The 115,343-nt window shown below is 44.1% G+C and carries 103 protein-coding genes, 1 other RNA gene and 1 riboswitch (1 of these 105 running past the window's edge); of the genes, 53 read left to right on the top strand and 51 right to left on the bottom strand.

From position 1 onward, the window contains the following. Nucleotides 1-1,029 carry the 5' portion of a 2-octaprenyl-3-methyl-6-methoxy-1,4-benzoquinol hydroxylase gene (locus tag AB6E08_RS03055; RefSeq protein ID WP_017101920.1) on the bottom strand. It extends 147 nt beyond the left edge of the window, so the window shows 1,029 of its 1,176 coding nt (coding positions 1-1,029); it begins with the start codon at nt 1,027-1,029; its stop codon lies off the left edge, out of view. Between the two features lie 308 nt (nt 1,030-1,337). On the opposite strand from AB6E08_RS03055, the gene miaB reads away from it, so the two are divergent. The 5 genes from miaB to lnt all read left to right on the top strand — a co-directional run bounded on the left by miaB (nt 1,338) and on the right by lnt (nt 7,070). Then, nucleotides 1,338-2,762 (top strand): tRNA (N6-isopentenyl adenosine(37)-C2)-methylthiotransferase MiaB, encoded by a 1,425-nt coding sequence (gene miaB / locus AB6E08_RS03050; RefSeq protein WP_017101919.1) that lies wholly within the window; start codon nt 1,338-1,340, stop codon nt 2,760-2,762. Between the two features lie 163 nt (nt 2,763-2,925). Further along, complete coding sequence (locus AB6E08_RS03045; RefSeq protein WP_017101918.1) at nt 2,926-4,047, top strand: PhoH family protein; 1,122 nt, start codon at nt 2,926-2,928, stop codon at nt 4,045-4,047. Further along, nucleotides 4,048-4,509 carry an rRNA maturation RNase YbeY gene (gene ybeY / locus AB6E08_RS03040; protein ID WP_017101917.1) on the top strand — a complete coding sequence of 154 codons (462 nt, stop codon included), beginning with the start codon at nt 4,048-4,050 and terminating at the stop codon, nt 4,507-4,509. A 120-nt stretch (nt 4,510-4,629) separates the two neighbouring features. Continuing rightward, nucleotides 4,630-5,520: a CNNM family magnesium/cobalt transport protein CorC gene (gene corC, locus AB6E08_RS03035; protein ID WP_012603382.1), complete on the top strand. Its 891-nt coding sequence runs from the start codon at nt 4,630-4,632 to the stop codon at nt 5,518-5,520. 32 nt (nt 5,521-5,552) lie between these two features. After that, complete coding sequence (gene lnt / locus AB6E08_RS03030) at nt 5,553-7,070, top strand: apolipoprotein N-acyltransferase (RefSeq protein ID WP_017101916.1); 1,518 nt, start codon at nt 5,553-5,555, stop codon at nt 7,068-7,070. Between the two features lie 91 nt (nt 7,071-7,161). Here the strand turns inward: lnt and AB6E08_RS03025 are convergent, their stop codons facing one another. After that, nucleotides 7,162-7,632: a zinc ribbon-containing protein gene (locus AB6E08_RS03025; protein WP_017101915.1), complete on the bottom strand. Its 471-nt coding sequence runs from the start codon at nt 7,630-7,632 to the stop codon at nt 7,162-7,164. A gap of 263 nt (nt 7,633-7,895) precedes the next feature. Here AB6E08_RS03025 and leuS point away from each other — a divergent pair, with 263 nt between their 5' ends. From leuS to lipA, 12 genes are all read left to right on the top strand, one after another. After that, entirely contained in the window at nt 7,896-10,472 is a 2,577-nt protein-coding gene (gene leuS / locus AB6E08_RS03020; RefSeq protein WP_372064246.1) for a leucine--tRNA ligase, read from the top strand. 180 nt (nt 10,473-10,652) lie between these two features. Continuing rightward, entirely contained in the window at nt 10,653-11,294 is a 642-nt protein-coding gene (lptE, locus tag AB6E08_RS03015) for an LPS assembly lipoprotein LptE (RefSeq protein WP_372064248.1), read from the top strand. Nucleotides 11,295-11,303: 9 nt separating this feature from the next. Next, a complete protein-coding gene (holA, locus tag AB6E08_RS03010; protein WP_372064250.1) occupies nt 11,304-12,329 on the top strand; it encodes a DNA polymerase III subunit delta in 1,026 nt (341 codons plus the stop codon). Nucleotides 12,330-12,393: 64 nt separating this feature from the next. Continuing rightward, a complete protein-coding gene (rsfS, locus tag AB6E08_RS03005; protein ID WP_372064252.1) occupies nt 12,394-12,711 on the top strand; it encodes a ribosome silencing factor in 318 nt (105 codons plus the stop codon). A gap of 3 nt (nt 12,712-12,714) precedes the next feature. Further along, nucleotides 12,715-13,185: a 23S rRNA (pseudouridine(1915)-N(3))-methyltransferase RlmH gene (gene rlmH, locus AB6E08_RS03000; RefSeq protein WP_004735246.1), complete on the top strand. Its 471-nt coding sequence runs from the start codon at nt 12,715-12,717 to the stop codon at nt 13,183-13,185. Between the two features lie 6 nt (nt 13,186-13,191). Continuing rightward, nucleotides 13,192-15,084, top strand: a complete 1,893-nt coding sequence (gene mrdA, locus AB6E08_RS02995) for a penicillin-binding protein 2 (protein WP_372064254.1) — start codon at nt 13,192-13,194, stop codon at nt 15,082-15,084. Further along, nucleotides 15,084-16,205: a rod shape-determining protein RodA gene (gene rodA / locus AB6E08_RS02990; RefSeq protein ID WP_004735244.1), complete on the top strand. Its 1,122-nt coding sequence runs from the start codon at nt 15,084-15,086 to the stop codon at nt 16,203-16,205. The genes mrdA and rodA overlap by 1 nt, the downstream gene beginning before the upstream one ends. A gap of 3 nt (nt 16,206-16,208) precedes the next feature. Beyond that, a complete protein-coding gene (locus AB6E08_RS02985) occupies nt 16,209-17,048 on the top strand; it encodes a septal ring lytic transglycosylase RlpA family protein (RefSeq protein WP_102538522.1) in 840 nt (279 codons plus the stop codon). 93 nt (nt 17,049-17,141) lie between these two features. Then, nucleotides 17,142-18,323, top strand: coding sequence for a serine hydrolase (locus tag AB6E08_RS02980; RefSeq protein WP_017079939.1), 1,182 nt, complete (start codon nt 17,142-17,144; stop codon nt 18,321-18,323). Nucleotides 18,324-18,558: 235 nt separating this feature from the next. Further along, the gene (gene ybeD, locus AB6E08_RS02975) at nt 18,559-18,834 is read left to right on the top strand and encodes a DUF493 family protein YbeD (RefSeq protein ID WP_372064257.1); all 276 of its coding nucleotides are present in this window, start codon (nt 18,559-18,561) and stop codon (nt 18,832-18,834) included. Between the two features lie 195 nt (nt 18,835-19,029). Then, entirely contained in the window at nt 19,030-19,689 is a 660-nt protein-coding gene (gene lipB, locus AB6E08_RS02970) for a lipoyl(octanoyl) transferase LipB (protein ID WP_372064259.1), read from the top strand. Between the two features lie 4 nt (nt 19,690-19,693). Then, nucleotides 19,694-20,659, top strand: a complete 966-nt coding sequence (lipA, locus tag AB6E08_RS02965) for a lipoyl synthase (protein ID WP_004735240.1) — start codon at nt 19,694-19,696, stop codon at nt 20,657-20,659. A 207-nt stretch (nt 20,660-20,866) separates the two neighbouring features. Here the strand turns inward: lipA and AB6E08_RS02960 are convergent, their stop codons facing one another. From AB6E08_RS02960 to AB6E08_RS02950, 3 genes are all read right to left on the bottom strand, one after another. Next, nucleotides 20,867-22,228, bottom strand: coding sequence for a sodium-dependent transporter (locus AB6E08_RS02960; RefSeq protein WP_372064262.1), 1,362 nt, complete (start codon nt 22,226-22,228; stop codon nt 20,867-20,869). Between the two features lie 274 nt (nt 22,229-22,502). Beyond that, complete coding sequence (locus AB6E08_RS02955) at nt 22,503-23,297, bottom strand: YggN family protein (protein ID WP_372159647.1); 795 nt, start codon at nt 23,295-23,297, stop codon at nt 22,503-22,505. Between the two features lie 124 nt (nt 23,298-23,421). After that, nucleotides 23,422-23,895 carry a GreA/GreB family elongation factor gene (locus tag AB6E08_RS02950; RefSeq protein ID WP_017080322.1) on the bottom strand — a complete coding sequence of 158 codons (474 nt, stop codon included), beginning with the start codon at nt 23,893-23,895 and terminating at the stop codon, nt 23,422-23,424. A 145-nt stretch (nt 23,896-24,040) separates the two neighbouring features. Here AB6E08_RS02950 and AB6E08_RS02945 point away from each other — a divergent pair, with 145 nt between their 5' ends. Continuing rightward, nucleotides 24,041-25,975 carry an ATP-dependent DNA helicase RecQ gene (locus AB6E08_RS02945; protein WP_256799472.1) on the top strand — a complete coding sequence of 645 codons (1,935 nt, stop codon included), beginning with the start codon at nt 24,041-24,043 and terminating at the stop codon, nt 25,973-25,975. 165 nt (nt 25,976-26,140) lie between these two features. Here the strand turns inward: AB6E08_RS02945 and dinB are convergent, their stop codons facing one another. Continuing rightward, a complete protein-coding gene (gene dinB / locus AB6E08_RS02940; protein WP_019350587.1) occupies nt 26,141-27,217 on the bottom strand; it encodes a DNA polymerase IV in 1,077 nt (358 codons plus the stop codon). A 163-nt stretch (nt 27,218-27,380) separates the two neighbouring features. Here dinB and AB6E08_RS02935 point away from each other — a divergent pair, with 163 nt between their 5' ends. Further along, the gene (locus AB6E08_RS02935) at nt 27,381-28,622 is read left to right on the top strand and encodes a diguanylate cyclase (RefSeq protein ID WP_372066105.1); all 1,242 of its coding nucleotides are present in this window, start codon (nt 27,381-27,383) and stop codon (nt 28,620-28,622) included. Between the two features lie 158 nt (nt 28,623-28,780). Here the strand turns inward: AB6E08_RS02935 and nqrM are convergent, their stop codons facing one another. The 9 genes from nqrM to bolA all read right to left on the bottom strand — a co-directional run bounded on the left by nqrM (nt 28,781) and on the right by bolA (nt 36,898). After that, nucleotides 28,781-29,035, bottom strand: coding sequence for a (Na+)-NQR maturation NqrM (gene nqrM / locus AB6E08_RS02930; RefSeq protein WP_004735214.1), 255 nt, complete (start codon nt 29,033-29,035; stop codon nt 28,781-28,783). Between the two features lie 16 nt (nt 29,036-29,051). Beyond that, nucleotides 29,052-30,056 carry an FAD:protein FMN transferase gene (locus AB6E08_RS02925; RefSeq protein WP_372066109.1) on the bottom strand — a complete coding sequence of 335 codons (1,005 nt, stop codon included), beginning with the start codon at nt 30,054-30,056 and terminating at the stop codon, nt 29,052-29,054. Nucleotides 30,057-30,230: 174 nt separating this feature from the next. Beyond that, nucleotides 30,231-31,457, bottom strand: a complete 1,227-nt coding sequence (nqrF, locus tag AB6E08_RS02920) for an NADH:ubiquinone reductase (Na(+)-transporting) subunit F (RefSeq protein ID WP_017631923.1) — start codon at nt 31,455-31,457, stop codon at nt 30,231-30,233. Nucleotides 31,458-31,486: 29 nt separating this feature from the next. After that, nucleotides 31,487-32,083, bottom strand: coding sequence for an NADH:ubiquinone reductase (Na(+)-transporting) subunit E (gene nqrE, locus AB6E08_RS02915; RefSeq protein WP_009848375.1), 597 nt, complete (start codon nt 32,081-32,083; stop codon nt 31,487-31,489). 7 nt (nt 32,084-32,090) lie between these two features. Then, nucleotides 32,091-32,723 (bottom strand): NADH:ubiquinone reductase (Na(+)-transporting) subunit D, encoded by a 633-nt coding sequence (locus AB6E08_RS02910; protein WP_004735210.1) that lies wholly within the window; start codon nt 32,721-32,723, stop codon nt 32,091-32,093. Beyond that, complete coding sequence (locus AB6E08_RS02905) at nt 32,723-33,490, bottom strand: Na(+)-translocating NADH-quinone reductase subunit C (RefSeq protein ID WP_017098020.1); 768 nt, start codon at nt 33,488-33,490, stop codon at nt 32,723-32,725. The genes AB6E08_RS02910 and AB6E08_RS02905 overlap by 1 nt, the downstream gene beginning before the upstream one ends. After that, nucleotides 33,480-34,724, bottom strand: a complete 1,245-nt coding sequence (locus AB6E08_RS02900) for an NADH:ubiquinone reductase (Na(+)-transporting) subunit B (protein WP_009848372.1) — start codon at nt 34,722-34,724, stop codon at nt 33,480-33,482. Before AB6E08_RS02900 ends, AB6E08_RS02905 begins: the two co-directional genes overlap by 11 nt. A gap of 5 nt (nt 34,725-34,729) precedes the next feature. Beyond that, complete coding sequence (locus AB6E08_RS02895; RefSeq protein WP_372066197.1) at nt 34,730-36,070, bottom strand: Na(+)-translocating NADH-quinone reductase subunit A; 1,341 nt, start codon at nt 36,068-36,070, stop codon at nt 34,730-34,732. Between the two features lie 519 nt (nt 36,071-36,589). After that, a complete protein-coding gene (gene bolA / locus AB6E08_RS02890; RefSeq protein WP_009848370.1) occupies nt 36,590-36,898 on the bottom strand; it encodes a transcriptional regulator BolA in 309 nt (102 codons plus the stop codon). A 174-nt stretch (nt 36,899-37,072) separates the two neighbouring features. On the opposite strand from bolA, the gene AB6E08_RS02885 reads away from it, so the two are divergent. From AB6E08_RS02885 to AB6E08_RS02870, 4 genes are all read left to right on the top strand, one after another. Then, a complete protein-coding gene (locus AB6E08_RS02885) occupies nt 37,073-38,224 on the top strand; it encodes a class I SAM-dependent methyltransferase (protein WP_012603366.1) in 1,152 nt (383 codons plus the stop codon). A gap of 66 nt (nt 38,225-38,290) precedes the next feature. Continuing rightward, a complete protein-coding gene (locus tag AB6E08_RS02880; protein WP_009848368.1) occupies nt 38,291-38,860 on the top strand; it encodes a YajG family lipoprotein in 570 nt (189 codons plus the stop codon). Further along, nucleotides 38,860-39,408, top strand: a complete 549-nt coding sequence (locus AB6E08_RS02875; protein WP_009848367.1) for a peptidylprolyl isomerase — start codon at nt 38,860-38,862, stop codon at nt 39,406-39,408. Before AB6E08_RS02880 ends, AB6E08_RS02875 begins: the two co-directional genes overlap by 1 nt. A 51-nt stretch (nt 39,409-39,459) precedes the next feature. Beyond that, nucleotides 39,460-40,818, top strand: coding sequence for an AmpG family muropeptide MFS transporter (locus tag AB6E08_RS02870; protein WP_012603364.1), 1,359 nt, complete (start codon nt 39,460-39,462; stop codon nt 40,816-40,818). A 77-nt stretch (nt 40,819-40,895) separates the two neighbouring features. On the opposite strand, the gene AB6E08_RS02865 is transcribed toward AB6E08_RS02870, so the two are convergent. After that, complete coding sequence (locus AB6E08_RS02865) at nt 40,896-42,242, bottom strand: DUF4397 domain-containing protein (RefSeq protein ID WP_371995840.1); 1,347 nt, start codon at nt 42,240-42,242, stop codon at nt 40,896-40,898. Nucleotides 42,243-42,825: 583 nt separating this feature from the next. Between AB6E08_RS02865 and AB6E08_RS02860 the strand changes: the two genes are divergently transcribed. The 3 genes from AB6E08_RS02860 to csdA all read left to right on the top strand — a co-directional run bounded on the left by AB6E08_RS02860 (nt 42,826) and on the right by csdA (nt 45,986). Further along, a complete protein-coding gene (locus AB6E08_RS02860; protein WP_371702538.1) occupies nt 42,826-43,683 on the top strand; it encodes an outer membrane protein OmpK in 858 nt (285 codons plus the stop codon). 110 nt (nt 43,684-43,793) lie between these two features. Beyond that, nucleotides 43,794-44,687, top strand: coding sequence for a 2-dehydropantoate 2-reductase (gene panE / locus AB6E08_RS02855; RefSeq protein ID WP_371707393.1), 894 nt, complete (start codon nt 43,794-43,796; stop codon nt 44,685-44,687). A gap of 87 nt (nt 44,688-44,774) precedes the next feature. Continuing rightward, entirely contained in the window at nt 44,775-45,986 is a 1,212-nt protein-coding gene (gene csdA / locus AB6E08_RS02850; protein WP_102582355.1) for a cysteine desulfurase CsdA, read from the top strand. 111 nt (nt 45,987-46,097) lie between these two features. Here csdA and csdE read toward each other — a convergent pair whose 3' ends face one another. From csdE to AB6E08_RS02830, 4 genes are all read right to left on the bottom strand, one after another. Then, nucleotides 46,098-46,526 (bottom strand): cysteine desulfurase sulfur acceptor subunit CsdE, encoded by a 429-nt coding sequence (csdE, locus tag AB6E08_RS02845; RefSeq protein ID WP_009848361.1) that lies wholly within the window; start codon nt 46,524-46,526, stop codon nt 46,098-46,100. A gap of 37 nt (nt 46,527-46,563) precedes the next feature. After that, nucleotides 46,564-47,373, bottom strand: a complete 810-nt coding sequence (gene tcdA / locus AB6E08_RS02840) for a tRNA cyclic N6-threonylcarbamoyladenosine(37) synthase TcdA (protein ID WP_102250040.1) — start codon at nt 47,371-47,373, stop codon at nt 46,564-46,566. A gap of 113 nt (nt 47,374-47,486) precedes the next feature. Next, complete coding sequence (mltA, locus tag AB6E08_RS02835; RefSeq protein WP_009848359.1) at nt 47,487-48,599, bottom strand: murein transglycosylase A; 1,113 nt, start codon at nt 48,597-48,599, stop codon at nt 47,487-47,489. 81 nt (nt 48,600-48,680) lie between these two features. After that, nucleotides 48,681-49,154 carry a DUF2850 domain-containing protein gene (locus AB6E08_RS02830; protein ID WP_372031162.1) on the bottom strand — a complete coding sequence of 158 codons (474 nt, stop codon included), beginning with the start codon at nt 49,152-49,154 and terminating at the stop codon, nt 48,681-48,683. A 161-nt stretch (nt 49,155-49,315) separates the two neighbouring features. On the opposite strand from AB6E08_RS02830, the gene argA reads away from it, so the two are divergent. Next, complete coding sequence (gene argA, locus AB6E08_RS02825; RefSeq protein ID WP_372031159.1) at nt 49,316-50,653, top strand: amino-acid N-acetyltransferase; 1,338 nt, start codon at nt 49,316-49,318, stop codon at nt 50,651-50,653. Nucleotides 50,654-50,934: 281 nt separating this feature from the next. Beyond that, nucleotides 50,935-51,126, top strand: coding sequence for a hypothetical protein (locus AB6E08_RS02820; RefSeq protein WP_009848356.1), 192 nt, complete (start codon nt 50,935-50,937; stop codon nt 51,124-51,126). 101 nt (nt 51,127-51,227) lie between these two features. Here the strand turns inward: AB6E08_RS02820 and recD are convergent, their stop codons facing one another. The 5 genes from recD to AB6E08_RS02795 form a co-directional block, all read right to left on the bottom strand. Next, nucleotides 51,228-53,459 (bottom strand): exodeoxyribonuclease V subunit alpha, encoded by a 2,232-nt coding sequence (recD, locus tag AB6E08_RS02815; RefSeq protein ID WP_372066200.1) that lies wholly within the window; start codon nt 53,457-53,459, stop codon nt 51,228-51,230. Further along, nucleotides 53,456-57,130, bottom strand: a complete 3,675-nt coding sequence (recB, locus tag AB6E08_RS02810; protein WP_372066123.1) for an exodeoxyribonuclease V subunit beta — start codon at nt 57,128-57,130, stop codon at nt 53,456-53,458. Before recB ends, recD begins: the two co-directional genes overlap by 4 nt. Before the next feature lie 240 nt (nt 57,131-57,370). Further along, complete coding sequence (locus AB6E08_RS02805; protein WP_372066203.1) at nt 57,371-57,517, bottom strand: hypothetical protein; 147 nt, start codon at nt 57,515-57,517, stop codon at nt 57,371-57,373. A gap of 6 nt (nt 57,518-57,523) precedes the next feature. Continuing rightward, nucleotides 57,524-61,000, bottom strand: a complete 3,477-nt coding sequence (gene recC / locus AB6E08_RS02800; RefSeq protein WP_372066126.1) for an exodeoxyribonuclease V subunit gamma — start codon at nt 60,998-61,000, stop codon at nt 57,524-57,526. A 127-nt stretch (nt 61,001-61,127) separates the two neighbouring features. After that, nucleotides 61,128-62,123, bottom strand: a complete 996-nt coding sequence (locus AB6E08_RS02795; RefSeq protein WP_198592265.1) for a TDT family transporter — start codon at nt 62,121-62,123, stop codon at nt 61,128-61,130. Nucleotides 62,124-62,284: 161 nt separating this feature from the next. Between AB6E08_RS02795 and AB6E08_RS02790 the strand changes: the two genes are divergently transcribed. The 6 genes from AB6E08_RS02790 to dapD all read left to right on the top strand — a co-directional run bounded on the left by AB6E08_RS02790 (nt 62,285) and on the right by dapD (nt 67,869). Continuing rightward, on the top strand, nt 62,285-63,181 hold the full coding sequence (locus AB6E08_RS02790) for a LysR family transcriptional regulator (protein ID WP_004735186.1): 897 nt from the start codon (nt 62,285-62,287) through the stop codon (nt 63,179-63,181). Nucleotides 63,182-63,270: 89 nt separating this feature from the next. Then, the gene (locus AB6E08_RS02785; RefSeq protein WP_004735185.1) at nt 63,271-63,564 is read left to right on the top strand and encodes a YebG family protein; all 294 of its coding nucleotides are present in this window, start codon (nt 63,271-63,273) and stop codon (nt 63,562-63,564) included. A 154-nt stretch (nt 63,565-63,718) separates the two neighbouring features. Continuing rightward, a riboswitch (Fluoride riboswitch) is annotated at nt 63,719-63,802 on the top strand. A 194-nt stretch (nt 63,803-63,996) separates the two neighbouring features. Continuing rightward, complete coding sequence (locus tag AB6E08_RS02780) at nt 63,997-64,689, top strand: iron-sulfur cluster assembly scaffold protein (protein ID WP_017103937.1); 693 nt, start codon at nt 63,997-63,999, stop codon at nt 64,687-64,689. Between the two features lie 23 nt (nt 64,690-64,712). Next, complete coding sequence (locus tag AB6E08_RS02775; RefSeq protein ID WP_372031145.1) at nt 64,713-65,702, top strand: GGGtGRT protein; 990 nt, start codon at nt 64,713-64,715, stop codon at nt 65,700-65,702. A gap of 229 nt (nt 65,703-65,931) precedes the next feature. Continuing rightward, a complete protein-coding gene (locus AB6E08_RS02770) occupies nt 65,932-66,573 on the top strand; it encodes a MarC family protein (RefSeq protein WP_009848347.1) in 642 nt (213 codons plus the stop codon). Between the two features lie 264 nt (nt 66,574-66,837). Continuing rightward, a complete protein-coding gene (dapD, locus tag AB6E08_RS02765; RefSeq protein WP_009848346.1) occupies nt 66,838-67,869 on the top strand; it encodes a 2,3,4,5-tetrahydropyridine-2,6-dicarboxylate N-succinyltransferase in 1,032 nt (343 codons plus the stop codon). 98 nt (nt 67,870-67,967) lie between these two features. Here dapD and AB6E08_RS02760 read toward each other — a convergent pair whose 3' ends face one another. After that, on the bottom strand, nt 67,968-68,501 hold the full coding sequence (locus AB6E08_RS02760) for a DUF3332 domain-containing protein (RefSeq protein WP_017098033.1): 534 nt from the start codon (nt 68,499-68,501) through the stop codon (nt 67,968-67,970). A 246-nt stretch (nt 68,502-68,747) separates the two neighbouring features. Further along, complete coding sequence (purL, locus tag AB6E08_RS02755; RefSeq protein WP_372066133.1) at nt 68,748-72,662, bottom strand: phosphoribosylformylglycinamidine synthase; 3,915 nt, start codon at nt 72,660-72,662, stop codon at nt 68,748-68,750. Nucleotides 72,663-72,991: 329 nt separating this feature from the next. Between purL and mltF the strand changes: the two genes are divergently transcribed. Together mltF and AB6E08_RS02745 are read left to right on the top strand one after the other, a co-directional pair. Then, complete coding sequence (gene mltF / locus AB6E08_RS02750; RefSeq protein WP_032499857.1) at nt 72,992-74,560, top strand: membrane-bound lytic murein transglycosylase MltF; 1,569 nt, start codon at nt 72,992-72,994, stop codon at nt 74,558-74,560. A 292-nt stretch (nt 74,561-74,852) separates the two neighbouring features. Next, nucleotides 74,853-74,987: a hypothetical protein gene (locus AB6E08_RS02745; RefSeq protein ID WP_010438952.1), complete on the top strand. Its 135-nt coding sequence runs from the start codon at nt 74,853-74,855 to the stop codon at nt 74,985-74,987. A gap of 61 nt (nt 74,988-75,048) precedes the next feature. Here the strand turns inward: AB6E08_RS02745 and tadA are convergent, their stop codons facing one another. From tadA to AB6E08_RS02710, 7 genes are all read right to left on the bottom strand, one after another. Further along, nucleotides 75,049-75,687 (bottom strand): tRNA adenosine(34) deaminase TadA, encoded by a 639-nt coding sequence (gene tadA, locus AB6E08_RS02740; protein ID WP_065678527.1) that lies wholly within the window; start codon nt 75,685-75,687, stop codon nt 75,049-75,051. A gap of 76 nt (nt 75,688-75,763) precedes the next feature. Then, complete coding sequence (locus tag AB6E08_RS02735; RefSeq protein WP_012603343.1) at nt 75,764-77,053, bottom strand: hemolysin family protein; 1,290 nt, start codon at nt 77,051-77,053, stop codon at nt 75,764-75,766. 216 nt (nt 77,054-77,269) lie between these two features. Then, nucleotides 77,270-78,832, bottom strand: a complete 1,563-nt coding sequence (locus AB6E08_RS02730) for an AbgT family transporter (RefSeq protein ID WP_372066138.1) — start codon at nt 78,830-78,832, stop codon at nt 77,270-77,272. A gap of 297 nt (nt 78,833-79,129) precedes the next feature. Continuing rightward, the gene (locus AB6E08_RS02725) at nt 79,130-79,579 is read right to left on the bottom strand and encodes a prepilin-type N-terminal cleavage/methylation domain-containing protein (RefSeq protein ID WP_371703286.1); all 450 of its coding nucleotides are present in this window, start codon (nt 79,577-79,579) and stop codon (nt 79,130-79,132) included. Next, entirely contained in the window at nt 79,569-80,879 is a 1,311-nt protein-coding gene (locus AB6E08_RS02720) for a hypothetical protein (RefSeq protein WP_017098040.1), read from the bottom strand. The genes AB6E08_RS02725 and AB6E08_RS02720 overlap by 11 nt, the downstream gene beginning before the upstream one ends. Continuing rightward, nucleotides 80,876-81,508 (bottom strand): PilW family protein, encoded by a 633-nt coding sequence (locus AB6E08_RS02715; RefSeq protein WP_372066142.1) that lies wholly within the window; start codon nt 81,506-81,508, stop codon nt 80,876-80,878. Before AB6E08_RS02715 ends, AB6E08_RS02720 begins: the two co-directional genes overlap by 4 nt. Next, a complete protein-coding gene (locus tag AB6E08_RS02710; protein ID WP_372066145.1) occupies nt 81,489-81,995 on the bottom strand; it encodes a GspH/FimT family pseudopilin in 507 nt (168 codons plus the stop codon). The genes AB6E08_RS02715 and AB6E08_RS02710 overlap by 20 nt, the downstream gene beginning before the upstream one ends. A 51-nt stretch (nt 81,996-82,046) precedes the next feature. On the opposite strand from AB6E08_RS02710, the gene AB6E08_RS02705 reads away from it, so the two are divergent. Then, nucleotides 82,047-82,529, top strand: coding sequence for a type IV pilin protein (locus AB6E08_RS02705; RefSeq protein WP_017103931.1), 483 nt, complete (start codon nt 82,047-82,049; stop codon nt 82,527-82,529). A 216-nt stretch (nt 82,530-82,745) separates the two neighbouring features. Here the strand turns inward: AB6E08_RS02705 and dnaJ are convergent, their stop codons facing one another. The 4 genes from dnaJ to grpE all read right to left on the bottom strand — a co-directional run bounded on the left by dnaJ (nt 82,746) and on the right by grpE (nt 88,666). Next, nucleotides 82,746-83,891: a molecular chaperone DnaJ gene (dnaJ, locus tag AB6E08_RS02700; RefSeq protein WP_017103930.1), complete on the bottom strand. Its 1,146-nt coding sequence runs from the start codon at nt 83,889-83,891 to the stop codon at nt 82,746-82,748. Nucleotides 83,892-84,178: 287 nt separating this feature from the next. Continuing rightward, a complete protein-coding gene (gene dnaK, locus AB6E08_RS02695; RefSeq protein ID WP_372066149.1) occupies nt 84,179-86,080 on the bottom strand; it encodes a molecular chaperone DnaK in 1,902 nt (633 codons plus the stop codon). A gap of 342 nt (nt 86,081-86,422) precedes the next feature. Beyond that, nucleotides 86,423-87,697 (bottom strand): dicarboxylate/amino acid:cation symporter, encoded by a 1,275-nt coding sequence (locus tag AB6E08_RS02690; protein WP_009848330.1) that lies wholly within the window; start codon nt 87,695-87,697, stop codon nt 86,423-86,425. Nucleotides 87,698-88,084: 387 nt separating this feature from the next. Further along, nucleotides 88,085-88,666, bottom strand: coding sequence for a nucleotide exchange factor GrpE (gene grpE / locus AB6E08_RS02685; protein ID WP_009848329.1), 582 nt, complete (start codon nt 88,664-88,666; stop codon nt 88,085-88,087). Between the two features lie 143 nt (nt 88,667-88,809). On the opposite strand from grpE, the gene nadK reads away from it, so the two are divergent. The 3 genes from nadK (at nt 88,810) to bamE (ending at nt 92,179) form a co-directional block, all read left to right on the top strand. Further along, nucleotides 88,810-89,694: an NAD(+) kinase gene (nadK, locus tag AB6E08_RS02680; protein ID WP_009848328.1), complete on the top strand. Its 885-nt coding sequence runs from the start codon at nt 88,810-88,812 to the stop codon at nt 89,692-89,694. A 293-nt stretch (nt 89,695-89,987) separates the two neighbouring features. Continuing rightward, nucleotides 89,988-91,652, top strand: coding sequence for a DNA repair protein RecN (gene recN, locus AB6E08_RS02675; protein WP_017098044.1), 1,665 nt, complete (start codon nt 89,988-89,990; stop codon nt 91,650-91,652). Nucleotides 91,653-91,819: 167 nt separating this feature from the next. Next, nucleotides 91,820-92,179 carry an outer membrane protein assembly factor BamE gene (bamE, locus tag AB6E08_RS02670; protein ID WP_009848326.1) on the top strand — a complete coding sequence of 120 codons (360 nt, stop codon included), beginning with the start codon at nt 91,820-91,822 and terminating at the stop codon, nt 92,177-92,179. A 199-nt stretch (nt 92,180-92,378) separates the two neighbouring features. Here bamE and AB6E08_RS02665 read toward each other — a convergent pair whose 3' ends face one another. Beyond that, a complete protein-coding gene (locus AB6E08_RS02665) occupies nt 92,379-92,690 on the bottom strand; it encodes an RnfH family protein (protein ID WP_017098046.1) in 312 nt (103 codons plus the stop codon). A 3-nt stretch (nt 92,691-92,693) separates the two neighbouring features. After that, nucleotides 92,694-93,122, bottom strand: a complete 429-nt coding sequence (locus AB6E08_RS02660) for an SRPBCC family protein (RefSeq protein WP_004735157.1) — start codon at nt 93,120-93,122, stop codon at nt 92,694-92,696. 119 nt (nt 93,123-93,241) lie between these two features. On the opposite strand from AB6E08_RS02660, the gene smpB reads away from it, so the two are divergent. The 3 genes from smpB (at nt 93,242) to AB6E08_RS02645 (ending at nt 95,578) form a co-directional block, all read left to right on the top strand. Beyond that, nucleotides 93,242-93,727 (top strand): SsrA-binding protein SmpB, encoded by a 486-nt coding sequence (smpB, locus tag AB6E08_RS02655; RefSeq protein WP_004735156.1) that lies wholly within the window; start codon nt 93,242-93,244, stop codon nt 93,725-93,727. 66 nt (nt 93,728-93,793) lie between these two features. Beyond that, nucleotides 93,794-94,160, top strand: a transfer-messenger RNA (tmRNA) gene (gene ssrA, locus AB6E08_RS02650). Nucleotides 94,161-94,336: 176 nt separating this feature from the next. After that, complete coding sequence (locus AB6E08_RS02645; protein ID WP_372066155.1) at nt 94,337-95,578, top strand: integrase domain-containing protein; 1,242 nt, start codon at nt 94,337-94,339, stop codon at nt 95,576-95,578. Between the two features lie 48 nt (nt 95,579-95,626). On the opposite strand, the gene AB6E08_RS02640 is transcribed toward AB6E08_RS02645, so the two are convergent. Next, nucleotides 95,627-95,866 (bottom strand): hypothetical protein, encoded by a 240-nt coding sequence (locus AB6E08_RS02640; protein ID WP_372066158.1) that lies wholly within the window; start codon nt 95,864-95,866, stop codon nt 95,627-95,629. Between the two features lie 212 nt (nt 95,867-96,078). On the opposite strand from AB6E08_RS02640, the gene AB6E08_RS02635 reads away from it, so the two are divergent. After that, nucleotides 96,079-97,320 (top strand): integrase domain-containing protein, encoded by a 1,242-nt coding sequence (locus tag AB6E08_RS02635; protein WP_372066160.1) that lies wholly within the window; start codon nt 96,079-96,081, stop codon nt 97,318-97,320. 43 nt (nt 97,321-97,363) lie between these two features. Here the strand turns inward: AB6E08_RS02635 and AB6E08_RS02630 are convergent, their stop codons facing one another. From AB6E08_RS02630 to AB6E08_RS02605, 6 genes are all read right to left on the bottom strand, one after another. After that, nucleotides 97,364-97,567 (bottom strand): AlpA family transcriptional regulator, encoded by a 204-nt coding sequence (locus tag AB6E08_RS02630; RefSeq protein WP_065206904.1) that lies wholly within the window; start codon nt 97,565-97,567, stop codon nt 97,364-97,366. 109 nt (nt 97,568-97,676) lie between these two features. After that, a complete protein-coding gene (locus AB6E08_RS02625; RefSeq protein WP_371963506.1) occupies nt 97,677-99,002 on the bottom strand; it encodes an McrC family protein in 1,326 nt (441 codons plus the stop codon). Continuing rightward, nucleotides 98,992-100,863: an AAA family ATPase gene (locus tag AB6E08_RS02620; RefSeq protein ID WP_372066164.1), complete on the bottom strand. Its 1,872-nt coding sequence runs from the start codon at nt 100,861-100,863 to the stop codon at nt 98,992-98,994. The genes AB6E08_RS02625 and AB6E08_RS02620 overlap by 11 nt, the downstream gene beginning before the upstream one ends. Further along, nucleotides 100,845-103,604: a type I restriction-modification system endonuclease gene (gene hsdR / locus AB6E08_RS02615; protein WP_372066168.1), complete on the bottom strand. Its 2,760-nt coding sequence runs from the start codon at nt 103,602-103,604 to the stop codon at nt 100,845-100,847. Before hsdR ends, AB6E08_RS02620 begins: the two co-directional genes overlap by 19 nt. A gap of 269 nt (nt 103,605-103,873) precedes the next feature. Continuing rightward, nucleotides 103,874-106,153: an ankyrin repeat domain-containing protein gene (locus AB6E08_RS02610; RefSeq protein ID WP_076644770.1), complete on the bottom strand. Its 2,280-nt coding sequence runs from the start codon at nt 106,151-106,153 to the stop codon at nt 103,874-103,876. 228 nt (nt 106,154-106,381) lie between these two features. Continuing rightward, complete coding sequence (locus AB6E08_RS02605) at nt 106,382-106,528, bottom strand: hypothetical protein (RefSeq protein WP_019823990.1); 147 nt, start codon at nt 106,526-106,528, stop codon at nt 106,382-106,384. 175 nt (nt 106,529-106,703) lie between these two features. Here AB6E08_RS02605 and radC point away from each other — a divergent pair, with 175 nt between their 5' ends. Genes radC through AB6E08_RS02590 form a run of 3 tightly spaced genes read left to right on the top strand, consistent with a single transcriptional unit; the run spans nt 106,704 to nt 108,090 of the window. Beyond that, on the top strand, nt 106,704-107,171 hold the full coding sequence (radC, locus tag AB6E08_RS02600; RefSeq protein WP_017084882.1) for a DNA repair protein RadC: 468 nt from the start codon (nt 106,704-106,706) through the stop codon (nt 107,169-107,171). Beyond that, entirely contained in the window at nt 107,168-107,614 is a 447-nt protein-coding gene (locus AB6E08_RS02595; protein WP_372066172.1) for a DUF2787 family protein, read from the top strand. The genes radC and AB6E08_RS02595 overlap by 4 nt, the downstream gene beginning before the upstream one ends. A gap of 38 nt (nt 107,615-107,652) precedes the next feature. Then, complete coding sequence (locus AB6E08_RS02590) at nt 107,653-108,090, top strand: DUF2787 domain-containing protein (protein ID WP_372066174.1); 438 nt, start codon at nt 107,653-107,655, stop codon at nt 108,088-108,090. 3 nt (nt 108,091-108,093) lie between these two features. Here AB6E08_RS02590 and AB6E08_RS02585 read toward each other — a convergent pair whose 3' ends face one another. Continuing rightward, the gene (locus AB6E08_RS02585) at nt 108,094-108,435 is read right to left on the bottom strand and encodes a YkvA family protein (protein WP_372066177.1); all 342 of its coding nucleotides are present in this window, start codon (nt 108,433-108,435) and stop codon (nt 108,094-108,096) included. A gap of 139 nt (nt 108,436-108,574) precedes the next feature. On the opposite strand from AB6E08_RS02585, the gene AB6E08_RS02580 reads away from it, so the two are divergent. Then, a complete protein-coding gene (locus AB6E08_RS02580) occupies nt 108,575-108,826 on the top strand; it encodes a hypothetical protein (protein WP_019823999.1) in 252 nt (83 codons plus the stop codon). A gap of 181 nt (nt 108,827-109,007) precedes the next feature. Next, entirely contained in the window at nt 109,008-109,976 is a 969-nt protein-coding gene (locus tag AB6E08_RS02575; protein ID WP_064624600.1) for a YafY family protein, read from the top strand. Here AB6E08_RS02575 and AB6E08_RS02570 read toward each other — a convergent pair. Then, on the bottom strand, nt 109,973-110,200 hold the full coding sequence (locus AB6E08_RS02570) for an AlpA family transcriptional regulator (protein WP_064624598.1): 228 nt from the start codon (nt 110,198-110,200) through the stop codon (nt 109,973-109,975). The two genes, AB6E08_RS02575 and AB6E08_RS02570, sit on opposite strands and share 4 nt — an antisense overlap. A 77-nt stretch (nt 110,201-110,277) precedes the next feature. Here AB6E08_RS02570 and AB6E08_RS02565 point away from each other — a divergent pair, with 77 nt between their 5' ends. Together AB6E08_RS02565 and AB6E08_RS02560 are read left to right on the top strand one after the other, a co-directional pair. Continuing rightward, nucleotides 110,278-111,267, top strand: coding sequence for a GTPase family protein (locus tag AB6E08_RS02565; RefSeq protein WP_372066182.1), 990 nt, complete (start codon nt 110,278-110,280; stop codon nt 111,265-111,267). Between the two features lie 107 nt (nt 111,268-111,374). After that, nucleotides 111,375-111,821, top strand: coding sequence for a hypothetical protein (locus AB6E08_RS02560; protein WP_372066185.1), 447 nt, complete (start codon nt 111,375-111,377; stop codon nt 111,819-111,821). A gap of 40 nt (nt 111,822-111,861) precedes the next feature. Here the strand turns inward: AB6E08_RS02560 and AB6E08_RS02555 are convergent, their stop codons facing one another. Further along, nucleotides 111,862-112,506 carry an inovirus Gp2 family protein gene (locus AB6E08_RS02555; RefSeq protein WP_372066188.1) on the bottom strand — a complete coding sequence of 215 codons (645 nt, stop codon included), beginning with the start codon at nt 112,504-112,506 and terminating at the stop codon, nt 111,862-111,864. 166 nt (nt 112,507-112,672) lie between these two features. Continuing rightward, entirely contained in the window at nt 112,673-113,716 is a 1,044-nt protein-coding gene (locus tag AB6E08_RS02550; RefSeq protein WP_372066191.1) for a hypothetical protein, read from the bottom strand. A 145-nt stretch (nt 113,717-113,861) separates the two neighbouring features. Here AB6E08_RS02550 and AB6E08_RS02545 point away from each other — a divergent pair, with 145 nt between their 5' ends. Beyond that, nucleotides 113,862-114,608: a hypothetical protein gene (locus AB6E08_RS02545; RefSeq protein ID WP_372066193.1), complete on the top strand. Its 747-nt coding sequence runs from the start codon at nt 113,862-113,864 to the stop codon at nt 114,606-114,608. 207 nt (nt 114,609-114,815) lie between these two features. Next, the gene (locus tag AB6E08_RS02540) at nt 114,816-115,319 is read left to right on the top strand and encodes a DUF6538 domain-containing protein (RefSeq protein ID WP_372159627.1); all 504 of its coding nucleotides are present in this window, start codon (nt 114,816-114,818) and stop codon (nt 115,317-115,319) included. Nucleotides 115,320-115,343: the final 24 nt, after the last annotated feature.

Here is a 115,343-nt window from a genome sequence, read left to right as displayed (position 1 = left end):
TAGATTGTCACCTCTTCTGATCACTTCATAGCGTCTCGCCACTGATTGATTCAATTCACCTTTCTCTTGGGTGATATCCAATAGTGCTGCCACATCTTTAAAACCCAAGTTAACACCCTGCCCTGCTAGAGGGTTAATCGTATGTGCAGAGTCTCCGACTAAAATACAGTTATTCTTTGAGTATGATTGAGCATGACGTCGTGTCAGAGGAAAAGAACCCGAGTTCAAAACTTTGATATCACCTAACTCTTTAGGAAAGTGAGTAAGTACTTCATTACGTAGTTTTTCAGGGGGCATTGCTGACAGTTGCTTAATACGCCGTGGAGAATCATACCAAACTAACGAGCCCTGCCCGACTTCTTGATCGTCAGAGACTAGAGAACACAAAGGCAAAAATGAACGAGGACCACTTGGTAAAAATTGCTGCCAAGTAATATCTTGCTGAGGCTGTTCTGTTTCTACGTTGATAAGCATGCAGTGCTGTCGGTAACCCCAAGCCGTAATACCAATCCCTGCTTGCTGACGGACGGCTGAATTTGCGCCATCAGCGCCAACCACCCACTTCGCTGACAACTGAGTACCCGACTGAAGCTTGACTATATTGGTTTCACCAAACTCAATCTCATCGAGCTTTTCTGGACATAACAGTTCGAGATTGTTGTAGGCATCAAACTGAGCCCATAAACCCAATTGGATTAATCGATTCTCAACGATGTAACCTAAACGAGGTAAATCAAGAGATGCAGCATCAAACCGAGTACGACACTCTGGGTGTTCCCAAGTTTCCAATCGCTTGTAAGAACAGACGCGCATCGCTGCAATACTTTGCCATGCACCAAGATCTTCAAGCAAATCGACCGATGCTTGAGAAATCGCTGACACACGAATGTCCATCGCTTGCGACTCATCAAAAGCTTGTGGGGCAAAACCTTCGATCACCGCAACACTCAGACCTTGCTTTGCAAAACCGATTGCTGTTGCTGCACCAACCATGCCGCCACCGACGACTACAATATCGTAACTGTTCATATTTTGTACTTATCAGTTTGATTCTTTGACTGTTTTTGATTGTACTTTTTCATAACGAACTTGTAACCAAAAACCTTATTCGAAAGAAGGGTTATCCCTTATGGCATATGGCGTTAACGATAATAAAAACCACTACATAAGAGATTTGTTCAGACTACTAGTCAGTCGGTTTTGAAACCAGTACAATACGCCGCTTGCCGCTAGAGCCTGTCATAAAATTGAATACCGAATTATGACGAACGGAGCTAGCGGATGAATAATGGGCGATTTGCTCCCTTAAATTAAACTAACGATCGAGCGAACATATAATGAGTAAGAAACTGCTAATTAAAACTTGGGGCTGTCAGATGAATGAATATGATTCATCAAAAATGGCCGACCTGCTTAACGCTGCAAATGGCTATGAGCTAACTGAAGTACCTGAGGAAGCAGACGTACTACTATTGAATACTTGTTCTATCCGCGAAAAAGCGCAAGAAAAAGTATTCCACCAGCTTGGTCGTTGGAAAACGCTTAAAGATAAAAAAGAAGGTGTGGTGATCTGTGTGGGTGGCTGTGTAGCGACTCAAGAAGGTGATCACATTCGTCAACGTGCACCTTACGTAGACGTTATCTTTGGCCCACAAACATTACACCGTTTACCAGAGATGATTAAGTCATCACTGTCTAACGAAAAGCCAGTAATGGACATCTCTTTCCCAGAGATCGAAAAGTTCGATAACCTGCCAGAGCCAAAAGCAGACGGCGCAACAGCCTACGTTTCTATCATGGAAGGTTGTTCTAAGTACTGTACTTACTGCGTTGTTCCATATACTCGTGGCGAAGAAGTTAGTCGTCCAATGGATGATGTGCTATTCGAAGTTGCACAACTTGCAGAGCAAGGCGTACGTGAAGTAAACCTGCTAGGCCAAAACGTAAACGCATTCCGAGGCCCTACTCACGAAGGTGACATCTGCACATTTGCAGAGCTCCTTCGCCTAGTTGCGTCTATCGACGGTATCGACCGTATTCGTTTCACAACAAGCCACCCGCTTGAGTTTGGTGACGACATCATTGAAGTTTACAAAGATACCCCTGAACTAGTGAGCTTCCTTCACCTACCAGTACAAAGTGGTAGTGACCGTATTCTTACGATGATGAAGCGTCCACATACGGCTATCGAGTACAAATCTATTATCCGTAAACTGCGTAAAGCTCGTCCTGACATTCAAATCAGCTCTGACTTTATTGTTGGTTTCCCTGGTGAGTCTAAGCAAGACTTCCAAGATACAATGAAGCTAATTAAAGAAGTTGATTTCGATATGAGCTTCAGCTTTGTTTTCTCTCCACGTCCAGGTACGCCAGCGGCAGATTACCCATGTGATGTACCAGCACAAGAGAAAAAAGATCGTCTGTACGAACTGCAACAAACAGTAAACACACAAGCTATGCGTTTCTCTCGTCTAATGCTAGGCACAGAGCAGCGTATTCTTGTTGAAGGTCCATCAAGAAAGAATCTCATGGAACTGCGTGGCCGTACTGAAAACAGCCGTGTTGTGAACTTCGAAGGTTCTGCAGACCTAATCGGTCAGTTTGTAGATGTGAAGATCACTGAGGTTTACACTAACTCACTACGTGGTGAGCTAGTTCGCACAGAAAAAGACATGGGTCTACGCGTTGTAATGACTCCAGCAGAAATGATGGAAAAAACAAAACGTGAAGACGAGCTAGGTGTAGCGACATTTACGCCATAGGCAATACAACTGTTTGAGCACAAAGCGCAAACACAAAGCTTGAAATTACCTAACTAAGTGACCATCTTAGAAATAGGGATATCACCATCAAAAGCCCGGTCTAAATCGGGCTTTTTGCTCTTTTTTATATTTAAGAGTAAGTGGCACAAAATGAGAGGCTAATTTGAGCAATAAAATCGTTACCTTAGAGATAAATCTAGAGCCAGCAGACAACAAGCGCTTGGCAAGTTTATGCGGTCCATTTGACGACAACATCAAGCATCTTGAGCGTCGTCTGGGCGTTGAGATTAATTACCGTAGCAACTTTTTCACGATTGTCGGTAAGCCTCACACTACAGCCGCCGCTTTAGACATCATCAAACACCTCTATGTTGAAACGGCTCCAGTTAAAGGCAACATAATCAATATCGAACCAGAGCAAGTGCATCTGGCCGTCACTGAGTCTGGTATTTTGGAGCAACACGTCGAGTCTGAAATCGACTACGGCAAAGAAGTGACCATTAAGACTAAAAAAGGCGTCATCAAGCCTCGCACGCCAAACCAAGCACAATACCTAATGAACATGGTCACTCATGACATCACTTTTGGTATTGGACCTGCTGGTACTGGTAAAACATACTTAGCTGTTGCGGCTGCGGTTGATGCACTTGAACGTCAAGAAGTTCGTCGAATCCTACTGACTCGTCCTGCTGTTGAAGCTGGTGAGAAGCTTGGTTTCCTACCGGGTGATTTAAGCCAAAAAGTAGACCCATATTTGCGTCCGCTTTACGATGCACTGTTTGAAATGCTTGGCTTTGAGCGAGTTGAGAAGCTGATTGAACGTAACGTGATTGAAGTTGCTCCACTGGCTTACATGCGTGGTCGTACATTGAATGATGCGTTTATCATTCTTGATGAGAGCCAAAACACCACGGTAGAGCAGATGAAAATGTTCTTAACCCGTATCGGTTTTAACTCTCGCGCTGTGATCACAGGTGATATTACGCAAATCGATTTACCTCGTGGTGCAAAATCAGGCCTACGTCATGCAACTGAAGTGCTCAGTGAAGTGGATGATATTAGCTTTAACTTCTTCATGTCTGAAGACGTCGTTCGTCACCCTGTCGTTGCTCGTATCGTCAACGCGTACGAGAAGTGGGAAGCAAAAGACCAGAAAGAGCGCAAAGAGTTTGAACAACGTAAGCGTGAAGAGCGCGAGGCCAAGCTTCTTGAGGCTCAACAAGCAGTTACGATACAATTAGCAACACAAAATAGCTCTGTCATTGCAGAACAAGGTGATAAATAGATGTCTATTGAACTAGACCTGCAAATAGCGGTCGAAAATGAGCAAGGTCTTCCAACCGAGCAAGATATTCAGCTTTGGTTGGATAAGACAATCCCTCAGTTTCAAGAGAGTGCCGAGTTGACGGTTCGTATTGTTGATACACAAGAAAGCCACCAGCTCAATCATGACTATCGTGGAAAAGATAAGCCAACTAACGTGCTGTCTTTCCCATTTGAAGCACCACCAGGAGTGGAATTAGATCTACTGGGTGACCTCATTATTTGCCGCCAAGTTGTCGAAAAAGAAGCAGAAGAGCAAAGTAAGCCTCTGCTAGCACACTGGGCTCATATGGTTGTACATGGCAGTCTGCATCTGCTAGGTTATGATCATATCGAAGATGATGAAGCTGAAGAGATGGAGTCACTCGAAACAGAAATCATGCAAACTATGGGGTTTGAAGACCCGTATATTCTAGAAAAGTAAATCGATTCTAGTAAAGTAGGTTGCAGAGAAACAATAACTCATCGAACCTGTGATTTTCGCAGGAATCTGAGTTGTAACGTGTGCTATCACACTTCTGATAGCGTTATTTTTTGAGAAATCATGAACGAAGGTAACCCCCCCACTTCTGAGGGAAGTAAAAAATCTGAAGGTCCGAGTAGAAAGTCCTTCTTTGAACGCCTAGGCCAACTATTTCAAGGTGAAGTAAAAGATCGCCAAGAGCTCGTAGATGTAATCCGCGACTCAGAAATTAATGACCTCATTGACCACGACACGCGCGACATGCTCGAGGGTGTCATGGAAATTTCAGAGATGCGAGTACGCGATATCATGCTGCCTCGCTCTCAAATGGTTACAGTTGAACGCACCGATGATTTAGATACATTGATTGCGCTTATTACTGATGCTCAACACTCTCGCTACCCAGTGATCAGTGAAGATAAAGACCATGTTGAAGGCATTCTATTAGCGAAGGACCTACTTAAGTATTTGGGTTCAGAAAGTGCCCCATTTGATATCGAGCAAGTGATTCGCCCTGTCGTGGTTGTTCCTGAAAGTAAGCGAGTTGATCGCCTGCTTAAGGAATTCCAAGAAGAGCGTTACCACATGTCTATCGTTGTCGATGAGTTTGGCGGAGTTTCTGGCCTGGTAACCATTGAAGATATCCTCGAAGAAATCGTTGGTGAAATTGAAGACGAGTTCGACGATGAAGAAGAGCTAGATATTCGCAAGCTGAGTAAGCATACCTTCTCTGTAAAAGCTTTAACCACTATTGAAGAGTTCAACGATACGTTTAACACTGCCTTTAGTGACGATGAAGTGGATACCGTAGGCGGTATGGTGATGACAGCACTCGGTCACCTGCCAGTTCGTGGCGAAATTGTAGAAATCGAAAACTACCATTTCAAAATTACGTCTGCAGATAACCGTCGTGTGATTCAGTTACAGGTAACCATTCCTGACGAACAGCCTCTTCCTACTATCGAAGAATAACAACTTCTCTCTAAAGAGATGACAGAAATTAGATGACTAAGACCTTTATTCATCGCCTATTACGGCCGCTTGCGGCCGTTTTTGTTGGCGCTATAACCACCCTTTCATTCGCTCCATACTCTATATGGCCTCTTGCTATTCTCAGCCCAGCTTTGTTGCTGTTACTGATCCACAACCGCTCTCCTAAGAGTGCGCTTTGGATTGGCTACGCATGGGGTTTAGGTCAATTCACGACAGGTATCAGCTGGGTATACGTCAGCATTGATGGTTTTGGCGGCATGCCACTGGCTGCCAACCTATTTTTGATGGCATTGCTTGTTGGCTACCTAGCCGTTTATTCGGGTCTATTTACCTGGAGTTTGAACAAGTTCTTCCCTGCTAATAACCTAAGCCGCTTTTTCCTTGCAGCTCCTGCATTGTGGTTAATCAGTGATTGGCTACGTGGCTGGGTAATGACGGGCTTCCCTTGGCTTTGGTTAGGCTACAGCCAAATCGATTCGCCACTAGGTTCATTTGCACCGATTGGCGGCGTCGAGTTAGTAACTCTAGCGATCATTGTTTCAGCCTCTGCATTCGCTTATGCGATTGTTAACCGGGCCTGGAGTATCGCTATCATTCCTGCCGTCGTATTTAGCACCGGTTTTGGTATTCGCAACATCGATTGGGTCACGCCGAACCCGGAAAAAACTACGTCAGTCGTCTTAATACAAGGCAACGTCGATCAAGACAGCAAATGGCTGCCGAGTCATCGCTGGCCAACCATGATGAAGTACACCGACCTAAGCAGAGAAAACTGGGATGCCGATATCATCATCTGGCCTGAAGCGGCTATTCCAGCATTCGAAGTTGAGATTCCATCTTTCCTACGCAACATAGACAGTGCAGCCAAGATGAACAACAGCTCGATCATCACTGGCGTGCTGAATCAATCTGAAGATAAGAAGTACTACAACAGTGTTCTTTCACTTGGTGTGAATCCATATGGTGAGTACAGCTACGATCCAGACGAGCGCTATCATAAACACCATTTGTTACCGTTTGGTGAGTTTGTTCCGTTTGAAGATATCTTGCGCCCATTAGCACCGTTCTTTAACTTGCCAATGTCATCATTTAGCCGTGGCGACTTTGTTCAACCAAACATCGTAGCAAATGGTCGTCATCTAGCGCCTGCGTTGTGTTATGAGATCATATTTAATGATCAAGTTAGACAAAACGTAACAGATGAAACTGACTTTATTCTAACGCTCTCTAACGATGCGTGGTTTGGTCGTTCGATTGGGCCATTGCAACATATGGAAATTGCACAGATGCGTGCTCTAGAGCTTGGTAAGCCGCTTATTCGCTCTACCAACAATGGTGTGACGGCTGTTACCGATTATAAAGGCAACATCATCAAACAAGTGCCTCAGTTTGAAACGGCCGTATTAAAAGCTGAACTCATTTCAACGGATGGTCAAACGCCTTATCACACAGTTGGTACTTGGCCACTGTACATCTGGACGTTGCTCAGTTTGGTGATGGGTTGGGTAATTAGAAAGCCAAAGAGCTAGATTCGAAGAAAAGTGATTAGAGGGTTGACTGATTGAGTCAACCCTTTTTTATTGCTGTGGTTTAACATTGATAGCGCTATAGTTCGGAAGCTTACGGTTTAAGGGCTTTACGACTAAACCCTTTAGAACCACATTTAATGCATGGAATGATATTGGTTGGATGGTTATATTCGGTTTGATGACCACACTCGTCACATACCAAAGTACCTAACCCAATGACTTCTCCCGCTTGATATAAGCCCTGATGCTCTAAATCTTGGAACAGTTCAACCCATTCCACCTTAGTACGATCAGTAATATCCAACAGCCCTTGCCAAATAGAGTCTGCAATCATCAAATAGAACGGACCACCTTTACTCTCTTCATAGCTTTCGGAAAACTCTTTTAAATCTGACTTCACGTAAGCGGAAATCAACGACAGCTCGTCTTTGGTCATGTCATTGGCTGCTTTCGCATACTTACCTGACGTTTCTATTTTGTTGTTAAGCTCTTCAGGACTATGCTTCAGCGTTTCGATGACCTCTTCAACCACTTCTTCATAGAGTGCTTTTTTCTTCGGCATAACAACCTCCTTAAGATAACCAACTTTTACGCGGGCAAACGGATGTGCCGCAATGCACTCCCGCTCACAAACAAATGCAATTCATACTCTTAAGTATAGTTGCCCTGCGAAATTCAGTGAAAATTACGCCATCTACTAGGCAGCAACTGCAAGTATGAAGGGTATAACTATTGTTGTACTAGGCTCCTTTAGGTATTCTATGACGATCTGTAAGATTCTGTTCTAACCGAACTCACAAATTCCAAGATAACCGGATACCATCGATGCAAGAACAATATAACCCGCAAGAGATTGAACAAAAGGTTCAACAACACTGGGATAACAGCGAGACTTTCGTTGTAAGTGAAGACCCAAACAAAGAAAAATTCTACTGTCTTTCTATGTTCCCGTACCCAAGTGGCCGACTGCACATGGGTCACGTGCGTAACTACACCATCGGTGATGTGGTATCTCGTTTCCAACGTCTACAAGGCAAAAACGTAATGCAGCCAATCGGTTGGGATGCATTCGGCCTACCAGCAGAAAACGCAGCTGTAAAAAACAACACAGCGCCTGCTCCGTGGACTTACGAAAACATCGAATACATGAAAAACCAGCTTAAGCTTTTAGGCTTTGGTTACGACTGGAAACGTGAATTCGCAACGTGTACGCCTGAGTACTACCGTTGGGAACAAGAGTTCTTCACGAAGCTTTACGAACAAGGCCTAGTTTACAAGAAGACATCTTCTGTTAACTGGTGTCCAAACGACCAAACGGTTCTTGCAAACGAGCAAGTAGAAGACGGTTGCTGCTGGCGTTGTGATACTCCGGTAGAACAAAAGAAAATCCCACAGTGGTTCATTAAAATCACTGAGTACGCTCAAGAGCTACTAGACGATCTAGACAACCTTGAAGGTTGGCCTGAAATGGTTAAGACCATGCAGCGCAACTGGATCGGCCGCTCTGAAGGTGTTGAGCTATCTTTCGCTGTTAACGGTGAAGAAGCGCCATTAGAAGTGTACACAACACGTCCTGATACACTAATGGGTGTTTCTTATGTTGGTATCGCTGCAGGTCACCCTCTTGCAGAGAAAGCATCACAGAACAACCCTGATCTTGCAGCATTCGTTGAAGAATGTCGTAACACCAAGGTGGCTGAAGCTGAACTCGCAACGATGGAAAAGAAAGGTATGGATACTGGCCTAACAGCTATCCACCCTCTTAACGGTCGTGTTGTTCCTGTTTACGTAGCTAACTTCGTTCTTATGGATTACGGCACAGGAGCTGTAATGGCGGTTCCTGCTCACGATCAACGTGACTACGAATTCGCAACTAAGTACGGCATCGATATCATCCCAGTAATCAAACCTGAAGACGGTTCTGAGCTAGATGTGTCTGAAGCGGCTTACACTGAGAAAGGTGTACTGTTCGATTCTGGCGAATTCGATGGCCTTGCGTTCCAAGAAGCATTCGATGCAATCGCTGCGAAACTTGAAGCTGAAGGCAAAGGTAAGAAGACTGTAAACTTCCGTCTACGTGACTGGGGCGTTTCTCGTCAACGTTACTGGGGTGCTCCAATCCCAATGGTAACCACTGAAGACGGTGAAGTTCACCCAGTACCAGCAGACCAACTGCCAGTCATTCTTCCAGAAAACGTGGTAATGGATGGCGTAACTAGCCCAATCAAGGCAGATAAGTCTTGGGCTGAAACAACATTCAACGGCGAACCAGCTCTACGTGAGACTGACACGTTCGATACGTTCATGGAGTCTTCATGGTACTACGCACGTTACTGTTCACCACAAGCTGATGACATTCTAGATCCAGAGAAAGCAAACTACTGGTTGCCAGTTGACCAATACGTTGGTGGTATCGAGCACGCTTGTATGCACCTGCTTTACTCTCGTTTCTTCCACAAGCTTCTTCGCGATGCGGGTTACGTGACATCTGATGAACCGTTCAAGCAGCTTCTATGTCAAGGCATGGTTCTGGCTGACGCGTTCTATCACACGAACGAGAAAGGCACGAAAGAGTGGATTGCTCCAACTGACGTGACTATCGACCGTGACGCAAAAGGTCGCATTGAAAAAGCTGTCGACAACCAAGGTCGCGACGTTGAGCACTCAGGCATGATCAAAATGTCTAAGTCGAAGAACAACGGTATCGACCCACAAGAGATGGTAGACAAGTACGGCGCTGATACAGTACGTCTATTCATGATGTTTGCATCGCCTGCAGACATGACGCTTGAGTGGCAAGAGTCTGGCGTTGAAGGCGCAAACCGCTTCCTTAAGCGTGTTTGGAAACTGGTTCACGCTCACTCTGCTAAGGGTGCGGCTGAAGCTGTTGACGCTTCTGCGCTATCTGGTGACCAGAAAGCACTTCGTCGTGATATCCACAAGACTATCGCGAAAGTAACGGACGATATCGGCCGTCGCCAAACGTTCAACACAGCCATCGCTGCAATCATGGAACTGATGAACAAGCTAGCGAAAGCACCTCAAGAATCTGTACAAGATCGTGCAATCCTTGATGAAGCGCTAAAAGCAGTAGTTCGCATGCTTTACCCAATGACTCCACACATCTCTTACGAAATGTGGATTGCTCTTGGTGAATCAAACGTAGATTCAGCAACATGGCCAACGTTTGACGAGAAAGCGCTAGTTGAAGACGAGAAGACTATCGTTGTCATGATCAACGGTAAGCTACGAGCGAAACTAACAGTTGCAGCTGATGCAACAGAAGAGCAAGTTCGTGAACTTGGTCTAAACGATGAGAACGCTAAGAAATTCCTAGATGGCTTAACTATCCGTAAAGTTATCTTCGTACCAGGCAAGCTTCTAAACATCGTTGCTAACTAATTTCGTTAGCACAGTACAATTGCTAAAGAATTAACGAACTTAATTCATCAAAAGCAGTCTTTAGACAGGGTGCGACATTGCCCTGTCTACTTATTTAAGTGCTTTAGACCCAGAGTCCTACGATTCGAAAGCTCTAAAGCCTTTAAATAAGTATTCTACCTTCATGAGAGCCATCAAATAATGCGCCTGATTTCACTATCTTCATTGAAAGTTACTGTTGTTGTTTTAACCGTTAGTCTACTGAGTGCCTGTGGTTTCCACTTACGTGGTGACTATTCTGTACCAGAAGAACTCAACAAGATCTCTGTGACCAGTTACGACCAATACAGTACGTTTACACGTATGATGAAAGGTCAGCTACGTATGAATGATGTAGAAATTGTGCCACCCACTGAGAACACACCTAATTTACATATTATTAGCGAAAGCGTTAGTGAGCGAACTCTGTCCCTTTACCAGAATACTCGTGCAGCAGAAAAAGAACTGACGCTCAACGCATCATACCGCGTCACGATTCCTGAGTTAGGCTCAAAGACATTCTCAACGAGCGTAACCCGTAGTTACCTAGACAACCCGTTAACTGCATTAGCAAAATCTGTTGAGCGCGACATGATCGAAGATGAGATGCGCAAGTTAGCAACAAGCCAAATCCTTCGTCAGATGGCTCGACTAAAAGCGAACATTGCAGCTGATAGTATGAACCTAGACCAGCTTGAACACGTTCAAGTGAAAGAGCTTGAGAAACAATACAACATCAAGAACGTCGAAATAGATCCAAGTTCTACGGAAACGACAGAGCCCGTCGAATCAGCTGAACAATAGGTTTATTTGATGCGTATTTTTGCTGACCGCTTATCAGAGCAACTTGTTAAACAGCTAAGTAATGTTTACCTCATTTTCGGTAACGAGCCTCTGCTGTTACAAGAGAGTCGAGAAGCGATTCAAAAGGTTGCAAAACAGCAAGGCTTTGATGAACGTCACCGCTTTGCTATTGATAACAGTCTGGACTGGAATCAAGTCTATGACTGTACTCAAGCATTAAGCCTGTTCTCTAGCCGTCAAATCATCGAGCTTGAGCTGCCGGAATCAGGAGTCAATGCTGCAATAGCCAAAGAGCTACTGGCAATCTCAGAGCATATCCACAGCGATATTCTGTTAGTCTTGATTGGCACGAAGCTAACCAAGGCTCAAGAAAGTGCTAAATGGTTTAAAGCACTGTCTAATCAGGGTCACTGGGTCAGTTGCCTAACGCCAGATGTCAGTCGCTTACCTCAGCTTGTCCAAGCGCGCTGCCGTCGAATTGGCTTATATCCAGACCCTGAAGCGATTCAAATGCTGGCACAGTGGCACGAGGGTAACCTATTTGCTCTCACTCAAAGCCTAGAAAAGCTAGCGCTCCAATACCCGGACGGAAAACTTACCCTAGTACGCTTGGAAGAATCACTGAGCCGCCACAACCACTTTACTCCCTTCCATTGGAGTGACGCGTTACTGGCTGGAAAAGGTAATCGTGCACAACGAATTCTAAGACAACTGGAAGCTGAAGGTGTAGAGCCAGTCATTTTGCTGCGTAGCATACAACGTGAACTTGCCTTGCTATTACAAATGCAGCAACAAATGAAACAGATGCCGATCGGCCAAGTATTCGAAAAACACCGTATCTGGCAATCTAAAAAGCCTCTTTATAACGCTGCGCTAACAAGAGTTTCGATTTCTCAATTACATTCGTTGTTTGCGTTGCTGACTCAAGCTGAGTTGATGACAAAAACTCAATATGAACAGTCGCCTTGGCCACTAATTCATCAGTTAAGCGTAGAGTTTTGTATCCCTTCAGCTTCAATCCCATTTCACGCATAAAAGCGTGGTATATTCTAGGGTCAACAGATCCTAAAAAGCTAAATTCAGATTAAAGGAACACCCAGTGTTACGTGAAGAACTAAAAGATTTTCTTGCAGACAAAGCTGACGACATGAAAGCAGAATCGATTGTTACTATCGATGTAGAAGGCAAATCAAGTGTTACTGATTACATGATTGTTTGTACTGGCACCTCTAAGCGCCATGTTGCTTCTATCGCACAACACGTTGCCGATGAAGTGCGTAAAGCTGGTATGCAACCACTAGGCATGGACGGGCAGCAAGAAGGTGAATGGGTTGTTCTAGATATGGGAACAAGCATGCTTCATGTTATGCAAAAAGAACATCGTGAGCTGTACCAACTAGAAAAACTTTGGGGCTAAGCGTTGAAGATCCAGTTAATCGCAGTTGGTACAAAAATGCCAAAGTGGGTTGAAGAAGGCTTTAAAGAATATAAACGCCGCTTCCCTCATGATATGCCATTAGAACTCATTGAGATCACTGCGGGAAAACGTGGTAAAAATGCTGATATTGCACGTATTCTTCAAAAAGAAGGCGAAGCAATGTTGGCAGCAGTGCCAAAAGGCAACCGCATTGTCACGCTTGATATCCCAGGTAAAAAGTGGGATACCCCACAACTGGCAGAGCAATTGGAAAGTTGGAAGTTGGATGGACGCGACGTTTCTATCCTTATTGGCGGGCCTGAAGGATTAGCACCTGCGTGTAAAGCGGCTGCAGACCAAAGCTGGTCTCTATCGGCGCTTACTCTCCCTCACCCATTAGTACGCGTTATCATGGCTGAAAGCTTGTATAGAGCTTGGAGCATCACTGCTAACCACCCTTATCATCGAGAATAAGCGTTAATGTTACGTAAACGTAGCCAAATCCGTGATTACAAAGCAGAAGCACGACTATTTACTAGTCGTGCTTTTGTTGCGTTTGCGGGGATCATAGTCATGATGTCGATGTTGGTTGTTAACCTGTACAACATTCAGGTCAACCAATATCAGGACTATAAAACCCGCTCTAACGACAACCGTATCAAGGTCGTTCCCATCGCGCCTAACCGTGGTTTGATTTACGATCGCAACGGTGTACTTCTTGCCGAAAACCGCCCAGTTTTCAACCTAGAAATTACGCCCGAAAAAATCAAAGATATGGATGACACGCTCGTCCGTCTACAAACGTTCATCGAGATTCCACCTGAACGTATCGAGCGTTTTAATCGTGATCGCCGCCATTCACGACGCTTCAAGTCAGTACCTATTCTAAATCAGCTCAGCAAAGAGCAAGTTGCGGTATTCTCTGTAAACCAGCATAAGTTTCCGGGGGTTGAGGTAACAGGCACATTAAAACGTTTTTATCCGTATGGTGATGTACTGACTCACGTTATTGGCTATGTATCGCGCATTAATGACCGTGATATGCAGCGCTTAGTACGAGAAGAGAAAGACGCCAATTATCAAGCCACTCGCGACATCGGTAAACTTGGTATTGAGCGCTACTACGAAGACATGCTTCACGGTACCGCTGGCTATCAAGAAGTCGAAGTGAACAGCCGAGGACGAGTAATCCGCACTCTAAAATTTGTCCCTTCGGTTCCGGGCAAAGATATCGTACTTAACTTAGATATCAATCTTCAACTATATGTGCACAAACTGCTCGATGGACGCCGTGGCTCTGCCGTCGTTCTCGATCCGAAAGACAATGGCGTGTTAGCGATGGTGTCTAGCCCAAGCTACGACCCGAATGCATTTGTACATGGTATCTCCTCTAAAGGTTATAACGCCCTACTACAAAATAAAGATCGACCTTTGGTTAACCGTGCCACATTGGGCATTTATCCACCAGCTTCAACGATCAAACCGTTTATTGCCGTTGCTGCTCTACAAGAAGGTGTGATTACACCGAATACAACGCGTAATGATCCAGGCTATTGGAAAATACCTAACTCTAAAACCAAGCCGTTTCGCGACTGGTTACGTTGGGGACACGGTGTTGTTGATATAGAGAAAGCGATTGAAGAATCAGTTGATACCTTCTTCTACCAAATCTCCTTTGATCTAGGTATCGACCGTTTATCTCAATGGATGATGCTATTCGGCTTTGGTGACTATACAGGCATTGATATTTACGAAGAAAGTAAAGCCAACATGCCAACTCGCGAATGGAAAATGGCAAGACACCGTGTGCCTTGGTACCAAGGTGACACCATCCCTGTTGGTATCGGACAAGGCTATTGGACGGCAACACCGATGCAAATCGCAAAAGCCACGTCTGTATTGGTCAACGAAGGTGAAGTAACAGCGCCTCACCTATTACGTGCGACGATCGATAATGGTCAGCCATTCGATGACCAAACGGTATCAGAGATCGAAACTTATCCTCCAATCACTGGTGTTAAGCAGAAATACTGGGATATCGCGCAAGAAGGCATGAGACTGGTAAACCACGGAAAGAAAGGTACAGCAAGACGTTCATTCCAAAAGATGTCTTACCAAACCGCTGGTAAATCAGGAACTGCGCAAGTATTCGGTCTCAAAGAAGACGAAGAATACAACGCGGACGAAATCGCAGAGCATTTACGCGATCATGCACTCTTTACTGGTTATGCTCCTTTTGAAGATCCAGAAGCGGTTGTGACTATCGTATTAGAAAACGCAGGGGGTGGCTCATCAAATGGCGGCCCTGTCGTTAGAAAAATATTAGACCATATTATTCTCGCTGAAGAAGATGAAAGTAAGGCAACAAAATAATGAAACTTGATCCTTCTACTGGACGAAATAGAGCCTTGTTTGAAAGGCTCCATATCGATCTTCCATTACTGCTCGGTATTCTGGTGTTGATGGGCTTTGCCTTATTGATCATGTACAGCGCCAGCGGACAAAGCCTTGCGATGATGGATCGCCAAGCAATGCGTATGGTGCTGTCTTTAGGTGTCATGATCTTCTTAGCGCAACTTTCGCCTCGTACCTATGAAACCTTGGCCCCGCTGCTGTTTGCAGGTGGTGTCATCTTACTCTTGGGCGTGTTGTTCTTTGGTGAGGCATCTAAGGGTGCCCAACGTTGGTTAAATTTCGGTTTTGTTCGATTCCAACCCTCTGAACTATTAAAGCTTGCGGTACCTTTGATGCTGGCTCGATTTATCGGTAAACGATCACTGCCGCCAACCTTTCAAACATTAGCGATCTCGCTAGTGATGGTGTTTGTACCTACCATTTTAATCGCTAAGCAACCCGACTTGGGGACATCCATTCTTATCGCCGCATCCGGTATCTTCGTAATATTCCTGGCTGGTATAAGTTGGAAAATCATTGCTAGTGCCGCCATAGCGTTAGGGGCATTTATCCCAATATTATGGTTCTTCTTGATGCGTGAATATCAAAAAGTACGAGTAAGAACCCTTTTTGATCCTGAATCAGATCCATTAGGTGCGGGCTACCACATCATTCAAAGTAAGATTGCGATAGGTTCTGGTGGTGTATCAGGAAAAGGTTGGCTACAAGGTACTCAATCTCAATTAGAATTCATTCCAGAGCGCCACACTGACTTCATTTTTGCGGTAATTGCCGAAGAATGGGGCATGATTGGTATTTTGTTCTTGCTTGCTATCTACCTATTCATTATTGGACGGGGTTTAGTGCTCGCGAGCCAAGCTCAAACGGCATTTGGTCGAATGATGGGTGGCAGTATTGTACTGAGCTTCTTCGTTTATATCTTTGTAAACATTGGCATGGTAAGCGGTATTCTACCCGTGGTTGGTGTTCCTCTACCTCTCGTTAGCTATGGCGGTACTTCAATGGTTACCCTTATGGCTGGTTTTGGCATTTTAATGTCGATCCATACACACAGAAAAGCATTCTCAAAGGCGACCTAATCGATGTCTATTGCAATATTTCAAAGAAAAGCATCTTTGGTTGATGAGCTGCCAATCAAAAAAATAGCCTCTATCCTAGGCTTAGCGATTTTAATCAACGGCTGTTCTTCACAAAAGCCAGCCGGCCGCTACGATATTGATTCAGATATTGCACCGGATGCACCTATATCGGTGGAGCACTTAGAAGACGCTCACCCGCAGTATGAACCTTACAGCTTAGGTGGTAACACTAATTACACTCTGCGTGGTGAAGACTACAAGATCGTAAAAAAAACCGAAGGGTTTACCGAGAAAGGAAAAGCATCTTGGTACGGTAAGAAATTTCACGGCCATTTAACCTCAAATGGCGAGATCTACGACATGTATTCCATGTCTGCAGCACACAAAACATTGCCGATTCCGAGCTATGTAAAAGTGACGAATACCGATAACAATAAAACGACGATTGTTCGTATCAATGACCGAGGCCCATTCCACGAAGGCCGAATCATTGACCTTAGTTATGCAGCAGCTTACAAGCTCGATGTCTTGAGAACAGGCACCGCAAATGTTGAGATAGAAGTCATCACCGTGGCGATGCCAACCGACGCGAATAAAAAAGCCGCTTTGCCTCAATTTATTATTCAGGTCGCCACCTCTCCACATGAAGATAGGACCGAGAAGTTAGCTAAAGATCTAGGCGAAAAACTAGCTGTAGCAACGTTCTTGCAGCCAAATGACGATAACTACCGTCTGATGCTTGGGCCATTTCATGACTATGCTCTGACTCAAGAGAAATTAGAACAAGTTAAGCTAATGGGTTACCCGTCAGCTTATATAAAAAAACACACACTAACCCGCTAATTAATCTAACAGTTACTTCTGGTAATCAGCGCTCTGGTGTGACAGAGTGATTCTGTTAATATATGAATAGTTCACCAAATAATTGCATTCAAAATGATTAAATCTAATAAACTTGTTAAATCGATTTTTGCTACTTCTGTTGCCCTTTCTGCAACGATAGCTACATCGTCATTCGCCGCTCCAATTGTAGTCCCTGATGCACCGCAAATCGCCGCTAAAGGTTTTGTTCTGATGGATTACCATTCAGGCAAAGTACTAGCAGAGAAAGAGATGAACACTCAACTTTCTCCAGCAAGTTTAACCAAGATGATGACAAGCTACGTGATCGGCCAAGAGCTAGAACGTGGCAACATCAATCTAAACGACGATGTTGTAATCAGTGAAAATGCTTGGGCTAAAAACTTCCCAGATTCATCGAAAATGTTCATTGAAGTGGGCACAACGGTTAAAGTGGAAGAACTGAACCGTGGCATCATCATTCAATCAGGCAACGATGCTACTGTTGCAATGGCTGAGCATATTGCTGGTTCTGAAGATGCATTCGTTGACCTAATGAACGCATGGGCAAGCTCTATCGGCATGAAAGACACGCACTTTGCTAACGTGCACGGTCTAGACAACCCGAATCTATACTCAACACCTTATGATATGGCGCTACTTGGTCAGGCGCTGATTCGCGATGTTCCTGATGAGTACCGTATCTACTCAGAGAAAAAATTCACTTACAACGGCATCACCCAGTACAACCGTAACGGTCTGTTATGGGATAAGAGCATGAACGTTGATGGCATCAAAACGGGCCATACAAGCAAGGCAGGTTATAGCCTAGTAAGCTCAGCAACCGAAGGCAAAATGCGCCTAGTTGCTGTTGTGATGGGAACTAAAAATGCTAACGCTCGTAAAACAGAAAGCAAAAAGCTACTGAGCTACGGCTTCCGTTTCTTCGAAACAGTGGCGCCACACACAGCCGGTGAAACCTTCGTAGAAGAGAAGATCTGGATGGGTAGCAAGGATACAGTTGCACTAGGTGTCGACGAAGATACTTTCGTTACCCTACCTCGTGGCCAAGCGAAGAACCTAAAGGCTAGCTTCGTTCTTGAAAAGGAACTGGAAGCACCAATTAGCAAAGGCGATGTTGTCGGTAAACTGTTCTACCAAGTTGATGGTGAAGACGTTGCTGAATACCCACTACTTGCACTTGAAGATGTAGACCAAGGCAGCTTATTTAGCCGTCTATGGGACTACCTAGTATTGCTGTTTAAGGGTTTATTCTAAACCAGTCAAAGGTTTGCACTGAGCAATACACAAGCTCAGTGCAAAGCTAACTCAATGAGTAAGTTCATTATTTACTCATTGACGACACAAAAGCCGCCATGTGCGGCTTTTGTTGATCTTGAGTTCAGTGATATTTACACGTAATATTCCGCCCTATTACTCGTGTCTGTTGACCGAACACGCTTTTTATCGACATTTCGCCAATTTGCGAGAGTCTAGCCTTTTGGAGCTATTCATGAACATCAATTCTGATGCAAAACTAAAAGATCTCTTAGAGTTCCCTTGTTCATTCACTTACAAAGTAATGGGCTATGCAAAGCCAGAACTTACTGAGCTAGTGCTAGAAGTGATCCAGCGTCATGCTCCTGGTGACTACAGCCCAACGCTAAAACCGAGTGCGAAAGGTAACTACCACTCTGTTTCTATCAATATTACAGCGACTTCAATTGAGCAAGTAGAAATGCTATATAAAGAACTGGGCGAGATCGAAATCGTTCGTATGGTTCTGTAATCTCCGATTACACATGAAAAACAGCGGCTTATTGCCGCTGTTTTTGTTTGAAGCACCCTATCTAGGTCAAATTCATTCAACTTAATTTTCAATAAATACAAAGAAAGTTGAAAAACCTTGCAGTCCGTCTGTAGTTAGAAACCTGTTTCGCGTTTATAATGCGTTCACTTTATTAATCCTTGAGGGAGTGCAGCTTTGCAAAATAAGCTAATCGTAAAAAAATTAGGCCGTCAGGATTACGAACCTGTATGGAAAGCCATGCATAAGTTCACAGACGAACGCACAGAAGAAGACGTAGACCAAGTTTGGTTGGTTGAACACAACCCTGTCTTCACTCAAGGACAAGCAGGCAAAGCCGAGCATGTATTAAATGCTGGTGACATTCCTGTAATTCAAAGCGATCGCGGTGGCCAAGTGACTTACCATGGCCCAGGTCAGTTAGTCGCTTACTTTTTGATTAACATCCGCCGCAAAAAATTCGGAGTACGTGATTTAGTGACTCATATCGAGAACCTCGTAATCAATACTCTGAAAGCTTACAATATAAATTCAACTGCCCGACCTGACGCTCCTGGTGTTTATGTCGATGGCAAGAAAATCTGTTCACTCGGATTACGTATTCGACGTGGCTGCTCGTTCCACGGGTTAGCACTCAACGTCGATATGGACCTGTCTCCATTCCTACGTATTAACCCATGTGGTTATCAAGGTATGAAAATGGCACAAGTAAGCCAGCTAGGCGGGCCAAGTGAACTAGAAAACGTTGAGCAACAGTTAATACAAGAGCTCGTAGAGCTACTCGGCTATGACCAAGTAGACATTCAAGCCACCAGTAACATTACAGCAGAAGCATAAAATCATGAGCAAACCAATCCAAATGGAAAAAGGCGTTAAATATCGTGACGCTGACAAAATGGCATTAATTCCCGTAAAGAATATGCCTGCTGAACAGAAAGAAGTTCTACGTAAGCCTGCATGGATGAAGATTAAACTTCCTTCAGACAGCCATCGTATTCAAGAAATCAAATCAGCAATGCGCAAGAACAACCTGCACTCAGTTTGTGAAGAAGCGTCTTGCCCTAACCTAGCCGAGTGTTTTAACCACGGCACGGCAACGTTTATGATTCTTGGCGCTATCTGTACTCGTCGCTGCCCGTTCTGTGATGTTGCCCATGGTCGCCCTGTTGCTCCTGAAGCAGAAGAGCCGAAGAAACTGGCTAAGACGATTAAAGACATGAAACTGAAGTACGTAGTAATCACTTCAGTTGACCGTGATGACTTGCGTGACGGCGGGGCTCAACACTTTGCTGACTGTAACCGTGAAATTCGCGAACAAAACCCAAATATTCGTATCGAAACGCTGGTACCAGACTTCCGTGGTCGTATGGACGTAGCGCTTGATCTAATGAAAGACAACCCGCCAGATGTTTTCAACCACAACCTAGAGACAGCGCCGCGTCTATACCGCAAAGCGCGTCCAGGTGCGAACTACAAATGGTCTCTTGATCTATTGAAGAAATTCAAAGAACAGCACCCAACTATCCCAACAAAATCAGGGGTGATGATGGGCCTTGGTGAGACGAAAGAAGAGATCGTTCAAGTACTGAAAGACCTTCGTGAACATGGTGTAACGATGCTGACACTAGGCCAATACCTAGCACCAAGCCGTCACCATTTACCAGTAGAACGCTACGTGCCGCCTTCTGAGTTCGATGAGCTGAAAGAGATTGCTCTAGAGCTAGGCTTCACTCACGCCGCTTGTGGTCCGTTTGTACGTTCTTCTTACCATGCAGACTTACAGGCTCAAGGTATGGAAATTAAGTAATCACGATTGCTTAACTAGAAACGTGAAGGCGCTGACTATTATGTTCAGCGCCTTTTTTCTATCTTGTTCGTGCAACTAAGCGCTATATTTCATGCCACTATAGCTTTATATAAAAACAACAAAGCCACTCTTTATGAGTGGCTTTGTGCTTAACGTTTCAAGTTCTTCTGAGGGTTTAGGTTCAGAGAGTCCAGATAGGGTTCAGCGTTAGCCGAAAGATGCCCAGATAACCGTTGCGACTAGGATTGGACACACAAACTTCACATATATTGGCCAAACCTTACCAAACCAACCCAATTGGAAGTCAGGGCAACCTTGCTCAAGCTCTTTCACCTTAGAAGCTCGACTCCATACCCAACCACCAAACACGCAGAACATCAGTGCTGCGACCGGTTGAAGGTACTGAGTCGCTATCATCGCAACCATGCCAAACATCGCGGCAAAGTTGTAAACAATCACCACACTAAACAACGCGATAACACTACCAATTACCCAGCTCGTAGGCGTTCGTCTAGTGTTAAAACGCTCGCTCACTAGTGCTACAGGGCCTTCAAGCATCGAAATCGATGAAGTCAGTGCGGCAATCGTTAGCAATAAGAAGAAAACAATCGCGAAGATCTGACCAAGCACGCCTAAGCTATCAAACATCAACGGCAGAACCGTAAATACAAGCGTATCAGAACTTAATAGTGAGCCATCTTCCGCATAGATTTGTACCCCTTTCTGCATCGCAACAAACATTGCAGGCATCACGACTAAACCCGCAATAAAAGCGACAGCGGTATCAACTAAGGTAACGTTCATTGCCATTTTGGGCAGGTTCTCTTTCTTACTCAAGTAAGAGCCATAAACCAACATCGAGCAACCACCAATGGTTAGCGAGAAAAAGCCTTGCCCCATTGCTGCCAAAATCAATTTTCTATCCCAAACTTTTTCAAAATCCGGAACCAAGTAGTGTTTTAGGCCTTCCATCGCGCCAGATTGCGTCATGATGTAAACAAACAATAAGCCAAATAAAACAAATAGCGCAGGCATCAAACGAGTCGACCATTTCTCGATACCTTGCTTAACACCGCCCTGAACAATCAAGATAGTCAGCACATAGAATGCGACAGTGCCAAATACATTTCGCTCAACACTGAAGCCTTTAAACCAATCAGCAGCAGCCTCTAGCCCCATCAGATCAGCGACAGCACCAATGAGGAAGCAGATCAACCAACCACCAACGATACTATAAAATGCCAACACGGCGCTTGGCACACTCAATCCGACCCAACCGACAAACTCACCGACTTTCTTACCCAAAGGGTTCGTCGTCAAAGAACGCATGCTATCGACAGGATTTGCTTGGCCGTGACGACCAATGGCCATCTCAACCACCAGCATTGGGAAAGCGACCACGAAGATCATGATCAAATAGACTAAGAGAAAAGCGCCACCACCGTTACTGGCAACTTGAGTTGGGAAACCCCAAATATTACCTAAGCCAACCGCTGCACCCGCCGCTGCTAAAATAAAACCCAAACGAGAGCTAAAGTGCTCTCTTGAAGAGGAAGATTGTTGGTCCATATCGCCCGCATTAAAAATCAGTAAACTAGTTGAGAAGTACGGTAATAAAAAGCAATGATAGGTACAACCAATAAATGAACAATTCTCTAATTTTTACAATCCATTTAGTATTTAAAACCAAATTATTAACAATTCCCCAGACTAACTGACCACATAAAACCAAGACAGCGATTAATCAGTCTACTGAGAGGCATTCCTAAGTTAATTGTTAGCTTATTTAACCCATAAAAAAAGAGCACCAATCGGTGCTCTTCTAAAGAATCTGAAACTCAGGCTAGATAGTAAATACTTGGTAATCTTTTAAGTTCGGAATGATTTCATGCAGCTCTTGCTCTTGTTCTGCCATCTCATCAAGTGAGTCACAGAACTCGTTCGCTTCCTCTTGCACTTGTTGAGAGTGTTCTTTCATTCGCTCTTCAACTTTAAGCTTTAATTCAGCCATGCTATCAGCCAATTCGGTAAGGTTTAAACCACCATCTTGTTTCATTTTTTCTGACATCGCATTAAAAGCGCTGGAGATAAATTCTTGATTAAAGATTTCTTTCGCCTTCTCGAAATCTTCAGACCAACCATTGGCCATCGAATCAAAGCTTTCTGCTGGTAACACTAACTCGCCATCTTTGTAGTAACGCGCTTCCAGTTCAGCAAAGTAGGTTTTCATTGATTCTTTTACGTTATCAAATGATTCCGGTGAATCTAGGCTAGCCGCAATATCATCAATCACGTCATTCGCTAAAGCTAGGCTATCGTTCGCCATTTGTTTCGCTCGTGGTAAGTACTCACTCATGCTTTCGCGGTATTTTTCAATCGCCGCTTGTTGGTCGGCATCAAGCTCAACCTTCTCACCATGGATATATAAGTCGTTGTTGCCATCGAAAACGGCAGTATCACCATTCACTTGATGGATTTCGACTTTTTGGTCATCGATTCGCAATTCATTTTTCAAATCAACTCGACACTGAGCAGCAAAAGTTGGCAGGCTCACAAAAGAGATTACCGCTGTTAACGATGCGATTAATACATTGTTTTTAATAAATATTTTGTTTTTAATAAATATTTTGTTTTTCATAAATACATTGTTTTTCATAAATACATTGTTTTTCATAACATCCTCTCATCAATCTGACCGATTACTATACCCTTGGTATATGCTTCTTTGTCAGAGAAACGTTTTATATATATCCGTTACTCAGTTAGTCGATAGATATTACTTCATAGCAAAACTGTTTATCTGCGACCTTAAACTCAATTTCATCACCGACTTCTTTACCCATTAGAGCCTGGCCAAAAGGTGCATTTGCCGTCACGATGGCAATCTCATTCTCATTCCACGTGACAGAAAGTCCGCCGACTCTCGGCCCCATAAAAAAGTGTTTATATTGATCATGCTCGTCAATGACCACAACGTAGCTGCTCACCGTAATTCGCTCACTGTCGCGCAACACTAAGTTACGATAACACTGAATGTCGTCTTCACACTCTTGCACTCTTACGGCTTGGCCATGAGCAAGATACGAAGCTTCTAATGCCAATGTATCGTACTTATGTTCAGGCACAGTCTCTTCATCGGTCGCAGCATCAATCGCACGCTGAGTCGCAGATTGGGCGATACGTAGTCGGGATTCGAGTTGCTCTAAGATTATTTGGCGAAGCTCAGACTTATTCATACTATTGGGGTGCTTTTCTATAGGAGCTACAGAATAGAATTAGGTACAATCAGGTGCAAGACATTTGATTCATCAAGCGACGCTATCATGAATGGACGCTCGCTTTATCATCAATACGACACTTAATAATTCAGGTAGAACATAAATGATTGAGCAGAAGTTAAAACAAGTATTCGGATTCGACTCACTGCGTAATGGGCAAAAGCAAGTCATTGATAATGTTCTATCTGGTCATTCGACGGCGGCCATATTCCCAACCGGCTCAGGTAAGTCGCTTTGCTATCAATTGCCAGCGCTAGCATTGCCACATTTAACCTTAGTGATATCGCCACTGTTAGCTTTAATGAAAGACCAGCTCAGCTTCTTGCACAGCAAAGGCATTAGCGCAGCTGCAATCGAATCAAGCCAAGACAGACAAACCACCCAACAAGTGATGCAGTCGGTACGTAACGGAGACACCAAGATCCTCATGATCTCCGTTGAACGCTTGAAGAACGAACGCTTTCGCCAGTTTATCTCCCAAGTGCCGATCTCGTTACTGGTGGTCGATGAAGCGCACTGTATTTCAGAGTGGGGACATAACTTTAGACCAGACTACCTAAAGCTTCCCCAATACCAAAAACAGCTCAATATTCCTCAGGTACTGCTGCTGACAGCAACCGCGACCACATCAGTTATCCAAGATATGAAGTCTAAGTTTGATATCGATGAGGAACGTGTTGTGGTTACGGGTTTCTATCGTCAAAACCTCGATCTGTCGATTCAACCTTGCGAACAAACCAGCAAACTAGAAACCTTGTGCAACGTCGTTAATCAAGCTTCTCTTGCTCCGACTATTGTTTATGTCACCCTTCAACAAACAGCAGAGATGGTGGCTCAGCAACTTCGTAACGCTGGCGTTAATGCTGTTGCTTATCATGCAGGTCTTAAGCCTGAAAACCGAGATGTAATTCAACATCAATTCATGAATGATGACGTGAACTGTATCGTGGCCACCATTGCGTTTGGTATGGGCGTCGATAAATCCAACATTCGCCGAGTCATTCACTTTGATTTACCAAAATCGATAGAGAACTACTCGCAAGAGATCGGTCGAGCAGGCCGAGATGGCCAGCCTTCAGTATGTATTCTTCTCGCCAACAAGTACGGCCTCAGTACACTGGAGAACTTCGTATTTGGCGATACGCCAGACAACATATCGATCCAAGCGGTATTAAAAGAGATCTACGAAAACCAGAACATTGTCGCTGCTGGCTCGAATCAATGGGAGATCATGCTTAACCAGCTATCACGTGAATCCAATATTCGTCAGTTACCGCTAAAAACACTACTGGTGTATCTCGAAATTGAAGGCGTGATTGAGCCGAAGTACAGCTACTTCGCTGACTACAAATTTAAGTTCGTTCGCCCGAAACAGCAGATCAGCGAACAATTCCAAGGCGAACGTCGTCATTTTGTCGAAGCGATTTTCCAGTGCTCGCCTCAAGCCAGAGTCTGGTGCCAAGTTGATTTCGATGCGCTGTGGACACACTTCCAGACTGATCGTCAGCGTGTGATTGCGGCAATCGATTATTTCAATGAACAAGGTTGGATTGAATTGGAAAGTAAGCAGATCACAGATGTGTATGCTATCCACAACACCTCTGAAGACATGATGCAGTTATCGGAACGTCTAACTGAATTGTTTAAAGAAAAAGAGAACAGTGAAATAAACCGTCTTAACCAAATGCTGAGCTTCTTTGAGGCAGACACTTGTCTAAGCTCACGCCTAGCGAGCTACTTTGCCGATGATAAGGCACCAACAAACTGTGGTCATTGCTCGGTATGCCGTGGTGAGGTAGCAATATTACCAACCGTCGATGTTGAACCCGTTGACGACGAAACCGTAATGACATGGATTCATGAATTTGTATCTAAGAGCCAACAATTGATCACCGACGAAGCCATTACGCGTTTTCTATGCGGAATTGCAACCCCGCTTTCAACCAAGCTTAAAGCCAGCAAAATGGTTGGTTACGGCAAGCTAGAGCAGCAACCATTCAGTGATACCTTAGCACGAGTTAAACAGCTTCCTAGATAAGGTATCTCACGTATCGATATAGAACACTGGCTAGGCTATGAAGTCTAGTCGGTGCTTATCTGTGTGCATCTCATTACTCTCTATTCCCACTTATCCTCTATCCTCTATCCTCTATCCTCTATCCTCACCTACCCTCTATTCTTATTACTCTCTAAACAAGACAGCCTAAAAGAAACTCAGCTGACGCATTTGATCTTTGGGTTGTAGCATCACGCTCAAACCAAGCAGGCGTATTTCTCGCCCTTGTTGTCTTTTCAGTATTTCACTTAACAGTTCTTTGAAGTGCTCGCGATCAAGAGAGGCGTGGATGTGCTCAATAGTGGTTTGTTGAAAGTCGGCGAACTTGAGCTTAATGCCCTGCTTGATGATCGCTTTGCTTGGGCTAGCTTTTTCTAAGCGAGTTTCGAGCTCAGGAAACAGCTTGTCTTCGATCACCTGCCAACATTCCTCGTAGGTAGAGATGTTTTGAGTAAAGGTGCGCTCCACACCTACCGATTTTCGTTCACGTTCGATGATAACTTCTCGGTCATCAACTCCATGACTGCGCTTCCATAGTGATGCACCTTGACGGCCAAACCTGAGCAATAGATCGCGATAATCAGACTCCTTAATATCCTTACAAGTAAAGAAGCCTGCTTGATGCAGTTTTTCGATACTGACCTTGCCAACACCGGGAATCTTTTCGAGTGGGAGCTCATCAATCACAGCTTGTACGTCTTGCGGAGGAATCACAAACTGTCCGTTAGGTTTGTTCATATCCGACGCTACTTTCGCTAGAAACTTTATTGGAGCGATGCCAGCCGAAGCGGTCAAGTTGAGTTCATTCCAGATATCGTGACGAATCGCCTCTGCAATCAGTGTGGCCGAACCATGACATTGCTTGGAATCGGTGACATCAAGGAAAGCTTCATCCAAAGAAAGAGGTTCAATGATAGATGTATATCGAGAAAAAATTTCGCGGATCTTTTTCGATATTTCGACGTAGACCGACATTCTCCCAGGAACAACCAACAGGTTGGGGCAAAGCTGCAGCGCTTTTCCTGTTGGCATTGCAGAACGAATACCAAACTTGCGAGCTTCGTAATTACATGTACTCAAAACCCCGCGCTGTTTTTCATGCCCCCCGACTGCGAGCGGTCGATTTCTATAAGATGGGTTATCTCGCATTTCTACAGCTGCGTAAAAACAATCCATATCAACATGGATTATTTTTCTAACTTTCTCTTCGCCCGCACTACACATTTAGGAATAACTCAACCTTACAACTGTATCTATGAACAGTATAATCAATTATTCTCAGATTTAAAATGATCTGGAGCCCAGCTAAATAGCTTTAACTTCATTAGCCACTTACTATTCTGATAGTATTGTTAGAGAGTATTTAACCTATAAGTAGGGATAACTTTTGAGTGATAAAATACTAGTAGTCGAAGATAGTCGTGCATTCAGAAACTACCTGTACCAGCAATTGAAAAATGATGGCTATGAGGTTGCGTTGGCTGAATCAGTGGCTGAAGCTGAAGCTATCTTAGAACAAGATACGGATTTCTTGTGCGCGGTGCTCGATTACTGCTTACCCGATGGTCAAGATGGTGAGATCATTGATTTGGTACTCGGCTATCAACAAAAAATCATTGTGCTCACCGGCATGTTCAACAACACACTTCGAGAGCAAGTACTCGCAAAAGGTGTGCTTGATTACATCCTCAAAGACAGCATGTCGTCAGTCAGTTACTTACTTCCTCTGGTTAATCGAATCTCGAATAACCGATACCATAAAGCTTTAGTTGTTGATGATTCTGCTGTGGTTCGTCGATATGTCGTCCAGCTTCTTGAGCATCAATATATTCAAACGATTCAAGCGGTAGATGGAGAGCAAGCACTAGAACTCCTCCAAAACGACCCTGATATCACTTTTGTCGTTACCGACCATGACATGCCGAACAAAGATGGTATTTCGATGACCCGTGATATTCGAGTCCAACACGATCGTAATCAACTCGCTATTCTCGGCCTATCTGGCAGTGATGATCGCACAATGACCGCTCGCTTCCTTAAAGCTGGCGCCAACGACTTCCTTTATAAGCCATTTAACCAAGAAGAATTTTTCTGCCGTATTCACCAATTACTCGACATGAAAGAAGCGACTAATGAGCTGTTTCGTCATGCAAACGAGGATGCTCTGACCGGACTTTGGAACCGTCGCTACCTTTTCAATCAAACATGCAAAGGCTGCGAACATCGCAGTATCGCTATGATGGATATCGACTTTTTTAAAAAGGTGAATGATACCTACGGCCACGATGGTGGTGACGCGGTATTAATTGAGGTTGGTAAAATCATCAAAGAGCACTTTAAAGATGATTTAGCAGTTCGCTTCGGTGGCGAAGAGTTTTGCATTCAGTCATGCGAACCATTTGAAGATTTTATAGAGACCTTGGAATCGATGAGAGTCGCAATTGAAAATCATGAAGTGCAGCATGATTCACATGTGATTAAAGTGAGCATGAGCATTGGCGTGACCGACCAAGAAGGCTCTTTAGACGAGCAAATCAAAGCAGCAGACGAGCTACTTTATACCGCGAAAAAGCAAGGTCGAAACCAGTTGATATGCGCTCGTAATAACCTTCAACGCGTTAATGAGTAACTCCTGCTTTCCTAGAGCACGAGCCGAGTCAGTATTTAAAATGAAAAGAGCCCAAGGTGTTAACCTTGGCTCTTTGTTTTTTCAGGAGCAGGTTTCGCTCCTAATCGTTATTGCTGCTAATCGTTATTGCTGCTAATCGTTATTGCTGCTAATCGCAATTAAGCAATACGATCTTTATTCCAAGAAGCTTCTTTTTGCTGACGCTCAGCCAGTTTCTCTTCGCGGTATGCTTCACGTGCTTCACGCTTTTTGCGCGCATCACAAGGTTCAGGACAGTTACATACTTTATCAATACCAACAGCACCTAAGCCACCACAGCTACCCTTCACAACTTTCTTTTGGATAATATAGCCAATAGACATCGCTGCGATTACTGCAAGAAAAACACCAAATGTAATCAGAAATGTATTCATAATTCTCTCGCTTACCTTATTTACCTAAGTATGGCTTAAATGCTTCAGAAGCAATTTCTTTAAAGCCACCTGCTGTTTTTACCACCATGAACACAGGGATGTTATGTTGGTTCGCGACTTCCAGTCCTTTTTCTTCACCTAAGACCATAAGGCCTGTAGATAAACCATCTGCAGTCATTGAAGACGGGTTTAAAACGGTTACAGAAACCACTTTATGATGAAGCGGCTTGCCTGTTTCAGGGTTAATGATGTGTGAGTAACGAACACCATCGCGCTCAAAATAGTTACGGTAGTCACCAGATGTTGCGATCGCCATATCACCCGGCTCGATGATCTCTTGAATGTTGCGCTCGTCGATAGTTGGCTTCTCTATGGCGATACGCCAACCCACACTTTCACGGTTTAAACCCTTCAAGCGGATTTCACCACCTACTTCAACCATGTAATTATGAATACCAATTGAATCAAGGTAATCAGCAACGACATCTACACCCCAGCCTTTTGCGATAGTTGAAAGGTCAACATACAAGTTAGGCAAGTCTTTGCTTAACTTATTACCTTCAACGCTTAAGTGATGAATGCCAACCTTAGCCTTGCGAGCCGCAAGCTCTTCATCTGATGGAACCACTTCAGGACGCGCTTCAGGACCAAAACCCCAAAGGTTAACTAATGGTCCAACCGTAACATCCAATGCACCTTCAGTAAGACCGTTCAAACGAATCGCTTCTTTCACAACAGTAGCTGTTTGTTCAGATACTTCGAATGCATCGGCACCTTTATGCTGGTTAAAACGGCTCAGTTCTGAATCTTCACGGTAAGTCGACATTTGATCATTCACTTCTTCAAGTAGACGATCGATCTCGGTATGAACATCTTTAGACTCAGGAAATTCATCGCCATTGATGTACTTAATGTTGTAACTGGTCCCCATTGTCGGACCACTTAAATGTACTTGCTCTCTTGCCTGCTCACAGCCCGCAAGAAAAATCAAAGAAGTTAATGCAACAAGCCAAATTCTCACTTGCTTACTCCTGTCTAATGTTGAGGATTTATATAAGGAAAAATAAGAGTGAAAAATAGGGATTTTAAATACCTTACTCTTTCTTATATAAGCCAGTTTGTTGTCACGAGTAGTCTTAGAAAAACAAATGGCTGACTCGTAAGAGTCAGCCATAATATCAATCACTTAAATGGATTAACCACCGAAGTCATCTAGTAGGATGTTTTCATCTTCTACACCAAGATCTTTCAGCATGCCGATCACAGCCGCGTTCATCATTGGTGGACCACACATGTAGTACTCACAGTCTTCAGGAGCTTCGTGATCCTTCAGATAGTTTTCGTACAATACGTTGTGGATGAAACCAGTGTAACCGTCCCAGTTGTCCTCAGGTTGAGGATCAGACAGAGCACAATGCCACACGAAGTTTTCGTTCGCAGCTGCTAGGCCGTCGAAGTCTTCAATGTAGAACATCTCACGCTTAGAACGTGCACCGTACCAGTAAGACATCTTACGAGTAGAGTTAAGACGCTTAAGTTGGTCGAAGATATGTGAACGCATTGGCGCCATACCTGCACCACCACCGATGAATACCATTTCATTGTCTGTGTCTTTAGCAAAGAACTCGCCAAATGGACCAGAAATAGTACATTTGTCGCCTTCTTTAAGAGACCAGATGTATGAAGACATCACACCAGGAGCTACGTCAGGGTTGTTTGGCGGCGGAGTTGCGATACGCACGTTAAGCTTGATGATGCCTTTCTCTTCTGGGTATGAAGCCATAGAGTAAGCACGGATCGAATGCTCTTTAACGATAGACTCGTAACGGAACAAGTTGAACTTATCCCAGTCACCACGGTATTCCTCAGGAATATCGTAATCTGCGTATTTCACGTGATGTGGTTCAGCTTCAATCTGAATGTAACCACCCGCGCGGAACGGAACTTCTTCACCTTCAGGGATAGCTAGAGCCAATTCTTTGATGAAAGTAGCTTCGTTGTTATTCGAGATAACAGTACATTCCCACTTTTTAACACCAAAGATATCTTCGTCTAGTTCAATCTCCATGTCAGTTTTCATAGCAACTTGACATGCAAGACGTTCGCCTTCGCGAGCTTCACCTTTTGTGATGTGATCAAGTTCAGTTGGAAGGATGTCGCCACCACCAGACTTAACTTTTACACGACACTGACCACAAGAGCCACCGCCACCACAAGCAGAAGATACGAAGATACCAGCGCCAGCTAGGGCACCAAGTAGCTTGCTACCAGGCTGAGTAACGATCGCCTTTTCAGGGTCGCCGTTTACAGCAATAGTGATGTCACCTGATGGTACTAGCTTAGACTTAGCGAAAAGAATCACTAGTACTAGAGCCAATACAATAATGGTAAACATCGCTACGCCAAGAATAATGCTTTGCATTTGTTATTCCTTATTACTGGGTGCTTACCCTACAGTTGAACACCAGAGAAAGACATAAAGCCTAACGCCATCAGACCAACAGTAATGAACGTGATACCAAGGCCACGAAGACCTGGAGGTACGTCAGAGTACTTCATCTTCTCACGGATACCCGCAAGAGCAACGATAGCTAACATCCAACCCACACCAGAACCGAAGCCGTAAACAACAGATTCAGCAAAGTTGTAGTCACGAGTTACCATGAAAGATACACCACCAAAGATTGCACAGTTAACTGTGATCAGTGGAAGGAAGATACCTAGTGCGTTGTACAAAGGTGGGAAGAAACGGTCTAAAACCATCTCTAGGATTTGTACAAGTGCCGCGATAACACCGATGAATGCGATGAAGTTAAGGAAACTTAAATCGACACCTTCAACAAGCGCGTTTTCTTTCAGGATGTGTGTGTAAACAAGGTTGTTTACAGGAACAGCGATTGTAAGTACTACAACTACCGCAACACCAAGACCAAAAGAAGTTTTAACTTTCTTAGAAACCGCTAGGAATGTACACATACCTAGGAAGAAAGAAAGCGCCATGTTTTCGATGAAAATCGATTTAACTAGCAGACTAATATAATGTTCCATGACTACCTTACCCCTTCGCTTCTACTTGTTCTGGTTTGAACACACGAATTGCCCAAATCAAGAAACCAATTAGGAAGAATGCTGAAGGTGCTAGAAGCATCAAGCCGTTTGGCTGATACCAACCACCGTTGCTCACTAGAGGTAGTACTTCCATACCAAATAGTTTGCCAGAACCTAGAAGCTCACGGAAGAAACCAACAGTGATAAGAACGAAACCGTAACCAAGACCGTTACCAAGACCGTCGATAAACGATGGGATTGGCGCAGACTTCATTGCGAATGCTTCAGCACGACCCATTACAATACAGTTAGTAATGATTAGGCCAACGAATACAGATAGCTGTTTAGAGATATCGTATAGGTATGCTTTAAGCACTTGGTCTACCACGATTACTAATGATGCGATAATTGCCATCTGAACGATGATACGCACACTGTTAGGAATGTGGTTACGGATTAAAGAAACGAAGAAGTTAGACAGAGCAGTAACGAACATTACCGCGATAGTCATAACAAATGCTGTTTCTAGCTTAGTGGTTACCGCAAGAGCAGAACACACACCAAGAACCTGTAGCGCGATTGGGTTGTTATCCAACACCGGCGCTAAGATGCTCTTTTTAATTTCTTTTGCACTAGACATTAGTTCAGACCTCCGTCACGAACTTTTGCTAGGAACGGACCAAAGCCCATATCACCTAACCAGAAGTCAAATGTATGTTGAACACCAACGCTAGTCAGTGTTGCACCAGAAAGGCCATCTACACCGTGCTCAGAACCTTGAGGAGCGCCACCTTTAACAACCTGAATAGCAGGTTTGTGGTTTTCGTCGAATAATTTCTTACCAACGAATTGAGCGCGCCAAGTTGGGTTCTCAACTTCACCACCAAGTCCAGGAGTTTCACCTTGCTCGTAGTAAGTGATACCAGAAACTGTGTTGCCATCAGTTTCTACTGCAACGAATGCGTACATCATTGACCATAGACCGTTACCGTGAACAGGGATGATAACTTTAGAAGTTTCAGCGCCATCTTTCACTAGGTATACAGTACCCGTGTTAGCACGACGAATGATCTTAGCGATGTCATCTTCAGCTGAAAGCTTGATTGACTGAGCTGGATCTTTTGCCGCTTTACGTTGGTCGTATGCAGCAGCATCGCCGTCAACGAAATCGCCAGTAGCGAAATCAACTAAACGAGGTTCGATGTTCTCTGCGTAGAGTGCTGGGATATCACCTGCAAGCTCAATACCCGCAACTTCAAGGATCTTAGTTTGCTGATCCAGAACTGCGTTAGCTTGCTGCTTAGGTTTAAGAACAACTGCAGCTGTTGAAACGATGATTGAGCACACTAGGCTCAATGCGATAACAACAAACAGCGTCTTTTTAATGCTATCGTTATTACTTGCCATAGCGCGCTAGTCTCCGCTTAATGTTCTTCTCGATTACAACGTGGTCAAACAGAGGAGCAAATAGGTTTGCGAATAGAATCGCAAGCATCATGCCTTCTGGGTATGCAGGGTTAACTACACGAATCATTACACACATTGCGCCGATTAGGATGCCGTACCACCACTTACCTTTATTGGTAAATGAAGCTGATACTGGGTCTGTCGCCATGAAGAACATACCGAATGCGAAGCCACCTAGAACTAGGTGCCAATGCCAAGGCATGCTGAACATTGCGTTAGTATCAGAACCGATCACGTTGAACAGCGTAGACACTGCAATCATACCGATCATTACACCAGCAATGATGCGCCATGAAGCGATACGCATGTAAACGATCATCGCTGCACCAATCATAAGTGCTAGAGTTGATACTTCACCGATAGAACCTGGGATGTTACCAATGAATGCGTCCATCCAAGTGATTGCTTCACCTGATGTCACGTTCATTAGTGCGCTACCGCCACCTTGAGCCCATTGGCTAAGAGCAGTTGCACCAGAGAAACCATCTGCAGCAGTCCAAACTACGTCACCTGAAATCTGTGCAGGGTATGCAAAGAATAGGAACGCACGGCCAGCAAGTGCAGGGTTCAGGAAGTTACGACCCGTACCACCGAAGATCTCTTTCGCCACAACAACACCGAAGGTAATACCTAGTGCTGCTTGCCATAGAGGAAGCGTTGGCGGAACGATAAGCGCAAATAAGATAGAAGTAACAAAGAAACCTTCGTTTACTTCGTGCTTACGCACCATACAGAACAGAACTTCCCAGAAACCACCAACGATGAATACCGTTGCGTAGATAGGTAGGAAGTATGTAGCACCAAGTAGCATCTTGCTGCCAACACCTGCATCGGGCCCTAAGGAGGCTCCAAGCATTTCGGTTAGCCAGTAGTGCCAGTTACCACTGATAACAGATGCTAGTTCAGCGCCTGCGTACATATGGTTAAGTGCAGCGATAGCTTGGCCACCCGCGTTGTACATACCCCAGAACATTGCTGGGAATACCGCGAACCAAACCATGATCATGATACGTTTTAAATCAACGCTATCACGAACGTGTGAGCTTTTCTTTGTGATAAGACCTGGCGTGTAAAACACTGTCGCTGCTGCTTCGTAAAGCGCAAACCACTTCTCGTGTTTACCACCTGGCTCAAAATGATGCTCGATGTCTTCAAGAAACTTTTTAAGGCCCATGAAAATTACCCTTCCTTCTCAATCGTATCTAGGCATTCACGAAGTAGTTGACCATACTCGTACTTACCTGGACATACAAAGGTACACAATGCTACATCTTCTTCGTCTAGTTCTAGCGCACCAAGTGCTTGAGCACTATCAATGTCGCCTGCACATAGATCACGAAGCAGCAATGTAGGTTCCATATCTAGAGGCATTACGCGCTCGTAGTTACCAATTGGAACCATTGAGCGGTCACTACCGTTTGTCGTCGTTGTCATGTTGAACAACTGACCTTTAAACAGGTGACCAAGGAATGAACGAGTAACAGAGAACTTGTTCTTACCAGGCATAGCCCAGCCGAATAGCTCTTTATCACGACCTTCACGTAGAACAGAAACTTGCTGATGGTAACGACCAAGGAAAGCATGTGGACCTGTTGCTTCAGTACCCGTAAGTACAGAACCAGAAATCACACGAACTTCGCCTGGCATTAACTCGCTGTCTGTCAACTCTTCAAGGCTAGCACCAATTTGAGTACGAACTAGACGTGGGTTGTTCACCACTGGACCAGCCAGAGAAACAACACGCTCAGAGTAAATATCACCAGTAAGGAAAAGCTTACCGAATGCGATAACATCTTGGTAGTTAATGCTCCACGCTACATTTTGTGCATTTACCGGATATAGGTAATGCATATGCGTGCCTGCAAGACCTGCAGGGTGTGGGCCATCAAAAACATGTTCTTCAACGTTAGACTGAGCTGAACGAGGTAAGCTAGTACCTTTTTTACAAACGTACACTTTACCGTTAGTCAGAGTTGAAAGAAGATCTAAACCAGCAACGAAAGCATCAGACTGCTCGTTAATGATTAATTCTGGCTCAGCTGCTAGCGGATTAGTATCCATAGCAGTAACGAAAATAGCCTGAGTTTCAGAATCAACTGCTGGAACCTTGCTGAACGGACGAGTTCGCAAAGCGGTCCATGCGCCAGACTCAACTAACTGAGTTTTAACCGTTTCACGGTCAAGACTTACTAGTTGGTTAGCTTCATAGCTATTGAACGTGATTTGCTCATTGCCTGCTACTTCAATCACTACTGATTGAAGAACACGCTTAGCACCACGGTTCACTTCAATAACTTTACCGCTTGCTGGAGAAGTAAATACAACACCTGGGTTCTTTTTATCTGCAAAAAGAACTTGGCCTTTCTTCACTTCATCACCAACGCGAGCATGCATCGTAGGACGCATACCAACGTACTCTTCGCCAAGCAAGGCGACTTTAGTGATGGACTTACCATCATTAATCACCTGGGATGGAGTTCCTGCGATAGGAAGATCCAAACCCTTCTTTATTGTAATCATACGCACTTGCACTACTTTATCGGGAAAAAGATTCTTTTAATTGCGTAAATTCGGGACGTTTTAAAATCGCCCTTAGACACGACATTACAGTGTCCGGTTCTGGTAAATTCGAGATACCAAAATCGCAACATTACATTAATAAACCCATCACAAAGATTATGTGAGATTTATCAGGTGCCGTATTCTAGCATTTTTTGACAACTTGATGCCATGACCAATAACTTGAATACGGCCTTAATTTGGTGAGATTTGAAGCATATGGACTCTCAAATATGTATAAATTTGACGAGCCGCACAGATAAAATGGCTTTTGAATCGTGTTTTAAACAAGAGATTAATACTCTGTCACAAACTAATATTTTACGAGTTATGTTGAAACACTGTTAATAAAAACATTACTCATTGTGGGTATTCAAAGACGCCTAATTTGACATCAATTTGAGTGATATAAACCCTAAAAACACATCAGCCTGGCGATAAAAAAGGCAGCATCGCCACCTCTTCTATCAGTTAGTTTTATTACTTACCACCGCCCATACACATAGGGCTGTCTGGCACGTTATCGAGTTGCTTCATCCATTCATCTTTTGTATAAGTGTGAATAGATAGTGCGTGAATATTATTCGCTAGCTCTTCTGAAAGTGCTTTATTTACCGCTCGATGACGACCAATAAGGCGCAAGCCTTCAAACGCATCGCTGACAACAATCACTTTAAAATGACTCTCAGAACCAGCCGGAACATTGTGCATGTAGCTCTCATTGACCACGTTTAAATGACTTGGTGAAAACTCATTGTGCAATTTTGTTTCGATAACTTCTTGGATCATTATGATTCCTTAATAACGTATTGGCATTATCTGTGGGGGAAGTATAAACCCTAACTGGTCGACTGTCTGAGTATTTCATAACGAACGACTTAGGTTTGGTTGAGTTTTTTCTATCTTGTTCAGGCTGCATTTGAGACAATATCTTTGTTATTTCTTACATAAGTATCTCAAGCTATGAAAACCGAACTTACTCTTCTCGATAGAACTTTGACCTTACATCGTTTCCCCAACCGTTCAAATGAAACCCTTCAAGCTTGGGATGCGGGCGACGAATACATTATTAGTCACGTTGAAGAGATGAATCTGGAACCTGGCAAACACATCCTGATCATGAACGATAGCTTTGGTGCCCTGTCGGCATGGTTCTCTAAAGATCATGATGTCACCATGATGAGCGACTCGTTTATCTCTCATCGCGGTGCGCTAAAAAACTTGCAGCGCAATCAAAGTAACCGTGTGAACTTCCTGAATACGATGGATGATATCCCACACGGTATCGATCTTGTGATCATGCAACTACCGAAAACAAACCGTCATCTAGTATGGCAATTGAGCCAACTACGCCAAGCGTTGCCAGAAGGCTGCCAAGTCATCGGTGTAAACAAAGTAAAAGATATCCACACATCTACACTTAATATTTTCGAAAAGTACCTAGGTGAAACCAAAACTTCTCTAGCGAAGAAGAAACATCGCTTGGTTTTCTCTTCACCAAATTGTCAGCCGATTCAAACGGTCGAACCTTTTGTTGAATGGGATGTAGACGGTGAAGATATTCGCCTGAAAAATTTACCGAACGTTTACTCAGGCGAGGCACTCGATCAAGGTGCTCGCTATATGCTAGAGCACATCCCTCAAGATCCTGAACTGCGTCATATTATCGACCTAGGTTGTGGCAACGGTGTATTGAGTGTAAAAGCTGGGCAATTAAACCCACAAGCGCGTATCACCTGTGTTGATGAAAGCTTTATGGCAGTGGAATCAGCGCGCCAAAATATTAAGGATAACCTTGGCGAAGAAGGTAATTTCCAGTTCATCGCCAATAACTGTTTAGATGGTTTTAAGAAAAACAGCACTTACTTAGTTATGTGTAACCCTCCGTTCCACCAACAACAAGCGATTACAGATCACATTGCGTGGCAAATGTTCTGTGATGCAAAGCATGTTCTTAGCAACGGAGGCAAATTAATTGTTATTGGTAACCGACACCTCGGATACGATGTCAAACTAGCAAGACTATTTGGTGAAGCAAACGTTGAAACGCTTGAACTAAACCAGAAATTTGAGATATTACAAGCAACAAGAGAACCTGCGAATTTTAATAAATAAGCAGAAACGACGTCACAAGAATTTAAGATACCGAGCTCCTGGTGTGAATTTAGAAAGGATAAAGGAATGAAAAAACTGATTTTGGCTGCTTCTATTTTGGCTTTGACAGCATGTTCAGCCCCTCAGCAAGAACAGATCAACGTAATGCCAGAAGCTTCACTAAGCTCAAGCAACCTTGTACAAGGTAAAACATACACACTAACCAGTAAAGATGTTCGTGCCGCTCAATATGTTGCATTGGTTGATAGTGGCCGTTCAAACATTCAGCCAATTCACGCTAAGCAAAACATGCGTATTTCTCTAGAAAACGCTATTGCTCAACAATTGGAGTCTCAAGGTTTTCGTGCAAGCGTTAACAGTGAAAACTCAATTGTTTTAGAGATTCAAGAAGCGCTTGTTACCGTCAAGCACACCATCATGGAAAACCAAATGGATGGTAAAGTAACTCTTGAAGTAACCGCTGAAACGCCTGAAGGCAAGCTAGTTAAGACATTCAATGGTACAGCAACTCGCACAGGTGCATTAAGTGCATCAAATGACGATATCGCAATGGTACTAAACGATGTTATCGACTTAGTTCTTAAAGAGATTGCCAATGACCAAGAGCTGCAAACTTACATGAAGGAACGTTTCTAATGGGGCGCATTCTATCTTCTATCGCATTGATGCTGGTGAGCGTGAGCGTTTGGGCTGGTCCTAAAGTGAACGTAGAAACAACATTAGGCGGCTTCACTATCGAGCTAAACCAAGAGCAAGCACCGGTTAGTGTTGATAACTTTCTGAAATATGTTGCTGACGGTAGCTACGAAGGCACTCAGTTTCACCGTGTGATCCCGGGCTTTATGGCTCAGGGTGGTGGCTTCGATCAAGATATGAAGCAATTAGCAACTTATGCGCCTATCAAAAATGAAGGCAGCAATGGCCTGAAGAATGATACTGCAACGATCGCAATGGCTCGCACCAATGCACCAGATTCTGCAACTCGCCAGTTCTTCATTAACTTTGCAGACAACGATTTCTTAAACGCGAAAGGCGGTAATCCTGGTTACGCTGTGTTTGGTAAAGTAACCGATGGTTTTGACGTTGTTCAGAAGATGGCAACAATTCCAACCAAGCGAATGGGCCGCATGTCAGACATTCCTGTCGACCCAATCGTCATCACTAAAGTGACCCTTCTTAAGTAATCCAATGTAACGCCCTTATTCTTAAGGGCGTTTTCTATACAAGGACGCCCCATGTCATCAGGCACCCCCTCTCTTTCTTGGATGCAAACTTTCCGCAGCTACTTAGACAAACGTCTACTTTGGGTGTTTATGCTCGGTTGTTCGAGTGGCTTCCCATGGGTTCTGATTGGATCCAACATGTCTGGTTGGCTAAAAGATGCCGGTTTAACTCGTGCTGCGATCGGTTATTTCGGCAGTGTGTTTGCTGTCTATGCTATTAACTTTTTATGGGCACCGTTGGTAGACCGAGTCAAACTGCCAGTTTTACACGCGATATTGGGCCAACGACGCAGTTGGATATTCTTGTGCCAAAGCTTGGTATTGATCTGTACCCTGTTCATTGCTGGAGTAAACCCAGCCAATGACTTGATGTTCACCTCTATGCTTGCTCTCGGAATAGCTATCGCATCAGCAACTCAAGATGTCGCAATAGATGCCTTCCGTATTGATTCATTTCCAAAATCGGAAGCATCAAAGTTGCCACAAGCATCCGCAATGGCCGTGATGGGATGGTGGACTGGCTATTCTCTTCCAGGTTATCTTGCTTTTATCAATGCTGACTCAATCGGTTGGAATGGTGTGTATTACGGCATGGCTGGTGTGGTTGTCGTGTTAATGCTGTTTACTCTTTTTGTCGGAGAACCCAATACACAACGTGAAGCATTACAAGAGCAAGCACAACAACGTCACAACAGAGTTGTGGGTTCAAAAGTCGTCGCTTGGTTCAGCGTTACAGTGCTAGAACCGTTTTATGATTTCTTCAAACGAAACGGAGTTCAAGTTGCCATCACCCTTCTACTGTTTGTGTTCCTATTTAAGATAGGTGAAGCCTTCTTGGGTAGAATGTCTATCACCTTCTATAAAGAGATAGGCTTTAGCAATGAACAGATTGGCCACTATTCTAAGTTAATCGGTTGGGGCGCGACGATATTCTTCACCTTGCTCGGCAGTATCTTCAATGTGAAATTCGGTATTGTACGCGGACTAATGATTGGTGGCATCGCAATGGCAGCCAGCAACCTAATGTTTGCGTGGATCGCTCAGGCTGGCCCTAGTGAAACTCTGTTCTTGGCAACTATCATTGTCGATAACTTCACAACCGCCTTTTCGACGGTAGCATTTGTCTCTTTCTTAACCTTACTGACTGGTCAAGCTTTCTCAGCGACGCAATATGCCTTATTAGCATCCTTAGGCAATTTCGGTAGAACAACACTGGCTTCATTCAGTGGCGAGCTCGTCGATTACCTAAATGATTGGTCAACCTTCTTTATACTGACGTCATTAATGGTGATTCCGAGTTTGATCATGCTCTATTCGCTACGCCACTTTTTCACTGATTTATTAGAAAAAGCGAAAAACAACCACGAATAAAAGAAAAAGAAAGCAAAAGAGAAGAGGGGAGCATTGAGCTACCCTCTTCTATTTTCTATTTGCAGACGCTTAACGGATTAATCTGTGGTTTCACTTACTATTAAGTTAAATCCCGTTCCCATCGAATCATCAATCGCCACTACTTGATACACAACACCGTTAACTAAGGTCGCAGGCGCGGAGTCAATAGCAACAGTAGATGGATCGCCAGCCACCGTAATCGTCACATAGTAAGTTCCCGCAGCTACATAAATACCATTCGCGAAATCTTTGAATTTCACATTACTCAACGCAGGAGTACTTCCAGAAATTCCCACGTTCTCGGTTAAATAAATATCAACCGAAGCTGCAATTGGATTAGCTGCAGCATGAGTAATGTTCAATACTGCACTGGTTGCAACAGAGCGTCGATTTTCTGGAACAACTAGCGCTTCCAAATTGAGAGGACTTACCGTCCCCACGGCATAGATGCTGTAATCCATTCCGGCAAACACCGCTAAACCGTCAACATCAATGAATGTTGGAGAGGTGGTTGCTGTTTCATAAATATCGATATCGTAACTGCCTGCTGCCAAATCTAAGAAGCCACGAACTTCTTTAAACATTAGAGCATCAAGAGGAGCAAACTTAGCCGAGTTTACAAACACATCCACAGAGGGTGCACCATCAACTAAATGCCCTACTCTCACTTCTGCAGATTCTGCCATGTCGTAAATTATAGATGAACTTTTGCCATCCATTACCATCAGCTTCACCGGAGACGTACTGGTTGAATCCGCTCTTGGCACGGCTGCAATGGTCAGCTCGCTACCAGCAGGGAGAGTGATCTCTCCTGAGTCAAAAGCAATAGCACTTCCACTCACGGTTTCTAATCTCACACGATATTGACCAGCAGGAATATTGAGCACATCGGTAAATCCTTTGTATCCCAAAGTTCCAATCGGTGCGCCTAGAGGATCATTCGGTGCTGTAACGTATAGATTCACATCACCAACTCCAGTTGCCGCGTGAACAACTTGCACATCCAAACTCGAACTCGTCGCCGTGCCTGCTGCAGGTCGTGTCACAACGAGAGCCTCAACTGGGTTGTTGGAACCGTCAGCATCACCGACCACCATCACCGTGTAATCTAAATCACCGCTTAAATCGAACTGGCTTGGCGGAATCACTGTCGCCACACCATCTCCAGGGAGTTGAACATCGACCTGTAGAGTTGTCTGGCCTTGATTGACCGAGGTATATCCAGATGCCTGAGCATAATCAACCCCAGTCCAACGAGCCTGACTATTAACTAACACATTAGCTAGTGGAGCATCTGGCGATGCGTGAACAGCTTGGAGCTGGGTTGTTGGTTGATCGTCATCATTACACCCTACAATGAATAGGGCTGACAACGCTACAGCGAGTATAGGTGAATATTTCATTGGTCTTCTCTCCAAAAAGTTCGACCAGTTCGTCACACAGAAGATAAGCTCACGAGCAGATCTTTAAATGTTGCCTCAAAATTGGTGCAATGAACGGTCTCAATATTGTCAGCGATGAAAAAACAACCAGAGTTAACAGTCAGGTTAATCATCACATGAATTGTTCATCAATTGATTCAAACTTCAGTACGGAGTTGCTTGGAAATGGATCAAAGGCAGGATCGAAACGTTCGCTAAGTGAGGTGTTTTTTACGAGAAAACGCTTAGAAAGAAATACTGTTGATTTTGATATGCATGTCACGATTTTTGGTAGAATCGTTTGCTTAGAGCGGTATTTCAGCAATTTATACACAAAATAATCGAATTTCACAAAATCAATAGAAGTAGGGATTCATCAAGATGCATAGCAACATTAAAGTTCCATCATTTAGATCGTTAGTGTGATCAGGCTCACCATAATAATCATAGTTTTCACTCTGTCTCACTTTTATTTGAGAACAAAATCGCTATTATGCTCGGCATTCGGACATATAAACACGCACGGATTAGCGGGTTACTTATTTCAAACATAGAGAGTTCCATTATGCGTAAATCACTTTTAACTCTTGGCCTACTTGCAGCAGCTTCTGCTCCAGTAATGGCGGCTGATTATTCTGACGGCGACATCCACAAGAACGATTACAAGTTCCTACAATTTAACTTGATGGGTGCTTTTAATGAAAAAGGTGTTTCTGAGTCGACTCATGATTACCTAGAGATGGAATTTGGTGGTCGCAATGGTATTTTCGATCTTTACGGCTACGTTGATGTATTTAACCTGACGTCAGACTCAAGCAGCGATAAAGCAAAATCTGAAAAGATGTTCATGAAATTTGCGCCTCGTATGTCTATCGATGGCCTAACTGGCACTGATCTTTCTTTTGGTCCAGTACAAGAACTTTACGTTGCTACGCTTATGGAATGGGGCGGAGGTGGCGCTACTAACTGTAACTCTACAGGCTGTATTGATGGTAGTCCTGGTGTAAATACTCAAAAAATTGGTCTTGGTTCTGATGTAATGGTTCCATGGTTCGGTAAAATGGGATTAAACCTTTACGGAACATACGATTCAAACAAGAAAGATTGGAACGGCTTCCAACTCTCTACTAACTGGTTCAAACCATTCCACTTCTTCGAGAACGGTTCTTTTATCTCTTACCAAGGTTACATCGATTACCAATTCGGGATGGATGAAGGCAAAGGTTACGCAACATCAAGCCATGGCGGCGCAATGTTCAATGGTCTTTACTGGCACTCTGATCAGTTCGCAGTTGGTTACGGCCTAAAACTTTACAGCGATGTATACGGTTTTGCTGACGGTGAAGGTCTTCCATGGAACTCAGCTTCAAAAGCTGAATCTTCTGGCGTAGGTCACTACGTTGCAGTAACTTACAAGTTCTAATCAAACTTCTAAGAAAGTTTCCAAAATGGCACCCTCGGGTGCCATTTTTTATTGCTTTCATTTAATGCCTCGCTATCCTTGCAGCACCACTTTTTTATATCGGTATTGCTGTGAACATCACTATTGTTGGCCCTGGGGCTATCGGCTCTTTATGGGCAATAAAACTGCTTCAAGCTGGTCATAATGTGGCTTTGTGGAGTCGTTCCACGGATCACTCAATTGACTTATCACTTGATGGACAAGCTTCACTTTCCTTCAGTAACAACAATATCGAAAAGCTATCAGCGAGCGATTTAGTGATCTTCACAGTCAAAGCTTGGCAAGTAGAAGAAGCCACCACTCCGTTACTTCAGTATCTAGACTCTGACACCATTCTCATGTTCATGCACAACGGTATGGGGGCGGTCGCTCAGATAGCAACTCAAATTGATACTCACCCAGTAGTATTGGCTACAACCACACAAGCGGCATTCAAACCCGACAAGAATAATGTTTCTCATACAGGGTTCGGACAAACTCAATTGGGTGCTTTTAACCTCAAGGGTCAACAGTGCACTTTTTTAGTTGATGTGTTGGAACATGCCTTCCCTGCCGTGAGTTGGAATCCAGAAATAACAACGGCGCTGTGGGCTAAACTCGCCATAAATTGTGCGATCAACCCACTGACTGGGCTGGAACAAATCAAAAACGGAGAGCTTGCTGACAAAAGATTTAGCGAAGCTCTGAGTTCTATAATTAAAGAACTCACGCAAGTGATGCAGGCGGAAGGCATTACTTGTTCATTCGACGAATTAGAAACAAGCGTAAAACACGTTATTCAAACCACGGCTCAAAACAACTCTTCCATGCAGCAAGATATGTTTTATGAGCGAAAGACAGAGATCGACTTCATTACCGGACACTTGATAAAAACAGCACTTAAGCATCAGATAGAGGTTCCTGTTAACCAAAAGCTGTTTACGCAGGTTAAAGAACGAGAAAATAGCTGGAATCATCAAGATTAGTCAGCAACGATTAACAAGTCGCGATAAAATAACGATACCGCTCAGCATAACGCTAGCAACAATTTCCAAGATTTTAGGTAAGAATAGATGCTTGATATCAATCACATCCGAGAGCAGTTTCCTGCGCTATCACAAACCATCAATCAACAACCGTTGATTTATTTAGACAGCGCGGCAACGACACAAAAACCTCAGGTGGTTATTGATGCCATTAGCCAATACTACTCCAAACAAAATGCCAATGTTCACCGTGGCAGTCATAGCTTAACAGCGAACGCGACCAGTCAATTTGAAGCAGCCAGAGACAAGGTCGCTCAGTTTATTGGCGCGACATCGTCAAAAGAGATTATTTGGACTCGCGGTGCAACCGAAGCACTTAACCTGATCGCACAAACTTACGCTAGAAGCACGCTTCAACCTGGCGATGAGATCTTAGTCAGCGAAATGGAACATCACGCCAACATCGTGCCTTGGCAAATTGTGGCTGAACAAACGGGTGCTAAAGTCGTAAAAGTACCGATGACGTCAGATTGTGAATTTGATCTTACTGCCTTTGGCGCTCTATTAAATGATCGAACCAAGATTGTTGCTCTGGCTCAGATAACTAATGTGACTGGTTCTCGTCAGCCCATTGAAGAAGTGATCGAGAAAGCGCACAAGATGAATGCGATTGTTGTGGTAGATGGAGCGCAAGGTATCGTTCATGAACCCGTTGATGTTGCGGCTTTAGGTGCGGATTTCTACGTTTTCTCAGGACACAAGCTCTACGCCCCTGCAGGCATCGGTGTACTTTACGGCAAGCTAGAATTGCTCGAAGCGATGCCCCCTTGGCATGGCGGTGGCAAAATGGTTGAGCGCGTATCTTTCTCTGGTACCACATTTTCTGAACTGCCGGGGAAGTTTGAAGCGGGCACGCCAAATGTGGCGGGAGCGATAGCATTAAGTACCGCAATAGAATGGTTAAGTGGTTTTGCTCAGAAAGATGTCGAAAATCATATCCACCAACTACAGCACGAGACTTATCTTGCACTCAGTAAGCTGGATGATATTCAGGTATTGGGTTATCAACCCAACGCAAGCGTGATTACTTTTGTAATGGACGGTGTTCACCATCAAGATATTGCTACTCTGCTGGATCAGCAAGGTATCGCAGTACGTGCTGGACACCACTGTGCTCACCCATTAATGGATGCACTTAATGTGAAAGGAACGGTTCGTATTTCATTTGGTATTTATAACAATCTAGATGATGTTGAAAAGCTCGTAGCGGCGATAGAAAAAGCCGTTGATATGCTGTAGCGAGTAGCGAGTAGCGAGTAGCGAGTAGCGAGTAGCGAGTAGCGAGTAGCGAAATTATGTAGAGTTGGCGTTTAGCGTCAACCCTTTTTGTTTCTGTGTATCTAAGAAATGTTAAGCACTTAGCTCTTGGATTTGAGCAACAATCGCTTTTAATCCATTGCCGCGAGATGGGCTTAGATGGGTAATTAAACCGATTTGTTCAAAGTATCCATCGATATCGAACGCTTGAATCTGCTCTGATGTTTTTCCATCATACGCAGCCATCACTAATGCAATCAGACCGCGAACGATACGCGCATCAGAATCAGCACAAAAGCGCCAAACACCGTCGATATTTTGAGAAACCAACCACACTTGGCTTTCACAACCAGATACGACAACCTGTTCACTTTTCAGTTCATCAGGCATGCTAGGCAGTTTCTTACCCCACTGAATCACCTGGCGATAACGATCTTCCCAGCCGCTGAAAGTCTGCATTTTTGCGACAATATCATCACTGGTAATTTCTTTGCCGAATGGAAAGCTTGGGAATGTGGTCATTTTAATATCCAGTCGATTGTTAATTGAGAAGAAGACGTTACTTAGCGTGCTTTTGAACGATCTTTTCTACGATACGTGAAACCGCCACAAAACCAAAGGTAGCCGTGACAACCGTTGCTGCACCAAAACCCGTCGCACAATCCATTCGCTTTGGACCTTCTGCGGTTGCTTTCGCAGCACATACACTGCCGTCAGCTTGTGGGTACTTAAGTTGCTCAGTCGAGAACACACAATCGATACCAAACTTACGCGCTGGATTCTTAGGGAAATTATGATGACGACGCAATGTGTCTTTCAATTTCTTCGCTAACGGATCTTGAATCGTCTTAGTCAGATCCGCAACTTTGATTTGAGTCGGGTCAACTTGCCCACCCGCGCCCCCCGTAGTGATCACTTTGATTTTGTTGCTACGACAATACGCCAACAGCGAAGCCTTAGCTTTCATGCTATCAATCGCATCGAGCACAAAGTCGAACTCTTTCGATAGGTATTCAGCCTGATTATCAGGACCAATAAAGTCGTCGATCAGGTTCACTTTACACTCTGGGTTAATCAGCTTAACGCGCTCTGCCATCACTTCGATTTTACTCTTACCAACCGTGCCCGACATTGCGTGGATTTGACGGTTGATGTTCGTCACGCACACATCATCCATATCGATCAATGTCAGCTCACCTAAACCAGTACGAGCAAGCGCTTCAACCGCCCATGAACCGACACCGCCAATACCGATCACACACACGTGTGCTGCTCTAAGTATATCGACTTCACTATTGCCATACAGGCGACGAGTGCCACCAAATCGTTGGTCATAGTTTTCTGAAGCTGGAGTGGTCAATTCACGCATTGTTGCCGCCAATTTATTTCTGAGAAAAAGAAAAGAGTGCGTTTTATACGCACTCTTGAATTAAAAGTCTAGGGGATTAGCGATTCGCTTTCAATGCCCCATTTTATTGTTGTTTACTCGACCTTTTCAGGAGGCAAAGCCCAAGGTGCTTCGGTTGCGCTGCCATCTAGACCCAGCTTCCACACCCGACCAAAATGCTTGTAATGACCCGCTTCAGTTCCTGCTCGTGGGCCCATACCATGGTAGAGGTCCAAATGGTTTTGCTTAACCGCACCACCGGTATCTAAAACCAATAATAGTCTTAGTTGGTGCGCGCCGCTCCAAGTACCATCAGCATTCAGTAACGGGACCTCAGCCAGGATAGGTGTTCCCATTGGTAAGATAGAGCGATCGCCCGCTACCGCCGCCATCGGTAATAGAGGAATGCCAGCGCTACCCATTACGGATAGATCATCTCTCGCGCTAAAGAAGACGAAAGATGGGTTTTGCTCAAGCAGTTCTTTTACCACTTCAGGATCGTTTGCCAAGACCCACTCTTTGATAGCTTTCAATGACATTTTTTCGCGTGGCACTAAACCTCGCTCGATCAAAACACGGCCAATACTCACGTAAGCTTTATTGTTCTTACCCGCGTATGCAAAATACTGCAGCGTGTCATCATCTCCGAAATGCACAAAGCCGCTGCCCTGTACTTCCATCATAAATGGGTCGATACGGTTTGCTGAATAACCTAACTCAAGACCTTGGCCTTCTAATGCACCGTTGTAGATCTCTTCGCGTGTTGGGCACTCTTTATCACACTCTGGAAGCCCATAAACAGGGAATCGGTATTCTTCGTTTGCTTCATGTCGCAGTTCCATTACAGGAGAAAAGTAACCCGTGAATAAAACATTACCTTGTTTATCACCACCACCTAATTGAGCAGTTTGAACGCCAAAATTCGCTAGCTCGCTTGGCTCTCCACTCAGCACCGCCCATTCATTGAGTTGCTGATAAAGCGGCTCATAGATTTTAGCCATCGAAGGGGATTTAGAAACCACCATCTCAGCTTGCTCTGCAAATGCGGTGAAGTCTCTTGGTTTATTAGATTCAACCAAATCGACCTTATTTAAGGTTCGGGGAAATTCACCGTCAAGGTGTTGTTGGGCAAGATCAGTGGGTTGAGCACAGCCAAATAAGAAAGAGGCAGCAACAAGGGGAAGCCATTTTTTAATCACAAGAGTCATCCTAAATATTCTATGCATCGAGGATGACAAAAACGATCAGATAACACAATCTTAGATTGTAAATGTTTACAGTAAGATAACCTATCGAACTGAGTTATCGATATAACCTTTAAGGCGAAAGACTGGATTATAGTGATTGTCCGATACAAGCATCATTTCTGTCTTATCAGAATTCGTTAGGCGAAAGCGATACGTTTTATTGCCTGCCTTATATTCGAAGTACTTACCATCAAAGTCAAAATGAGTCGATACAACCGAGCCACGTACTGACACACCATTATCATTCAATACAAACTCGTCCGCAGCATAACGAGCGACATCTTGCTCTACCCAAGTGCCATATAGCAGTGTCTCTGGTGTCACCGCATCTTGTACTCGAGAAAACACATCGGCGAACAAGGAAGCGACGGCAAACGAACCCACCAAAGCTAAAACCATTAAACTGCGTTCAATGAGCTTACGTCTCAATTTAGGTTTGTTGCGCTGCTCTGCTCCACTGTAGAGACCTTTTGCGATCTCATCAATCTTACTCTTTCTTGCTGGATTTTTTTGCATTCGTTTACGACTCATAAGGATGCTGTACGCATTGTACACTGAGACAGTTTATAAAACGAAGCCTAGGTGAGAATAGTTTGCGCTTCATTCCAAAAAGTTGCTGTTCAGATTTGAATTTAAATGCTAAATTATCGAATAAATAAACAAGGAAGACTTATTCTGTGAAATTAAGAAGTACGGCGCTAGTCAAAGGCTTTAGGCAATCGACCCCTTATGTAAATGCTCACCGTGGTAAAACCATGGTGATTATGTTGGGGGGTGAAGCCGTTGCCGATAGAAACTTTGGCAACATTATTAGTGATATAGCCCTGCTTCATAGCCTTGGGGTTAAGATTGTTCTCGTTCATGGGGCAAGACCACAGATCAACCTACTGTTAGAGAAGCAAGACTGCCATACGCCTTACCATAAAAATATTAGAGTCACAGATGAATATTCTTTAGGTGTTGCAATGCAGGCGGCTGGACAACTGCAACTTGCGATCACCGCTCGTCTTTCAATGAGTTTGAACAACACCCCAATGGCAGGAACTCAACTGAATGTTATGAGTGGTAACTTCATTACCGCTCAACCCTTAGGCGTCGATGATGGTACAGATTACTGCCACAGCGGACGCATTCGTCGAATAGACATCGAAGGGATCAATCGCACCCTTGACCAAGGTTCCATCGTCCTTCTTGGGCCGATTGCCAGTTCAGTCACTGGCGAAAGCTTTAACCTGCTTTCGGAAGAGGTCGCGACACAAGTTGCTATCCGTTTGAAAGCCGATAAACTGATTGGCTTTTGTTCTGAGCAAGGGGTGACTGACGAAAGCGGTAATGTACTCGCCGAACTCTTCCCTAAAGACGCCAAGCAAATTCTTGAACGCTTAACGGAATCCCAGAACCCCGCCGAAGACATGAGCACCGGAACACTGCGCTTCTTGAAAGGAGCGATCTCCGCTTGCCGAGCAGGCGTGCCTCGTTGTCACTTGATCAGCTACAAAGTCGATGGTGCATTGATCCAAGAGCTATTCTCTTTTGATGGTATTGGAACCCAAGTGGTCATGGCGAGTGCCGAACAAGTCAGACAAGCTCAGATTGATGACATCGGTGGTATCTTTGACCTCATTCGTCCTCTTGAAGAACAAGGCATTCTTGTTCGTCGCTCAAGAGAGCAGTTAGAACAAGAAGTCCATCGTTTTACCATCATCGAAAAAGACGGTCTGATCATTGGTTGCGCTGCGCTATACGCTTATCCAGAAGATCACATGGCAGAGATGGCCTGTGTCGCCATTCACCCAGACTACCGAGATGGCAACCGTGGGCAGATACTGCTAGATTACATGCGTCATCAGTCCAAATCTCGTGATATCGACCAGATCTTTGTTCTTACCACACACAGCCTTCATTGGTTTCGTGAACAGGGTTTTTACGAGATTACTGTTGATGAATTACCAATGGAAAAGCAAGGTCTGTACAACTATCAAAGGAATTCCAAGATCTTAGCGTTAAATGTGTAAATTAAATTTGGAGTAAAATCTCACTTTAATAAGGAATCTATTGCAAATGCAATCGTTTCTCATGTGAGATTTATTAAATATGCACTTTCATTCACAGCTATAGTTGTATAGAATTTGCACGCTTTATGAATATCGACAAGCGTTTTTATTGGAATGCCGCCGAATGTTTAATCTATGACATTTAGGTGGTCACTGCACGGATTGCTATACCCGTTAACGATCAGCATGCTAGTAGTCATTAGTCTGCTCGTTAATATAAACAGCAAAAGAGCAACATTGATATGAGAACCATTGTTTGTAACTCGCTGCAAAGTTTTTGGGATATGGCTGATAACCAATTCTTAGAAGGGTTAGACGTACACTGCGTGTTCCCTGTGAGCGAAAATCTAAAAGAGTTTATTTTGAATTGCCAACCAAAATACAAGATAAACCATATATCGTTTACTCGAGCGTTTTTGGGTACTGATTCCTGATAGCGTTCAGAGCAACCACGGATGGTTGCTTTGTGTATACGATTTACCCTGCTATTTCGTTGTTTTACTTCCAGCAACACCTCCACTAAAACCAATGATCGTCAGTTAGTTAATCGACTTCCTAAACCACTCACTCGCTCTGTTTTTACCTTAATACCACGCTTCAATACATTGGTATCACTGAACATCATCAGTCGTTTCTTAGCACGTGTAATACCCGTATAGATAAGTTCTCGCGTTAAAATAGGGCTGAAGTCTGGCGGTAAGATCATTAAGGTCAGATCAAATTCACTGCCTTGAGATTTGTGTATCGTCATTGCATACGCGGTTTCATGATCAGGCACTCGACTTGGTAGTACAGCTTTTACACTGCCATCGGGCAATTCAAAGTACACCTTTAATCGAGGGGCTGAGTTATCATCAATTGAAGAAGAGCTACTTACATCAGCCTCAAGCATACAGATACCAATATCACCATTGTATAAACCTAAGCCATGATCATTGCGCGTTACCATGACTGGTCGCCCGTGATACCACAATTCATCGTTGTGCGGATTCACCAAGCGTCTTGCGGCAAGTGCCCTTTCGATTCTGTGGTTGAGGCCTTTAACACCAAAGTCACCTTCGCGAATGGAACACAGCAACCGACACTGGCTGAACAAATCGAGAACCGATTTCGCTCTCGCTTCTTGAGTTTCTAGCTCTTCCAATGGCACATTCATTCGGTTCAGATACGCACCATACTCATTAACTAAAGTACGTAGCATCAAGTTATAGCTGTCACTCGACAAGGGATGGTTTTCGATATCGCCAAAACCTTTGGTAAACACTTGGTCTACTTGATTCGCAGAGCCGTTGTTGATCGCTTTTGCCAACTGCCCGATACCTGAACGTGCATCGAAACGATAGCTTTTCTGCAGCATACACAAACTATCTCCAATCGCCGGCGGATTAATACCCCCAGCTTTTGCTTGTTGTGCATTAGCGAACGCATCAAAACCAGTCATTTCTGCAATCAAGTTACCTTGGGGGGTGCTGTAGCCTGTTGAGTTAAACGAGCAGATATCACCCAACACAGCACCTGCCTCTACTGAAGCGAGCTGATCTTTATCCCCAAGCAGAATCAGCCTTGCGTGTTCAGGGAGTGCATCCACCAGCTTATACATCATGGATAAGTCAACCATCGATGCTTCATCCACCACCAAGATATCAAGGTGAAGTGGATTACGTCGGTTGTGTCTAAACTCAGCTCGATTAGGAATAGCGCCGAGCAGTCTATGCAAGGTGCTTGATTCCGTTGGTATGTTGGCTTTTACTTCAGGTGCTAATGGCAGTTGTTCAATCGCTTTACCAATCGACTCAGTTAAACGCGCCGCCGCTTTACCTGTCGGAGCCACCAGCTTAATCGTCGGTGTTTTACCTTGGCTGAGTGATTGCTCAACCATAGCCGAAAGCAACTTAGTTACCGTGGTCGTTTTACCAGTACCCGGCCCACCAGAAATCACCGCGAAGCGACGACTTAACGCCACCGCTGCCGCCACTTTTTGCCAGTTCAAACATGCTGATAACGGTACCAAGCCGTCTAGAACATCTAGGTCTGTCACTTGCTTAGCTTGTACGATCGCTTGGTCAATTGCGCCCCAATTCAAAGGTTGCTCATCGACGATATCTAGATGATCACACACTAACTGCTGACGCAACACCTGAGAGGTTTGTTGGTTTGCTTCAGCTTTGGCTAAGGCTAAGGCATTAAACAGAAAATGGTAACTGCGTGCGAATAGTTGATTGAGCGTTTCAGTCAGTGCCTTCTTCTGCTCACTATTGAACTCTACTGGCTTACTTAACCGGTTTAGAGTTTCAGCCAACACAACTTCATAATTCCAATAGCGTTGTAAGTAGACACGCTGTCCATCAAACATCAGCGGCTTAACGCAGTCATTGGTTGTTCCAACTAGGTTAGATGATTGCAGAACAGTCACCCAATCAATACCCAACAGTTTTTGGTTCAATTGCAGTGCCGTTTCACCGTACAAACCAAGCAACTGGGCTAGATCTGTCGTTAGTTCAGGGGCTGCCTTATGCTGCTGTATAAGCTGAGTACAAATATGCCCCTTGCCTAATTCATCGCTCACCACCCCAGCGAGAAAGCCGATCTCTTGAGAATGACTCGTCGCTTGCTGAGCAATAAAACGGGCAAACTGATAATCCAGCTGACGAATTGAGCCCTTATCAGCGAGGAACTTTAATACATCCATGAGTTGCTCAGGGATAAGTGAAACTGGCTTAACTGAGTTCACTGTCTCTGTACTGGTATTAGTGGTCGTTGTCATTATAGAAGCCCCATCTGTCCAGTTTCATTGTCATTCAATTGTGCTGAACGTCTGTCTATCACTTTACCGTCAATCAATTGATCCATTTCATCGAGCAAAGCCAATGTAGGTTTAGCAGAGAAAATACCTTGTTGAGATTGGCCGTCCATTCCTCTTAAAAACAAGTAATAGACCCCACCAAAGTGCTGATCATAGCTGTAATCCGCAACGCGGCTGCGTAAGAAGCGGTGCAATGCCAACGCATAGATTTGATATTGCAGATCGTAGCGGTGGTCAGCCATCGCCGATTTCAGTGCTTCACCATGGTAGACGGCAACGTCATCACCTAGATGATTCGATTTCCAGTCGAGTACATAATATTTACCCTGATGCTCAAACACTAAATCGATGAAGCCTTTCAGCATGCCTTGCACGGTTTGGAAACCTAGGTCGCCCGCTTTAGCCGATAACGGATCGTGATATTGAATGGTTTGATTCAGCTCAGATGCGGCCAACACTTCGATCGGCAGTAAGAACTCCATCTCAACTAAGCGTTGCGTCGAGTCTTTCTCACTCAGCTTTAGATTTTTGCCATCCAATGCGGTATTAAGAACGGTATCGACCAGTTGTTGAAGCACTGGTAACCACTCTAATTCGTATTGCTCTGACTCTAATAAGTGAGTAATTACTTGCGTGTTATGTTCGCTGGTTGCTGGCTCAGTAAATTCAACATCCTCAAACAAGGTGTGCAAGAAAGTACCAGGGCGAGCGCCACGAGGGAACGTGAATATAGAACGTTCAGGTTCAATCAATTCCGACTCATCTTGCTCATCGGCTGAATCAATATCGAAGCCAGACACCTCTATCGTGGCATCATGACTTGCGCCGTGACTGCCTTGTTTTACAAGCCCCGAGTAACTGGTGATTCGCCAAGCTCGGTCTATTGAAGCTTTAAGTTCACTAGCCTGTAAGTCGTCACTCACTTGCTCTGTTTGCACAAAAACTTGTTCGTGAGCGGTAGGCGTTTCAGACAGCAATACGCTTGAATTCTTACCCTCAATCGCTGACAGAGCTTGATGTAACTCAGCGATGCCTTGCTCTTGTCCATTTTGAACCAAGTAGCCCATGGCACTTAAGTGAACGCCGGTCGGCTCTTTGGTTGAACGCCCTTTACGTAAAGGAGCCATACCAATGAAACAACCGTAAACGGCACGAGTAAGCGCCACGTAAATCAAACGTAAGTCTTCCGCCAATCGCTCTTTGTCGGCTTGCGCTAAGGCACTGTCGCTACCCGTAATATCAAGCACTGTGGTATCTGATTCATGGTCGTAGAACTTACCTTCACTCGCTTCACGATAACTCGCCACGAACGGCAGGAATACTAGGTCATATTCCAAACCTTTCGATTTATGAATAGTGACGATTTGAACTAAGTTTCTCTCTGATTCAAGGCGTTGAATGTCATCTTCACTGCCACCTAAACCATTTTGCGCATCTGATATCGCTTCTGCTAGCCAACGTAACAAACCATAGTCGCTGTCGAGCTCCTGCCTAGCTTGTTGCAACAGTTCGCCAATGTGCATCAAATCAGTGAGTGAGCGCTCACCATTTTCGTCTTCCAGTAAGCGTTCCGCGAGATGTCGTTTACTGATCACGCTGCGAAGCATTGGTAATACGCCACGTTGCAGCCACAACTTACGATATTCTCGGAATTCGTTAACGACATTTTCCCAAACCACTTCATCGTTGTTGAGTTCATCCAATGATGCGGCATCCAAAGCAAACAACTCTGACGCTAAACTCGCACGCAATGCACGGTCATTTTCAGGCGTCAGCACCGCTTGCAGTAGGCGTTGAATGTCTTGTGCGACCAAGCTGGTGAACACGCTATCTCGGTTAGACAAATACACGCTCGCAATGCCTTGTTCCGACAACGCATTTTTAATTAGGCGACCTTCACTACCAGTTCGAACCAAGACAGCAATGTCACCTGCATTCACGGCATGTTGTTTTTTACCGTTATAAAAATAAGCTTGCTCGTTTTGAGAAGCGGTCAAAATGGTTTGAATTTGACTCGCCGTCGCCTCAGCCATGGCTTTGTGATATTCGCCTTTCGGTAAGGGCTTGTCTTCCGCTTCTTGTAGCCAAAAGGTCAGTGCATGCTGGGTTTCTCCGTTCATCACCCATTGGCGTTTGTCGGCCGATGGGCTGGCTGCGACGGGAAAAAATGGAATGTCTTGGTCGTAGATAAACGGACTGTCCGAATTCATAAACACTTGGTTTACTGCACTGACCATATCAGCACTCGAACGCCAGTTAGTCCCTAAAGTGTAGTGAGCACTAACTTGGTTTCTCGCCTTGATATAGGTAAAGATATCCGCGCCACGGAAGCCATAGATAGCCTGCTTCGGGTCACCGATCATAAACAGGCCGCATTGCGGGTTATCTAGGTAGATTCGGCTAAAGATACTGTATTGCAGCGGATCGGTATCTTGGAATTCATCGATCATCGCCACTGGGTATAAGGTGCGGATTCTCTCCACCAGCAGTGATTGCTCATCCACATCAATGGACGCGGATAACTGAGTCAGCAAATCATCAAACGATAACCACTGCTTCTGCTGTTTAGCTTTGGCTAACATGGTTCGACAATGAGTAATCGCATGTGCCTGCAAGGGGGCTTTCAGGTCTGCTGGAGAATTTAAGAAGTTCTCAATCGCTTCGAAAACGGCGTGCTGAGGTGCCGTGTCTTTCGGTGTTTTTTCAATCAGAGTAGCTTGAGAGAACTTCTCCAATTTATCTGGGAACTGGTAATCATTGGTGTCGCTCTGCGCCCATGCTGTTACCGCTTCTAACCAAGTAGGCAAAGACTTCTTAGTGTAGCTGCGCTTGTTCACATCTGAACCTGAAATCAAAGCCAAAAAGTCCGCTTCAGATTCACACCACAACGCCTTAAGTTGCTTCACTTTATCTAGGTTTTGATTGTGCAGAGTTTGCAAGTCACCCGACATTGCTTCCACAGTTAGCTTTAGTGGAGAACCCGTCAGGTAGCGATTTACGTCAGCCAATAACGAAGCGGGAGAGCCCCAAATATTTCGTACTTCACCCGCCAGTTGAATTGGCAGCGGGTAAAACTGCTTACGCCAATAGTCGGCGACCACTTGCGCTTTCAGGTGACTTTCATCGGTCACAAATTCATTATCAAAGCGGCTTCCAGACTCGAAGGCATTTTGAGTCAACATTCGCTGACAGAAACCGTGAATGGTGTAGACCGCTGCTTCATCCATTTGTCTTTCAGCGTTAAGCAGAGTTTTAGCTGCGCCAGCATGATCATCGATGGCTTGTAACAAAGGAGCAATCACTGGGTCGTCACTTTGCCCACGTGCAAACGCGATACGTGCATCATGGATTCGAGCTCGGATACGATCTCGTAGCTCTGCCGTTGCCGCTTCAGTAAAGGTCACCACCAGAATTTGGTCTACGGTCAATTCCTCTTGGTGTCGAGTGGCTTCAGTCAGCTCACCTTGTTGAGCGGCCGTGCCGTGCCCGAGCAGTAGGCGCAAGTACAAGCCAGCGATGGTAAATGTTTTACCCGTACCCGCTGATGCTTCAATTAAACGCGCGCCATGAAGTGGAAACGTCATGGTATCGAGTGTCTGTGGAGTGATTACCTGAACACTGCTTGTGGTCGTCATGCCTTACTGCCTTCTGATAAATGTGTTGTTACAAATGTGACCTAGCGTGGAAAACGTCATTCAATTTACGTCCTACGCTGATTTGTTAATAGTTAGTGCGATCTCTCTCACGGATCAATTCAGATCGCCTCGCTACTATGCGCCCACGAGTTCAGGAGCGCGATTCGAGTTTTATACTCATGCGTTACTTTGAACCACAGAATAATGGTCCCTCTGACCTGTGGCCGTACAGCGAACGCCCTACACTAATAATGATTTACTGGCGGCCACTTTATTTCCTGTACCTTGCTTCCCTTCACCTAGAAAGTAAGCATCCCAAATGCTGACCAGCCACTCTCTTTCGTCTTTCATTAATCCAGCGCACCCGCTATTGATCTTGTCGATCACAGCCACCTACTCCTGAGCTTCCAGATCGGCAGCAGCCAACCTTGCCGCCTGTAACACAAGCGTTGAATACATCCGTGACTCAGCAGCCAACTCATCATCCCACTTTGGCCAAATTCGTGAGATGTAAGTATCTCTGCCCTCGCCCGTAAAGGCGAAGCTGTCATTAAAGGTATCGGCCATTTTCTTAAGCGACTTTTCTTCGTCATCGACCCATTTACCACGGCTAAAGCCCGCTTCAACACCAGCTAAGGCCGTTTTCGGGAAGTAAGGTAGCGGTGCTGTCATGCCTTGATAAAACAGTCGTACTAACTCAGCCAGCAAACTCTTCGCCTGCTGCGCATCGCCGATAGGTTGTAGCGTTTGATGAACCACGCCCTCTTTTCTGTCGTAGCCAATAATATGGGTCGTCTTTCCGTGTCCCATCACTGCACAACATAGATGATCAACCCACGCTGCCAAATAATCTTGAGAGCGTATTTTGCCGCTACGGAAACGAACTAGACCTGATTGATAGTTTTGAGTTAACCAACCCATCAAGCGAACAGGCTTACCTTCGCCTAACACATCAAATTCGATATTCACTTCGAGATCTTGTTGCGGTGATCCGCTCACAAATCGAATCTCTTTAGCTAAGTCTTCCGCTTGAACACGGTTGGTTTCAAACTCGATATCACCAAAGGCGCCAACCGGTAATCGGCCCTGTGCTTTTTGCTCAGAGACAAACAGTCGCACTGCTTCGTCTGCGCCTTCAGGGTGGTCTAGCAGCACTTGCAGCAAAGCATCCTTAAGTTGGAAACTCTCTAAACCATTAAGTACAAATGGCTCATCGTCTTCCATCACAGGAAGTGGCGGCTCAAATACCACTTTTAGGCGGCGATTAAAGAAGTACTGCACTGGCAAACGCCAAAAACGCTGTAACTCAACCAAATCGAGTTCTAACGGGTACGTCGCACCCAACAAATAGTCATCCAATGCACGATTGAATTCACCACTGCGTTCACCGGAACGGTTAGCCGCTGGAAGCCACTCTTTGGCGTAACTCAGCACATGGCTCGCATCACCTTGAGTAAACGCAGCAGGGCTGAACGGTGTCATGGTGTGTTCAAAGCTGATCGCTCGAGCCAGCTTGATGCCTGAATCATCACTTGGTAAGGCTTGGTCGTCACTCAAACAGTAGTTCTGTTGGCAGTATTCAATCAACTCTGAAACCAATACCGACGGCACTCGCTCAGTATTATCTTGAATCGAACGGCCGACATAGCTGATGTACAAGCATTCTTGCGCCGACAACATCGCCTCTAAGAATAGGTAGCGGTCATCATCACGACGAGAACGGTCACCCGGACGAGTGCGCCCGTTCATCAAATCAAAACCTTCTGGCGGCATTGAGCGAGGGTAAACACCATCATTCATGCCTAACAAACAGACGGTTTTGAACGGAATAGAACGCATCGGCATCAAGGTACAAAAGTTAACTTGGCCCGCTAAGAAACGCTGGCTAATACGCGCACCCGATAGTTTATTATTCAAATACTGATAGATAATGCTTGGCGACAACTCTTGCTCGTACAAGGCATCATCAAGCTGTTCGTTCAGTTGTGAAAGTGCATCACGAATCGACTTAAGTACCACCTCGCCTTCTAGTTCAACCGCAAAGAAGTCATCAATCATTTGCAGCAAGGTTTCACGCCACATATCGATTGATTGGGTTTCAGTTAGTAGTTGGCGGTAATGAGCGATACGATCGATAAAGTGAGCTAACTTACCTGCAAGTTCGGCGTTAATGCCTTGAACTTCGTTATAAGCGGCAATTGGAGAGTGTTCAGTTTCAAATAAACCTGCAGAGTCCGACATCGCATATCCTAATAACATGCGCTGAATGCCGAATAGCCAAGTGTTTTGCTCGGTCGCAGGTAGATCAAATTCTGTCGCCGTTGAAGCATCAACACCCCAACGGATACCCGCTTCTTCAACCCATTGCTTGGCTTGCTCGAATTGAAACTCATCAATACCAAAGCGCGCCATCATCGCAGGAATTTCTAATAGCTCTAACAACTCAGAGGCTAAACAACGCGTGTTCGGTAGCGCGACTAACTGCATGAAAGCGGTCAGAATTGGGCTTTCTTGGTCTGCGGTTCTATCAGAAATCGAGTAAGGGATATAACGCTCACCCGGAGCATTACCAAATACCGCCTGAATCGCTGGACTATAAGCATTAATGTCAGACACCATAACGATGATATCGCGTGGTTTCAGAGTCGGGTTGGCATCAAACATCGCCAACAACTGATCATGAAGGACTTCAACCTCACGCATTGGGCTGTGACACGCATGTACGGTCAGAGAGCGATCGCCAAGCTCAACCACCTGTTTATGGTTGCTGGAATCTAAGATGTGGTCGTCTTGATGCTCTTCTAACTGAAGAATATCAGCTTGCAATTGATGCAGCAGGTTATCCCTCTCAACATCAATAAAGAACTCATGCTCTTCGCTGTCTGATTGAGATAGCAAGAACAGGTTATCTCTGCCCAGCTTTCCCATAGACGCAAGTAAACTATTACCCACGGCTTGGCTGGTATGCAGTTCGTCTTCAACGTTGGCTTCAATGCCATCTTTCAATGGTGATACTTCGCCTTCTAGTTGAGGTAAACCATCAACCAACGCAAACTGCTTGCGACGCTGGGCTTCAACTCTTGCCAAATATTTACGGTCGCGAATATCGCCCCAGTAATGTTGGCAAGGGTTGGTAAACATCAAGTGCACATCAATCTGCTCGCCAAGTGCTTTCAACGCATCCATGTAACGAGGAGGCAGCGAAGAAATACCAAACACAAATAAGCGTTTAGGCAGATGTTGCAGTTGACCTTGTTGCTTGGCTAGCGCTTCAATGAAGTCGTGGTACAAATTGCCACGGTGGTATTTTGATTGGCCTTGAGACAGAGTTTGCTCATAGAGTGCTTGCCACAAGATCGGTTGCCAAGGGTGCTCTTGCTGCCCTTCATCATCGACCAATTCAGCAACGGGCTCTCCTGCTTCCCACATCGCCATCCATTCAGGCCGATACACCAAATAGCCATCGAAGATATCGGCAATTTTCTCTGCCAATTGGTACAACTTAGAATCATCTTCGTCATTTTCAAGATAGCGTTGCAGAGGTAAGAAATCAGGGTGGCCAAGCTTAGCGGGTAGCAAACTCATCAACTTCCACGTCATCGCTTCTTTGTTAAAAGCACTGCGTTTAGGAACATCAGGAAGCACTTGGGTAAACATATCCCAAATGAAGGTTGCTGGAAGAGGAAAGTCTATATTTGCTGCTACACCAAACTCTTTGGCGAGTTCCATCTTAAGCCATTGAGACATACCTGGGCTCTGAACCAAGATCTGCTCTTTTTCGAAAGGATTGGCCAAAGGGTCACTTTTAATTAAGTGAACGAGAAGGATTTTTAAAGTATCGACTTTATTGGAATGGTAAACAGTAAACAAAGTGCACTCACGCTAATCTTGCCACAATATAAAGCCAGATTAGCATAAGTGCCGTGTTTGGATTAGGAATATAAGCTTATGAAATACTGAAAACTTAAGGTCCGTTTATCTTTTGAACTATTGCTTCTTACAATCTACTGCCTACCGCACTTAGAACACGGTGAGGTTTGTAATTCATGTAATAACGAACCGCCACATAACCCACTACAAACGTTGCCACAATCAATTCTAGATACGCTAGGTTGAACACTTGATCCACATAGTGAGCTTCCACACCAACAGTTTGCATCCAAGCCGCCAATTTGAATAGCGCCGTTGCACCAATCACAATTGGGAATGTAAACGCCGCATAGCCCGGGCTGAATGGCAGACGAAGTAGTTTGAAAAACGCGATATAGATAATAAAGGTCATCAACACCGCGATACCAAATAGTAACCCAATGATCACTGGCGAAGGATTTGCCGTCACCGTTAGATAACCCGCTAAAGATAGACTTGCTGGTGCCGCCATAATCGCAATGGTTGGTTTTGCTGCGTCAGGCACTTCATGAGAGAAGATCAAACGGTAAATCATGAGAGGTAACATTACCGCATAAACCAATAAGCCAAAGACTAAAGTCGCGTGAGCAACGGGTTCTAAGATCGGGTTACCTGAAAAAGAAACGTCTGCCACGATAATACCGATTGGTGGCACAAACCAGCTTGGCACCATGTGGTGAATCTCAAAGTTTTTAGCTCTGTGGTACAAGAAACTCACCAAGAACACGACATGCAAAGCTACCGAAGCGAGCCACACCGCTTCTTGTAAGAATTGAGAGATTGGAGCCAACGAAGCAGACACCACCATGCACCCCATCGCAAATGTGGGTACCACACTACCGACAACAGGGTGAGCAAGGTCTTCACGTAATAAGTGGCCATGAATCAAAAATTTCACAGCTAAAACAAGAAGCAATACAGCCGCAATACCAGCACTGACCCACTGCACTAAACCCGGTGTGTGCAAAATACCTTGTGCGACTAAAACACCATCCCAACACCAGCCTAAACTTGCAATTGCGAGTGCTAACCCAGCCATGGGTGTTGGAGCTCCTGTTAATCTATATTTAATACGTTGAATCATGTCAGCCTCTCTTAAACTTAATTCACTAAACTTGTGAACTCATCAGCTTGTTGAAGCCATAATACGCTTGCGCTTCGTTAAACAATATCCAATTATATATAACAAGCGTTCATTAATACTGAATGACATCTTTCCACCAGCAGCGCAAAACTAGGAACCTGATGGCTAATATTTCAATCAAACAACTCAAAGTGTTCGTCACTATTACCCAGCATTCGACGCTTACCGCCGCATCAGAAGCGCTATTTCTGTCTAAGGCCGCTGTCAGCATGGCGCTAGGCGAAATGGAGAAACAACTCGGTCACTCTCTATTTGACCGGGTTAATAACCGATTAATTCTCAATCAAGAAGGACAAAAGCTTCTTCCTTTGGCGGATGAGATATTACATCGTGCTGCTGGTATTGATGTTTTGTTCCGTGACGACCAGCCTTTAAGTGGCAATCTAAAGGTCGGTGCGAGTGACACAATTGGTAATCAGGTCGCACCGTTTATTCTATCTGGCTTTCGTGAACGAACTCAACATCAGGATCAAAGCTTGTTCATTTCAAACAGTGCGCTGATCTGCCAAAAGTTGGTGGATTATGAACTTGATATCGCGCTAATTGAAGGAAAAACATTACACCCTGAACTCATTTCGAGTCAGTTTAGCAGCGATGAAATGTGTATTATTGTTAGTAATCAACATCCTCTCGTTTCAAAAGAAAAAGTGACTTTAAGCGATTTAGAAGATAGTCACTGGATTCTACGTGAATCAGGCTCAGGGACTCGCGAGTTTTTCCTTCGTGCCGTCGCACCGCGTATCGAACACTGGTATGAATCCTTTGAACTCAACACCACCGAGGCGATCATCAATTCAGTTTCTGCCAATCTTGGATTCGCGTGTTTATCACGACTGGCGGCGCAACGAGCAATTGACTCAGGCCGAGTGAAAGCACTCGATGTCCCACTCGACATGAAACGACGTTTCTGGATGCTGGTACACAAAGACAAATACCAGAGCCCGCTGCTGAAATCTTTCATGAGTTATTGTGAAGACTGGGCTACACATCAAGATTGAGGCCGCATTGTTAGGGCTCCAACTGGACTTTTAACATCAGAAACTGTATAAAAAGCCAGTAAAATTTTATCAAACTTAGAGGATTAACCATGGCTGTTATCGTCAAGTACGTGGTCGAACGCAACGGAGAAGAGAAAATGACTTTTACCTCTAAAGCCGAAGCTGACGCATACGACAAAATGCTGGATATGGCTGATGAGCTTTTTGAACTATTAAGCAAAAGCGATTTAGTTGAAGATGAAGGCAAACAAGAAGAGCTTGCTATGTACCTAGCGAAGAACAAAGAAGAAGTTCTTTACGCATTAGGTGCTAAGCGTAAACCAGCTCCGAAAAAAGAAAAGAAGCTTGAAGCAGTTGAAGACGCAGAAGAAGATGCCGCTTAATTAGCTGAAGTTTTCTAAAAAACGTCAATAATGTCTCTAATCAGAGCTCGTTATTGGCGTTTTTTTATACTTATCGAAATATAATGAACTCTGTTTATAGTCGAAATCGCTCTAAACATTCGCTTGCACAAAAGTGTGATTAAGATCTAATCTATAGCCATCAGGTGATGGGGTTCCACCTAAGCTTTTGCTTCAACCGCCCGTTCTTTTGAACCGTGCTAATGACTCCTACAGAATCGAAAACAGGTAATACTGTTGGATGTATCGCTACTCCTCCATTTTGGAATGGACTTAGTCTATTAAGACCGAGCTTCATGACACCTTTGGATGATCGATACTCAAGATCTGTAGTGAATTAGCCACACCTCTTCCAACACGTCCTGTTTTCTCAACGCCCTAGGTCTTAAATGGCTCTATCAGTGAGAAAACATTATGCACTACTCTTCAGAAATTCAATCAATGTGCCCTATTCAAAGGGGTGATCTTCACACTTCAGCTCCAATTCCAGTTGAAGGCGCCATGGTTAGCCCAAAAGATGTCATCGCTATTTCTGGTTTAAGCCATGGCGTCGGCACTTGTGCACCACAACAAGGTGCAGCAAAACTAACGCTGAACGTAAAAAACGGCATCATCGAAGAAGCGCTAATCGAAACGATTGGTTGTTCAGGCATGACTCAATCAGCCGCGATGGCAGCCGAAATCCTCACAGGAAGAACCATTCTTGAAGCTCTGAATACTGACTTGGTGTGTGACGCTATTAACGTAGCCATGCGTGAAATCTTTCTGCAATTCGTTTACGGTCGAACTCAATCCGCATTCTCTGAAGGCGGCCTAGAAATTGGCGCAGCATTGGAAGACTTAGGTCAAACACAACGTAGCCAAGTAGGCACCAGCTATTCAACTTCAGCGAAAGGCGTTCGTTACCTAGAGCTTGCAGAAGGCTACGTGACCAAGCTTGCACTTGATGACCATAGCGAAGTGATTGGCTACGAATATCTCAACCTCGGCAAAATGATGAAGGCGATTAACCAAGGCGTGTCAGCCAATGAAGCAGCAGACCTTGCTATGGGAACCTACGGTCGCTTCGATGAAGCTGTAACCACCATTAACCCACGCCAACACTAATTTTGCCAATTTAGAGGAAAGATATGATGAACACTCAATTTAATGAATCGGTAACTCGCGTATTGGCAGAAATGAACTTCGACTCTTTAGAGCAAGCGAACCAATACTGCAAAGCCCACAACGTTGATCCAAAAGCCTTGGTGATGGACACCCAGCCTATCGCTTTTGAAAGCGCTGCCGATGCTTATATCCTTGGTTCAGCACTGGCGCTATTTCGCAAAGCCACCAGCGCAGAACAAGCAGCGAATATCATTGGTGAAGGCCTTCAAGCATTCACCAAACCCGGCAGTGTTGCTGAGCAACGCCAGGTCGGTATTGGCCACGGTGCATTGGCTGCACGTCTTCTCAATGAAGAGAGTCACTGCTTTGCTTTCCTTGCGGGCCATGAATCTTTTGCTGCTGCAGAAGGTGCGATTAAAATCGCACTCAACGTCAACAAATCACGTCACAACCCATTGAAGGTAATACTCAATGGTCTAGGTAAAGATGCAGCTTACTTAATTTCTCGCATCAATGGTTTTACCTATGTTCGCACTCAATATGATTACCAAACAGGTGAGCTTCTTGAAACCGAACGTCGCCGCTTCTCACAAGGCCCTCGCGGAGAGATCTTGTGTTACGGCGCTGATGATGTACGTGAAGGTGTGGCAATCATGCACCGAGAAGAAGTGGATGTAAGTATTACGGGTAACTCAACGAACCCAACGCGCTTCCAACACCCTGTAGCAGGTATCTACAAAGCAGAACGTACTCGCCAAGGTTTGCCTTACTTCTCAGTTGCTTCAGGCGGCGGTACAGGTAGAACATTGCACCCAGATAACGTGGCAGCAGGCCCTGCGTCTTACGGCATGACAGATACTATGGGTAGAATGCACGCTGATGCTCAGTTCGCAGGTAGCTCTTCTGTTCCGGCTCACGTTGCAATGATGGGCTTCATCGGTATGGGTAACAATCCAATGGTCGGTGCGACGGTTGCATTGGCTGTAGCAGTAAGCGAATCTCAAAACGCATAACGACAACGTTGAGCGCCACGATCTATCCATAGAATAGAGTCAGTTAACTGAGAAACAAGCAATAACAGACGACCAAAACTCTACACCTATCACTAAAACCAAACAGCCAGCCTTATGCTGGCTGTTTTTTATTCACACTTGCTCTACTATCTATTTCTAATAATTATTTGTATCTAAGATTAAATACACAAACTATTTGTATTTAACTGCATCTTTTCAAAGGAATAATATGAAAGAGCTCATCATTCATACCATTACCGTGTTCATGGGCTTTTTTGCCATCATGAACCCAATAGCTAATACGCCAATTTTTCTTGGATTAACCGGTGACAATGACAGGGAAACCGTTAAATCTATCGCTTTCCGTTCAGTGTTTATCGCATTCATCATCGTCAGTACTTTTGCACTCTCTGGCAAACTGATCTTTGACCTATTTGGTATCACACTTTACGCACTTCGAATCACAGGCGGCATTTTGGTCTTTTTGATTGGCTTCCACATGCTGCAAGGCGATTCAACACACGCCAAAGCAAAAGAGAAAGTGAACTCAGACGCCCAGAAAGACGCAGCTCTAAGTATCGCCGTCTCACCACTTGCAATGCCAATTCTCGCTGGCCCCGGCACCATTGCCACTGCGATGAACTTTGCCAGTACCGAGGGGGTCTATGAAACCATCATAACCATCGTCGCTTTCGGCCTACTATGTACCCTAACCTATGTCTTATTTGTATTCGGCGAGCGATTTGTTAAAGCTGTCGGACCAAGTGCATTGAACGTGATAACCCGAATGATGGGTTTAATACTCGCCGTTATCGGTATGCAGATGTTGATTGAAGGGATTGAGCAGGCTTATAAAGCGCTATTTATCTAAAGAGTGTTGTTCATTTAAAGAACGTTGGTTATCTAACTTTGATATCAAATTTTGTTGAATTGCATCATTTTCTCATTGAAGAAAACTATCTCCAGAAAGACAAGCAATATCATTTTACAGACTTTATCCCGATGCGCCCTTTCATAACGAGGGCGCTCTCTTTATGATGAACGCAATTAAATTAACTTTGCTAACGGCAGCACTTGTTATTCGAGCCGCTGTTATGAAATAGCAAAATCAAGACTCAACACATGGAGATTCAACATGGCTTACTTTTCACTAGCCTTCGGTACGGCAACCAAAAACCGCGACAATAAAATCATTGAAGCGTTCTTCCCTAACCCACTTCTAAACCCAAGCGACGCTCTTGTTGCGGCTGTTGGTGAAGTTGCAGGTTACACTGAAGGCAACCAAGCTATCGAAATCTCTGCTGCACAAAGCGCAGAACTAGCGAAAGCATTCGCAGCAAACGACGATGCAGCAAACGCATCTTTCGCAGAAAAAGCAGCAGCATCTGAGCAACCTCTTGTTCTTGTTGTTCTTGCGACTGACGAGAAGCCAGCATCAGTTGCTGAAGGCTTCCTTAAGCTGCAACTGATCTCTAACCGCCTAGTTCAACCACACGGTACGGTACTAGACGGTATCTTCGGTCTACTGCACAACATCGCATGGACTAACGAAGGCCCTATCGATCTTCCTGAGCTGGCTGAGCGTCAAATCGAAGCTCGCCTAGCGGGTCGCGCTCTGTCTGTAGATTGCGTAGACAAGTTCCCTAAAATGGTAGATTACGTGGTACCAACAGGTATTCGTATTGCTGACACTTCTCGTGTTCGTCTTGGCGCACACGTAGGCGAAGGCACAACAGTAATGCACGAAGGTTTCATCAACTTCAATGCGGGTACTACTGGCGTAAGCATGGTTGAAGGTCGTATCTCTGCGGGTGTTGTTGTGGGTAACGGTTCAGACATCGGCGGCGGCGCTTCTATCATGGGTACTCTGTCGGGTGGCGGTACTATGGTTATCTCTATCGGCGAAAACTGCCTACTAGGCGCAAATGCGGGTCTTGGCTTCCCAATGGGCGATCGTTGTACGGTTGAGTCTGGTCTTTACGTGACTGCGGGTACTAAGGTTCGCATGTTAGATAAAGAAGGCAACGAAGTAGAAATCATTAAAGCTCGTGACCTTGCTGGCGTTTCTGACCTTCTGTTCCGTCGTAACTCGATTACTGGCCAAATTGAATGTCTAGCGAATAAGTCTGCTGTTGAACTGAACAGCGAGCTACACAGCAACAACTAATCTAAGCTTTAGATGCTAAATTACTAGATACTAAAAAACACAAAGCCGCTGGGGTTAAATCCAGCGGCTTTTCTTTTATCTATATAAAACTGAAAGCGTTACACTTTCTCGGCTGCTAACTGCTCAAGAGCCTGGATAGAAGTCTCTGATACCAGAGTTCCATCCATGTAGTAACTGACCTTATCACCATCGCGTACGCCTAACAGCACCGCTTTTTGACCATCATTGTAAGTAATATCCATACGAATGGTATTCTCATCAATTTGCTGCATCTCACCCCATTCGATCTGACGATTATTAAAGCCAAGTGGGGCTTCTTTTAGTGAATCGTCTAGGCTGTCGTTCACATCAATCATGGTATCGACTTTACTATCGAAGATATGAGGCGCGCCTGTGAGTGGATTTTTCCCCGCCCAGAATTCGATCGAGTTAAACACGATGTAATCGGCTGCGAATGTTAAAGCGTAAACGGGAGCAAGCAAGAAGTTGACCCCAGCACGAGCGTAACGGTTATCTACAACCTCAACGTTGAACTTCATTAATTTCCCAGTAACGGCATTACTACCGACACACCCAGCTAACGACATGACAATCGCTGCCACTGCAACTGCTTTTGTGATTGTTGTTTTCATAGATCCCTCTTATGCCACAATGATTGATTCGGTTTTTGCATAGAGCAGTCTTCCTGTTCACGTACAGAAATTCATGGCCTAACAAATTGATTCCATAACATTTAGCGTAGTGGAGTTTTTTAGAACAGCAAACTGCAAACGTTAATTGTTTCGCTCTGGTTCCTAAAGAATTGCCAATAAAAAAGCGCAGACCTTTCGGTCTGCGCTTTTATTAGTTTTTAAAACTATTCGGTTTTGTGAACCAGATTAACCCACATTCTTACGTGCGTTTTGGAACATACGCATCCAAGCGCCATTCTCGCCCCAACCTTCTGGAGACCAAGAGTTAGCAACCGTACGGAATACACGCTCTGGGTGAGGCATCATGATAGTCACACGGCCATCCGTCGTTGTTAAACCAGTGATAGCGTTTGGCGAACCGTTCGGGTTGTTCGGGTATTGCTGCGTTTGGTTACCGTTGTTGTCAACGTAACGTAGGGCAACTGTACCTGAGTTTTCAATCGCGTTTAGGTGGTCGTTATCACGCACTTCTACGCGGCCTTCACCATGAGAAACAGCGATTGGCATACGAGAGCCTTCCATACCGTTGAAGAACACAGAATCTGACTTCTGAACTTCAACGAGGCTGAAACGTGCTTCAAAACGCTCAGATTCGTTGCGAACGAAACGTGGCCAGTACTCAGCACCAGGGATTAGCTCGCGCAGGTTAGACAGCATCTGACAACCGTTACACACACCTAGAGAGAAGGTATCTTCACGCTTGAAGAAGTTTTCAAACTGGTCACGCGTAGAGTCGTTAAACAGAACCGACTTAGCCCAACCTTCACCAGCGCCCAGTACATCACCGTAAGAGAAACCACCACAAGCAACAAGGCCGTTGTATTCTTCTAGTACCGCTTGACCCGTTAGGATGTCGCTCATGTGAATATCAGTTGCTTCGAAGCCTGCACGGTCAAATGCGGCTGCCATTTCAACGTGAGAGTTAACACCCTGCTCACGTAGAATCGCCATTTTAGGCTTAGCGCCCGTGTTGATGTAAGGAGCAGCAATGTCTTCATTTACGTCGAAGCTTAGTTTCACGTTCAGACCTGGGTCTGAGTTGTCTTTCTTCGCTTCGTGCTCTTGGTCTGCACAGATTGGGTTATCACGTAGACCTTGCATCTTGTGCGTAGTTTCAGCCCAAAGAGTACGTAGTTCAGTACGGTTACGCTCAATCACTACAGACTCGCCAGACTTAATCACTAGCTCATCAGATGCTTCAACAGAACCAATTACGTGTGAACACGCTTCTAGGCCATTGGCTACAAGAGTAGAAAGAACTGCGTCTAGGTCGTCGTTACGAACTTGAATTACCGCACCTAGCTCTTCGTTGAATAGTGCTGCTAGCGTATCTTCGCTGTTCTCTGATGCAGATAAAAGCGCTGCAATATCAGCGTTAACACCACAGTGACCTGCGAACGCCATTTCAGCTAGCGTTACGAATAGACCGCCATCGCCTTTATCGTGGTAAGCGACAACTTGGTCGTTCGCTACAAGTGCTTGAACGCCTTCGTAGAAACCTTTTAGTTGTGCTGCATTGTCTACGTCTGCTGGCTTGTCACCAAGCTGCTTGTAAACTTGCGCTAGTGCTGTAGCACCCATACGGTTTTTGCCGTTACCTAGGTCGATAAGAACTAGTGAAGTATCACCTTTGTCAGTGCGAAGCTGAGGCGTAATTGTCTTACGAACATCTTCAACACGTGCAAATGCAGTGATAACAAGAGATAGCGGAGACGTTACTTCTTTCTGCTCGCCGTTCTCTTCCCACTTAGTCTTCATCGACATTGAGTCTTTACCCACAGGGATAGTAAGACCCAGTGCCGGACATAGCTCTTCACCCACGGCTTTAACCGCTTCGTAAAGACCTGCATCTTCACCAGGGTGACCTGCTGGAGACATCCAGTTAGCTGACAATTTAATGTGTTTGATATCGCCGATGTTGGTCGCTGCGATGTTAGTGATTGCTTCACCAACCGCTAGACGAGCTGACGCGCCAAAGTCTAGAAGTGCTACTGGCGTACGCTCACCAAGAGACATAGCCTCACCGTGGTAAGAGTCGTAACTTGCTGCAGTTACTGCGCAGTTAGCAACTGGAACCTGCCATGGACCAACCATTTGGTCACGAGCTACAAGGCCTGTTACCGAGCGGTCACCGATAGTGATAAGGAATGTTTTCTCAGCCACTGTTGGTAGGCGAAGAATACGGTCAACCGCTTCGTTTAGTTCGATACCAGAACGGTCAATCGCTGGGTTGTTCGCTTTTAGCGTTTTCGCGTCACGGTGCATCTTAGGCGTTTTACCTAATAGGATGTCCATAGGCATATCGATTGGCGTGTTGTCGAAGTGTGAATCTTCTAATTTAAGATCACGCTCTTCCGTTGCTTTACCAACCACGGCGTAAGGTGCACGTTCACGTTTACAAATCGCGTCGAACGTTGCCATGTCTTTATCAGCAACCGCCATTACATAACGCTCTTGAGATTCGTTACACCAGATCTCAAGTGGGCTCATGCCCGGCTCATCGTTTGGCACGTCACGTAGGTTAAAGATACCGCCACGCTCGCCGTCGTCTACTAGCTCAGGAAGTGCATTCGAGATACCGCCCGCGCCCACATCGTGGATAAATGCGATTGGGTTCGCATCACCAAGCTGCCAACAACGGTCGATAACTTCCTGACAACGACGCTCCATCTCTGGGTTTTCACGTTGTACAGAAGCAAAATCTAAGTCTTCAGAAGAAGAACCAGAATCCATTGAAGATGCAGCACCGCCACCAAGGCCGATGTTCATTGCAGGACCGCCAAGAACGATTAGGCTTGCACCTACTGGGATCTCTTTCTTCTGAACATGATCATCACGAATGTTACCTAGACCACCAGCCAGCATGATTGGCTTGTGGTAACCACGTACTTCTTCACCTGCGTGAGAGTTTACTTTCTCTTCGTAAGTACGGAAGTAACCTAATAGGTTTGGACGACCAAATTCGTTGTTGAATGCTGCGCCACCAAGAGGACCTTCAAGCATGATATCCAAAGCAGTAACGATACGGCTCGGCTTACCAAAGTCAGTTTCCCAAGGTTGAACGAAGTTCGGAATTTTCAGGTTAGATACAGAGAAAGCAACCAGACCTGCTTTTGGCTTACCACCAATACCTGTCGCGCCTTCATCGCGGATTTCACCGCCTGAACCTGTTGATGCGCCCGGCCATGGAGAGATTGCCGTTGGGTGGTTGTGCGTTTCAACTTTCATCAAGATGTGTGTTTTTTCTTGGTGGTAGTTGTACTGGCGAGTTTCTGGATCTGGGAAGAAACGACCCACTTCAGAACCTGTCATTACCGCTGCGTTATCTTTATAAGCAGACAGAACGTGCTCTGGTGTCGTTTCAAAGGTGTTCTTAATCATCTTGAACAATGATTTTTCTTGCTTAACGCCATCGATAGTCCAATCAGCGTTAAAGATCTTGTGACGACAGTGCTCTGAGTTCGCTTGTGCAAACATCATTAGTTCGATGTCAGTCGGGTTACGACCTAACTTCTCGGTGAAGCTTTCAAGAAGGTAATCGATCTCATCTTCTGCAAGTGCAAGACCTAGGGTAACGTTTGCTTTTTCAAGCGCTTTACGTCCGCCAGTTAATAGGTCAACTTCCGCATAAGGAGCAGGCTCAGCCACGGTAAATAGTGCCGCCGCTGATTCGAAGTCAGTGAAAACCACTTCCATCATACGGTCGTGCAGGATTGCTTTCAGCTCAACAAGTTGAAGCTCAGAAAGTTCAGCAGAGGTTTCAATGTAGAAAGCAGTACCGCGCTCTAGACGTGACACTTTAGCCAGTCCACAGTTGTGTGCGATATCTGTTGATTTTGAAGACCAAGGCGAGATAGTGCCCGGGCGTGGCGTTGCAAGCAGCAGTAAACCTTCAGGTTCATGCTCTTCAATCGTTGGACCGTAAGTCAGTAGCTTTTCTAGCTTCTCAACTTCAGACTCATCTAGGTCTGCCGTTAGATCAGCAAAGTGGGCAAACTCAGCGTAAATACCTGTTACAGGTAAGCTTAATTCACGACAAAGCTCTAAAAGCTTGTTAACACGAAACTCAGATAGAGCTGGGGAGCCACGCAAAATTCTCATGTGCTTAGGTCTCTTATGCAGTTGATTAAGGTAGTATTGGAATAAATTCAGTGGGTTATAGGAACAACCTAACTGTTTTCTTCGAAGCTATTCCCGAAGGTTGCCAAACCTATGCCGATTCCACCTCTTCAATGCGAGCGCATTATAAAGCATTTCTTTTTGTGACGTAACACCAAAAGCAACCGTTTGCGTGATTTTTTTTATCTTTATGCGTAAATGGTACTTTTGCTGCATTTATCAGCACTTTTACAACTGTTTAAATAAACCTGCTTTGCCAGCCTTGCGGGGTTTGGTATAAAGGGGCTTCCACTTTTCGAGATTTCATTTTGATGCCTAAATTTACGCTCATCTTTTCGTCTAAGTTCCTTCTGCTTGCCATTGCCCTAGTTGGGTTGGCTGGATGCCAGATTGAGTCAGAACCTAAAAGTGTCCTTGAGCAGATACGAGAGCGAGGCGTTCTTCGCGTCGGCACCCTAAATAACCAACTCTCTTATTACATTGGTCCCGATGGCCCTGCTGGTTTGGATTACGAGTTAGCTCGTGAATTTGCGCAGGAGCTTGGTGTACAGCTTGAGATTAAACCCGCTTACCGTTTATCCGGCCTCTTTCCAGCCTTAAAGAAAGGCGAGATCGATCTTATCGCGACAGGGTTAACGCAAAACAATAACCTGACACGCGCTTATCGCGCTGCGCCCGCCTATTACTATGTAAGCCAGCAAGTGGTGTATAAAAAAGGACAGTGGCGCCCAAGAAACCTTCAACAACTGATCAAGTTCGAGAATAAGCGTCAAGCTGATTTCGTAAAAGCACAAACTGAATCAGAAGAAACGGCATCTACCGAAACATTGACGCCATCTTTGGTGGTAGTGAAGGACTCACATTTTGAGCCAACGCTAAAACAGATCCAGAACAAGCACGATGACTTTATCTACGATGCAATAGGTAATGCTGACATCAATGACCTGCTAAAAGAAGTGTCGACTGGTGAACGCTTGTTTACTGTTGCGGACTCGATTGAGCTGTCACTCGCACAACGTTTATACCCAGACGTAGCCTTAGCTTTTGAACTGACAGAAGATCAACCTATCTCTTGGTATTTACAGAAATCTGAAGATGAAAGCCTTTATGCATTACTGATTGAGTTCTTTGGTAATCTAAAACAGTCTGGTGAACTGGCTTCACTGGAAGAAAAATACATCGGCCATATCGGCACTTTTGATTACGTTGATACTCGTGCATTTATCCGTGCATTGGATAGCAAGCTGCCAAAATGGTCGCCACTATTTCAGAAATATTCTCAAGAATTTGACTGGCGCTTGATTGCCGCTTTAGCATACCAAGAGTCACACTGGAATCCTGTTGCACGCTCTCCAACCGGTGTTCGAGGCATGATGATGCTGACACTGCCTACTGCGAAGAGCGTTGGTGTAACCAATCGTCTCGACCCGAAACAGTCGGTACAAGGCGGTGTTGAATATTTACGTCGTATCGTGAATCGAGTGCCCGACTCAATCACTCAGCATGAAAAGATCTGGTTTGCGCTTGCCTCATATAACGTAGGTTACGGGCACATGATGGATGCTCGTCGCTTAACCAAAGCACAAGGCGGTGATCCTGATGCTTGGGGTGATGTGAAAGACAGGCTTCCTCTGCTAAGACAGAAGAAGTACTACAGCAAAACTCGTTACGGGTATGCGCGTGGTGATGAAGCAAGGAATTACGTTGAGAACATTCGCCGTTATTATCAGAGCATTATTGGCCATGTAAATAAGCGTAATAAAGAGGAAGAAGCGAGCCTTGAAGGTTTGGTAGTTATCCCACCTCTAGAGGTATCAGATGCTGAATCAACAATCAGTGAAACTGAATCCGCAGTGAACGACGCTGAGTCTTCCAAATAAAAGAAAAAGAGCAATGCCATTTAGCATTGCTCTTTTTTATTGCATCACGATAAATGACCAAAACAAACAAAACGCCTGCGATATCCAGAGTGTCATATTGCAGTAACAATCGAACTTTATAACGTCACACCATAAGCGACATAATGCTCTGTTGCATTCAGCTCTTAGCCATCACGATAGTGGTTCAGAAAGCCAACGCTAAGTTCGTGGCAAAGCTTATAAGCAAATAACCACTATAATTAAAACTGAAGTCATACTTACAAAGCCAGACGACAAATAGGAAATCGTTGAAATGATGAAGAACAAACTGAAATCGAAACGCCTTGATAAGACCGTTGCTGCCAACCGTCGTAAGCGTATGCTTTCAAATAATAAGAAGAAGATCATTTGGCGCAACCGTGCTTTCATGCAGATGATTGCTGAGTAAAAGTAATGACCAACTAAGTTTGCTTGGCACTCTTATGATTGAGAGTGCCGAAAGATCGCTGCTATTTTTTGTTACAGACCTTGTTCTTATTGCTGACCTTATTATTGTTACTTGCCTTATCGGATTCTAAACGCTGCTCTTCCTGCAAACGCTCAAGCTTTCGCTTCTCTTTAATCTCTTTTCTACGACGTTTAAAAAATGCCTGTAGTTGTTCACGACACTCTTCCTCTAACAAACCATGCTCAACATCGGCATAGTGGTATGAGGCTTGGCTTTCAAAGAGATTCAATACCGTACCCGCCGCACCCGCTTTTAAGTCTGGAGCACCAAACACAATACGCTTTACTCGGCTGTGTAATAAGGCACCCGCGCACATTGGGCAAGGTTCTAAGGTGACATACAAGGTGGTATCAAGTAAGCGATAGTTTTCCAAGGCTTGACCTGCTTTACGCAAGGTTTCGATTTCTGCATGTGCGGTTGCATCGTGGCAGCCAATCGAGCGGTTCCATCCTTCAGAGATAACCTCCCCATCTTTCACTAGAACAGCACCAACGGGAACCTCTCCCTCTTTTTCTGCTTGCTTAGCTACCTCGATGGCGCGTCGCATGAAGATTTCATCTTGAGGGCTGAATTGATGGTCTGACAAAGGGAGCTCCAGAAAACAAAGGATAAAAACGAAAATAGGTATGCGGTGAAGCATACCTAATCTTCGTGATAATGAACAATAAAGAGAGAAGAGGCAATGAACAATCGCCGCTTACTGATTAGGCGGATCGCTAGCTATTGGCGCCTTCTATGTCATCGGCTATTTGCGTCGCTTTGATACTCACAATGCGATTGTTCTCAACAGAGATAACTTCAAACTGCCACTGCTGGTATTGAACAACTTCACCTGCATCAGGTAAGCGCCCTATTAACCAAGTCACTAGGCCATTCAACGTTTGGAAGCTCTCGCTTTCACCCTCAAAATCCGACAGCTCTAAGCGGTTTTTCAGTTCACTGATAGGAATCAATCCATCCACCAGCAATCCATCTTCCACTTGCTCTGTCCAAAGATCTTTAGGGTTGTTCGATAACTCACCAGCAATCGCCTCTAGGATATCGTAATGAGTCACAAGGCCTTGAACATCGCCATATTCATCAACAATGAATGCCATCTCTGTACCCGACTCTTTAAAATAGCCAAGCAGACGTAAAGCCTTCATCGATTCTGGAACATAGATCGGAGAGCGAGATAGCCCCATGATCACTTGAATATTTAAATTGCCCGCCTGATTCAATAAGGCTTTGGCTGACACCGTACCGACCACTTTATTTAGGTGGTCTTGGCACAATGGAAACACACTATGCTTTGAACTGCGCAGCTTTTTAAATATCTGCTCAACCGGTTGGCTAATATCCAGAAAGTCGACGTCTCGACGTGGCGTCATCAACGAGCTCACCAAACGGTCATCAAGCTGTAAGATATTGCGAATCATCTCTTGCTCGCCACGTTCAATCACACCAGATTCCGAGCCTTCTTTCACGAGTGCATGAATATCATCTTCCGTCACACTGTCTTCTTCGCCACCACGTCCCATTAACTTGAGAATACCTTCCGTAGAAGCAGACAACGCAAACACAAACGGCGTCGCAATTTTAGATAACCAGAAGATAGGCAGCGCGACTAGCACAGCAATATTTTCAGCTTGAGATTGAGCAAAACGTTTTGGCACTAGCTCACCTACAACAATCGCGAAGTAAGTAATACCCACAACGACTACCGTGGTAGACAGGATATTCGCTTGTGTTGGATCGAGTCCCCACAGTTCAAGTTGAACGGCCAGTGGAGCAGAAAGCGTCGCCTCACCCACAATACCGCTGAGTAGGCCGATTACCGTAATACCGATTTGAATGGTTGAAAGGAAGCGGGTTGGATTTTCTTTGAGCTCAAGAGCAACCTGAGCGGAGCGATGTTTTTCGGCTAAGCGTTTCAGCCGACTATTCTTTGCTGCTACCAGTGCAATCTCTGACATGGCAAACAGACCATTTAAAACAATTAACCCTACTAAAAGCAGAATCTTCATGTGGCTTGGATTTCCTAAATTTACCGGCCAACAATTAGCCGTAATCCGGAGTATAAGCTGAGTGCCTTTATTTTGAATATAAAAAGTTTTGGATATAGAAAGTTTGGGATATAAAAAGTCTTGGATAAAAAAAACAGAAAAAAATAGCAAAAAAAAGCCCGCACATTTCGGTGCGGGCTTAGCAATGAATAAAGCTTAATTTTGCTTAGTTCAATCTTACATTGTGTAAGTGTAAGGAGCTTGGATACCTAGCGGGATACCAAGAGCCCAGTAACCTAGCAAGAAGATAGACCAACCGATTAGCATAGCAATCGAGAATGGCATCATTAGAGAAGCTAGAGTACCGATACCTGTCGACTTAACGTAACGTTGACAGTAAACAACAACCAGTGGGAAGAACACCATCAGTGGAGAGATGATGTTAGACACTGAATCGCCTACACGGTAAGCCGCTTGAGATAGCTCAGGAGAGATACCCACAACCATTAACATAGGAACTAAGATAGGACCAATCAGTGCCCACTTTGCTGAAGCTGAACCTACAAGAAGGTTAACTGAAGCCGTTAGTAGAATCATACCAACAACCGTTGCTTCACCAGGAAGATCCATTGCTTTCAAGCCTTCAGCACCGTAAAGCGCCAGCATAGTACCGATGTTTGATTGAGCAAATGCTGATAGGAACTGAGCACAGAAGAACGACATTACAATGTATGCGCCCATCGTTGCCATCGTCTCAGACATTGCTTTGATAACATCATTACTATTCTTGAAGGTACCCGCTACACGGCCGTAGACGATACCCGGAATAATAAACAGGATGAAGATCAGAGGAACGATAGACTTCATTACTGGTGCTGAGAACGCCGTTAGTTCGCCTTCTGGTGAACGAAGTGCTGAGTTTTCAGGCATTAGAGCCGCGATAAGCAGACCAATACCGGCAACCATTGCCCAACCAGCGAATTTGAATGCTTTAGATTCAATGGCTGTAAATGTACCTAGATCAGGTGCTTGTTCTGCATCTTCATCGACAGGCGTATTAGCAAGACGAGGCTCGATGATTTTCTCTGTAACGTACCAACCAATTGCCACAATTAGAATTGAAGACAAACCAGTAAAGAAGATGTTCGCTAGAGGGTTGATCACGTATGCAGGGTCAAGAACGTTTGCCGCTGTTTGAGTGAAACCTGCGAGTAGCGGATCAATACCTGAAGGAATGAAGTTCGCTGAGAAACCACCGGATACACCAGCAAACGCTGCTGCAATACCCGCTAGAGGGTGACGACCCGCAGCGTGGAAGATGATACCGCCAAGAGGGATTACTAGAACGTAACCTGCATCTGCTGCTGTGTGAGACACGATAGCAACAAGAATTAGCATTGGCGTTAGCAACTTAGCTGGCGTGAAGTTAAGCATCTTCTTAAGGCCAGTCGTAATGAAGCCTGAAGAGTCAGCAACGCCAACACCTAGCATAGCAACAAGTACGATGCCTAGCGGTGCGAAGCCTGTGAACGTGGTAACCATATTCGCTAGGAAGCTAGCAAGCGCTTCACCAGTAAGTAGGTTGTTTACTTCAAGAGCAGCACCCGTTTGAGGGTTGATTAAGTCGAATGAAAGATTCGATAAAAGTGCAGATGCTACCCATACAATAACTAGAGCCCAGAAGAACAGAATTGCTGGATCTGGAATTTTGTTGCCGGCGCGTTCAATGAAGTTTAGAAAGCGGTCCATACCACTGTTCTTCTCAGTCGATGGTGCTTTTTTTACGGCTTGGTTACTCATTGTAACTCCATATGTGATGTTGTTTGTTTAGGCCTAATATAAGTTTTGACCATGGCCTATTGGTACAGCACATATTCTATTAAAGTCGCTGTTAAAAAGCACAAGGTTCCACATCATTTTCCATAAATGGAGACATATTTTGCAAAAATGCTGTACAACAGCAACAATATAAAAACACAAAAAACACCATTCCATATACAGAGTTTTAACTGGCACGTAAACAATGTCCGAGGAGTGAAAACTATCAGTAAAGGAGAAGCGTAGGGCTTGGCATGCAGTAAACGTTTGCTTAATAGATCAATCAAATTCACTGTATTTGGAGAGCATAGTTTCGAGGCGAATGCTTTGCGCACGGTTCATGCGATCTTGCCATGCAACAGTCACCGTAATGTTTTTCAAAGCGTGAGACAAGGCACCACTGGCATTTGTCACCTCACAGCTCATCGTATACCCAGAGCCCGACAAACCAGATAAAGGATCCGAACTTGTCGCATTGCGACAGTAGTCCGCTTGATTGAGATCCGTAAAAAGGATTAACCCTACAGCTCCCCCCACATCCGATACACGAGTTCGATAATACTCCATCTGCCTTTCAGCAAAGTGAAGCGCTTCTACACTGTGCAGCGCGTAATCCGATTTTTGTTCTGCATAGACCTGTAGCTTAACCAACCCTAGCGAAGCGATACCGATCAATAGAAAAGAGATCAGGACCTCTATCAAGCTAAAACCTGAATTTTTATAAGTCATTCCATGATCCCTTTTTCCATTTGGCTTTCAAAGGAACACTATGGGGGTTGTATTCGCCTGTGTAATCTAAGTTAATCGAACCTTGAATTGTCGATAACCCGCCTACTGAATCAAAGAACATCCCTCCCTTGGGAAAAAAAGAAGCAAATCCAATATAAACCGAATTGCTCTGCACTAAGCCGGCGATAGGTATCGTATTTGGAACTTTGGCCCATAAGCCGCTCAATAGGTCCGTATCAACATCAGGTGAGGCTGGTTCGTCGTATATGATCATATCATTTAGGTGATAAAAGGAACCATCAAACACACTTGCATTACCGTTCGCAACGATGCCATCTTGAATCACTAATGAACGTGGAGTAATAACACCGGGGATAGGTTCTACCACATTAATTGGTGGGTGATAGACCACGCAATCACCTATCACCCACACCTTATCTTTGCCACTAGTAAAGGCGTTATTAATCGCTTGGCTACACTTATTACCTTGATACTTCCCATTGACTAAATCAATGTGCTTGGGGGGAGATACAGTCCTGTCAATGAGGTCAATCACATGATAATCACGCTTAATCTGGTCAATATTTTCTGGCGTTTTAGATACCCCAAAGTAATTAGAGAAAGTATCGATGGCTGGGTCAAATTTGAAATCTGATTGAAAAGCATTTGAAGGCAATGACCCAACTGAATCAATGGTTGCATTGCGGCTAATATCGGTTGTCGGTTGGCAAGACTCAAAGGTAGGAAAAGGAGGGAGGCCGCCCGTAGGTGTGATTGTCTTTAAACGCCCGCCGCCTTGGTTTTTATAGATCACACTATCTAAGAACCGAACAGACACACATTCGTTAATACCACCGACCGCAGTAAGACTAATATCTGGGGTAATATCGATATTGTGATCAGAAATAAACTCCAAACTCGAATTGGTTTGCATCGCCCCTAGCCCCGACGAATTGTTAAAACTTATCTCTTTGTTGAGAGATAAATAGTGAGCACTCGACACCAATATATTCGGTGTTAGGTTATCTGATTTCAACGTGAGGACTTTCGACTGCTGACAGTGATTCATTAAATCATTGGGAATAGCCGTGAGATCATTTTCAGCTATATAGGTAAAACCACACTCCAACCCAGCCTCCGCGTTCCAATGAGCTTTGCGAACTTGAACTTCATTCTGCGCGACCTTAATTTGATGAAAAACACTGCGATAGGTGCCCAAAGTAACAATTAAAGCACTCAACACTAAAACAGATGTGATTAACAACGTAGCTACTCCAGCTTGCTGCTTTACCGAGGTCATAGCCAATTCCTTTGCTTAACGGTTATAGCGACGCCTTTAGAGATCCCAGCACTCGGAATTGACGCAACAATATTCAAATCAGTGAGCGTAGTGCTCACCCCATTTTTGCTCAACACTTGTGAGGATATTGATAAATCGTCGACGGAAATAATGCTATCGTCGAAAAGTGAGTAGCATGAGGTAACTTGATCATGAGCTAAAATGTTCCCTGGAGTAAGAACGCCCTTTTCACAAACTTTCAATCGAGTCCCCTCCTTTTTATACACGATATTCCTGTAATTTTTTCCGTCAGTTGATCCCTCTTTCAAATAGACGAACCCCACCTCAACACCACCGCTAACATGAATCGTATTAACGGCATCTAATAGCTTCAGGGATTCACCATTTGAACCATCGTAGCCTGCTCGTTGAATATCTTCTTTCATTACCTGCATCGTGCTCGTAAGGTTTTGCAGCAGCAATAGCTCAATGCCTTTATCTTTGGCTATTCTGTGCCCCGTCATAAATACGCTGCCGATAATAGCAATCGCGAATACACCAATAACGGAGGTGACCATCAGTTCAATGAGAGATGCGCCCTTTTGCTTTCGCAAGCTTCTACTGCGGGCCTTAGCAAGCATAGTAACCATACTGATCGCCTGATTCGCCGCACACTTTAATTCGCCCCGGAGGGCTAGATAGTTTAATCAAAAGCCGGTCGGTTGAAGCACTTTTAGGAGCCAAGTAAATCGTACCTCTGGCAGGCCTTCCTCTTACACTTTCAAAGCTGATTTTTGAGCCTGTATAGTTATGAGAAAACGATAAATCTCGAAACGGTTCTCCCGACAACATCAGCAATGTGTCACCAGACAGATCTTCCGTAGGCTTCAACCATACTGTCCACTCCCCCGTAGATTGCTCTTCATTTTTAGCCGTCGAGAAATGTACCCAGAGTTTTTGATTTCTTTTCACAGACTCAGACTTTGCCTGTACTAAGAAACCATTCAACTCCCCAGCAAGGCGCTGTATCTTGACTGTTTGGGTGACTGAACTAAAACTCGGAGCAGCCGTCGCTACCAATATCGACAGTATCGACACCGTTATTAACAGCTCTAATAAAGTAAACCCGCGAGTCATTTCCCAAATTCCTATGTAATCAGGTGCGTAAGCATATTTAATCTTGCACCGATGCTACCACCCGAGAAAAATGGACAGGGTTATGAAAGGAAACTACTCGTGAAGATTCGAATAAAAAGATGTAACAACAACAATTTAAGTATGAAAGGAATGACACTGATCGAAGTATTGATCGCTGTTGCCATTGTAGGAGTACTCAGTGCAATAGCTTATCCAAGCTACACAAACCATGTTTTAAAATCGCATCGAATGACAGCGATAGGAGATATGGCAAAAATTCAACTTGAACTTGAGAGTGCTTACGCCGGAAATTATGCCACTGCTGCTGGAAACATAGTTTCGGGAGGGACGTGCTCGTTTTGCGATACCGATACAAGCAGGTACACACTAACAATTTCGGCTAGCAGTACCTCATACTCCATTCAAGCAGAACCACACGCACCACAGACAAATGATGACTGCTTAGACTCACCGACTGATATTCTGGAGTTACATCACTCAGGTGTTTCAGAGCCTCAAGCGTGTTGGAAGTAACAAGAAGAGACACTAAAGCCTCTAGGGGGTGATCTGAAAAATTTCGATTATTTTTGCTATGAGCTTCTTTTATACCAATCAAAAAACACAAATCTATAGACACAAAAAAGCCTGCTACATGAGCAGGCTTTTCTACTTTTATCATTAAATTGAAGTATCAATAATTTAAAGATCAACAACTTAACGTGTCAATAACCTATTTATCTAATCAGTTGATTACTTAGTTAGGTCATCAAAGAAGTTTTTCACGCCGCTGAAGAAACCTTCAGATTTTGGCTTGTGCTTGCTTGCAGCTTCACCACAACATGTTTCTTCAAATTCACGCAGTAGTTCTTTTTGACGAGAGCTTAGCTTAACCGGTGTTTCAACCACTAGCTTAACGATTAGGTCACCCACACCGCCGCCACGAACGCCTTTCACACCTTTGCCACGCATACGGAACATACGGCCCGTTTGTGTCTCTTCAGGTACTTTAAGGTTTACACGGCCATCTAATGTAGGAACTTCAACTTCACCGCCTAGCGCTGCCATTGTGAAGCTAACTGGCACTTCACAGTAAAGGTTGTTGCCGTCACGCTCAAAGATGTTGTGCTCTTTTACGTGTACTTGTACGTACAAGTCGCCAGCTGGAGCGCCGTGCTCTCCTGCTTCGCCTTCGCCAGATAGACGAATGCGATCACCAGTATCAACACCTGCTGGGATCTTAACGTTAAGCGTTTTCGTCTTCTGTTTGCGACCTTGACCATGACATGAGTTACATGGGTCTTTGATGATCTTGCCTTTACCGTTACAAGTAGGACAAGTCTGTTGAACCGCAAAGAAACCTTGGCGCATTTGTACCTGGCCGTGGCCATGACAAGTACCACACGTTTGTGCAGAAGAACCCGCTTTCGCGCCGCTACCATCACAAATGTCACATTCAACAAGTGTTGGTACTTCAATCTCTTTAGATACACCACGAACGGCTTCTTCTAGAGAAAGCTCCATGTTGTAACGCAAATCAGAACCACGTTGAGCACGCGCTTGACCGCCGCCACGACGACCGCCGCCGAAGATATCGCCAAATACGTCACCGAAGATATCGCCGAAGTCACCTTGGCCACCGCCGCCGTAACCGCCGCCACCCATGCCACCTTGTTCAAAAGCTGCGTGGCCGTATTGGTCGTAAGCTGCTTTCTTTTGAGCATCGGTTAGGATCTCGTACGCTACTTTTACTTCTTTAAATTTATCTGCTGCGCTTTCATCACCCTGATTACGGTCCGGGTGGAATTTCATCGCTAAGCGTTTGTACGCTTTTTTAATATCGCGCTCTGATGCATCGCGGCTTACGCCTAATACTTCGTAAAAATCACGTTTTGACATGTTCTAGGTCACCAAAATAATTGCTACTGCCGAATGATCACTTCAGCAGTCTGTGTATCAATCTAGATAAAAGTTCTGTCGGCTGAAACGCCGAATAAAGCTATTATCTAGATCGACAAGTCTAAATACAAATTTACGGGCGTGAGAGTTACCTCTGACGCCCGCAATAATAAGTCTTTGAGACAATGAATTTCTAAGCAAGTAGCTTGAGTTCTAGGAGGAAGCGCGGAGCCTACGCTAGTAGGTGAGCACTTCCGACAACGAAATCAGGCTACTCTGCGACGAAATTATTTTTTGTCTTCTTTTACTTCTTCGAACTCAGCGTCTACCACATCGTCGTCTTGCTTAGGTTGTTCACCAGCTTGTTCAGCTTGAGCTTTCTGTTGAGCAATTTCCATTAGCTTTTGAGCTGCTTGCATAAGTTCTTGAACTTTAGCGTCGATAGCTTCTTTGTCGTCACCAGACTTAACTGATTCTAGAGCTTCGATAGCTGCTTCGATTTTAGCTTTCTCGTCTGAAGGTAGAGCTTCACCAGCTTCTTCTACTTGCTTCTTAGTGCCGTGAATCATTTGGTCAGCTTGGTTACGTGCAGTTACTAGCTCTTCGAACTTCTTGTCAGCTTCTTTGTTAGCTTCTGCTTCTTGAACCATTGCTTCGATCTCTTCCTCAGACAAACCGCCTGATGCTTGGATAGTGATCTTCTGCTCTTTACCTGTCGCTTTATCTTTAGCAGATACGTTCAGGATACCATCAGCATCTAGGTCGAATGTTACTTCAACTTGTGGCATGCCACGTGGTGCTGGTTGGATACCTTCTAGGTTGAACTGACCAAGAGACTTGTTGTAAGTCGCTTGCTTACGCTCACCTTGAAGAACGTGGATAGTTACTGCGCTTTGGTTGTCTTCAGCTGTAGAGAACACTTGATCCGCTTTAGTAGGGATAGTTGTGTTTTTCTCGATAAGCTTAGTCATTACGCCGCCCATCGTTTCGATACCGAAAGATAGAGGAGTAACGTCTAGAAGAAGAACGTCTTTAACTTCACCAGCTAGTACACCACCTTGAACAGCAGCACCCATTGCAACAGCTTCGTCAGGGTTCACGTCTTTACGTGGCTCTTTACCGAAGAATTCAGTTACTTTAGCTTGAACCATAGGCATACGAGTCTGACCACCAACTAGGATAACGTCAGTGATTTCGCCTACAGATAGGTCAGCATCTGCTAGAGCAACTTTTAGTGGCTCAAGAGAACGTTGAACTAGGTCTTCAACTAGAGACTCAAGCTTCGCGCGAGTCACTTTGATGTTCATGTGCTTAGGACCAGTCGCATCTGCAGTAACGTAAGGTAAGTTTACGTCAGTTTGAGTAGTAGAAGAAAGCTCGATTTTCGCTTTTTCTGCTGCTTCTTTAACACGCTGCATTGCTAGTGGATCAGCTTTAAGGTCGATACCTTGCTCTTTCTTGAACTCATCTACTAGGTAGTTGATCATGCGGTTATCGAAATCTTCACCACCAAGGTGAGTATCACCGTTAGTTGAAAGAACTTCGAAAGTCTTCTCGCCTTCTACTTCATCGATTTCGATGATAGAGATATCGAATGTACCACCACCAAGGTCGTATACAGCGATAGTGCGGTCACCACCTTGCTTGTCTAGGCCGTAAGCCAGAGCAGCAGCAGTAGGTTCGTTGATAATACGTTTAACATCTAGACCAGCGATACGGCCAGCATCTTTCGTTGCTTGACGTTGAGCATCGTTGAAGTAAGCAGGAACAGTTACTACTGCGCCAGTTACTTCTTCGCCTAGGAAGTCTTCAGCTGTTTTCTTCATTTTCTTAAGAACTTCAGCAGATACTTGAGGAGCAGCCATTTTTTGGCCTTGCGCTTCAACCCATGCATCACCGTTATCAGCTTTAACAATGTTAAAAGGCATGATTTCGATATCGCGTTGAACTTCTTCATCTTCAAAACGACGGCCGATTAGACGCTTAATCGCGTATAGCGTGTTTTGAGGGTTAGTAACAGCTTGACGTTTCGCAGGTTGACCAACTAGCGTCTCGCCTTCAGTGTATGCGATTACCGATGCTGTTGTGCGTTCGCCTTCAGCATTTTCTAATACGCGTGGTTTGTCACCGTCAAGAACAGCAACACAAGAGTTAGTAGTACCTAAATCAATACCAATGATTCGACCCATCAGGCTTTCTCCGAATAAATTCTATTTAGTTTTTTGCTATACCCACTATGTGGGGGGTAGTAATCAGGGATTCAACCCTAATACACAAATTTAAGTGCAAATGTAATTTGCTTTCGTATGCACCATAGATAAGGGCTCACGAATCCTTTTCAAGGGGGATACTGGATTTTTTCACATTTATTTTGATAAAAGGAATGGTTAGACACGAATACATATCATTACCTTCACATAAGCCTAGTAACTGGGTTTATCACCCAATAAAAAACGGAGCCACTTAGGCTCCGTTTGTCTATTCAGGCTTTCCACTTAGATTTCATCTATTAGATAGAGGAAAATCTCTGATTACGCTTCTGCTTTCTTTAGCTCAGCTTCTTCGTTTGTTTCAACGCCGATTTCGCCTTCAGACTTAGCAACGATAGTGTTAACCGCTGTATCACCTACTACGTTAGAAGAAGTACAGAACATATCGTTGATACGGTCTACCGCAGCAATGATAGCTAGACCTTCTGGTGGTAAACCTAGTTGGTGCAATAGAACACCTACCATTACAACACCACCACCAGGAACACCACCAGCACCGATAGACAGTAGCAAGATAGTTAGACCCAGAGTAAAGATGTCAGCCGTGTTGATTGGTTGACCGAATGCGTTTGCTACGAACATTGTCGCTAGTGCGATGTAGATAGAAACACCAGACATGTTCATTGTCGCACCCAGTGGTACACCGAAGCCTGCCACAGATCTTGATACACCAAGCTTTTCAGTTAGAGTGCGCATTGTTACTGGGATAGTCGCATTCGAACTTGCCGTCGATAGTGAGAAAAGGATTTGCTCGCGAGTTGCACGTAGGAATTGCTTAGGCGTAATACCTGTCGCGATACCAACCATCATTGGGTAGAAGAAGAAAATCCAGAACACTAGCATCGCAACAACAAGCGCTACATAGCCAGCTACAGACATAAGTGTCTCAGCGTTCAGTGTCGCACCTAGTTGAATCATCAGAGCGAATACACCAAATGGCGCCAAGCTCATTACTAGGCCGATAAGCTTCATCATGATTTCGTTAGCCATCTTGAACGTTTTGATCGCTGGACCGCCACGTGAATCAAGAGCCTGAATAGCAAGACCAGTCAAAATTGCCATGAAGATGATCTGTAGCATGTCGCCGCTTGCAAACGCCTGAACTGGGTTGCTAGGAACGATGTTCACAACAAGAGAGAAGATATCTGGAGTTTCAGTTGTTGTTAGTTGAACTGTCTCAGAGATCGTTCCGGCTAAATCTGCACCAGCACCCGGTTGGAAAATAAGGCCAACAGTTAGGGCTGCAGAAATCGCGATGATGGTGTTGATAATGTAAAGAGCAAAAGTTTTACCACCTAGGCGACCGAAAGAACGGATGTCTTTCAATTCAACAATTCCGCAAACGATAGATACGTATACCAGTGGAACAACCAATAGTTTGATCAAAGAGACAAACATACCACCGACACCTTCTGCTAGACCTAGCAGGTAAGTATCAAATACTGCAATACCGTTGAATAGGTACTGAATAGCAGTACCAATAAGTAGGCCGGCAAACAAGCCTACAAAAATCTTACTTGAGAGCGATTTATCCATCGTTCTTCTCCAGTTTGTTGTGTTTGAAATTTGTACTTTTACAGTTATATATGCGAGTTAAATCGCTATATCGCAGTGGATTTTACATACAAAGATAACAATTAAAAGCATTTATTTACAAAAACATTACAAGTGTGACGTCAAAACATTTCTTCATTAACAACTGGTTTCATAATATAAAACTCTAAATCATTGTTCTGGGTAATATAAAAGGAACAACATTCTTAATGCGTTTTTGGTGACTATTTACGTGGGATCTCAAGTTATAGGCACAAAAAAAGAGAGGCATATGCCTCTCTTTCCATTTTACGTAAACCAGTGATTTATTTTGTCGCCGCGACTACTCAGTCAATGCGCGACTCAATCACTTGGCAGCGTAACACGTCATTACTTAGCAACCATAACCATCGCAGGGCGAACCACACGACCGTTTAACTCGTAACCTTTTTGCATTACGAACATAACCGTGTTTGATTCGTGATCTGGACTTTCTTGGATAGACATCGCTTGGTGGAATTCAGGGTTGAACACTTCACCTTCAGGGTTGATCTCTTTAAGACCAAACTTAGCAACTGTGTCTACGAACGTTTTGTGCGTTAGCTCAACACCTTCAAACAGTGGCTTAACCACTTCGTTTTCAGCATCTGCCGCTTGCATTGCACGCTCTAGGTTGTCGATGACAGGAAGTAGACCTTCAGCAAACTTGTTCAAAGCGAATTTACGCGCCTTATCAATTTCTTGCTCGCTACGGCGACGCATGTTTTCAACTTCAGCTTTTGCGCGAAGAACAGAATCTTGCTGCTCTTTCACTTTAGATTCGCTAGAAAGTAGTGCAGCTTCTAGTTGAGCGATTTTTGCTTCTTGCTCATCAACAGACTCTTCATTTAGCTCAGCTTCTTCAACTTTCTCAGCTTCAGCAATGATTTGATCTAGCTCTTCTTCCGTTACTTTGTTTTCTTCGTTGCTCATGATCTCTCCAGAATTCGTTTTCAATGCAAGTGACAGGTGTGTTTGCACCCCAAATTGATATAAAACACTCGCATAGACGTTCAACTTGCCTTTATTATGGGGATGAAGAATTTTGATTCAAGCCTAATTCGTTTGGAAACGTTATGAAAAAGCCATTTGAAGTCATCGCCATTATTGGTAAACCTCGAGATCAGCAAGCAATTCAGACTCATAGAGAGCTCTATCAGTGGTTAAGTACTGAGGGTTATCAAGTGTTTGTGGATGACAGACTCGCTACAATTTTAGACGATATCCCACAAGAACATTTTTCTAGCCTAATTGAATTAGGTAAACGCGCCGATCTCGCCATTGTGGTGGGTGGTGACGGAAATATGCTCGGTGCCGCTAGAATCTTGTCACGTTTCGATATTTCAGTGATTGGCGTAAACCGAGGTAACCTAGGTTTCCTTACCGATCTTAATCCTGAAAACTTCCAGAGTGCGCTTACTGATGTACTCAAGGGTGAATTCATGGAAGAAGAGCGCTTCTTACTTGAAACTGAAATTCATCGTCATGGCCAAATAAAAAGCCACAACGCCGCACTCAACGAAGCAGTACTTCACCCCGGTCAAGTCGCACATATGATCGAGTTCGAAGTGTATATCGATGACAGCTTCGCCTTCTCACAGCGTTCTGATGGCTTGATCGTCTCAACACCGACAGGTTCTACCGCTTATTCGCTTTCTGGCGGTGGTCCTATCCTGTCATCAAGCTTAAATGCAATTTCATTAGTACCAATGTTCCCACACACCCTTTCAAGCCGACCACTTGTGGTGGATGGAAAGCGTCGTATCAAGCTGATCGTATCGCCAGATAACCGCGGTACACAGGAAGTGAGCTGCGATGGTCAAATCTCGCTACCAGTTTCTCCTGGCGATGAGATCCACATTTACCAAAGTCCGAATGTGCTCAAGCTGATCCACCCTAAAGACTACAACTACTACCATGTTCTGCGTAACAAACTAGGCTGGTCGAGTAAGTTGTTCTAAAAGAATAAAAGCTCCAGAAGTAACCGAATTATGAAAGGCTGACGACGTTCGTCAGCCTTTTTTATTGCCCATAGAAAGCCCGTCGGCTCTCGCTTCTCTGCAATTCCTTATACCTCCACTCCCGACAGGGAGGAACAACTGAATTGGGAATCTACTGCGGTTTCAGTGATCTACGGACGCGCTCAATTCTGAGATCGGTCACAAAAAATTTTTACCTGTCGACTTTACTGTATAAAGAAACAGTATATACTGATCTTATATACAGTATTGTTCAGTTATACAGGTAAATAAAAATGCTGGCTCATCTAAGTGTTAATAATTTCGCTATTGTTAAGTCTTTACAGCTAGAACTCTCTAAAGGCATGACAACAATCACCGGAGAAACTGGTGCGGGTAAATCTATCGCTATCGACGCTTTAGGCTTGTGTCTTGGAGGAAGATCTGATGCAGGAATGGTTCGACAAGGTGAAGAAAAAACCGAAGTCAGTGCCGCTTTTTTACTTGAGAACAATCTGCATGCTACCCGCTGGTTAGAAGACAATGAACTGCTTGATGGCGGTGAATGCATCCTACGCAGAACCATCTCTAAAGAAGGTCGTTCTCGCGCATTCATCAACGGCAGTCCCGTGCCTCTTTCACAATTAAAATCGCTTGGACAGCTGTTGATCAACATTCATGGTCAACACGCGCACCATCAGTTGATGAAAAGCGATTACCAAATGGCCATGCTTGATCAATACGCAGGTCACTTGAACCTATTGAAATCGACACGTAATGCTTACCAAGCCTGGCGACAAGCCGATAACCACTTGAAAGAGTTACGTGAAAATAGCCAGCAAAACCAAGCTCAAAAACAACTTCTTGAATACCAAATCAAAGAGTTAAATGAGCTGTCTATTGGGGAGGAAGAATATGAAGACCTCGAACAAGAGCATAAGCGCCTCTCCAATAGCGGAGAACTGGCCACAACCTGCCAACAAGCTATCGAGCTTATTTATGAAGGTGAAGAAGTTAATGCGCTTGGTATTCTGCAATCGGCCAATAACTCCTTAATTCAGTTAGCGGAGCTAGATGAAAGATTGGCTGAGTTACCAAACTTATTGTCTGAAGCCATTATTCAGATTGAAGAAACCAACAACGAGTTAAGAACATACCTAGACAGCATTGATGTTGATCCCGGTCGTATGGCTTACGTTGAGGAGCGTTTCTCTAAAGTGATGTCGATGTCTCGTAAACACCACGTATTACCTGAAGAACTGTATAAGCACCATCAAGACTTACTACAACAAGTTGAAGCGCTTGATTGCTCTGATGAAAAATTGGAAGAATTGGCAAACGAGGTAGAAAACCAATACCAGTCGTTCGTGGCTAAATCAGAGAAGCTTCATAAATCTCGAACTCGTTACGCAAAAGAACTCAACAAGCTGATCACGCAAAGCATGCATGAACTGAGCATGGAAAAAGCGCAGTTTGCCATTGAAGTAAACAACACCAACACACACCCTTCTCCATTAGGTATGGATAACGTGACCTTCATTGTTTCGACCAACCCAGGTCAACCAATGCAGCCCATTGCTAAAGTGGCTTCTGGGGGCGAGTTATCACGAATCTCACTAGCGATTCAGGTGATCACAGCGCAAAAAGTGGATACACCAAGCCTGATTTTCGATGAAGTCGATGTGGGTATCAGTGGACCAACCGCTGCGGTTGTCGGAAAAATGCTACGTAAGCTGGGCGAATCTACGCAAGTTATGTGTGTAACGCACTTACCTCAAGTGGCAGGTTGTGGACATCAACAACTGTTCGTTGCAAAGAACACGAAATCAGGTAAAACCGAGACTCAAATGCACACGCTTGATGAACAACAACGCGTTTCAGAGCTTGCTCGACTGCTTGGTGGCAGCCAAATTACCGAATCGACGCTTGCCAATGCAAAAGAGTTATTAATCGCAGCATAGGTTACATATTCAGCAACTTTCTGATAATTTACCGAAAATTCTTGGCAATTTTGCAACTTAATTCAAAATTGCCAGTCATAACAAGCTCAAAGCGCAAGGAGCTTTTTACTTCTTGCTGGAGCTTGTTTATTATCAGGCAGTATTTTAGCGAAGAAAGATCTCAAACTATGCGAATTAAAAAGTGGTTAGTTGCAGTTCCACTTGCACTAACAATGTTGACCGGTTGCTCTCTACTAGAGAAGTTGGTTTATCGAATTGACATCAATCAGGGTAACTATGTTGAACAAGAAGCTGTCGATCAGCTCAAGTTTGGCATGACAAAAACACAAGTTCGTTACGTTATGGGCTCACCTATGCTTATCGAAAATGGCTACCCAGATACGTGGTACTACATTTACCACCACCAAAAAGGCCATAACGACCCTATCCAGAAAAACCTTGTCGTGAACTTTGATGCCACTGGCACTCTAGTAACGATCAATGGTGATTTTGAAGCCAGTGATGAGTTCTTCGAAAGCCTTCGCTAGCTTTCAGTCAACAAAGCTCTCAGCTGATAAAGCTTTCCGGTCGACAAAACTATCAGTCGACAAGGTATGAATCGCAAAAGCCTGCTCACATGAGCAGGCTTTTTAATATCTGCTAACAAATTAGCTGCGTGTCTAACCAACAGGCACAAAAAAGCTCGCCAACATTGCGAGCTCTCTTCTTAGTCGAATTTTTTTAGCACTACGATTTAGCTGCGGCTGCTTTCGCTTGCTCAGCACGCTTACGGCGGATCTCTTTTGGATCGGCTAACAGTGCTCGGTAGATTTCGATACGATCTTTATCGCGAACCGTCGCATCTACCTTAACGTTGCGGCTGAATACGCCAACCTTGTTTTTTGCTAAGTCGATCTCTGGGTACAATTCCAAAACGCCAGACTGCGCAATGATCTCTTCAACGGTCGCGTGCTTGTTCACTACTAAAGTAAACACACGCTGTTCATGCGGAAGTGCAAACACAACCTCTACGTGGATCATATCCGATTCAATAGTCATGGCTTAGTAGACCTGTTTCGCGCGTTGAGTAAAAGCACTGACCATATTACTCGTCAGCTCATTGAAAACCTTACCAAATGCCATTTCAATCATTCGGCTAGAGAATTCAAACTCTAACTTAAGCTCAACCTTACACGCTTGCTCATCGAGCGGAGTAAAATACCAACCACCCTGCAGCTTTTTAAACGGGCCGTCCACCAGCTCCATCAAGATCTCAGCGCCATCCGCTAAGCGGTTCGATGTGGTAAATGTTTTGCTGATACCCGCTTTAGAGACATCAACTGAAGCTACCATAGTTGAATCTGAAGATTCGATCACACGTGAACCAGAACACCCTGGCAAAAACTCGTGATAACGAGCAACATCATTGACCAAGCTGAACATCTGGTCGGCACTAAACGACACTAATGCTGAACGAGTAACCTTTGGCATATAGACTCCTGTTAAAGACAGCGTTACATTAACACAAACTGCAATTTTAATTGTATTGGGCCAGAGCGCAAATAAAAAGGATTCCCCAACTAGGGTGCAATCCGTATAATGAGGCCATTATGGCAAAGAATAAATCAAAATCAAAAGCCGGTAGCAATACCATTGCGCTTAATAAGAAAGCTCGCCACGAATATTTCATCGATGATGAGATAGAAGCGGGGCTTGAGCTACAAGGCTGGGAAGTAAAATCCCTACGTGAAGGCAAAACCAATATCGCAGAAAGCTACGTCTACATCAGAGACGGCGAAGCATTCATCAGTGGTATGACGATCACTCCGCTCACTCAAGCGAGTACTCATATCGTGGCGAACCCAACACGCATCCGTAAACTACTAATGTCGAGAAAAGAACTCGACAACCTTATCGGTCGTATTAACCGTGAAGGCATGACACTTGTCGCAACCGCGCTTTACTGGTCTCGCTCTTGGGCGAAGATTAAAGTTGGCGTAGCGAAAGGTAAAAAGCTGCACGATAAACGTACTGATATGAAAGAAAAAGATTGGGCGAGAGATAAAGCACGAATTATGAAGAGTAATTTGCGTTAATTTTAAGCACTTAAACGCACAGTGCTAGACAGGCAAAGCTTTTCTGGTACTATGCAAATAACACTTGGGGCTGATTTAGGATTCGACAGGAATTTTGAAGTCTGAGGTGCATGCCGTGGGGCGGTTGGCCACGTTAAAAGCCGCAAAAAAATAGTCGCAAACGACGAAAACTACGCACTAGCAGCTTAATAACCTGCTCAGAGCTCTCTTACCCTAGCTTCCGCTCGTAAGACGGGGACCAATAAGAGATCAAACCCAAACTAGCTAGCGCGGATTCTCCCACCTGAGAGGAAAAGCGCGAATAACAATTCAGGTTAGCCTTTAACTAGCGTGTCGGTTCGCAGGTTGCTGGTGAAATTAAAGATCGACTAAGCATGTAGTACCAATGATGAATGATTTTTGGACGCGGGTTCAACTCCCGCCAGCTCCACCAATTCAACATTTAAAGACGTCTTTGGACGTCTTTTTTTGTATCTAAACCCTTTAAAAATCAACAGTCTACATCCAGTAGCGTCTTTTCACGTCTTGTAGAAGCTCAAACTTTATTTACCCAAAGTGTTACCCAATGTAGAATTACCCAAAGTATTGGGTAAATGGGTAGGTTCTGAAATGACAAAGATTACAGGTAAGATAACGGACGCTAAACTCAAGAACGCAAAGCCAAAGACTGGTGAATACATAATTTCAGTAGGAGATGGCTTACAGTTACGCGTGTTACCTAATGGCACAAAATCATGGCGTATGATCTACAAAAGCCCAGAAACCGGTAAGCAAACCAAAATGAGTTTGGGAACCTATCCCGTATTAGACTTATCCGATGCTAAAGAGATTAACTTTGAACATCGTAAGCTAATCGCAAAGGGGATAGACCCCAAAACTAAGAAAGCACAGGAGAAAGAAGAACAGAAAGTCTTAACTGAACATGTATTCATTAACATCGCTACTGAATGGTTTAAACTAAAGAAAACGCAAGTCACACCCAACTATGCCGATGACATCTGGCGATCATTAGAGAGAAACATATTTCCTACCCTAGCTCAAACTCCCATTAGCCACATTACTGCTCCGATGGTAATTGAATTGCTTCGCCCTATAGAAGCCAAAGGTAGCTTGGAAACAATTAAACGCCTCTGTCAACGTATGAATGAGATTATGGGGTACGCTGTGAACTCTGGAGTCATTCATTCAAACCCCTTAACAAACATCAAAGCCGTTTTCCAAAAGCCCGAAAAGCAACACATGAAGGCGATTGCTCCTCAAGAGCTCCCTGTGCTTATGAAAAGCATTGCTAATGCCAGCATAAAAAAAACCACTCGTTGTTTATTAGAATGGCAGTTGCACACTATGACCCGCCCAGCGGAAGCAAGCAATGCTCGTTGGGCAGAGTTAGATTTAGAACATGCAATATGGGTGATTCCCGCTGAACGGATGAAAAAGAGAAAAGAGCACCGTGTGCCTTTGACTCCTCAGATGATTTTGATATTGGAAACGATGAAACCTATTAGTGGACATCGGGAGTTCATCTTCCCTTCTGATAAAGACCCCAAAAAACCATGTCATAGCCAAACAGCTAATGCAGCATTAAAGCGTATGGGATTTGCTGGGCGCCTTGTTTCTCACGGTCTACGCTCTATCGCTAGCACAACGCTTAATGAGCAAGGGTTTGATTATGATGTTATTGAGGCTTGCCTTGCTCATGTTGATAAAAACCAAATACGCGGTGCATACAACCGTACGGACTATCTAGAACGTAGACGTAAAGTAATGTGCTGGTGGAGTGAGCATATTGAACAAAGTAGCCAAGGAAGTTATAGCGTCACTGGCACAGCACATGTCAAACTAGCAGTGTAGACTTGAACCTTCACTACATATCAGACTGTTAGTTTAGGTAGTTACCTGTCAATTTTCTTTATTAACTGTGCGCGCTTGAATAGGAATTCTGTGCTGAGTAGTATTACTATTACTAACTTCGAGATTAGGTTGTGTGTCACTCTCTTGAACCTCGTAGCTCTTTTGCTCGATAGTTACGTCCTTAGTCTGAGGTTGTTCGTCAGTTTTATTACCCTCGTTGATTAGTAACTGCTGAACTTTTTGTTGTAGTGCGGAGTTTTTTTTAGCTTCTTTTGCAAGCTCTTGCATTAATCTTTGATTTTCCAGTTCCAGACGCTTTACAAGGTCTTCCAGCCCACCAATTCATAGAGAAAGACGTCCTAGGGCGTCTTTTTTTATACCCAAAGAAAAACAAATCAATGACTTAGCGTACACACTAGTCCTATCTCGTTCTGGACAGCTCATTTTTTTAGCAGTACGCTTAGCAGTACCGATTCGATAATGCTAACTTTGGTACTGCTATGGCGAGAACAACGAAACCTCTAACCAATACGGAAATTAAACAAGCGAAGCCAAAAGAGAAGGTTTATGACCTGCGAGATGGTCAAGGGCTTGTACTCCGTATAAAGCCTAATTCATCAAAACTATGGTTGTTTGATTACTATCGACCATACACCAAAAAGCGCACCACCCTTAGCTTTGGTAGCTACCCTGAAGTCTCTCTTGCTGAAGCTCGTGAACTTAGGGCACAATCACGAAAGCTACTATCGGATAATATCGATCCAAAAGAACACCGAGAACAAGTCGCTTTAGAGCAACAAGGCCACCGCAGTGCAACACTCGAAGTTGTCGCTAAAGATTGGTTCGAAATAAAAAGAAAAAAAGTAACACCAAACTATGCAGATGATATTTGGAGCTCTCTGGAGCTTCATATCTTCCCAGCTCTTGGACCGTATCCAGTATCAGAGCTACGCCCTCAGCACGCTATAGATACAATGAAGCCTCTAGCCCACAAAGGTAACTTAGAGACCATCAAGCGGCTTTCTCAACGTCTCAATGAGATTATGACCTTTGCATTGAATACCGGGCTGGTGGATGCAAACCGCCTAACCGGTATAAAGGCGGCATTTGAAACACCGAAGAAAAAACACATGCCGACAATAACACCGAAAGAGTTACCTGGTTTAATGCTCGCCATTAACAAAGCCAACATAAAACTCACGACTCGATGTCTTATTGAATGGCAACTTCATACTATGTCGCGCCCAAATGAAGCTGCTGGAGCTAAGTGGGATGAAATTGATTTTGATAATAAATGTTGGGTGATACCTGTCGAGCGTATGAAAATGCGCAAAGAACACGTGATACCGCTCACAGAGCAAACCTTGGGATTATTGGATGTAATGAAACCAATCAGTGGTCATCGTGAGTTTATCTTTCCTTCAGACAGAAACCCAAAGACTCATATCAACCCTCAAACAGCGAATATGGCATTGAAGCGTATGAACTACAAAGGGAAGCTAGTTGCCCATGGACTCAGAGCTTTAGCAAGTACGACGCTCAATGAGCAAGGGTTTGATTCAGATGTTATCGAGGCTGCACTCTCTCATATTGATTCAAATGAAGTGCGTAAAGCGTACAACAGAGCTGACTACTTAGACCGACGTAAAAAACTCATGGCCTGGTGGAGTAATCACATAACAGAGGCATCTCAAGGTAACCTTTCAGTTACAGGTACACGTACACTTCGCGCTGTCGGGTAAAAAATAAAAAAAAAGAGCTAACCACCAAGGTTAGCTCAAATATTCACATTTCACGTCGACTTTCTTGAACTCGCTGATCAATCCATTGCTGAACTTCACTTTCTACCCATGCTACACAGCGATAGCCCAATGATATTTGTGCAGGAAATTTATTCTCTCTCACAAATTTATAAACACTCGCTCTCGAAAGTCCAGTCATAGCTATGACCTCTTTTAACCTGATTAGTCGCGTTGGTAGTTCTTGCATATATTCACCCTATGTCTGTTAATGTCATTAGGTAATATATGTCTATAAACTTTTTGCTGAGATCCCACCAACCTAAAATACTAATATCGACTAAGGGCACTCGCTGCTCTTATATTAATCGACATTCTTTAGGCCAAACCACTCCAGCAGTGGATCCCTCCTCGATTACAAACGGTACAATCCACAACTTCAACTTGTTATCACCACTGGTATTGAAGTCGAAACTCTGCCCTATGGCTGTCTCAAAACCATCGTGTGCGGGATAGATCAGAAACATCTCCCTTTCATCTGAATTATCATCGAAATAGTGTTGTCCATAGGCAAACATCTGATAAAAATCGCTTTGCGATAGACCGTACTTATCGGAACCGTTGTCTTTTGTCTGGTCCACTAGCTTCCACTTAGTATCCAAAACACTCACAACACATCCACCCTTTTCAAGCAACAAGTCGGGCTGTAACTTAAACCAACTCGCTTGTTTATGCTCCACCAAGCTTTTACGTTTAACCTGACTTTTCACAATAAAATCATCAGGCACCTGCTGACGTAAAACCTTGGCTACATAGTCTTCGAATACTCGTTCCATTGGAAACAGAAGAGAGATAGCTCGGTTACTTCCTTTCATTGTCTGAGGTGAAAAGCCGTTGAGTATTAACGTAGCCCAAGCAATAGGGGCGTGGTAGTGACTCATTCCCCTATCTAACCTTAATCTCGATAGATCGCTTTTATAGTCACGGCTTAAAGGAACCTCTTCGAAGATAAAAAAGAGTTCCTGTAATTGCTTCTTGTGCTTAGGGATACGGGAAAGTTTGGCAACAATATTCAATGCAGAATGGAGCAGCCTATTAGCAGGTCGATCCACCAAATACTCTTGATATTCGCAATAGAACTTGTGTTTAGTGACCAGGTTGTTGCGCAATTGACCTGCGGCAACGAGCTTCCCTTTCTGATAGGCAAGGTTGTCTACAGTCTGCACATAATCACTTTTCAAGCCCTTCTTAACAAGGTTAAGGACTGAATTAATAAACTGACCAATAAACACCTCAAGCAGAGGCATTTTCTCTTCATGAATTAACGCACTAGACGTTTGAACATGTGAAAAACCTTTAAGAGCGCGAAGCATGACCAATAATGATTTTCGAGCGAGTGTCGGATTAGACGACGTTCGACCAATTTTAGGCAACACTTCGATATGAGTACCATCGGGAGTAAAGATCACTCCCGCATGATTACGCACCTGTAGTGCTTCACTCCCTGATTTTTTACAAAGCCGGAACAGCTTATTGTCTTCTTTCGAACCTAGTGCTATCTGCTTTAGAAAAACGAAGGCTGAGGGCGCGATAGGCTCTACATGATTCACTTCTCTACATACATCACTAGACTCACTGACCAGATAAGAAAACTCAAACAGGGAGATCTCTTTGTTAGTTCTCATCCATCACCTGTGCGGCAAGCTCCTCACTCAACTGTGGCTTGTAGACAGCAAGATAGCACTCACCATTGGTCCAGATATCATCGTTTTGATCGGCTAAAGTATAACGATACTCGTCTGATACGTAGCCATCGGGTTCATACTGATTGCCGAACAGCCGTTGGTACTCAACCTTTTCTCGGCGCACAAATTGCAGAGCTTGCAGTTCTTTTCGATCACTACCGAGCTTTTGATTATCCCCTAGCACGAGGCGGATCTTGCTCCAGTCATCGTGAAAATACTCTTGAAGCAAAGGAATGATTTTACCGATAAAAGCCTTGGCGAGGTTTGATACCGCCTCATCATGATTCCCAGCTTTAGCAGCATTATAGGCTGGAAAGAAGAAGGCATGTCCTAGCGTATGTTCCCTGTCGTATAAGGCTTCGATACGGTCATTAAGCGACTTCAATAACTCACCGAGATCAATATACTGATTATTACCAATATCGATTAAACCATCGGACTCAAACAAGCGGATATCTGGCATCATTTCGATGAACTCGAAACGTCTGCGTAACGCTGTATCCATCAAGGCGATAGAGCGGTCAGCTGTATTCATTGTACCGATGATATCGACATTCGAAGGCACGCTAAATGGTCTACCGCTATAGGCAAGATTGACAGACATAGGGTGAGCACCATCCTTACGTTTGTCGGTCTCCACTAGCGAGATCAACTCACCGAAGATCTTCGAGATGTTGCCACGGTTTATTTCATCGATAAACATAGCGTATTGAGAGTCTGGATCTTGCTCTGCTCTACGGCATAGCTTTAGAAACTCCCCGGGCTCAACAGAATAATGCACGTTCCCCTCATCATCCGTGGAGGCTCTAAGCCCTTCAATGAACTCTTCGTAGCCATAGGACTGATGGAACGTGGTAGAGGAAAAGCGTTTCACAACAGCTCCGGGTGGTGGTCCTTGCTCTAGCTCTTTATGTAGGACCAGTAGTTCATCCACCAGCTCCAATTTGTCATCGAGAAGGTGCCAAACCGAATCACTTGTTTTATCAAACACCGCAGGTTCACCACGGCCTTTGTAATTAACGGTTGTCGAGTTCGGTACAGTGAACTTCTGTAAGTAACTCCATGCAGTCTGGCTTAAATTCCCGTCTCGATTATTCACCTTTGCTTTAGTCTGGAAGTATTTACTGGCAACGATATCAGACACTTTCGCCTTTTTATCTAAACTAAGAAGTGACAGCACTAACACTTGCATCCAATTCAGAGGAGCAATTTTTTCTTGTAGCCAAAGATATGCATCAACACCTTCTGTCTGACTTTTATACTTGGCTTGCAGTTGCTGTAGTTTGTAAGTTTTACCCGTACCCGGAGGCCCAAAAAGAATCACATTCTGAGAGCTTGAGGTTATCTCCTTTTCCACGCTGTACTCCTCTCCATCTTCTTGTATCTGGTCCATGTCTTCAATTTTTTTGTGTCGTTTAGTTGCCCATTCGTATAAGTTCCACAGATGAATATTTCTCGTATGTACATCCCAGTCGTATGGAATCAAGGCGTTCACTACCTCAACTAGCCTTTGATTATCAATGATCCAGTTACCTGTTGGTTTAATAGATAATTGAAACTGTTTTTTAAGACAGTCGATAACGGTGCTTAAATAATCTCTGCCAGCGATACTGGTATACTGCTCTGGAGATGCAGCACCAAATAACCTATGAATGACAGTCCACAGTACACGATCAAACTCACCGTCCGTACGCCAATTTTTTAGAGTACTTTCATAAGTCTCTTTCGCGGGGGACTTAATAATTTTTTCCGTCAGCTTTTGCAAATAGCTAACGTTATTGCTTAGCTCTCGTTTGTACATAAAGCCCTGCGCATAACACGCATGACCTTTTGACTTAGTTCATCAAGAGCATCTTCTGCAAAGCTGCGCCCTTCTTCACTACCCGCTAAATCAAAATTACGCTCGTCAGACACTTCATCAATCAATTGCTCAATTGTAATATTCGGTCTTTTAACCACTGGCTTCATGGTGTTCACTTGCTCTAACGAGGCATACAGGTCAACCGGGTCAAAGATTCTAAATACGGTTTTTCCAATTTCATCACAACGACGGGTAGCTCGACCTAACATTTGTTCGTACAAAATGCGCGACTTAACCCTGCGCATAAAGACAAGATTACAAATCTTAGGTACATCAATGCCTGTAGTAAGTAGATCGACCGTAATTGCTACATTGGGGAAAGTTTCGTTTTTAAACTTACGAATGGCTTGCTTCACTTTATCCGTGCTACCCGTGATTTTTTGCACGGCATGAGCAGGAATATCATTACCGTGAACATTCTGGAGGGCTTCCACCAGTAAGCGTTCAACTCTATCTGCGTGTTGGTCTGTAACACAGAAGATCATGGTTTTCTCTTGGCTAGTTGGATCGATATCCTCAGCTAAAGCTTCACACACCGTACGATCAAAATTCTCGTTAATCACAGTGCGGTTGAAATTCTCAACATGAAAATCAAGCTCGTCCTCAAGCTCTACACTATTCACTTCTCCCGATAAGGTATCAACAACGTCGACTTGCTCACCTTGATTGAATTTTATACCCGCTTGGTTAAGCCTTGTTTTATAGGTGATTGGTGTTTCATGGTCGATAAGATAATCTTCAGCCACCGCCTCACGATACGAATAAGTGTAAACGGGGTGACCAAAAATCTCTGCGGTATGCGCTGCGGGTGTGGCAGTTAAACCGATTTTTACGGCATCAAAGTAATCAAGCACACGACGGTAACTAGAACGATAAAGGTTAGGGTCTCGCGCTACTAACTCAGCTTCGCCCAACTCTTGATCTAATGTATAACCACGGTGTGCTTCATCAACGATAATACAATCGTATTGATCAACAGGTAGGATCACCGCATTATCATTGTCGCTGTCTTTATCTTCAAACAAACGCTTCACCATGGCCTGCACGGTCGCAACATGTACGCGAGTCTCAGCCTCTGGCAACTTATCTGACATTTCTTTAATGTCATATATTTTGGACAAACGACGTTTTTGCTCTAAAGGTGTTTCATCGAAAGCTTCAGTCGCTTGATCACCTAGAGCAGAGCGGTCGACGAGAAATAAGATACGCTTAAATCTTTCCGTTTTCAGGAAGCGGTAAAGCAGGCCAATGATTGTACGAGTTTTACCTGTGCCTGTAGCCATGGCTAATAAACTTTCACGTTTATTTTGAGCTAGTGCTTCTTCTACCGCGATAACAGCCTTTTTCTGATATGGTCTCAGACCAAGGTACTCAAACGGCTCAACAATCATCTCTTGCTGTGCTTTATGGTGATCTCGATGCAGTAAGTCCAGTAGCCCTGCGGGGCTCATAAAGCTCTGACAGGCACGTTTTGCATTAGAAGCTAAACGACAATCACGGAACCATGTTCCGCTTTGCTCTTGCATTTGACGTAAGAAAGGCGTGCCATTACAAGCAAAGACAAAAGGTAGTTTATAGTTGTCTTCACCTTCACATCCTTGCCACGATTCGCTGCGTCCAGCCTCTATCCAAGCTGGCTTAATCTCGTCTTCAAGGTCAACGATACTTTGAGGATCAAACTCTCTGCTATAACGCTCTGCTTGAGCAATTGCGCCAGAAACGTTAATGCGTTTTCTTTTCGCTTCAACGGCTGCAATAGGGATTAAGCCAACAAACAAGACATAATCAGCACGATGCTTCTGCCCCTGCATTTCCCACTCTGCAATTGCCATATTACGTCCTTTCTCAGGACGAACACCTTTACGGTAATCAAGAACAACTGAGTCAGCTTCCCACCCGGCATCTCGTAACTGCTGATCGATAATGAATCGAGTTTGCTCTTCCGTTAAGTCAAAGCGGCTATTTTTAAGTATCTCGACACGCTGCTTGAGCGTTTTAGCTTCTTCAGCTTCATCGAGGTTGGTCGATTGTTCTTGGCTGCGCTCACGTAATTGGGTTTCTAATTCACGAATGCGAGCTTTGGCTTTCTCTACACTCATTGAATCATTGGCTTCTAATACGGATAGCTGCTGCTTGAATCCAACCAGAGATTTGAATTGACGGTGTGGTAGAGCAAGCTCAACTGATTGCTGCGCTTCCAACTGCTTAATTACTTCTTTTAGCCGCGTAATATCTTTCTTGGATTGCTCGACCAATTCTGCTGTTTGCTCTTCAACTGGCGGAACATACTTTGGTGGTTGAAAATTAGCTTCACCTGTCTTAACTCGATAGTAAATCGTCGCAGCTTTATGAGAGATTTCTAAAGCGTGGCCTGCTGCAACCGGATTATTGTAATAACCATGCGCAGCTTTGTTGCCATGCTTTCTCAGTGCATGAAATATTGTTAATCGTTCATCATCTAAGAGTCCCCGATTTCCCAACTCTTTTAGCTGGTCAAAGGTTGATAAATTCGGAGCGAGCTTAACTAGCTCTGCGATAAAGCCAACGATCTCTTCGGAGAGTAAACGAACCTTAAACAAGGTAGTGTGAGGATCTTGGTGCAAATTGCGCTCAGCAGAAAGCGCAATCGCATACAAGGTGTCATTAACCCCTTGTAAAAAATCAAAGTTTGACGAAGCCATGAGTGTCCCTGAGCCAACTGAAACTGTGGCTCAGTTTACACTAGATGTTTAATATTTCTGCACTTTTTTATTATACTTGGGGTAAGAAATACTAGTTAGACACCTTAAAAAGTCTAACTTAAAGTACTTCTAGTTTTAAATCTGTTTGCTCTTCTGGGGCTTACAATTTTTTAAGGAGTAACAAGATAACAACCTCACACTCGCGGTTAGACAATTCAGAAAATAGAACAACAAGAGCCCGTGTGTTCAGGTTCTTGTTTCGAGAATAGTTAGAAGGAGGTATTCGGTTCTAATTCGGGAAATAAGTAATCCAGTACTTTCTCAGAGTTCCATTTGCACGCAATGTCAAATAGACCAGCACGCAGATTTTCCGCACGAGTAAAACAGGTACCTTGCAGATCAACTTTATGATCTTGAGATTCTATCATCGTCTGTATTAACTCGACTTCATCGAATTCGACCGCTAACATCAATGGTGTGTAACCTTCTAATGCCGTGCTATGTTTCGCATTAGGGTTGGCACCATGTTTAATCAAGTGCTTTGCGATATCTCGAAAACCTTCTGCTGTCGAGTGTTTTAAAAATGCTTCCTTTTCAAGCTGCAAATTTATACGGGATATTTCTTGGAAATCTTCGTCTTGAGACATTTTCTCAATCGATCTTTTCAATTGTCCTAAATCATGAGGAAGCCATCCAAAACCATGTGCTCGAAGTGATTTTAGGTTCATGTCAGAGAACTTCATTTGCTCTGTGGTCCTAGTTACCTCTTGTGGGCGTGTATGGCGAGCTATCAAAGCAATAGCAGTAAACAAAGGTGTTTCATTCCCCACGTCATGTCGTTGGTCAACGTTGGCTCCCATCTCAATCAGCTTTTCAACTACGTCGAGACGGCCTGTCTGCACACCACAACCAAGCGGCGTAAGCTTGCGTTTCGCCGTTACGGTATCTAGGGTTTGTGGAGTATGGTTATACTTAGCTAACTCCCAAAAGTTATCGTCCCGCAAAGTACCAGTAGGAAATAAAGTCACTTGCATTTCTTGTACGGCAAAAAGAATAGCCGACTCCTGATTCGTAGATAGATTATCAACATCCGCCCCAGCCTCTAGCAACTTAGAGACAGACTTTGATTTACTCATCATAGAGAAATAGACTAGTTGAGGCATTTTCTTGCTACCCCCTCCCATTAAGCCAATGTTGATTTCTTTATTCGGTTTACTCAAATCAACATCAGACTCACTACCCTCAATTAAACACACACTACTGTCTTTTGGTGGATTATCAGGATATACAGCACCAGGGAAGAAAGACTCTTTGGTAAAGTAAGAGTCAAACATATTAGCAAAGGCTAGGATCTCCCACTCTTCGATATCCGGTGCTTTTTTCCTCGTACTCTCATTTTGCGGGCCATCAGGTGCCATATCGATATCTAACATTACAGCCATACGACGTAAACGGTTGATAAATGGTTTATCCGGTTTGGGCATTCGGCATGCGGCGATAATAGCCTCCCGAATGATACAGACAGCATTCTCGCCTTGACGATAAATAACCTGCTCGAACGCTTTTTTATACTCGCCAATCGCAAGCTCTAGCTCACCACAATGAAGCTCAAGTCTCGCTTTCATCCAATGACGAAAATATGAAGTTTCATAATCTTTATCTAAATCGCTTTCATATTTAAGCCTTCCAAACAAAATTCGACAATGCTCTTCCGAATCAACCGTTTTAGGCTCACGTAAGCGAAGTAGATAATAAAGTTCCAAAGCCAAAGGCACTGAACGCTGGTGTTTTAGGCTCGCCTTTTCTAATAGCGCCTCCAGGGCACTGCGATAACTATCCTCTATGCTTTCAAGCGCACTAGTATGCAGTAGCGATACATCCATTTTCGGGAATTTTCTGAAGAAGTAATCCCATAAGCGTGCAACCAAGAAATTGACCTTGAATGCTAGCCAGGATTTCTCAGTTCGAAGCTTTCGACCAATCAGATTGATAGAGCTGAGACTTGGTAGCTCAGCTTTATCAGGTAAAGCCCAAGTTCGTAATCTTTCCTTACTTTCAGGAGAGAGAGAACGATAGTGCTGTGGCCATTGAGGTAGTTGTTTCAATCCATTAATCACAATAGAAACGAATGACTGTTCACTTTGAGCGACTACTATTGAGTTAAGGGGAACATCACCAAGAATATCGTCACAGAATAAGGACAAATTAAAAGTAAGAAAGTAACGGTCCAAGAAAGCGCGAGCATCTTCAACCTTTACACCATCTAATGGCGCCGCCATCATTAACTCACGATATTGCTCTACGAATCGATCAAACCCAGCAACAAATCGTTGTGCCATAGATTCATTAATAAAACCTTTTACGGGCTCATAGATCAGTTTCTGTTTGAGTTCATGATAAAGCGCTGGTGTGATTTCATTATTTTTACAAGCACCATCGATTTTTTTCGCGATACTACTATCAATACCCTTGGTTCCTAGCCCATTAGCAAACTCGCGTAGCAGAAACTGGATGCTGTAATAAGGTGTTTCGATTTTTTGTTTAGTCATACTGAACGTTGAATATCTTTATTAAAGTTTTGAAAAGCTCGTCTATCACTTGGCGTACTTGGGACTGTGAATCGCTTCCCTGCTGGCGAGAAAATAGAGCCATGTTTTTTACAGCGTTGGAACCGCCAATTATTTTTCACCAAATGGCAAACCAACTTCTGTATATCCTTGTTATTGCTATATCTTTTCATAATTGATGAGGGGGAAATGTTATCTCCCCCGCACTCCCTACGATTGACTATTTTTCGCAGCGGCTGATTGAGCTCTCGCAGCAAAACTTCCTTTGGCTACTTGACCACCATTTGCTTTCGCTTGTCCGCCTTGAATGCGTGCAGCGGCTGACGGGGTCATTGGTGTTGATTTCGCTTTAGACATGTTCATTTCTCCTTGTGTGTTTGAACACAAACAAGTTAACAATCGCTGCTTAAAAACGCACGGGGGCAACTGGAGAGTTTTTTTATTACTACCCGCCCACGCTAAAAACATAAATAATTTCAGATATATATCATCTTCGTGCACCTACTACTCAACTCATTCTAAGGAGTGTTTCATGCACGATAACAACTACTATTTTGATGGTCCTGTCACCGCCGACAGGGTGCTCGACGCAGCCGCAGAAATCCTTGCAGCACGGGGCCTCCGAGGCGATCAATATTGCAATCCAGAACTCACTAAAACCTACCTTTCTTGCAAATTAAAAGCTTATGAGAGAGAGGTCTTTGCTGTAATGTTTCTTGATAACCAACATCACCTTATTTCATTTGAAGAGCTTTTCTTTGGCACCATTGACTCAGCCAGTGTCTACCCTAGAGAAGTGGTAAAAGCCGCATTAAAGACAAATGCCGCAGCAGTCATCTTTGCTCACAATCACCCTTCAGGGGATGCAACACCATCACAAGCTGATAAGCGAATCACTCAAAGACTAAAAGATGCATTAGCTCTGGTGGATATCCGGGTTCTCGATCATATTGTCATTGGGGATAGCGCCGTCTCTTTTGCAGAAAGGGGGCTACTATGATTCAGAAAAGATATGGAGACATTGCCTTAAACGATACCTTTCATCATTGCTTACTCGCGATTATCAAGCAGTATGATATCCCTAGTCATGCTCAGCGAATTATTCTTTACTGTAGAGAAACAAGCTACTACAGAACCAAAGAAGGGCTACACCCGGTTGAAATTCAACTCTACCGAATATCCCTTTCCACTCCTTGGCAGCTTATCTGTCTAACAAGCTTTTCCTACTCAGATACTCAAAGCCACGAACTAGAACCTGAACTCTATTTTCACTTGCCTAACCTTTGGTGCTATCAGCCCGATTGTGGGTCGGTAAGTCTTGAGCACCCCAAAATTAAAACGCTATTAGAAGCGTGGATGCAAACCTTAGCCTGTCATTTAACGCAGTGTAGTTATGATGATATCCAATTAACAATGACCAGCACCTTTGACGCCACTTCATAGATCGATACCCCATTATCACCAACACTAGGAGACGTAATATGTCGACTCTAAACTTTGCCCCGCCATCTCTACCAGTATCAAAACAACTCCAAACTTTACTTAGTCAGTACTGCCAGAATTTCTTTTCTTCAGAAGAGACCAAAGCCACCAGCCCTACAGTCACGATTAACTTTCGAGACAAGAGTTATAGTGCAGAGGAAGGGGGTTACCATCCTGTAGAAATAAGCCTCAACATTAAGGAAGACCACACGCTAGACATTCTCTACATCACTGACTTTGCCTATATGGGTAACTACTACCCAGAACTAGAACGCTGCATAGACTTTGATTTTGGGAATCAAGTGGTCTTTACAGTGGCAACCGGATGGCAAAACATTCGCTCTGAAGGAATTGATGAACTGTACAAAATGTGGGAACAAAATTTTCTGTATTACGTTAAATCTGAATGCTTCGACAACATCGAGCTTACCCACTAACCCCTACCTTTCTAGCCAGACTTCCACTTGTTGCTTTGCTTCTTCCTTATGCTCTTGTTTTACATGGGCCCCAACAGAAGCTAACGCAGCCATCAATACACTAATGTCATCACTGTAGCCTACACCCACCAACACATCGGGTATAGCGTCAATAGGGAAGACAAAGTAACCCAGAGCACTCAATATCGCCGTTTTAGTCCAACGTGGTGTATCGCTATCTTTCGCACAGTAATAAAGGGTTAAGGCTGTTTCAATAACCTCGCGTCCTGCTTTTCTGGCGTAGCGTTTGAGCTTATTCCAAAACGAGTGCTCATTAAAATGTCTTTGGTGCGGGGTGTCTTGCATCTTATGCCCTCCATTAAAGCTTCAGGATACTGGCTAGCACATTCATTTTTAAGACCAACCTTTAGCGAAGGCGACATAAGTTAACGCATCAATTTGTATTATGCATTGGCACTCAACACTTAATAAAAAGGATCACCAAATGGGATTTTGGGACAACGTTGGAAAGCTTGCGAAAGCAGGCGCACAAGTAGGAGCTAAAGTAGCTTCTGACACGTACGGTGACATGAAAGAGGCACAAGCCGATGCGGCAAGTAAGGGGGATGATCAGTTGGCACGTACCCTTGCAAATCGTTCAGGCGGTACATGGGCTATAGGAGCCGCTCGTCAGGAGCTTAAAAATCGCGGATATAGTGATGATGCGATTCAAAGCATGATAAGTCGTCACCGCTAGTGATAACTAAGGGACACGGTAAACTTCCGTGTCCGATTCTTTCTTTATTTTAGTCAAAAACACTGCGACACAAGTCAACGCAGCGCCTCGTAAACTCTCTTCAATCAATTCGTTAGCTCATTGTCTTTACTCATTTCATACATGAGAGGAGAGGTGTGCGCTTAAAAAAATAAAGCCATCTATGGACGATACCAAGCTTAATCGCTCACAACATTACATACAGCTGGTTCTTGAGATTTATAAGCGTATTCCTAACAGTCGCAAGATCACAGCAAAAGAGATCCAACTGCAACTCAGTGAAATCGGCATTGCTCGTTCAGAGCGAACCATTCAGCGTAATCTCACCGATATTGCTCAGTTCTTTGATGATGTCGATGTAGATACGCGCGATAAACCTTTTGGTTACAGTCGCCGCTCACAGAACTTGTTATCACATGGACCACAGGAGGCTGTACTGCTCAGCCTAGCTGAAAACTATCTACGCTATCTTCTTCCTGTCAATTTAATGAAAACGCTCGACAGTGTTTTCAATGATGCTAAACAACACCTTTTCCCAACCACCAGCAATATGAAAGAACGCCAATGGTTAAGAAAAGTGTGCTTTGTTAATGAGGGCGTACCACTACTCCCTCCCCATATCGACAACGAAATATTTGAGAAGGTTAGTTATGCTCTCTTCCACAATCGTTATCTATCTCTTTGTTATACCAATGCCAACTTAGAGTACAAAAGCAAAGACGTCATGCCATTGGGTCTAGCACAACAAGGCAGTCGTCTGTATCTGGTGTGCCGCTTCCATGGTCACACCAACGAACGCTCTCTGGCATTACATCGCATCAATAAAGTCAATGTATCTACTTTTGATTTTACTTACCCAAGTGACTTTGACCTAGAACGGTATGAGCTAGATGGCCGCTTTTACTTTGGTGAAGGAAATGAAGTAAACCTATCTTTTTGCATTACCCATGAAAGCGGGTATCACCTACTTGAAACACCCTTGTCGTTGAAACAATGTGCTGAGCTAGTGGACGGAGGATATCAAATCACTGCAACGGTGATCGATTCACCTCAACTTGATAGATGGTTACGTGGTTTTGGGGATGATGTTTGGGACATTACTAAACAGAAAAGTTCTGAGAAAACCGCTTAGGCTATTCTCTCTTGATCCAAGATTGGTGAGCGTACACCTAAGCGCTCATCACGATCCGCCACTCTCTCTATCACCCAATCTTGCACCTCACTTTCTACCCATGCCACACATCGATAGCCAAGCGAGACAGACTTAGGAAACTGGTCTGCATCCATCAGCTTATATACATACGAACGACTCAAACCCGTCATTTCAATTACTTCTTTTAATCGAATTAGTCTCATTTTTCTTTCCTCATGAATTACTCGTCATAAGGAGAGAGCTAGTTGTAAATTTTCCGCACTCTAACCAAGGAGCACCTATGCCTGAGCATAGCGACCTATTCACCACACTTGAAGGCGAGATACGTCAAGCACCGCTTAATGAACAAACGCGAACTAAGCTACTCGATAACCTTGAACAAATGAAAACCACAGAACTCAATATCCTGATCACGGGAGCTACTGGAGCTGGAAAAAGTTCTACGATAAATGCCCTTTTCGACATGGCGATTGCAGAAGTAGGTACAAGCTGTGAGCCACACACCCAAGGAATCAGTCAATACCGCTTGAACAACCTAATTCTTTGGGATAGTCCGGGTTTAGGAGACGGAGTCGAAGAAGATGAGCAACACGCTCGCTTACTAGAAAAGACATTGACAGCCAAAGATGACCAAAAACGTTTTGTGATCGACTTAGTCCTTGTCGTTCTTGATGGGGGTTCACGTGACTTAGGGACACCCACCACTTTAATCAACGACGTACTTATTCCTGCATTAGGGAAAGAAGCTCAGCACCGTCTAATGATTGCCATCAATCAAGCAGATAATGCTTTGAAAGGGAACCAAGCGTGGGACCATGAAAGTAATACGCCAACTTCCGCAGCAAAAGCTCACCTAGAAGCCATGGTGAACTCCATTCATCGCCGTGTACTACGGGCTACAGGGGTTTATTTAAAACCGATTTACTACGTCGCTGGTCACTGTGATGGCACAACCAAACAACGTCCCTATAACCTCTCCAAGCTGTTGTATCTGATTGTTGAACGCCTACCAAAAAATAAACGGCTCATACTGGCGAATCGTACGCTTTCCCCTCGACATGAGAATTGGGAAGACAACGATGCCAGTGATTACAACAACAAAACCAGTTTTAGCTTATGGGAAGCCATCTTCGATACGACAACTAAAGGTGCAGAGTATGGGGAGGAGATAGGAAGCATCTTTGGCTCTACAGGCCAACACATTGGGAAAGTCATAGGAGGCGCGCTAGGAGCCTGCCTAGGTGGCTTGCGTTACATCTTCGGCTGGTAGGTAGTCTCATACAGCCCAACCTCACAAACCAACACTCTCTTCGACACAAGTTGTCGTAGCCATCTTTTAGTATCAACTCATTGAATAATAGATAAAGGATATCTCTCATGAAACCTATTGTACTTACCGCTGCACTAACACTGCTTGTGACCTTTACTGCATCTGCTGAGGGCTACAAAGTCGAATACAAAGACATCAACACCCGATGGGGACCAAAGACGAAAATATATGTAACGTCTCTCTTTGACTACTCTACTGTCTTCGGTATCGAAGTTAACCGAGGTAACTGTGAAGTCGCTAGACCAGAAACACCAAAGATTACTGTCAACAAGAATAAGTACAGTCAATCTGAAGAGTTACTCAAGAACATGAGTAACCCTGATTACAAAAAGCCATCCAATAATAGCAAGTCTGGTGGTGTGAAATGGCTTCCTTATCCCGAAGTGGATTTGAAGTACGGAGAGTCTACTGGTTATGTCACTACAACGCCCTGTAGAGTCCTACAAATTGACATTCACTCTAGTGAAGGTAGTTACCGCTTTAATGCGGATTAAACAACTGAAAGGCCACAAGGGCCTTTCTTTTTTTGTAAACTCAATAGCGACTGTAATCGAAGCTTCTTCCATTCCCAGACAGTTTACTTTCTTTTTTAGCAAAGTAACTAACACGGTAAAAAGCCTGATTGTATTGATTATCATAGATCTCTTTATCGCATCTCTTATTGATTTCACACCTGCCGTTCTCAGAGAAATAAACCGCACTACTTACTTGTTCAACCGAAAGACCAGTTGCACTTGCCCAAGCTTTAGTAATCATTCCAGAAAAGTATTCTCCTGTAAGGTCATCGTAAGGCCCGATTCCTTTAAAAATATCACCATTTAGCAATACGGCTACGTGATAGTGTGGATTCCCAGAATTTGCCTTTTCTTTGCACCAAATAAATCGAGGTTTAGAGTGACGGTTATGACTTTTACGTTTTAAGTAAGCACACATAATAGCTTTGAAGGATTCTTGAAATTTTGTGATTTGCTTACTTGATACTTTCTCGCTTGAAAAGCCTTGGGGGTATCTCAAATCCACACGAAGTAGCAACGTTCGAGGGTATTGATCTAGAGCCCTATCAAAAGTGCTTTTGATAGCTAAAAGGCAGGAAGGTATTAGAGGTCCTTTCTTGGTGTATACCGGTAAGTCCATATCATCAATGGTGAGTATTTCTGCATGTTCAAGATAATTGTTCATTTCTATCATTCCTATTGGTTAGTGTTCTCAATAGGTAGATAGGTTGTTGTAATTAATTAGATAAGATTAAAGGTAATAATATTATTACCGACAGTTTTTCGCCCCCGACCTTTAGTAAGGTTCCTTTGCATAGTAAGGGATGATCTTAGGTATAAACTTGCAATTGTTACTCTGATAAAAAACTGGAATCAAACTTGAGAAGACACCTCTGATTTTTTCTATTCACCCCAATTGCAAAGCTCCTCCCATCAGTAATCTCCAATGTACTGATTGTCCGTGCAAACTCCAAGGCACGGTAAGTCAAGTATTCAATTAATTTATTAGTTGTTCCGTGTGTCAGGTTTAGCTCTTCCCACATAAAACTCTCATGTATAAGCTCCTCATACCATTCAATATCAACACAAACTCTCCGTTCAGAGTTCATAAGCTCAACAATTGTATTTTCTACAAAAAAATCCATATGTTCTGCAAATTCCTTTTTGCAGCTTATGCTTGCCAACAGTTTAAAAACAGCGAGTACCGAGAGGTTATAAACAGGATTGTTTGGAGTGAATGACCTTAGTTCATGGAAATTGACGATCTGTTCGCAATCTAAAAGAGCGACATCAACCTTCTTTAGTTCGATAAAAATTAGTGATTTCTGTTTCTTTAAGATCGAGTGATTCAGACCTGCTACATATCCTTTGATATAACCATGCTTTCTAAGCTTGCTAATCATTGCTTGAGCTTTGCGCTCAGAGCACCCCATAAAACTACAAAGGTCTGCGAGACTTATACTATCAACAACTCCAGACACTTTAGCTTTACTCAAAAGACAAAGAAGCATCAAACGATTCGATAGTGTTAACTCCTTTGCTATTAACTCTCCATACCAAAGATGATTTACCCTTCTCTTGGCATACTTGGGAAGCTGTATAAATTGATTATCTAGGTCATCAAAATCAATACCAGTAAGTTGATAGGCTGTAACAGGTCTACCTCGCTTTCCATTCACTACTTTTTCAGCAATAACGTGGATAGCTTTCACTTCAATTAATAAGCGAATACTGCGCCTAATGAGACGCTCTGGAGCTTTATACTTTTGGACCATATGTAATATAGGCATCTTGTAAATATTATTCGAATCTGCCTCAAGATACATAAGCAAAAGCAACATTCTCGCTTCAGAAGAGACTTTTTCTGTACCTTTTATAGTCCAACTTACAATCATGAAACGATGCTCCAAAATAATTTAACATGCATTTTGGTGTGTATTATACGGAAAATCAGACCTAGATCCTGGGACGTAGTCCACAGACGTAGTCACTATAAGTAACTAAAGTAGAATTGAGAAAACTAATAGATACAAAAACAACATGACAAAGAAAACTATACGTCCACTAGAGGGCTTCAACTTCAAAAATCAGTCACATAGAAAGTGGTTAAGTACATACCTTGCAAAAAGTAAAACGCACCCTATCGTTGAAAAGTATTACTACCCACCATTCGATGTAGAAAGGGGGATTTCAGATAAAAAACAATTCCAATTTTTTTTTGGGGAGTGTGAAAACAGCGCCGAAGGACGTGAAATATGGCAACTATTACAAGGAGCCTGGGGGAAAAAACTTCGTAGAGAAAAACAAAAAGAAAAAGGAAAGGTACAATATAGTTTTGAGCTTAGTACTGAGTTTGGTATGAAGTTACAAGCGATAGCAAAAAAGCGAAATCAAAGTCAGAAAAATGCCCTTGAACACATTGTAAATGCGCTAACCCCAACCCAGTCAATGTTTGAAGTACATAAACTTGAGAAACAAAACAGTTCCGTGTCATACGAGACAGAAACAAGCTGTTTACGAAAGGAATTACACGAAGCAAATAAAAAAATTCGGGAGTTAGAGTCTGAAGTGGTTTCATTAAAAGAGAAAAATAAGCAGCTTACTCAAGATCAAGTCGATAGAAATACTCAAATAGAAGTCAGCGAGCAAGAGATATCCTCTCTTTCAGCACAGAGTCGTGAGATTGCACTACTTACTGAAGAGTTTAAATTAGTCCAAGAAGAAGTACGAGAATTACAATCCAAAGCGGAAATAAAAAATATGTTCACTGAGCCTATGAAGTTCTAGCCCAGCCCTAACAATTAGCAGTACCATTAGCAGTATTTAATTTATCAAACCAATAATAAACATTATAAAAACAAATAGATAATGGCTTAATTCAGATGACGCCAGCCCACCAAACGTTTGGAATGGCGATAAGTCTTTGATTTATCGCCATTTTTTTCATTTAATGTCTGCGAAAAATTGATTTGTACTAAAACTAGGTACTAAATCATGAAATATCTTTCACTCACAGCAAAGGGAATCTGGCACTTTCGCTTTCAAGTTCCTTCTCGCTTTCAACACCTCTTCAAAAACCGTAAAGAGATCAAGCGTAGCCTCCGCACATCCGACTTGAATAATGCTAAAGTAGGTGCATTATCATTAGAGTTAGAAATCAGAAAAGTCATGTCCGAAGGTTTACCTACATTTGATCTTGATAGAGCCAAAAATCTTACTGCCCTAAATATTCAAATAAGTATTGATAAAATTAATGCTGCTATTGAACCGTTCAGCCATAACCCTTACTTAGCAGACAGCATCGAACTATTCACTGACCCAGCACACCTTGAGGTCATTGATAGTGAATTAAAGAGCAAACTACTATCTCCAACTGAATCGTTGGTATTAGGAAATGAGACTCCCGAAATACTTGCTATTCGAGAGCTAGATCGAATGAATGGGTATAGCTATATTCTCGACATATCCCCTATCTGGCAGGGTAGTTGTCACTGTTAAAATTTAACCAGTTTGGGCGATAAA

The sequence above is a fragment of the Vibrio sp. 10N.247.310.24 genome, from assembly GCF_041467175.1.
In the GTDB taxonomy this organism is placed as follows: Bacteria; Pseudomonadota; Gammaproteobacteria; order Enterobacterales; family Vibrionaceae; genus Vibrio; species Vibrio tasmaniensis_A.
Note: the sequence above shows the minus strand (reverse complement) of the source record. Positions and strands in the feature narration are given on the sequence as shown.

Bases quoted from the DNA above. Each gene is read 5' to 3' on its own strand.
- miaB (WP_017101919.1), top strand. From the start codon at position 1,338: ATGAGTAAGAAACTGCTAATTAAAACTTGGGGCTGTCAGATGAATGAA.
- ybeY (WP_017101917.1), top strand. From the start codon at position 4,048: ATGTCTATTGAACTAGACCTGCAAATAGCGGTCGAAAATGAGCAAGGT.
- corC (WP_012603382.1), top strand. From the start codon at position 4,630: ATGAACGAAGGTAACCCCCCCACTTCTGAGGGAAGTAAAAAATCTGAA.
- lnt (WP_017101916.1), top strand. From the start codon at position 5,553: ATGACTAAGACCTTTATTCATCGCCTATTACGGCCGCTTGCGGCCGTT.
- AB6E08_RS03025 (WP_017101915.1), bottom strand. From the start codon at position 7,632: ATGCCGAAGAAAAAAGCACTCTATGAAGAAGTGGTTGAAGAGGTCATC.
- leuS (WP_372064246.1), top strand. From the start codon at position 7,896: ATGCAAGAACAATATAACCCGCAAGAGATTGAACAAAAGGTTCAACAA.
- lptE (WP_372064248.1), top strand. From the start codon at position 10,653: ATGCGCCTGATTTCACTATCTTCATTGAAAGTTACTGTTGTTGTTTTA.
- holA (WP_372064250.1), top strand. From the start codon at position 11,304: ATGCGTATTTTTGCTGACCGCTTATCAGAGCAACTTGTTAAACAGCTA.
- mrdA (WP_372064254.1), top strand. From the start codon at position 13,192: ATGTTACGTAAACGTAGCCAAATCCGTGATTACAAAGCAGAAGCACGA.
- rodA (WP_004735244.1), top strand. From the start codon at position 15,084: ATGAAACTTGATCCTTCTACTGGACGAAATAGAGCCTTGTTTGAAAGG.
- AB6E08_RS02985 (WP_102538522.1), top strand. From the start codon at position 16,209: ATGTCTATTGCAATATTTCAAAGAAAAGCATCTTTGGTTGATGAGCTG.
- AB6E08_RS02980 (WP_017079939.1), top strand. From the start codon at position 17,142: ATGATTAAATCTAATAAACTTGTTAAATCGATTTTTGCTACTTCTGTT.
- ybeD (WP_372064257.1), top strand. From the start codon at position 18,559: ATGAACATCAATTCTGATGCAAAACTAAAAGATCTCTTAGAGTTCCCT.
- lipA (WP_004735240.1), top strand. From the start codon at position 19,694: ATGAGCAAACCAATCCAAATGGAAAAAGGCGTTAAATATCGTGACGCT.
- AB6E08_RS02960 (WP_372064262.1), bottom strand. From the start codon at position 22,228: ATGGACCAACAATCTTCCTCTTCAAGAGAGCACTTTAGCTCTCGTTTG.
- AB6E08_RS02955 (WP_372159647.1), bottom strand. From the start codon at position 23,297: ATGAAAAACAAAATATTTATTAAAAACAAAATATTTATTAAAAACAAT.
- AB6E08_RS02950 (WP_017080322.1), bottom strand. From the start codon at position 23,895: ATGAATAAGTCTGAGCTTCGCCAAATAATCTTAGAGCAACTCGAATCC.
- AB6E08_RS02945 (WP_256799472.1), top strand. From the start codon at position 24,041: ATGATTGAGCAGAAGTTAAAACAAGTATTCGGATTCGACTCACTGCGT.
- dinB (WP_019350587.1), bottom strand. From the start codon at position 27,217: ATGTGTAGTGCGGGCGAAGAGAAAGTTAGAAAAATAATCCATGTTGAT.
- nqrM (WP_004735214.1), bottom strand. From the start codon at position 29,035: ATGAATACATTTCTGATTACATTTGGTGTTTTTCTTGCAGTAATCGCA.
- nqrF (WP_017631923.1), bottom strand. From the start codon at position 31,457: ATGCAAAGCATTATTCTTGGCGTAGCGATGTTTACCATTATTGTATTG.
- nqrE (WP_009848375.1), bottom strand. From the start codon at position 32,083: ATGGAACATTATATTAGTCTGCTAGTTAAATCGATTTTCATCGAAAAC.
- AB6E08_RS02910 (WP_004735210.1), bottom strand. From the start codon at position 32,723: ATGTCTAGTGCAAAAGAAATTAAAAAGAGCATCTTAGCGCCGGTGTTG.
- AB6E08_RS02905 (WP_017098020.1), bottom strand. From the start codon at position 33,490: ATGGCAAGTAATAACGATAGCATTAAAAAGACGCTGTTTGTTGTTATC.
- AB6E08_RS02900 (WP_009848372.1), bottom strand. From the start codon at position 34,724: ATGGGCCTTAAAAAGTTTCTTGAAGACATCGAGCATCATTTTGAGCCA.
- AB6E08_RS02895 (WP_372066197.1), bottom strand. From the start codon at position 36,070: ATGATTACAATAAAGAAGGGTTTGGATCTTCCTATCGCAGGAACTCCA.
- bolA (WP_009848370.1), bottom strand. From the start codon at position 36,898: ATGATCCAAGAAGTTATCGAAACAAAATTGCACAATGAGTTTTCACCA.
- AB6E08_RS02885 (WP_012603366.1), top strand. From the start codon at position 37,073: ATGAAAACCGAACTTACTCTTCTCGATAGAACTTTGACCTTACATCGT.
- AB6E08_RS02880 (WP_009848368.1), top strand. From the start codon at position 38,291: ATGAAAAAACTGATTTTGGCTGCTTCTATTTTGGCTTTGACAGCATGT.
- AB6E08_RS02875 (WP_009848367.1), top strand. From the start codon at position 38,860: ATGGGGCGCATTCTATCTTCTATCGCATTGATGCTGGTGAGCGTGAGC.
- AB6E08_RS02870 (WP_012603364.1), top strand. From the start codon at position 39,460: ATGTCATCAGGCACCCCCTCTCTTTCTTGGATGCAAACTTTCCGCAGC.
- AB6E08_RS02865 (WP_371995840.1), bottom strand. From the start codon at position 42,242: ATGAAATATTCACCTATACTCGCTGTAGCGTTGTCAGCCCTATTCATT.
- AB6E08_RS02860 (WP_371702538.1), top strand. From the start codon at position 42,826: ATGCGTAAATCACTTTTAACTCTTGGCCTACTTGCAGCAGCTTCTGCT.
- csdA (WP_102582355.1), top strand. From the start codon at position 44,775: ATGCTTGATATCAATCACATCCGAGAGCAGTTTCCTGCGCTATCACAA.
- csdE (WP_009848361.1), bottom strand. From the start codon at position 46,526: ATGACCACATTCCCAAGCTTTCCATTCGGCAAAGAAATTACCAGTGAT.
- tcdA (WP_102250040.1), bottom strand. From the start codon at position 47,373: ATGCGTGAATTGACCACTCCAGCTTCAGAAAACTATGACCAACGATTT.
- mltA (WP_009848359.1), bottom strand. From the start codon at position 48,599: ATGACTCTTGTGATTAAAAAATGGCTTCCCCTTGTTGCTGCCTCTTTC.
- AB6E08_RS02830 (WP_372031162.1), bottom strand. From the start codon at position 49,154: ATGCAAAAAAATCCAGCAAGAAAGAGTAAGATTGATGAGATCGCAAAA.
- AB6E08_RS02820 (WP_009848356.1), top strand. From the start codon at position 50,935: ATGAGAACCATTGTTTGTAACTCGCTGCAAAGTTTTTGGGATATGGCT.
- recB (WP_372066123.1), bottom strand. From the start codon at position 57,130: ATGACGACCACAAGCAGTGTTCAGGTAATCACTCCACAGACACTCGAT.
- AB6E08_RS02795 (WP_198592265.1), bottom strand. From the start codon at position 62,123: ATGATTCAACGTATTAAATATAGATTAACAGGAGCTCCAACACCCATG.
- AB6E08_RS02790 (WP_004735186.1), top strand. From the start codon at position 62,285: ATGGCTAATATTTCAATCAAACAACTCAAAGTGTTCGTCACTATTACC.
- AB6E08_RS02785 (WP_004735185.1), top strand. From the start codon at position 63,271: ATGGCTGTTATCGTCAAGTACGTGGTCGAACGCAACGGAGAAGAGAAA.
- AB6E08_RS02780 (WP_017103937.1), top strand. From the start codon at position 63,997: ATGCACTACTCTTCAGAAATTCAATCAATGTGCCCTATTCAAAGGGGT.
- AB6E08_RS02775 (WP_372031145.1), top strand. From the start codon at position 64,713: ATGATGAACACTCAATTTAATGAATCGGTAACTCGCGTATTGGCAGAA.
- AB6E08_RS02770 (WP_009848347.1), top strand. From the start codon at position 65,932: ATGAAAGAGCTCATCATTCATACCATTACCGTGTTCATGGGCTTTTTT.
- dapD (WP_009848346.1), top strand. From the start codon at position 66,838: ATGGCTTACTTTTCACTAGCCTTCGGTACGGCAACCAAAAACCGCGAC.
- AB6E08_RS02760 (WP_017098033.1), bottom strand. From the start codon at position 68,501: ATGAAAACAACAATCACAAAAGCAGTTGCAGTGGCAGCGATTGTCATG.
- purL (WP_372066133.1), bottom strand. From the start codon at position 72,662: ATGAGAATTTTGCGTGGCTCCCCAGCTCTATCTGAGTTTCGTGTTAAC.
- mltF (WP_032499857.1), top strand. From the start codon at position 72,992: ATGCCTAAATTTACGCTCATCTTTTCGTCTAAGTTCCTTCTGCTTGCC.
- AB6E08_RS02745 (WP_010438952.1), top strand. From the start codon at position 74,853: ATGATGAAGAACAAACTGAAATCGAAACGCCTTGATAAGACCGTTGCT.
- tadA (WP_065678527.1), bottom strand. From the start codon at position 75,687: ATGCTTCACCGCATACCTATTTTCGTTTTTATCCTTTGTTTTCTGGAG.
- AB6E08_RS02735 (WP_012603343.1), bottom strand. From the start codon at position 77,053: ATGAAGATTCTGCTTTTAGTAGGGTTAATTGTTTTAAATGGTCTGTTT.
- AB6E08_RS02730 (WP_372066138.1), bottom strand. From the start codon at position 78,832: ATGAGTAACCAAGCCGTAAAAAAAGCACCATCGACTGAGAAGAACAGT.
- AB6E08_RS02725 (WP_371703286.1), bottom strand. From the start codon at position 79,579: ATGACTTATAAAAATTCAGGTTTTAGCTTGATAGAGGTCCTGATCTCT.
- AB6E08_RS02720 (WP_017098040.1), bottom strand. From the start codon at position 80,879: ATGACCTCGGTAAAGCAGCAAGCTGGAGTAGCTACGTTGTTAATCACA.
- AB6E08_RS02715 (WP_372066142.1), bottom strand. From the start codon at position 81,508: ATGGTTACTATGCTTGCTAAGGCCCGCAGTAGAAGCTTGCGAAAGCAA.
- AB6E08_RS02710 (WP_372066145.1), bottom strand. From the start codon at position 81,995: ATGACTCGCGGGTTTACTTTATTAGAGCTGTTAATAACGGTGTCGATA.
- AB6E08_RS02705 (WP_017103931.1), top strand. From the start codon at position 82,047: ATGCTACCACCCGAGAAAAATGGACAGGGTTATGAAAGGAAACTACTC.
- dnaJ (WP_017103930.1), bottom strand. From the start codon at position 83,891: ATGTCAAAACGTGATTTTTACGAAGTATTAGGCGTAAGCCGCGATGCA.
- dnaK (WP_372066149.1), bottom strand. From the start codon at position 86,080: ATGGGTCGAATCATTGGTATTGATTTAGGTACTACTAACTCTTGTGTT.
- AB6E08_RS02690 (WP_009848330.1), bottom strand. From the start codon at position 87,697: ATGGATAAATCGCTCTCAAGTAAGATTTTTGTAGGCTTGTTTGCCGGC.
- grpE (WP_009848329.1), bottom strand. From the start codon at position 88,666: ATGAGCAACGAAGAAAACAAAGTAACGGAAGAAGAGCTAGATCAAATC.
- nadK (WP_009848328.1), top strand. From the start codon at position 88,810: ATGAAAAAGCCATTTGAAGTCATCGCCATTATTGGTAAACCTCGAGAT.
- recN (WP_017098044.1), top strand. From the start codon at position 89,988: ATGCTGGCTCATCTAAGTGTTAATAATTTCGCTATTGTTAAGTCTTTA.
- bamE (WP_009848326.1), top strand. From the start codon at position 91,820: ATGCGAATTAAAAAGTGGTTAGTTGCAGTTCCACTTGCACTAACAATG.
- AB6E08_RS02665 (WP_017098046.1), bottom strand. From the start codon at position 92,690: ATGACTATTGAATCGGATATGATCCACGTAGAGGTTGTGTTTGCACTT.
- AB6E08_RS02660 (WP_004735157.1), bottom strand. From the start codon at position 93,122: ATGCCAAAGGTTACTCGTTCAGCATTAGTGTCGTTTAGTGCCGACCAG.
- smpB (WP_004735156.1), top strand. From the start codon at position 93,242: ATGGCAAAGAATAAATCAAAATCAAAAGCCGGTAGCAATACCATTGCG.
- AB6E08_RS02645 (WP_372066155.1), top strand. From the start codon at position 94,337: ATGACAAAGATTACAGGTAAGATAACGGACGCTAAACTCAAGAACGCA.
- AB6E08_RS02640 (WP_372066158.1), bottom strand. From the start codon at position 95,866: ATGCAAGAGCTTGCAAAAGAAGCTAAAAAAAACTCCGCACTACAACAA.
- AB6E08_RS02635 (WP_372066160.1), top strand. From the start codon at position 96,079: ATGGCGAGAACAACGAAACCTCTAACCAATACGGAAATTAAACAAGCG.
- AB6E08_RS02630 (WP_065206904.1), bottom strand. From the start codon at position 97,567: ATGCAAGAACTACCAACGCGACTAATCAGGTTAAAAGAGGTCATAGCT.
- AB6E08_RS02625 (WP_371963506.1), bottom strand. From the start codon at position 99,002: ATGAGAACTAACAAAGAGATCTCCCTGTTTGAGTTTTCTTATCTGGTC.
- AB6E08_RS02620 (WP_372066164.1), bottom strand. From the start codon at position 100,863: ATGTACAAACGAGAGCTAAGCAATAACGTTAGCTATTTGCAAAAGCTG.
- hsdR (WP_372066168.1), bottom strand. From the start codon at position 103,604: ATGGCTTCGTCAAACTTTGATTTTTTACAAGGGGTTAATGACACCTTG.
- AB6E08_RS02610 (WP_076644770.1), bottom strand. From the start codon at position 106,153: ATGACTAAACAAAAAATCGAAACACCTTATTACAGCATCCAGTTTCTG.
- AB6E08_RS02605 (WP_019823990.1), bottom strand. From the start codon at position 106,528: ATGTCTAAAGCGAAATCAACACCAATGACCCCGTCAGCCGCTGCACGC.
- radC (WP_017084882.1), top strand. From the start codon at position 106,704: ATGCACGATAACAACTACTATTTTGATGGTCCTGTCACCGCCGACAGG.
- AB6E08_RS02595 (WP_372066172.1), top strand. From the start codon at position 107,168: ATGATTCAGAAAAGATATGGAGACATTGCCTTAAACGATACCTTTCAT.
- AB6E08_RS02590 (WP_372066174.1), top strand. From the start codon at position 107,653: ATGTCGACTCTAAACTTTGCCCCGCCATCTCTACCAGTATCAAAACAA.
- AB6E08_RS02585 (WP_372066177.1), bottom strand. From the start codon at position 108,435: ATGCAAGACACCCCGCACCAAAGACATTTTAATGAGCACTCGTTTTGG.
- AB6E08_RS02580 (WP_019823999.1), top strand. From the start codon at position 108,575: ATGGGATTTTGGGACAACGTTGGAAAGCTTGCGAAAGCAGGCGCACAA.
- AB6E08_RS02575 (WP_064624600.1), top strand. From the start codon at position 109,008: ATGGACGATACCAAGCTTAATCGCTCACAACATTACATACAGCTGGTT.
- AB6E08_RS02570 (WP_064624598.1), bottom strand. From the start codon at position 110,200: ATGAGACTAATTCGATTAAAAGAAGTAATTGAAATGACGGGTTTGAGT.
- AB6E08_RS02565 (WP_372066182.1), top strand. From the start codon at position 110,278: ATGCCTGAGCATAGCGACCTATTCACCACACTTGAAGGCGAGATACGT.
- AB6E08_RS02560 (WP_372066185.1), top strand. From the start codon at position 111,375: ATGAAACCTATTGTACTTACCGCTGCACTAACACTGCTTGTGACCTTT.
- AB6E08_RS02555 (WP_372066188.1), bottom strand. From the start codon at position 112,506: ATGAACAATTATCTTGAACATGCAGAAATACTCACCATTGATGATATG.
- AB6E08_RS02550 (WP_372066191.1), bottom strand. From the start codon at position 113,716: ATGATTGTAAGTTGGACTATAAAAGGTACAGAAAAAGTCTCTTCTGAA.
- AB6E08_RS02545 (WP_372066193.1), top strand. From the start codon at position 113,862: ATGACAAAGAAAACTATACGTCCACTAGAGGGCTTCAACTTCAAAAAT.
- AB6E08_RS02540 (WP_372159627.1), top strand. From the start codon at position 114,816: ATGAAATATCTTTCACTCACAGCAAAGGGAATCTGGCACTTTCGCTTT.